The organism is Polaribacter sp. Hel1_33_78 (assembly GCF_900106075.1).
GTDB lineage: Bacteria > Bacteroidota > Bacteroidia > Flavobacteriales > Flavobacteriaceae > Polaribacter.
The window spans coordinates 403,701-519,043 of sequence record NZ_LT629794.1; the positions used below are offsets into that span (position 1 = coordinate 403,701).

Consider the following 115,343-nt stretch of genomic DNA (forward strand, 5'->3'; position numbering starts at 1 on the left):
GATTGGTGTAGCTTGCTTCAATTGAATAATGCCCAGAATTGTGTGGTCTTGGAGCCACTTCATTGACCAAAATTTCATTTGTTTCTGTTTGAAACATTTCTACGGCTAACAAGCCAACAAAATCTAGTTTGTTCACAACATTTAAAGCAACTTCTTGTGCTTTTTTCACGACAGATTCTTCAATTCTTGCTGGACAAATCACATATTCTACTTGGTTAGCTTCTGGATGAAATTCCATTTCAACAACAGGATATGTTTTTGTTTCACCATCAGCATTTCTTGCAACAATGACCGCTAATTCATTTTTAAACGGAATCAATTGTTCTGTAATACACTCAACGCTAGGTAACGATTCTAAATCAGCAAAATTTCTCACAATTTTAACGCCATTTCCGTCGTACCCAAAACGTGCAGCTTTCCAGACAAAAGGGAATTTGATGATATCATTTTCTAAACAATGCACTAATTCCTCTAAAAAAGCAAAATGAGAAAATGGTGCCGTAGGTATTTGATGATCAAAATAAAAATGTTTTTGCCTCGCCTTACTTTGAATAATTCTTAAATCTTTTGGTTTTGGATAAATGGTTAACCCTTCTTCTTGTAATTTGTCTAAAGCATCAATATTTACATTTTCAATTTCTATTGTAAGAAGATCGACCGTTTTACCAAAGTTATATACAGCATTAAAATCCAGTAAATTTCCAACCTCAAAATGGTTGCAAATTTCTGCACATGGTGCGTTTTTATTAGCATCTAAAATTGAAGTGTAAATATCAAATTTTTGTGTTTCGGCAAGAAGCATTCTTCCTAATTGCCCACCCCCTAAAATGCCTAATCTAAAAGTAGAAGAAAAATAATTTTTCACGTTTAATAGTGTTGTGTTTGAGCAAAAATAAACATCTATTTGATAGTAAACTACTAAAAATTGCTGATTCGAATTGTAGTTCCGATTTTGGTAACCCTATATTCAATTGCTGGACATTCAAAACCTTCCGTTTGCGGTGCGCCACCAAAATCTACACTATACTCGCTCTCATCACAACTACAGTGTAAAAGCCTGTTTTTAAAAGTCATGGCAGATGTACAGTCGTTATTTGGGCAAAGTTTATCGAAAGCTACAAAATCAGTTCCATTTTTATTAAATAATAGAATGCCTTTTCTGCCTCCAGAAAGTTCTGCAACCCCTCCAGGAGTTTGTGCGTTTATCATCTCTGGATTGTTTAAATCAGAAACTACACTTGATATTGGTAATATGCGTATGCAATTTGCTAAATTGGTTGTATCAGAACAATTTACAAACAAATAACAGCTCAATAAAAATAATATTTTTTTAAACATTTGGCATTTGAGTTTCAAACTAAAACGATGACAAGTTACAAATATTTTGTACATTTGTAGGCCAATCTCATACCTGTTTAGGTAATGGGATTTTTAAATTTAAAATACTATGAGTGACATATCTTATTATTCAGAAGAAGGATTAAAGAAATTGAAGGATGAACTGCTGCAGTTAGAGCAGTTTGAACGTCCAAGAGTAACCCAAGAAATTGCAGACGCAAGAGATAAAGGAGATTTGAGTGAGAATGCAGAATATCATGCAGCTAAAGAAGAGCAATCTCATTTAGAATTTAAGATTGCAAAGTTAAAAAATGTAGTTTCAAATGCTAGAATTATTGATGAATCTCAGCTAGATACTTCCAAAATATTGATCCATTCAATAGTGAAAATTAAAAATATGACTAATGGAATGGAGTTTTCGTATACCTTAGTTGCAGATTCTGAAACAGATGTTAGAAACGGAAAATTATCTGTAAACTCACCAATAGGGAAAGGTTTATTGGGAAAGGAAGTAGGGGATGTTGCAGAAATTAAAGTTCCAAACGGAATCATGAAATTTGAGATTTTAGAGATCACGAGGTAATATTTTTTTTGACACTAACATTTATCGGACTTTATCATAAATTCGGGTTTTAGCGATGCTAAAATTCGAATTCTTATATTTAAACGGATTAAGAACTAAACACTAAAAAATGAGCATATTCACAAAAATAATCACAGGAGAAATACCAAGTTACAAACTTGCTGAAGATGAAAATTTTATAGCTTTTTTAGACATCAATCCGAATGCAAAGGGACATACTTTGGTCGTTCCTAAAATAGAAGAAAATAAAATTTTTGATTTATCAAAAGAGGAATACAACGACTTAATGAATTTTTCTTACAGAGTTGCGAAAGCCCTTGAAGAAGCAGTGCCTTGTAAAAGAGTTGGAATGAGTGTTATCGGTTTAGAAGTGCCGCATGTGCATGTGCATTTAATACCAATAAATGCTATGGTGGATATGCAATTTACAGAAAAGGTAAAGTTGACGAGTGATGAATTCGTTTCTTTAGCTGAAAGTATTTCAGGTAAATTTGAGTAATTAGATTTTATCTAACAAAATTTGAAAAGAAGTTCCTTTTCCAAGTTCAGATTTTTTTACGAATATCTTTCCATTATGATAATCTTCTACAATTCTTTTTGAGAGTGATAATCCTAACCCCCAACCTCGTTTTTTTGTTGTAAAACCTGGCTTGAATATTTGTTTAAATAGTTTTTTAGGGATGCCTTTTCCGGTGTCAGAAACTGTAATTTTTACTTTTTTAGGAGTATTTTCAATCGTTAAAATTAATTCTCCTTTTCTTAACATTGCATCAATGGCGTTTTTAATTAAGTTTTCAATGACCCAACCAAATAGTTCTTCATTTACTTTTGTATAAATATTATTATCAGAACTATAAAAAGAAAATGCAATTTGTTTAGAACTTCTAGATTCCAAATAATCAAAAGCTTGTTTTGTAATTTCTACAATATTTTCTTTTTTCAATTCTGGTGTTGAACCAATCTTAGAAAACCGATTTGCAATGGTGTTTAACCGATGAACATCTTTTTCAATTTCATGAATATAAGTTTCATCAACTTTTTCCATTTTTAAAATAGCAATCCATCCTAAAAGAGAAGATAAAGGCGTGCCAATTTGATGCGCCGTTTCTTTAGCCATACCTGTCCAAAGTTTATTGGTTTCAGCAGCTTTATTTGAACTGAAAAACAAATAAATTACGCCTAAAAACAAGATTAAAATTAAAATTAAAGCTAAAGGGTAGTAGGTTAATTTATTTAGTAAATCAGAATTTTTGTAATAGATAAATTGTTTGTTTTTTCCATTATAAATTATTTCTATTGGCTGGTTTTGTACTTTCATTATAGCCAGCTGTTTTTGCAAATACTTTGGGTTTAAAGATTTAATGGAATCTAAGTTATTGGCATAAATTATTTCACCTTTATCATCCACAAGAATTAGAGGAATACTCTTGTTTGTGGTAATAATTTTATCTGGTAATGCAATGTTTGAGTTTAAATTTGCATTCGATAATTCCTTTTGAGCTTCCCCAAGAATTTCCATCCTTATTCTTTCCTCGTATTTAAATTTTTGAAAAATAGTAAAGGTATTCCAAAGAATTAAAGTTACTATTACAAATGATACAAGAATGGTGATTCGTTTAAACAAGAAAGTGTTTGATAAAATTTTCATTAAAACAAATATAAAGGTTTCTTGTATATAACTCATTTCAAGATTTGATAGTATCTTTACGTAATTAAATTTTTGAAAATGTTATCTATCAACCCAAAAGAAATTTCTACTGGCAAATTACATGGTTATTTATTAGGCGCAATTGCACCAAGGCCAATTGCGTTTGCAAGTACTATTGATGCTGATGGGAATCCTAATTTATCACCTTTTAGTTTTTTTAATGTGTTCGGTTCTAATCCACCTGTTTTAATATTTTCACCAGCAAGAAGAGTTAGAGATAATACAACAAAACATACTTTAGAAAATTCTTTAGCCACAAAAGAAGTTGTTATAAATGTCGTAAATTATGATATTGTGCAGCAAATGTCTTTAAGCAGTACAGAATATCCAGAAGGTGTAAATGAGTTTGAAAAAGCAGGATTTACTATGTTGCCTTCTGACGAAATTAAGCCTTTTAGAGTAGCAGAATCTCCTGTGCAATTTGAGTGCAAGGTAAAAGATGTTATTTTTACTGGTAACGAAGGAGGTGCAGGTAATTTAATAGTGTGTGAAGTTGTAAAAATTCATATTTCAGAAGATGTTTTAGCAGATGATGGAAGCATTGATCAACATAAAATTGATTTGGTAGCGAGAGCAGGAGGTAGTTATTATACAAGAGCAAGAGATGGTTTTTTCGAAATTCCGAAACCAATTGCTACTTTAGGAATTGGAGTAGACGCAATTCCATTAGAAATTAGAAACAGTCCAATTTTAACAGGGAATAATTTAGGGATGTTAGGTAATGTAGAGCAACTCCCAGCAGAAGATACTGTTAATAACTTTGGAAAAGAACATTCCCAATTTATTGGGTTGGAAATGGTAAAAAAACATACATTTGCTCAAGAGTATTTAAGTAAAAACGATGTGGAAAGTGCTTGGAAAGTACTTTTATTAAAATAGAAATTATGGAAGTTATTGGTAAAGTAAAAATCATTGGAGACGTTCAGACTTTTGGTGCTAACGGATTTCAAAAGAGAGAATTAGTAGTTACAACGGATGATCAATATCCTCAAATGATAATGATTGAGTTTGTACAGGACAAATGTGATTTGTTAAACAACTATAAAGTTGGGCAAGATGTAAAGGTATCTATTAACTTAAGAGGTAGAGAGTGGATTAATCCGCAAGGAGAAGCTAAATATTTCAACTCTATTCAAGGATGGAGAATAGAGAGTTTATCTCAAGCTGCACCAAGTAATTTGCCTCCAGTAGATCAGTTTCAACCTGCATCTAATGTTTCTAACGAAGAGCCAGATGATTTACCTTTCTAAAACTATTAGAAATTTAAATCTTTAGAGATACAAAAAAAGAGTGCTAATTTTAATTAGCACTCTTTTTTTGTATCTGGATTAAAATAATTAACAAATCCGATAACCTATTTTTTCTTTTCTTCTTTTTTAGGCATTGGCCCTCGCAGATGAATTACCAATCCATTTAAAAAATTACGTAAAATTTGATCTCCACACTCTACATACTTTGGATGTTCTTCATTTCTAAATAAAGCACCTAGTTCTCCTTTACTTACTTTAAAATCTACTAAAGCGCAAATTTCTACAATATCTGTATCGCGCAGTTTATGAGCTACACGTAATTTTTTTAAAATGTCGTTATTCGATAATCCCATAATGCAAAGGTAAGTGAATTAATTTACTACTTTAAAAATTGCCCATGCATAAATTGCAAATCTTACAAATCTAAATAATCCAAAAAATACAACATTTTTAAAAGGGTATTTAATCATACCTGCAGCGATGCAAGCAATAGAAAATGGCAACGGCAATAAAGCTCCAACTAAAATTAAAATACCTCCCCATTTACGCGTGTTTTTTAAATTTTCCCGCATTTTAACTTCTAAATACTCTTTTAAAGATTTTATTTTTAAAGTTGTTTTTCCTAGAAAATAAGATATCAAACCACCACAGTAAGACAGTGTTGCTAAAATTGCTAAATTTAATATTGGTTCATTTGTTTTTTTAGACCAGGCAATAAAAATTTCAGGAGGAATTAATCCTAAAAAGGTTTCAGAAATAAAGAAAGTGATTAAAATAGCAAATCTTGAAAAGGTTTCTGTAAAATGATGCAAACCATCATTGATATTATATAGATATTTATTAAATAGAAAAATAGCTAAAATAACACCAGTAATTGGTAGGATTGCTTTCTTTAAATTTTTCCAAACAAATAGATAAAAGCCAGTTCTTGCATAATAGTGATGCACTAACTTGGCTGTTTCTTTTTTAGTTTTTTTTCTTTTTAGCTTTGGCATTTTTCGGGTTTTAATAAAATTAAAACGGCTTACAAAAATAGTGACAAAATCTTTATAAATTTCAGTTTAATTAATATTAACATTTTTTTTAAGAATTGACTAAATTCGCTAAAATGAATTAGTTAATAATGATGTGGCTCACAGATATAATCGTTTTTCCTGATTATAAATTTACAACTAAAGATGGTATTATAGCTTTAGGTGGCGATTTGTCTGAAGAAAGATTAATTTACGCATACAAAAATGGCATTTTTCCTTGGTTTTCAGAGGGAGATCCCATTGTTTGGTATTGTCCTCATGAAAGAATGGTTTTGTTTCCCAATGAAATAAAAGTGTCAAAATCGATGCAAAAAATCATCCATAAAAATAAGTTTGTAATTACGGAAAACAAAGCTTTTAAGGAAGTGATTTATAATTGTAAAAACATTGATAGGGGTGATGGTTTTGGAACTTGGATTACGGATGATATGGAACAAGCGTACATTAATTTATACAAAAGAGGAATAGCGAAATCTATAGAGATTTGGTTGAATAATGAATTAGTAGGTGGTTTATATGGAGTAGAGGCTCATAATATTTTTTGTGGAGAAAGTATGTTTAGTAAAGTCTCTAATGCCTCAAAATTAGCCTTTATTCATTTGGTTAAAAGTAATAACTACGAACTTATAGATTGCCAAGTTTATAATGCTCATTTAGCCAGTTTAGGGGCTAGAGAAATTGATAGAAAGACATTCTTAAGTATTTTAAAAAGTTAAAAGCTTTAAGTTTTAAAACCGCCAACCAATATTGAAGCCAACTCTAGGAACTAAAACAGGAGAATTAGAACCAAATAAATTCCGTCCGACTCCACCATATAAATCAATTACTAAACCACCACTTGCAACATATTTTGTGCCTACGGCAACACCTAAAGCGCCATCTGTATATTTTTCATCATAATTTCCAGAATCTTCAACAGTTTCCTTTTTTCCTGAATTGATACCCAAAAAACCTTCACCAAAAAAATTCCATTGTTTATCTGTTGTAAAATAATGACGATAAAAAGGAGTAATCATCATATTTTCATTGTATCTAAAATTTGTAGATTGTTTTGCTAAATTAAATAGCGCAGAAATTCCAAAAGAAGATTCATCGGTTAAATAACTTTCATAAGAGAACTCTAAGCTTCTAATTACTAACGCATCAGCAATGTCTAATTTAATTTCTTGCTGAGCGTAACTTAAAGAACCTGTAAATAATGTAAAAAGTAAAACTAATTTTTTCATGGATTTTTATTTTTTATTAGTGTAATTTAAATAGATTAAAACCGATATCCTAAAGAGATTCCACCCCTTGAAATAATATTTGTTTCAAAAATGTTAGTTTTCTCATTAAGAAGGTTTCTTCCAATTCCTAAATACACTTCTGCAACAAAGTTTTTTCTGGTAATAAATTTGCCGCCAACAGAAATACCAAGAGCGAAATCAGTTACATTCGTATTGTTTGAGTTGTAAACGTAAGTTCCGTTTGAATCATAGTAACCATCATTATCTCGATTCTTTCTGGTATTTAACATACCGAAAGCTTCCACAAAAAAACCTCTAGCGGCAAACTTTTCAGAAAAAAACCATCTATAATAAGGTGTTAAAGAAAATTTTTTAGGAAACTCTGAATTTTCATTCATGTTAACAGTTAAAAATAAGTCTACCCCAAAAGAAGAATCATTATTAATTAAGTATTCATAACTAACATTAAAAGAGGAGAGTGCAATTAAGCTAAATGCATTCAACTTTAATTCATGGTGTTTATTATTGTCTTGCGGAAATCTGTCTTTATTCTCTTGAGAAAGAGATATTGTCGACACAAATAATAGAATAAGGAAAGTAATTTTTTTCATTGGAGTCTTCTTTAATGCAACAAAAATAACTAAAAAGTGTACCAAGAATATTAAAAAATAGCTTTTAATTGCACATTCCCTGTATGAATAGTTTTTGAGTTCTCGCTTTTTCTGCCTAAGTAATTTAGGTTTAGGTTTAAATAAGAATTCAACTTTTTGTTAAACAGCAAGCTCCAAGTGAAATTTTTCCCTGCCTGCAAACCTTCTAACATTTGATAGGCAACAGGTGTATTCGTATCTCCAGTAAAATCATTTATAAACATATTTATATTTGCAGAAATCTGATTTTTAGTTTTGCTGATATAATAATAGTCAACACCTATTTTTTGTTGCTGTAAAGTTTCAAAACTCTCTAACCTATTTTTCTTGTTTTTGTAATGATAGAAAACAGAAAAACGATTGTTATCATTATATAAAAAACTAATTTTTGGTTCAACTTCTGCAGCATTAATTTTATAATTTCTACTGATAAAATTGTCTGTTTCTAAGGTATTGTTGGATGTTTTTCCCATTAAATCAATCAGCCAAAAAGTTCTGAATTTATGAGCATAATCTATTTGATGAATTTTGATTTTATTTTCCTGATTTCCAATAAAATATTGTTGTTTAATTTTAGAATCTCCATACGTAAAAGTGATGCTGTTTTTTTGTAAATCTTTATTGAAATAGAAACTGTTTCTAAAGTTTAAATTTAAGCCAATTAAAGAGCTTTTATTAAGGTCAAAAGGATTTAATTGAAACGAATTTCCTGTTCTTTCCTGTTCGTTTTCAACAGATAAAAAACTCTGATTGTAAAAGTGAGAAATTAGTTTTTTATAACCAGTTTTAGAAGACCAATTTCTTGGGTTTAAAGTCAGGTTTTGCTGCCACTTCGCTCTTTGTGTAGAAAGATAACTTAAGTTTGGTTTTGGCACTCTTAAATAGTTTGCTTGGTCTTTAAATTGTGCAATTTCAAATTCGTTAAAATCTTTAACGCCATCATTATTGTAATCAATCCAAGTATAAAACCCAAAGCCCGGTTCTGTTTTTACATAAATATAATCTTGTCGCGCAACGTTGCCGGAAGAAGTTTCGTAGATAGTGCTTAAATTAATGAAATTGTTAAATATTTTCTGATTGAAAACAATTCTAGAATTTAGTGCTTTTTCATCCTCATAAAAATTATTTGTTGTGATTCTGTAATTGGCAAACACATTTAAATTCGTGTTTTTATTTTTTACTAGTTTACTTTGAATATAAAGTGTTTTTCGGTTATTAATTTCAGTAAATTGATTTAATTTTATGCTGTCATTATTTCTGTAATTAAATCCGATTTTTGCAAATATTTTTGTAGAATCTCCAATACCAACATAGCCTTCGTATTCTTTAAAACGATGACTTGTATTGACGAATTGTTTAGTATTTATATCTTTTCGGTTATTCGTTTCAAAGTTAATGAAGGCTCCAAGCCAAACTTTTTTAAGACTATGTTCTGCTTTTACTTTCGCCCTAAAAAAAGAATTATTTTCTAAGATTGATGTGTTTTCAAGCAAACTTCCATTCATAAAAAATGAAGTATTTTTAATATTCAATTTAGATTGAAGTTCGTGTTTTATTCCTTTAAATATATCAGTATAATTTAAGCTGTTGAATCGGTACAAAACAAAATCATCTGTTTTATTTTGTAAACTTAATTCGGATTGAAAAAAGTTTTTCGTAGCGTTATTGGTTAATAAATTCCAATCTCGGTTAAACTCTACAGGTTCCCAACCTTGCTCTGATTGAAAGTTTTGTTGCACAAACTCATGATTAATATTACTTTTTAATTGCCATTTTTTATCAATTAAAATTTGTTGCCAGCTAACTTTTGCGGCTACTGCTTTATTTTGATTATCATCTAAATTTGAAAACAAATTTGCATCATTATTACTAATAGCAATTTCTGAATTAATCTCTGTTTTTTTGGTAGGATTATAATCAGATTGAACTACAAAAATTTGACTTTTTGTAGGCGGAATTAAATTTATAACGGGCTGATAATCTCCTTGATTAATGCCTACAAAGACAAATATATTTCCAATAGCAATGGTTCTATCTAAAATATAATCGCCATTATTTGCACCACGATTTGTAAATGTTACATTGTACAATTCATCTGTTTTAGAGGTAGAATACTCAAAAGTTTCTACCGCTCCATTTGTAACTTTTTTATAGAGTATTTTGTTCTCATTAAATGTATCTAAAAAAGCACTTTCTGCAATCATGGCAGCAGAATTATTGCCTGCATTTGCAAGGATTTGTTTTTGTTCAGTAGATAAAATTTGTTGTAGAGGTTGGTTTTTTGCATCGTTTTCAGAATAGAAATAAGCAGCAATATTCATTTTTTCACTGTCATAAGATACTTCGTTATACGATATAAATCGTGTGTAATTTCTATCTGAATATTGAAACTCAATCCAGATTCTCATATCATTTGTAATCGGGAAAGTCGTATTAAATGAAATTTCACTTAAATTATAGTTAATGGTATAATCTGCATTTTCTCCACGGTTAATTTGAACTCCATTCACGTAAACACTCTCACTGCCTTCAATCATTAAAATAGCGGCTTCATTATTAGCACCATAAATTTTGTAAGGTCCTTGATTTCCTTCGGAGGCTGTAAAATTAAACGTATTAAATTTACCTCTAACAACAGCCCCAGAGGCAGCGACTTTTAAATTGTCATTTATAGTTGCTGCTGCCTCTAAACCAGCAACTTGTTTTGTAAAAGTTAAAAAGTAGCTTTTGTTGTTTTTTAATGAAATATCGCCTGCTTTTACACGCCAATTATCACTAAACATTTCAATGAATATTCTATCAAAATCTGTTATATTTTGAGAGTATCCATTTTCTTGAATCGGAATATTGGTATCAAAAATATTAGCTCTTAATGTAACATCTTTAGATAATTTTCCTGAAATTTCTAAATCCAAAGCAGAATTGGTAACTGCATTTTGATTGTTTCCAGTGGTAATTCCTCTGCTAATAAAACCGCGTGTTTGCAACCCTTCAAAAAGTTTGACATCCGATGCTTTTTTGTTGGTGGTTAAACTGTATAAAACGCCATTGTTTGTGTTGTTGTTTATAATGAGATTTTCATTAAAAGGAGTATATATTTTGGTTATAAAATCGGGAAATCTAAAATATTCAATGGTAATATTTTTATATTTATTAGAATCGATTATTAGCACTGCTTTGCTAAAGTCTACTTTAAATTCGGTTGAAGAAATACGTTTTTTTGAAATATCAAAAATTTTAAATTCTTGTGAATTAATAGCAACAGAATCTAATTGAATAGTATCTTTTTTTACTTCAATAATTTTTGACCTAAAATCTTTAGATATTATTTGAGATTGGATTGAATATCCAACGAAAAGCAATATTAAAAAAAGGGTATTTTTATGCATATGTACGATATGTAAAGAACGCTAAAATTGTTTTTTTAATATACTTTATTATAATACTAGAAGAGAGATTGCTGTTTTACAGGGTTTTCATGAGCCAATAACCATTTTTTACGCCATATTCCGCCTGCATAGCCCGTTAAAGAGCCGTCAGAACCAATTACTCTGTGACAAGGAATAATAATCCAAAGTGGGTTTTTTCCATTCGCTGAAGCAACAGCTCTTATTGCTTTTACATCGCCTAAAGCCTTGCTTTGTTCTAAATAAGTTCTTGTTTTACCATATGGAATTTTAAGTAATTTTTTCCATACTTTTATTTGAAATGGTGTTCCTTTTGGATTTACAGTTAGGTTAAAGCTTTCCCTTTTTCCCTGAAAGTATTCTTCTAATTGCACTACACAATCTTGCAGGCAATATGGAGTTTTTGAGGATGTTTCTAGATCATCATCCAAGATAGAAACAGCTTGTATTCCGTTTTTATCTCCAACAATTTTGGCAGTTCCTATGGGTGTTTTGTAATATGTAGTTTCGGTTGAGTACATTATATGCTAAAAATATCTTTCGAGTTTTGAGTGGTAATTTTTGCGATTTCTTCAAACGAAACGCCATAAATATCTACTAATTTATCAATAACATTCGTAATATATGAACTTTCATTTCTTTTTCCTCTGTAAGGCACAGGGGCTAGGTAGGGAGCATCTGTTTCTAAAACAATGTGCTGTAAACCTATTTCATTTAAAAAAGTATCAATCTTACCATTTTTAAAAGTTGCAACACCACCAATTCCTAATTTCATATTGTAAGAAATAGCTTGTTTTGCTTGTTCTAAAGTACCCGTAAAACAATGAAAAACGCCTCTCAAATCATCACTTTTTTCAGTTTCTAATATTTCAAAAATTTCATCAAAAGCATTTCTGCAATGAATAACAATTGGTAATTTTTTTTCTTTGGCCCAGCGAATTTGAGTTTTAAAAGTCTCTTGTTGTTGTGCTAAAAAACTCTTATCCCAAAATAAGTCAATACCAATTTCACCGATTGCGTAAAAATTTCTTTTATCAATCCAGTTTTTAACATGTGCTAATTCTTCTAAATAATTTTCTTTGACAGAAGTTGGATGTAAACCCATCATTAAAAATACATCATTTGGGTTTTCCTTTTCCAGGTCTAACATGCTTTTTGTGCAAGAAGAATCAATAGCAGGTATAAAAAATCGTGAAACCCCAGCATCTTTTGCTCTTTGAATCATGGCTTCTCTATCTTCATTAAACTGCTCGGAATAAAGGTGTGTATGTGTATCTGTAATCATTTGATGTAAAAATTTCAAACACAAAATTACTAAATATTCCTTCTGTAAACTGTTATTGCTTCTCGTTTTATAAAATGTACCTTTGCCAAAAATTAAAAGACATGACTTTTAAAGAATTAGATTTATCAAATCAGCTGCAATACGCAATTGATGATTTGGGTTTTGAGAATCCAACTCCAATTCAAGAGCAAGCATTTTCTGTAGTTAGATCGGGTAAAGATGTAGTTGGAATAGCACAAACTGGAACAGGGAAAACGTTTGCCTATATGTTACCAATTCTTAGAGATTTAAAATTTTCTAAACAACAACATCCTCGTATTTTAGTTTTGGTGCCAACTCGTGAATTGGTTTTACAGGTTGTTGAACAGATTGAGCAATTATCAAAATATATCAATACACGTGTTTTAGGTGTTTATGGTGGTACAAATATCAACACCCAAAGACAAGCTATTCTGCAGGGTCAGGATATTATTGTAGCAACTCCAGGGCGTTTGTATGATTTGGTTTTAAGCAATTCTTTAAAGATGAAGTCTATTCAGAAATTGGTAATAGATGAGGTAGATGTAATGTTAGATTTAGGATTCCGATTTCAGTTGATGAATATTTTTGATGTCATTCCAGAAAGAAGACAAAATGTTTTGTTTTCCGCAACCATGACTGAAGATGTTGATAAATTAATTTATGATTTTTTTAAAAATCCGGAAAAAATTTCGGTGGCAGTTAGCGGAACTCCATTGGACAATATTGAACAAGTTTCTTATAATATTCCTAACTTTTTTACGAAAGTAAATTTGTTAAACCACCTTTTAAGGGACCAAGAAACGTTCAATAAAGTTTTAATTTTTGTTGGTTTTAAAAGAACTGCAGATTTGTTATTTAAACATTTAGAAGAAGTTTTTAATGACGAAATGTGCGTAATACATTCGAATAAAACTCAGAATTACAGAATTCGTTCGATACGACAATTCGATGAAGGAAAGAATCGAATTTTGTTAGCTACAGATGTTATGGCGCGTGGTTTAGACTTTGATGAAGTTTCTCATGTTATCAATTTTGACACGCCAGATTTCCCTGAAAATTATATGCACAGAATTGGTAGAACTGGACGTGCTGAGAAAGCTGGAAAAACAATGTTATTTTCAACCGAAAAAGAGCAAGAAGCTAAAAAGGGTATCGAAGCATTGATGAATTATGAAATTCCGGTTCTAGAACTTCCTGAGGAAGTAGAAATTGCTACAATGTTAACGGAAGATGAACGTCCAAGAGAAGATCAAGGGATTTCTAAAAATAGAACTTCACTAGAATATGTTCCTGGGCCAGCTTTTCATGAAAAGAGCGAAAAAAATAGTCAAGTTAATCGAGGAGGGTCTTATAGAAGGGAGATTGCGAAGAAATATAAGAAGCCAAAAACTAGGGGAGATAAAAACTACAACAAACATAATAAGAAAAAGTAATGCAGATTTTAACGGCTCAAGAATTGCATAATTTGGCAATGAACATTGTTGGGAAAAAGTTGCAGAAAATGGGGTATGAATTTCAGGCTATAAATAGTCAATTAAAAAGACATCCACAGTATGTCTTGTTCAAAAAAGGAGAACCGACTATTTTTGTATTGGTAAAGGCATCAAAAAATTTACAGAATCCAAATGATTATGATGTTGTTTGGATGGAAACTTTTATAAACCATGCGAAAAAACAAAATGCTAAAGTTTGGTTTGCAGGAGTTGGAATTGCAAATGCAGAAAGTGTAGAAAATCCTGTTTTTAAAAACCAACCTTATTATGTGGCTTTTGAAGATTTTATTGAGGTTTTAGAGTAGTTTGTATAACTTTGATGTATTGAAAGCTAAGTGTTTTAAGTCCCTAATTTAGCAAATAAAAGCCAAATAGAATATTCGCGAGTATTTTTGTTAGCAACCCAAAACTAGCCTTTTTTTTCATTCGTTATGTTTTCAAACCTTTTAGGAATTGGGTAACGTGTTTAATATGAAATTCCTTCAGACAAATTTTTTAGTAATTCAATTTCAGGGTTAGTGGATTCTAATGGTTTTAGTTAAAATACTATTATTTATTTCCTTATCTCAAATTTCACTTGCATCAAAAAGTTCATTTGCATACTGAATCCGTTCTATGGGATGACCTAATTGTTCCTGTTTTTTGGTAGTGTTTTTCATTTTTCAAATTATATTTCACGTAGTCTCTTATAGGTGTTTTTTTTTAATGTTTTATAAAGGAAGTTAAAGGAATTTAGTCGTTTTTTCAAGATAGATAAGTTTATAAAAACAAAAAAATAAACTCCTTTTTAGTTGGTTTTAAATAGTTATTAAACGCAAATACTATAATTTATCTTAATTATTTTGGTATTTGATTGTACTTGGGTCTTAGTATTCGTAATTAAGAATATTACCTATTGATACACAGGGTATCACTAAATATATTTGTTGAGTAGTATTTATTAAATATGCTTAGACAAAAAATTTATTCAAAGTCTAAAAATAAATGAGTATTACTTTAATAATATTAACTTATTACCCCCCCATAATATGTCAAAAAATATATTAAAAAAAATAGTATTACTTGCAGTTACTTCGATTGGATTATACTTTTCTGGTCATGATTTAATAACAATGTTATCCAGATTAGCTACTATAAAATCTTTTTCAGAAGCGTTAACTGTTATGACTTTTTTCACTTGTCTATTTCCTTTCTTATTTTTGTCATTAAGTTTATTTAGAGGAGCTTTAAAAACGTTAATATCTTTGTTGAAACTTACATCTCAAATGATTCAAACAGCAATATTTTAAAAAAAATCTAATTTATTTATTAATACTAATAACCTCTATAAAGTCTTAAGATATATTCTTATTTTTTTCTTTAGATATTAGCTTGTTTGTTTAAATCTCTTGCTAGTAGCTTTAAAAATCATATAGCGCCTTTAAAATATTTAATTAATTTTTCAATGCTAATCACATAGAAAACAATTAATTTATGCGTCTAAATTTTTATTGATAAACGAAATGGGATTTATTTTTAGATTATAAATTAAGGAAATCACCTATTGAATAAGATGGCATTATAAAATATCTTTGTTGAGTTAGGTTCTATATATAAAAAAATTTTTAATGACCTAAAATAAAAGTATTGTTGTTTTTTGTATAATGTATATTTCCCCCGTATATCCCATCATTATATCCCTCCAAAAAATTAGTTGAAAAAGCTAAACAACCCCGCGCATGTTTGGCTTTTTTTTTAACCGAATTCCCAAAAAAATTAATACCCTTTAAGTTGTTTAAATAAATTATTTGAAAGTTATTCTTATTTCAAAAAAAGTTTATTGATTTAAAAGAAATGTATGTAATTTTAATAGAGGTAAAATACCTTATGTATTATTTTCTATTAAACAAAATAGGAAATATTAACTATTAAATTTCTAAGGTAGTTAAACCATTCTGAATCGCATATTTTGTTAATTCAGATATGGTAAATAAATCTACTTTTTTCATAATATTATTTCTATGAACATCAATAGTCTTTGAACTTAAAAACAATATTTCTCCTATTTTTTTTGATGATTTACCTTCTGCAATCAATTGTAAAACTTCTTTTTCTCTAGAACTCAAATATGTTTTTTCTAAAAGTTTTCCTTTTTTAAGTAAAGAAAGAAACTCTTGATTGATGTCTTTTGAGAGGTATTTTTTATTTTGAACTACAGTGGTAATCGCTGTAATTAATTCATCTGAATCTCCATCTTTTAATAAGTACCCATAAGCACCTGCCTTAAACATGCCTTGTATAAATTGTTTTCCAGAATGCATAGAAAGACCTATAATTTTTATATTTGGATGATTTTTATGTATTTGTTGTGCAGCTTCTATACCATTCATGCCAGGCATTGCTACGTCTATAACGATAACATCTGGCAATAATTTAGAAGCTACTTTTATAGCTTCTCTGCCATCTGAAGCTTCTCCAATTATATGCATGTTTGATCTTTGTTCAATAATGTTTCTTAAACCATCTCTTAGTAATTTATGGTCGTCTACTAATAGTATTTTAATTTCTTTTATGGTATTCATAGAGATAGGGGTATAAAAAATGTAACAGTTGTTCCTGAATTTATTATTGATGATATAGTAAATTTTCCTTTTATATTTTGAAGACGTTCTCTAATAGTGAACAACCCAAAACCAGATCCTGAGTGGTTATGATAATTGTTTAATACATTCGTGTTAAATCCATTACCATTATCTGTTACAATAATAGTAAGCCCAAGATTGGTTTTATTAAGATCAACAGTAATCAAAGTTGCATTGGCATATTTTATGGTGTTATTTATCACTTCTTGTATGCTTCGATACAATAAAATAGACTTTACATCATCTAATTTAATACTAGCTATATTACTATTAATAGTACATGCAATATTATGCGTAACTTCTACATCTTCAAAGAGCCATTCTAATGCATCTATAATCCCTAATTGATACAATACTGGAGGAGAAAGATCGTACGTAATTTTACGGCTATTTTTTAAAGCTTCAGATATGTTTTTTTCAATAAAGAGTAAATCTTTATCAATTATTTTTAGTTCTGGGTTTCTTTTCAATTCATCAATTCTCATTTTTGAAATTACTAAAGATTGACTTAAGTGATCATGAATGTTAGATGCTATATTTTGTTTTTGTTTTTCTTCGATCAAGGTAATTTCAGTTGTTAATCCCTGAAGTGATGTTTGATATTCTTGAATCTCTTTTTTTGCTAATACCCACTTTGTAATATCTCTAGCGTAAGAAACAAAATGGCTAATTTTATTGTCCTTATAAACTCTTGATAACAAAAATTTTATCCAAATAAAATGTCCGTTTTTGTGAAGAACTCTGCATTGAAAAGGATCGATATTTGTATCATTTTGCAATCCTTCTTTTAATTCATTTTTTAGTTTTTCAAAATCATCATGATGTAATATACTAAAATTTTTTTTATTTAGAAGCTCTTCTTGCTCATACCCTATTATATATTTCATGGAAGGACTAATGTATTTGAAAGTACCGTCTGGTTCATGCATGCATATTAAGTCATTAGAATGATCGGTTAGTATGCGATACATCTCTTCTGCTTCTGCAACTTTATTCCTCACTAGTTTTTGTTCTGTAATATCTTGTAGGACACCTCTTCTTCCAACAATTTTATTTTGCTTATTGTACACAGGCTGAACTACAATTCTGATCCAAACTTCTTCTTCTCTAAGGTTAATCATTTTCAACTCTAAATCAAAAGGAATTCCTTTGGAGTCAAGATTTGAAGTAGCTTTTGCCATTTTTTGTTGAGATTCAAGATCATAAAGCATAGCAATTTCCTTACTAGAAGGTACTGGTTTTTTTGGGTCAAATCCAAAAATTTGGTAAAGATGCTCAGACCATTTAAAAGTATCAGTAGCAATATCATCTTCTAAATAGCCTATTTTGGCCATTTTACTAGCCTCACTCATAGAGTATTCTTTTTTTTCTAAAAGATTTAGAGAGTTTTGAATTTTTAGTTTAGACAGTTCTAATTCAAATTGTGCTTCTTTTGTGTCTGTAATATCCTGAAAAAGCCCTCTCCTGCCAATTATTTCATTTTCATTATTATATACAGGTTGCGCTACATTTCGTATCCAAAGTTCTTCTTTTCTTAGGTTCGTTAATTTTAATTCTAGATCATAAGGTATACCGTTAGAGGTAAGGTTTTGGGTAGCTTGTTCTAACTTTTCTTGAGATTTTTCATCAAAAAGAGCTACAAATTCTTTTCTCGATATTGGATTTTTGCTTGGGTCTGCTGCTATAATATGATACAGATACTGAGACCATGTAATAGAAGCATTTACACTATCATATTCCCAATACCCAATTTTAGCCATTCTACTTGACTCTTTTAAAGAGAATTCTTTTTTTTCTAAAAGATCTAAAGAGGTTTCAATTTTTTGTTTTGCCAACATTCTTTGCGTAATATCTCTAGCAGAGATAACAAAATAGCTAATTTTTTCCTCTTCATAAACGGGAGAAGTTAAAAATTCAAACCATAAATAATGATTTTTTTTATGACGAACTCTGCATGAAAAAGCACCATTAACAGCACCACTACACATGTTTTGTTCTATAGCATTTTTTAGCGCTTTAAGATCATCTCTATGGATTATGCCAAATACTTGTTTGCCTAAAAAATCTGTTTGTTCATATCCTAATAATGTTTTTACAGAAGGACTAACGTATTTAAAAGTGTTGTCTAGTTCGATTAAACAAATTAAATCGTTAGAATTATTAGCCAATAGACGATACATCTCTTCGGCTTTTTCAATTTTATTACTAGTTAATTTTTGCTCTGTAATATCTTGGGAAACACCCCTTCTACCAATAATTTCATTTTTACTATTATATAAGGGTTCTCCTATGTTTCGTATCCAACGTTCTTCGTTTTTTAAATTGGTCAACTTTAATTCAAGGTCAAAAGGAATCTCGCTAGTGTTAAGAGTAATTTCAGCTTCGGTAAGTTTATTTCTTGATTTTTCATCAAAAAAAGCATAAATTACATCAATTTCGGGCACCTCTTTTTCAGGGTCAGTTCCGTAAATTTCATGAATAGTTTCTGACCAAATAAGTGTATCTGTTTGATTAATGTATCTCCAATAGCCAATTTTTGCCATTCTACCGGCTTCTTTTAGAGAGTATTCGTTTTCCTCTACGAGCTCATCTATATTGTCTTGAATTACTTGTTGCTTTTTTAATTTACGTTTTACAACTTTTATTAATTCCTCTATATTTAAAGGTTTTATTAAATAATCATCTGCGCCCATATTCATACCTTTCCTTAAATCTGGCAATTCAGTTTTGCCGGAAAGAAAAATAAAAGGAATTGCTTCTGTAGTGCTAGATTTTTGAAGTTCTTTTAAAAACTGGTACCCATTTAATTTAGGCATAGAAATATCTGAAATAATTAAATTAGGCAACGTTACTTTTGCTTTTTTTAATCCTTTTGCACCATTTTCTGCACAAATTACTTTAAAACCCTCGAATTCAAGGATTTCACAAATTTCTTCGCGTATGATTTTTGAGTCTTCAACTACTAAAATTTTAGAAATCATCAGTTGTTTTTGGAAGATTTAAATAAAATGTTCTTTCTTTATTAGAAATACTTTCTAAATATACATCTCCATTGTAATAAGAAATAATTTTTTTAACAATGCTTAACCCAATTCCTGCAGATGTTGTAGATTTTATAGTTTCAAACATTTTGAATATTTTTCTATGGTATTTTTCATGAATACTAATACCATTATCTTTAATTGAAAAAATATACTCTTTTTTAGTTGTTTTACAGCCTAATTCAATAACACCATTTTTGTGATCAATATGTTTGATAGCATTTTGTATTAAAACTTCAAATACTTTTTGCAACATATTTTCATCTGCAAATAGTGTAGGTAATTGATTCTTTATTTTAATTGTAATATGTGGTGATTCAGGTATTTCATCTATTACGCGTTGCACTATTGTATGAATGTTAATGTCTTTATTTTTAAAAGAAGTATGTGCTATGTTTTTGTATTGTTCTAGTTGTACCAATAAATTTTCCATTTTTTCTACCTTTTCTTCCATAAGTTGAAGATGATTAGACCCATTAAAATTATCTGTTTCTTTTGCATCTTCTTGAGTCCAGGTTAATAAGTCTGAAACATTTCTTATACATGACTTTAACTCATGTGAAACTAAATGCGCATAATTGTCTAGTTCATTTTCTTGGTTTTTTAGAATATTTGATAACTTCAATGTTTTATCGATAATATTTTGATCTATAAACAATTTCTTTTGAATTTTATTTTCGACGGCACTCATCAAATCATCAATATTTACCGGTTTTGTTAAATAATCTTCGGCTCCAAGATTCATACCAATTCTAATATCTTTTCTTTCGCCTTTTGCAGAAAGAAAAATTAATGGAATACTTTTTGTTTTCTTCTCTTTATGCAGTTTTTTAAACATTTCAAAACCGTTCATTTCTGGCATGAGTATATCAGAAATAATAAGATCTGGCTTTTCTTTTAAAGCCATTTCAAAACCAATTTCTCCATTTTCAGCCTGAAAAACGGTGTATCCCTCCATTGTTAGAATATCAAAAACTTCTTCTCTAATGGATAATGTATCTTCAACTATTAAAATTTTATGCATAATATGTGTTTGGCTTTTTTGGAATTTTTACAATAAAGGAAGTTCCATTTCCAATATTTCTTTGAACAATTATTTTTCCATCAATAAGATCTACGGCATCTTTTACAATCGATAATCCAAGACCGGATCCTTGAATTAAATCTACGCTTTTTCCTCTAACAAAAGGTTTAAATATATCTGAAAGCTCTGCTTTAGGAATTCCAATACCAAAATCGGTAACTGAAATAATGATATAATTGTCTTCAGAAGAAAATTCAATAGTAACGGTATCTGCCTTCGGAGAAAATTTTACGGCATTACTAAGTAGGTTTATAAAAATATTTCGTCCTAATTTTTCATCAATAAAAATAGTTGCGTTTTTTAATTCTTCGGGATCAATTAATATTAATTTGTGCGAGTTTTTTAAAGAATTACTTACTTCATCAACTATTTCAGACATAAATTCCCCTAGATTAATCTCTAATGGGTTGTATATATTTTTACTAGCTTCAGTCTGTCCAACAATTAAAATATCATCTAACAATTTAGTCATATGTAATACTTGATCTTCTATTCTCTTCAGTTTTTGTTTTATTTTACTTGGTTCCATCTTTCTCCAATATTTTTTAATAGAGCCGGCAGCAAAGTTAATAGCAGATAAGGGCGTTCTAAATTCATGAGATGTTGTTGAAATAAATCTTGATTTTAATTTGTTTAATTCTTTTTGTTTTTCTAAAGATTTATTTAATCTTAAGGTTCTTCGTTTCACTTTTTGCTCTAATTCATTTCTATAACCAACTAATTCTGTAATATTTTGTCCTACAACTAATACGCCTACAATTTTTCCATCTGTATCTATACGTGCATTTGTGTTTAATAAAATCATTACCTGTTCTTTCTCTTTAGTAAATAAAGGAACCTCAAAATTGGCTGTTTCTATGCCTTTCAAGGTTTTTTCTAATAATTTTCTAGCAATTTTTTTATACTCTTTAGGGATATAGGTTTCCACAAAATTTTTCCCTAATACTTCTTGTTTTGTATACCCAGTAATTTTTTCAGAAGTTAAATTCCATTCATTAACCAACCCTTTATTATCAATACCAATAATTGGTGTATTTGCAGTTTTAAAAAACTGTTTCATTTCTTCGTTAACTGACTTAGATACTGATAGTAAAAACAAACGTTCTCGCTGATGTTTTAATTCGTTTATAAAATAAAACGATGCAAAATAAAAGATTAAGAATGGTGCTCCGATATTCATAAGATAAAATAGTATACGTGCAGTTTCTGTAACTTTTATTCCGTTGTTAGAAAAAGTTGGTGAAAAAATGATAGTAATTCCAACAACTAAAAAGAATGCAAGCATCCATATTTTTGCATATTTCTCTTTAAGAAACAGTAATGCAACAAGAGGGCTTAAAAAACACCAACCGATCACAAAACCAGAGTTATGAATAGAGCCTAAACTCCACTGAATTAAAGTTGGTACTAATGAAATACAGATTATTTGTGCGTATACTAATAGCTTATAATTCGAGAGAAAGTGCGCAATGAAAATAGCTGGAATAACGATAATTACGAAAATTAAAGGAAGCATTGTTGTTAACCCAAATCCCAAGAAACAGTAATAAATAATACTCCATGCCACTCCACAAAGACTGCAACTAACAGCAATGATTAGAATTAAGGATTTAGCAACTCTTATTTCCTTGGTGTCTGAGGCATTGTAGTCGTATTTTAACATAAGTGCTTTCAGTTTTTTTAAATGAAAGTACCGTAATATTTTCTTAATAATCATTTAGAATTTTTTGGAATTTTAACGAGAAAAGAGGTTCCTTTGCCAATTTTACTGTTCACAATGATTTTTCCTCCTAAAGCATCTACAGCTTCTTTTACAATAGATAATCCTAGACCTGTTCCTTGAATTAAATCTACGTTTTCTCCTCTAATAAAAGGGTTAAATATATTTGAAAGCTCTGCTTTAGGAATTCCAATACCAAAATCGATAACGGATATAACGGTGTAATTTTTCTCTGTTGAAAATTCAACAGTAACGGTATCTGCATCTGGAGAAAATTTTACAGCGTTACTTATTATATTGATAAAAATATTTCTTCCTAATTTTTCATCAATAAAAATAGAGGTGTTTTTTAATTTTTCATCATCAATTAGTAATATTTTATGTCGTTTGTTATGAGAATTACCTACCTCTTCAATTATTTCATAAATAAAGTCTCCAAGATTAAGATGTATAGGGTTGTACATTATTTTACCGGCTTCAGCTTGACCAACAATTAAAATATCATCTAATAATTTTGTCATGTGCATAACTTGATCTTCAATTTTATGAAGTTTTTTTTCTATCACATTAGGTTCCATTTTAGACCAGTATTTTTTAATAGATCCTGCAGCAAAATTTATTGAAGATAAAGGAGTTCTAAATTCATGAGATGCTGTTGAAACAAATTTTGATTTTAATTCCCTTAATTCTTTTTCCTTTTTTAATGCTTCATTTAATTTTAAAGTTCTTTGATTTACTTTTAACTCTAATTGATTACGATAACCAACTAATTCTGTAATATCTTGTCCTACTCCTAATACACCCGTAACGTCTCCATTTGCATTTCTACGTGTACTAGAGTTTAATAAAACCATAACCCGTTCTTTGGTTTTGGTAAATAATGGGAATTCAAAATTTGCTGTTTCTAAACCAAATAACGCATTGTCTAATACTTTTTTTACTGCTTCTTGGTCGTCTGCTCTAATATAGGTTTGTACTAAATTTTTTCCTAATACTTCTTGTTTTGTAAAACCAGTAATTTTTTCTGAAGTCTGATTCCATTCATTAACCAGTCCTTGACTATCAATACCAAAAATTGGTGCGTTTGCGGTTTCGATAAACTGTCTTAATTCTTTTGCAATAGATTCAGATTCTGTTCTTAGCTTATCAATTTGCGTAATATCTTGCCCTACACCTAACACACCCGTAACGTCTCCATTTGCATTTCTACGTGTACTAGAGTTTAATAAAACCATAACCCGTTCTTTGGTTTTGGTAAATAATGGGAATTCATAATTGGCCGTTTCTTTACCAAGTAAAGCGTCGTCTAATACTTGTTTTACAGCTTTTTGGTAATCTTTTGTGATGTATGTCTGTACCAAATCTTTTCCTAATACATCTTTTTTAGTAAATCCTGTAATTTTTTCTGAAGTCTGATTCCATTCATTAACCAGTCCTTGGCTATCAATACCAAAAATTGGTGCGTTGGCAGTTTCAATAAACTGGCGTAATTCATTCGCAATAGCAGTAACTTTAGACTTAGTTGTCACCATTTCTGAGATGTCGTTGGCTATTTTTATTACCTTATAATAATTTCCATTAACATCTTTAACTGGCGTATAAGTTGCGTGAATCCATATAGTAGAACCATCTTTTTTTATACGCTTATATTCCCCTTTTTGTTTTATACCATTTGCTAGGTCTTTCCAAAAACGTTCATAACTATCAGAATTTTCATAAGAGGGGTCATAAAATATTTTGTGATGCTTTCCTATGAATTCCTTTTTTGAAGAATATCCAAAATCAGTAACAAAATTATAATTTGCTCTCAAAATAATTCCCTCCATTGTAAATTCAGCTGATGACCAACCTAAATCTACAGCAGATTTCATAGCTCTTGATTCTAATCCAACTTTTAAAACTTTCTTTTCTTGATTAACCTGTTCTGTTATGTCTTGGTTTGTTCCTTTTAAATTAACAATATTACCATTGGCATCTCTAACTGGGTTACAAACAGATCTTAATGTTTTTTCAGGTCTATTAGGAATACAAATTCTAAATTTAATATCAAACGGGATGCCCATTGTACTAACTATTTTAACAGAATTCATAACGAATTCGAAATCATCGGGGTGAATTAAATTAATAATGGTATCATATTTGGGAATATTTTTATTGAAATCGAAACCCCAAATATGATAGGTTTCCTCTGACCATTCCACTTTTTTATTTTTAGGATTTAATAACCAGCTACCAATTTGTCCTAATTTTTGAGCTTCAAATAATTCGATTTTAGTTTTTTCTAATTTTAATAAAGACTTTTCTTTTTCTTCTTCTAGCTGTTTTTTTTCGGTAATATCTTTAATTAAACCATAAATAATATTTTCAGGTCTTTTTTCAGCAGACATTAAAGTTAAGTGTCTAATTTCACCAGATGGGCGTTTTATTCTAAACTCAAGAGGAGAAAACATTCCATCAGCGAATAATAACTCAATATTTTGATTAACTTTTTTCAAGTCTTTTCGCAAAACTAGGCTCATAATATTTTGGTGAGAAGGATGAAACGTTTCCTTTGATTGGCCATAAATTTTATACATTTCTTCAGACCATTCTGATGTATCTGTTGTTAAATTCCATTGAAAGCTACCAATTTGTCCTAATTTTTGAGCTTTATTTAATTCGTTTTTAGTTTTTTCTAATTTTAATAAAAAATTTTCTTTTTCTTTTTCTCTCTCTTTTTTTCCGGTAATATCTTTAATTAAACCAAAAGTAATGTCTCCAGATTTTTTTTCAGCAGACATTAAAAGCAAGTGTCTAATTTTACCAGATGGCCGTTTTATTCTAAACTCAAAAGGATAAAATATTTCATCAGTGTATAATAACGCCATATTTTGACGAAATGTTTTCAAGTCTTCTCGCAAAATTACGCTCATAACATTTTTGCGAGAAGGATAAAAAGTTTCCTTTGATTGGCCATAAATTTTATACATTTCTTCAGACCATTCTGATTCGTCTGTTTTTAAATTCCATTGCCAGTTACCAATACTACTTAATTTTTGAGTCAGATTTTCTGCTTTTTTCTTTGCAGTAATGTTCCTTGCAAAACCTAAAACCCCAATAACACTATTATCTTTAGAAATAACTGGTACTTTAGTAGTTTCTAGCAGCTCACCGTGATTGTCATTTGCAAAGATTGCATAATCTTCACTTACATTTGCAACTCCACTAGAAATTGCTTCCTTATCCTTTTCTATGTAGAAGTCTGCAACTTCTTTATCCATAAATTCGTAATCTGTTTTTCCAACAATATCCTGTTCTTTTGCACCAAAAAAATCTTCGAAGCGATTATTTACAAATAAATATCTTCCGTCTTCTGATTTGAGCCAAATTAAATCTGGTATGGTATTCATTAAAGTACGAAGATTTATTTCGCTTTTTTCAATTGTATTTTTTGCGTTACTTAATTTTTTATTCGATATTTTGAGCTCTTGATTTAGTTTACGGTATGCTTTATTTGATGCTTTCAAAGTTTTTTCTGCTTTTCTTTCTGCAGTAATGTCCCTTCCAATACCTAAAACCCCAACAAGACTATTATCATTGGAAATAACTGGTACTTTAGTAGTTTCCAATAGCTCAATGTGTTTGTCATTTGCAAAGACTACAGTTTCTTCATTTACAGATGAAATTCCATTATAAATTGCTTTCTTATCATTCATTCTGAACAAGTCTGCAAGTTCTTTATCCACAAAGTCATAATCTGTTTTTCCAACAATATCCTGTTCTTTTGCACCAAATAAATCTTCGAAGCGATTATTTACAAATAAATATCTTCCGTCTTCTGATTTTAACCAAATTAAATCTGGTATGGTATTCATTAGAGTACGAAGATTGATTTCACTTTTTTCAAGTATTTCTTTAGCAGAGGTTAATTTTTTATTAGAATTATGAAGCTCTTTGTTTAGTTCATGAAACGCTTTATTTGATGCTTTTAATTCTTTTGCACTTCTAAGAAGGGCAATGTTTTGATTTTCAACTTCTTGCTGAGCAATTTTATGTTGATGAATGTCTTTACATACTTTAACAATTTCTATTACTTCTCCTTTAGCATTTTTAAAAGGGTAGATGTATTCTGAAAACCATTTTCTTTCTCCTAACCAATCTAATAAAACTTCTATAGTTACACTTTCGCCAGTTTTATTTACTTTTTTAAATGCAGACATAATTCTTTTGGAAACATCTTTATTGAAAATATCTTCGGGCATTTTACCAACAATTTCTTTAGGTGAAATTGCATAGCATGTTGGGCCATTATAATAAAGGTATTTACCATCAGGTTGGTGTACTGTAAACATATCATCAGATACTTTTGAAAGCATATTGAAACGGTCGTTACTTTGTAGTATTTCGTTTTCTGATTTTAACTTAATAATTTCTTTTTCTAAATCTTGATATGTTGGCTTTTTATTTGACATACATTTAATAATAGACTGTATCTAGTTCTTTTAGTTATTGTAATAAAGGCGACTTTTGTCTTAAATAATTATACTTAAAAGTTATTTGTAATAACAGTCTTTAAAGTTAATCTTTTAAATTTAAAGTATGTTATTCCTTGAATTACAAAAAGTTGATTGAATATTTAAGTTATATTTTTAAATAAAAATATGACCAACAAATTAAGTTTTTTCCAAAGACATTCAACTAAGCAAAATGCTTAGTTGAATGTCTTTGGAATTACAGTAACTTTTTTTAAAATAATTTAGATAAGATCAAACTATTTTTAACTATTTAAGTTATTGATAATATAAATTTTATATCCTTAATCGATGAAGATGTTTTTAATATAACGTTAACACTTAATAGATGTATGATTATTTTACAAAAAAAAAACCAACTCTTTTTGAGTTGGTTTTAAATTGGTTAAAAAGTGCTAAAATTATTTAGAAGCATCTTGCTCTAACAAATCAAAGAATTGATTTAATTTAGGCATGATGATAATTTTTGTTCTTCTATTTTTTGATTTATTTTCAGCAGTATCATTTGGTGCTAAAGGGATATATTGACTTCTACCAGCAGCAATTAATCTTTCTGGTTTTACACCATATTTGTATTGCAGAATTCTAGTAATAGAAGTTGCTCTTAAAGCAGATAAATCCCAATTGTCTTGTAGGATATTTCTTTTAATAGGAGTAGAGTCCGTATGTCCTTCTATCATCACTTCCATCTTAGGTTGATTGTTAATTACTTTAGCAATTTTTTCTAAAACAGTGTAAGCCTTGTCTGTTACATTATAGCTTCCGCTTTTAAATAATAATTTGTCAGAAATAGAGATAAATACAACAGTCTTTTCAACATTTACTTCAATATCCTTATCCTGTATGCCGTCTGTTAAATTTTTAGTTAAATGAAATTTAATAGCAAGATTTAAAGAATCTTTTTTAGTCATCGCTTCTCTAACACCATTTATATATTTATCTTTTTCACTTAATTGAGAAATTACATTCTTAATATTATCAGAAGAAGATTGTGTTAAAACTGTTAAATTTTCAACTTGCTTTAAAGCAGTCTTTTTATCTTCTTTTAAGTATTTAACTTGCTCTGCAAGAGCAAATACTTTAGAAGATTCTTTCTCATTTTTAATTAAACACTTTTGTAAATTAGCTTTTACATCTACCAATTCTGTTTTTGTTTGATCGTGTTTTGATTGTAAATTAACAAATTCTTTTTTTGAAACACAAGAACTTATAATTACAGCCGTTACTAATAATATTACTATTTTTTTCATTGTATACAAATTAAATTGAGTAGACAAATTTAACAAATAGAATACATAAAAAGTATGATTAACAAGATTTTGTGAAAAATTTATGTACTATTTTTGTAAAAAAAAACTTCAATTCATGAAACTCCAGAATATTATTACTTTTATTACAGTTTTGGTAATGTTATTGGCCTGCACTCAGGAAAAGAAGAATAGAGATTACACTTTAGAAGGGCCTATTTTTGGTACATCGTATAAAATCAAATATTATAATACGAATATTAACTTTCAAAAATCTTTAGATAGTTTGTTTTTATTGGTGAATACATCTACATCAACTTATAGTTCTGAATCGGATATTTCTAAAATAAATAATGGAGATTCAACAATTATTGTAGATGCAATCTTTTCTGAAGTATTTGAAAAATCGAAGAGAATTTATAAAGAAACTGATGGCTTTTTTGATCCAACTGTAGGGAACTTAGTAAATGCTTATGGCTTTGGACCTAAAAATGAGAAAAGAGACCTTACAGATGCAGAAATAAAAGAGCAAATGAAGTTTGTAGGTCTAGAGAAAATAACTTTAAAAAATAGTAAAGTTTTAAAGGAAGATCCAAAGGTATATCTAGATTTTAATTCAATAGCCAAAGGTTTTGCCATTGATGTTATTGCTCGTTTTTTTGATCAAAAAAAAATAGAAAATTATTTAATTGAAATAGGTGGAGAAATACGAGCAAAAGGTTTTAAAAAAAATAATAAACCTTGGCTAATTAGAATAGTTAATCCTGTAAACTCTTATGATAATAATGGGTTTAAAACTATTAATCTCTCAAATAAGGCCATGGCTACTTCAGGTAATTATAGAAAATTTAGAATTTCTAGTGAAGGAAAAAAATATGTGCACACTATAAATCCAAAGACGGGCTATGCAACAGAAAGTAATTTGTTAAGTGCCTCGGTAATATCGAATAAAGATTGTGCAGATTTAGATGCCTACGCTACAGCATTTATGGCAATGGGTTTAGAAAAAACTAAAGAGTTTTTAATTAAAAATCCAAGTATAAAAGTAATATTATTATTTTCTTCTAAAAGCGGAATTATTGAAGAATATGCAACATATAATTACAATTAGGGATTCATTTTACTGTAGTAATTTCTTTTCTATATGATGTTGATGAGAGATTAATACACACACACAATTTCGAATTTTAAATTACAGTTTTGTTTACAATAATCAATTACTCTTTATAGCATACAGGAAGAATTTCATTTTTCATTAAGCAAAATCGTTCTAGTTTTTCTGTAGTAATTTTTTTTGTGTAATCAATTTCATCCACTTTAAAACCTACTGAACGCAGTTTGTTAAAATAATCTTTACCATAAACTCGCACATGATCATATTGACCAAATATTTCAGTACGTTCTTTTTTGTCGATAATTGAATTATCTTCAAAAGTTTTCTCTCTTGACATATCTTGCGGAATTTGAAAAATTCCAAAACCGCCTTTTTTCATGACCCTAAACAATTCTTGCATGGCCTTTTTATCATCTGTAATGTGTTCTAAAACATGATTGCAAAAAACGACATCAAAGGAATTATCTTTAAATGGTAAATCACAAATATCGGCTTTTACATCAGCGATTGGAGACTCTAAATCAGAGGTTGTATACGTTAAATTTTGTTGTTTTTTAAAAATGTCTAGAAAACATTGTTCAGGTGCAATATGTAAAACTTTTAGCTTAGTTTTTGAGGTAAAAAAGGTGGTGTCATTTTTTAAAAAAAGCCACATTAACCGATGTCTTTCTAATGATAAGGTAGATGGGGAGAGAGCGTTTTTACGCTGTTTACCATAGCCATAGGGTAAAAATTTACGAAAACTTTTTTCATCTATAGGATCTGTGTATGTATTACCTTTTAACCAAAAAGCAATTAGTGGTCTAACGGTATAACTAACTTTTATTAGCCAAGGTCTTGGTATTGTGTTTAATATGGATTTGAATATTTTCATAGCTGTACACTAAATTTTCAAAGAGTTATTCCGCTGAGAATTTCTGTGTTTTATCTAGCTTCGAAATTCGTTCTCTACATCAGTTACAATTCCTAAAGCTTCATTTACATATTTAAAGGTTGATAGTAATTCTGGTTTACCATTAACAATAGCAACATCATGCTCAAAATGAGCAGACGGTTTGTTGTCTAAAGTTGTAATTGTCCATCCGTCAGAATGCTGCCTTATTTTATGAGTTCCCAAATTTGTCATGGGTTCAATGGCAACAACCATTCCCTCGGCAAATTTCTTTCCTCTTCCTCTTTTTCCGTAATTTGGCATTTCTGGATCTTCATGCATTTCGCGCCCCAAACCATGACCTACGAGTTCTCGAACAACACCATAACCATGCTTTTCAGTAAAATTTTGAATAGCAAAACCCACATCACCAACTCTATTACCAGCCTTAAATTCTCTGATGCCAACGTACAAACTTTCTTTAGTAACGTCTAGTAATTTTTTGATTTCATCGTCAATTTCACCAATAGCAAAAGTGTAGGCGTGGTCTCCATAAAAGCCATTTTTTAAAGCGCCACAATCTATAGAAATAATATCACCTTCTTGTAAAGGATTTTTATTCGGTATTCCATGCACAACTTGTGAGTTAGGACTCATACAAAGTGTATTTGGGAAATCGTATAAGCCTAAAAAACCAGGAATCGCTCCTTGTTCTCGAATAAAATCTTCAGCAAGTTTGTCTAAAAATAAAGTAGAAACACCCGGTTTTACCTCTTTTGCAAGCATCCCTAATGTTTTGGAAACTACTAAGGCACTTTCGCGCATAATTTCTATTTCTTCTATGGTTTTAATTTTAATCATTTTAAAAAATTGAACCGCAAAGTTACTATATTTATTAGGATTTATTATTTAATAAAGTATCACTACTTGCTTTTATCGTAAGAGTGTTTATAAGGTTGCCCTGAAACAATCTTTAAAATATCTTTTTCTATAGTTTCCCTCGGATACTCTACATAACGTCCAACTTCTTTACCTTCTTTATAAAAAATAAAAGTTGGTACTCTTATAATATTAAATCCTTCTTGAAGATTATTTGGTGTTTTTTTACTTCTATTTACAGTGATTAATTCAAAATTATTTTCATCAAAATCAGTTTGCTCTAAAATTTTATAAAAACGAGGAGTTTCTCTTTTGCTATCTCCACACCAAGTTCCCATAAAACCTTTTATTGTATAACCTTTTAAGGCATTTGTTAATTCGTTAATGGTTTTTTCATCCGGTGTGTACTCAAAGAATCTGCTGTTAAACCATTCTTTAAAAGAGGCATCTTGAAATGATTCTTTATTTGCAATGCCAATTAGATAACCATTTTTATCTTTTTTTGCTGTTATTTCTCTGGCAATTTTTTGAATCGGTTCTTTCTTTTCAACTAATTTTTTTTCTACTTTCTTACTTTCTTTGGATTGCGTTTCTATTATTTTTTTATTTGAACTACAGGCAAAAATAAAGGTGGTCAAGAAAATAAGTATACTATTTTTTATCATTATAAGAGTGATTTTTGAGTCATTTCTTTTGGTTGTTCAACACCCATTAATTCTAAAATTGTTGGAGCTATATCACCCAAGATACCGCTTTTTATTGATTTGATTTCTTCATCAATTAAAATAAAAGGAACAGGATTTGTGGTGTGTGCAGTATGTGGTGAACCGTCAGGATTCATCATGGTTTCACAGTTACCATGATCGGCAATTAATAAAATTGAATAGCCATTTGCTAAGCCTGTTTCTATGACTGCTTTTGCACATTCATCTACAGCTTCACAAGCTTTAATTGCTGCTTCCATAATTCCGGTATGGCCAACCATATCTCCATTTGCAAAGTTTAAACAAACAAAATCTGCTTCACCTTTTTCTAAATCTTTACAAAGTGCATCTTTCAATTCATAGGCAGACATTTCTGGTTTTAAATCATACGTGGCAACTTTTGGAGAGTTTCTTAAAATTCGAGATTCACCTTCAAAGGGTGCTTCTTGACCTCCAGAAAAGAAGAAAGTCACATGCGGATATTTTTCTGTTTCTGCAATTCTTATTTGTTTTTTGCCTGCCACAGATAAAACTTCACCTAACGTGTTTTTAATATTATCAGTATTATAAATAACATTAATTCCTTTAAAAGAGGCATCATATAAAGTCATTGTCGTGTAATACAAATTTAACTTCCTCATTCCAAATTCAGGAAAATCATTTTGAGATAAAGCATTTGTTAATTCTCTCCCTCTATCGGTTCTATAGTTGAAGAAAATAATGGCATCACCTTCTTTTATTTGTACTTTTGGAGATCCATCTTCATTGGTAAGAATAATCGGTTTATGAAATTCATCGGTTAAACCTTTTTCATAATTTTTGTTGATTGTCCCTAAAATATCTCTAGTTTTTAGACCGATAGCATTTACAATTCCATCATAGGCCGTTTTAACACGGTCCCATCTATTATCTCTATCCATTGCATAATAACGTCCAGTAACAGTTGCTAATTCGCCTGTACTTTCTTTCATGTATTCTTGCACTTCGTTGATGAAATAGGTGCCAGATTTTGGATCACAATCTCTACCATCTGTAAATGCATGCAAAAATATATTCTCAACTTCATTTTCTTTTGCAACGTCTAAAATTCCTTTTAAATGGTCAATGTGTGCGTGGATTCCTCCATTAGAAACTAATCCTAATAAATGAACATTTTTATTATTTTCTTTGGCATATTTAAAAGTATCAATTAATACTTTTTCTTGCCCTAATGTCTTTTCTTTTACAGCTTTGTTTATTCTAGCTAAATTTTGATATACAATTCTTCCAGCACCAAGGTTCATGTGTCCAACTTCAGAATTCCCCATTTGCCCTTCAGGTAAACCAACATGTTCTCCATCGGTTCTTAATTCAGCATTAGGGTACTTATTATATAAACCGTTTATAAAAGGTGTTTTAGCATTGTAAATAGCGGATACTTTTGGGTCTTGCGTAATACCCCATCCATCCAAAATCATTAGTATAACTTTCTTGTTCATTGTCTTAATTTAAACAGTAAAAATAAGAAAGATTTTAATGGTTTTATGAAATTTTCACGAAACCGATAACTTAAATTATTAGAATAATTGAATTCGTAAATCTGCCATCATTTTTTCTCTGTTTCTATTTATTCCCCTTTTGAAGTTTTTATTTATATTTTTAATATTTCAAAATTTATTTTAGTGTTTTCAATATTGATTTATAACTTCTTATCTTACTTTTAACAAGAAAAAAGGAGTGCGCTTATTACAAAATTCGTAATTTTACGGGGTAAATTTTATGAAATTTTGAATGAAAGCACATTTTGAAATGAACGAAGTAACTAAAAAGTTACCTAAACACTTGCATAAGTTTGTGGTTAAACAACCTTATGATGAATATACTGCTCAAAATCAGTCTGTTTGGAGATATGTTATGAGGATGAATATTGCTTATCTCAGTAAAGTTGCTCATAAATCTTATTTAACAGGACTTGAAAAAACGGGAATTTCTATTGAAAATATTCCTCGTATGGAGGGAATGAATAGAATTTTAAAAGGAATTGGTTGGTCGGCAGTCTCTGTAGATGGTTTTATTCCTCCAAATGCTTTTATGGAGTTTCAAGCATATAATGTTTTAGTTATTGCTTCAGATATGCGAACAATTAATCATATTGAATATACGCCTGCACCAGATATTATTCATGAAGCAGCAGGTCATGCACCTATCATTTCAAATCCAGAATATTCAGAATATTTAAGACGTTTTGGAGAAATTGGAAGTAAAGCAATCTCATCCTCTAAAGATTATGAAATGTATGAAGCTATTCGGCTTTTGTCCATTTTAAAAGAAGATCCAAATTCACTGCAAAATGAAATTGATGATGCTCAAGAAAAAGTTGAGTGGTTGCAAAATAATATGGGTGAATTGTCAGAAATGGCACAAATTAGAAATTTACATTGGTGGACTGTAGAATATGGTTTAATAGGTACTTTAGAAAATCCCAAGATTTATGGTGCAGGATTATTGTCTTCTATTGGAGAGAGTGATTGGTGTATGAATAAGGAGGTTAAAAAACTTTCTTATTCAATTGAAGCAGCAAACCTCAATTTTGATATTACAAAACCGCAACCTCAATTATTTGTAACCCCAGATTTTGCCTATTTAAGTTTAGTTTTAAATGAATTCGCCAATACAATGGCTTTAAGAACTGGAGGTTTAAAAGGTATTCAAAAGTTGATGCATTCAAAAAATTTAGGAACAATAGAATTAACAACTGGAATTCAAATTTCTGGAGTTTTTACAAAAGTAATTAAACATAAAAACAACAAAGTTGCCTATTTTCAAACAACAGGGGAAACCGCATTGGCCAATAGAGATAAAGAATTAATTGGTCATGGAATTACAAGCCATCCAGGAGGTTTTGGAAGTCCGGTTGGCAAATTAAAAGGAATTAATTTACCAATTGAAAATATGAGCCCTAGAGATTTAAAGGCTTACGGAATCTATGAGGGTGAAGTGATGACTTTAGAGTTTGAAAGTGGAGTTATTGTGAAAGGAAAAGCAATAACTGGAACAAGAGATTTAAGAGGTCGAATTTTAATCATCTCTTTAGATGAATGCACAGTAACTTATAAAGGTGAAATTCTATTTCAACCAGAATGGGGAATTTACGATATGGCAATAGGAAAAGAAGTTATTTCTGCTTATGCTGGTGCTGCTGACGTAGATTCATTTAAAGATAGTAGTAGGGTTTCTGAGGTTAAAACTCATAAAATTAATTACACAGAATCTGAAAAAGAATTATATTCTTTATACGACCAAGTAAAAAAAATGCGCGAAACAGGTTCTGCGTCAGAAGAAAAAATAACAGAAATATTTAATCAGTTAAAAACAAATTTTTCTCAAGATTGGTTATTGAATATAGAAATCTATGAACTAGCTTTGCAAAACAATTACAAATTAAAATCTTTAATCTTAGAAAGATTAGAGGAGTTAAAATGTAACAAAAGCTACACAAAACTAATTGAAAATGGATTAGTTTTGTGTAAAAATTAATAATAGAGCATGGGTTTATTTAACTTATTTAAAAGAAAAAACATGGGTCAAGAAATTAAAGAATATTTAGAAAAAGGAGCAGTCGTTTTAGACGTAAGAACAAAAGCAGAATGGGATGAAGGGCATGTAGAAGGTTCAAAACATATTGTTTTAACAATAATTCCTTTGGAAATTGAGCAAATAAAATCTTGGAATAAACCTGTGATTGCTGTTTGTAGAAGTGGTGCTAGAAGTGGTCAAGCAGCTCAGTTTTTAGCACAGAACGGAATTGATGTTATTAATGGAGGCCCTTGGCAAAATGTTGCTAACATTTAGAACGATAAAAATCTAAAGTATTAAAATACAATAACTAAATTTTCTAAAAGCTGGTATACAGAAATATCATTTAGTCAGAAAAAATCGTTGTGTAGCCTTGGAGATAAAATACTTTTTAGGACAAGGCAGATGAATTTGTAGAGATTTTTAAAACTAGAATTATTCTTTTATTATGAAAGTACTAGTATTATTAATTTTTAAAAGATAAACACCAGAAGTTAAAGATGCTGGTAGTTTTATTCGAGTTTCTTTTTTATGATCATTAAAGATTTTTTGAAAAGAAGATATTTCTCTTCCAGTGATATCGAATAGTTTAAAAGTATCTTCAAAATTAGTATTAGTTACATATAATCCTCTGTTTTTTACTGGATTTGGGAATACGCTGTTTACAACCGAATATTTAGAAGTATGAGCCGTTTTTCCTTCAAAATAAGCTACTGCGAAATTAAATGCATCTATGCCTAATTTTTGACCAATTTTTCTACCTGGAATATCATCAGCAGGAGGATGAATACCACCCCAAATCCTAGATAAACTGCATTGATCTGAAGCGTCTCTATAAGTAGCCCATTGCAAAGTAACATCTTGAGAAGGTCCCTCTTCAAAAACTAAAAACTCATTTTTCTTAGCAATAAATTCACCGAGACCACCAGGAAAATATTCATCACCAGTGATTAATGTTAAAACTTCTGCAGCTGCTCGTGAAAATGTTGAATGCCCCGATACGAAACCAGCAAATGGTGGAGTCACAAATGAAGGACGTTGATAAGGCCACCAGTTTTCCGCTAATATCCAACCAACACCAGCTTGATCTGTTTCTACATTTTGAATATTATCATGTCCTTTCCATGTATATACTTTTATTTTTCCTAAATGCTGCGAGCTATTGCCAACCAGTGGATCATTTTCTTTTACGATCTCTATATAATTGTCTATTAATTTAATTCCTTCTGGATGAAAGTTTGGCGCTGCAGGATCTGAACTTTGTCCTTTGTCGGTCATATATCGAATTGCAGAAATTGGACGAATGTAATCGTACCAGCCTTTTATACTCCAAGCAGAAATTGCAGCATCGTGCATCGCTCCGCCAAGTATAAAATAAGATTTTACATCCCATTCAAGAGCCTCAAGTACTTCTCCATCACCTTCAAATTTTTTGGTTGTTAAAGGATTGTCATTTACATAATTAAGAATCGAGAACCAATGCCCTGGTGGTGTTTCAGAATCTGGACCATCTGCCCAAAACTCTGCTAGCACTCTGGTATAATCTCCTCTTGGAACAAGTTGCGTTTCATAACTTGCATTTGTTTTTGGGTTTATTGGCCTACCTTCACTCATATCTCCACCTTCAAACAGTTTGTAAAAATCTGAGTAATTTCGAAAGTCATCTGGAAAAGATGTACTAGAAATATTACCAATAGATTTTGGAGAGATATCCCAAATAACACCATCATTAGCATCTAGGTGAGACCCCCAAATGGATACTAAAGAAAATCCCCATTTATAGGCATCACTTGATGAAGCATTATTCACTGCATGAATATATGGAGGGTCTGAAGGATCATTATAAACTAAAAAATTATTATTATCTCTTTGATATGTTACAACATCATCATTTTTAAGCGCAAAAGGAGAAACATTGCCCCATTCTGGGTTTAAAAATTGAGTAGCACCGCCATCTATGAGGTTACCGCTTTGGTCTATAAAAGAACTAAGACTTAGAGGTTGCCACCTATTCGGATCTTGAATTGAACTATTTCCTGAGAAAATTGGTAATAAAGGATCATTGAAGGGCGTATAATATGCATTATCATAATTTGTTTGTTCTCTCGAACCATCAATTTTGCCATATTTAATAATTTCATCAGCAATATAATTTCCAAGTGCAGCAGCATTTCCAGAGGTATAATCTAATGAAGTATAATTTATATCAAATCCTAATTGATTCATAATTAAGTCGAATCTTATTTTTGAGGAATCGAATCCAGGAGAGTTTTTAAAACGTTGGCTAAGCAAACGATATGCAGCATAGCTTATTGTTTTTTTTATTGATATTTCAATACTTTCTTTTGGTACAAATTCCAAAAGTTCACTACTGAAGTTATGCACATCATTACCAATTAAATAAGGCTTTGCCATTTCATTATATATTGCCCATGTATCATACAAGGCAACACTAATATGAAAAAGATTTCTAGCATGCACGGTGGGTCTGGCGAAATCATTTCTAATAGCTTGTAAAAGCACTTCATTCCAAATTCTAGCAATAGATTTGTCTACTGATATCGCATTAATATTTAATTGGACTTCTAAATTTACGGGAGCACTTGCACAATTTGAAGTAACTTCTTTAACCGAAATGATGCCTTTTTCTTCAACTCCCCATTTCACTTTAACGGCATTAGTTCCTTGTCCTTCAATAATTTCTCCACCAATTATCGACCATGCTGAAGTTGAATTCGTCGGCAAAGGATAGGTGTAAATTTCTTCTTTTAAAAACCCTGAATTTGTATTTCCAGTAATTTCTGCTATTTGTAAGTATTCGCATGAACCATCATCTATGTAAGCTCTAGGGTTGTACGTGCATGAGTTAGGGTCTGTACACCCAGAAACCTTAATACTGGGCTCAATATCTAAAACCTTATATCCGTTGCCTTCTGTAGCTTTAATAGTCGTGTTCGTATTTATATTTTGATAGGTTTCTATTAATCCTGATGGCCAATGAATAGATAATTCTAAAACCTCAGAATCATTATTTAATCCAAAATGAACAGGTGCTAAACTTTGATTTAAAAACCCAACACCATTGTAATATCTTTTTATAGTTCTATTCGAAGTAGTTAAGGTTAAGGCTGCACCAATGGCATCTCTATTTGAATTTGTACCTTGTAATTTAACTTTAAACCATTTTAGATTATTAGTTTCGTTAAAATCGAGCGTTTTGTTTTCATAAAAATAAGAAGATCTATCACTGTTTGTAACAAAAAGATCTAAATCACCATCGTTGTCAAAATCAAAAGGTTGCGCACTAACACTTGTTGTTAAATCTTTTAAATTTATATCTTCCGAGATTTCAACAAAAGTTTCCTGACCTTCGTTTAATAAGTTTTTATAATACGCATTAAATTCTTCATCTGTAAAGGCAAAATCGTATCCATTTACTACAAATAAATCTTCGTCACCATCCAGATCGAAATCTGCAAGTTTAGCATCCCAAGACCATCCGACATCTTTTACATTTTTTTCTGATGCGACATCTGTAAAAGTATTATCTCCATTACTTTTAAGTAAAAAGTTTTCATTAATATTAGTTACGTATAAATCAAAATGGCCATCCCCATTATAATCTCCAATTGCAATACCCATGTCATTGCCATTATTTTGAACTTTATAAGTAGTGGCGTCATCAATTAGATTATTAGAGTTTTGATTTATAAGTAGCGGATTGGAGTTAAATAAATCATTGGTAATATACAAATCCATCAAGCCATCTTTGTTAAAATCAAACGGAAAAGCTTGGTAATAATATGCATTACCAGTTACTTGTATTTTATTCGAAACGTCAACAAAAGTTCCATCTTTATTGTTTTCATAAAGTTGCGCACTCTCGCAGTCCCCCCATGTAGTTATATAAAGATCTAAATAACTGTCATTATTGTAGTCAAACCAAGTAGCACTTGGGGTAATGCAGTTATTAAACCCTTGAATTCCCGCACTGTCGGTTACATCCTCAAATGTACCATCTCTTTTGTTTAAGTATAGTTGAATTTTTAATGAATATGTTAATATGATATCGGGAAAACCGTCGTTATTAAAATCGCCCCAAGAAGCACCATATTTAAATCCATCTAATGCACTGTTGTCTAAAGTAACTTCTTCCGATGTTAATATGCCTAAAAGTCCGGATTCTTTGGTAACATCTTCAAAGGTTCCATCGTTGTTATTTCTGAATAGTTTACTGTGTGTTTTTTCAATTCCTGCTTTATCAATACTTTTTGCTACTACAAAAATGTCTAAATCGTTATCATTATCATAATCGGCAACAGATGCCCCATTATTTTCTTCAAGGATTCCTAATCCTGCTACTTTTTCAATACGATTAAAGGTTTGTGCTGAGATAAGATTATTGAAAAGAAGAGAAAAAAATAAACAAATGAAAGAGTGGGATAAAACTTTTCTAGACATTTTATTTTTTTGTGTAAAGATACTAATTTGGACTAAAATTTTATAAATGGAAACTGAGATTTTATTTTTTCTTTTCTCTTCACTATTTTTTCTAAAAAATGTTGATGTTGTTCGGATTTTTCATGAAAAGGTCTATGTAAGATTCCTTTTTGAATGGCTTCAATTTCTTTCATGGTTGGCAAGGATTCTTCAGAAAACCGAGTATCTACAAATTTCTCCCAAATGTAATTTATAGCTGTTTTATTTGGATGAATCATGTCTTCTGTATAAAAACGATAATCACGTAATTCGTCCATCATAATTTCATAAGAAGGAAAATAAGAGACATTCGTATCCACAAGTATAGTATGAATTGCTGAAATTAAATTTGATTTACTTTGGGTGTTTTCTACAAAGCCATCTTTTAAATGTCTTATTGGAGAAACGGTAAAAGTGATATGTATATTTTTATTTATAGATTTTAAAAGTACTAATATCGTTGACAAAATTTTGGTAATTTGATCAACAGTTAATAATTCTTTCAAAAATTTTTTCTGTGGAATTTTATGACAATTGGCAACAATAGTGTCTGTTTCTATAAATCTGTAAACCCAAGAGGTTCCTAAAGTAATAATAATATGAGAGGCTTCTTTTAACTTTTTATTAGTAACTGAGATTGCAGCATTTATTTTTTTTAAAAGTGATTTGTCGTTTTCAGAACTTAAACTAGAATGCACATCAAAAGAATGCCAAACTTCATTTTGGAGAAAAACATCTTCACTGGAATATACTTTTTGATTGACTGCATTTGTAATTAAGGTCTCTATTGCTTTTGGATGAAAAAGTATGCCAAATGGATTTTGAATTGATTGAAATTTAAAGTGGCTTAATTTGTTTCCAATATTTTCTGAAAAGCAAGAGCCTAGCAAAAAAATATTAGAATCATAATTTATTAGATTTTTAGTTTCTTTTTTTAGCGGAATTTGAGTTTGGAGCTTCATGAGTGCATATTAACTGGAGCGAAATTAGCTTAAAAATTAATACTTCAATAATTTTTTTGTTTTAGAAAATCCTTTTGATTGATAATGCACAAAGTAATTGCCTTTCGCTAAGTTTTTTATATCTATACTTAAGGTGTGTTTAATAGCAGTATATTTTTTATTTGTAATTTCTTTTACAACGGCACCAGTTGTATTGTACAAAGTAAATTTTACTTGTTCGTTATTTCCAATAAATTCGATGTTTATGAAATCCATTGTTGGATTTGGAAATAGGTTAATTTTAAGTTTTTCTAATGAAAAATTTTCTGAAGAGAGTGCTGCTGAGCATCCTTGTTTAAAAATGGGTAAAGAATCAAATTCGTCAAACAAGATTGTATTAGACTCAGCTTTTGTTGCTCCTAGCCAATCTGTTAAAATAGTACTGTAAATATTTCTAAAATCGAATTGCATTTGCACGCCTTCTTTTTCATCAACTTGTGCATCAATCTCCGGAGCATCCCCTAAAATTTGATTTTTAACACAAGTTCCAAAAACGAAAAGTGGCGCAGCTGTTCCATGATCTGTCCCAAAGCCCGCATTCGAACGAATTCTTCTTCCGAATTCAGAATAGGTCATTCCAATTACTTTTTCATCAATATTTAGCAATTCTAAATCATCCTGAAAAGCAAACATGGCTTCAGATAATTCTTGTAATAGAGCTGCATGTTTTCCAGTTGTCGTCTCACCCTCTACGACTTGATTATCGTGATTGTCAAAACCCCCAATTTGAACTACAAATACTTTCGTTTTTAATCCGCCCGAAATTAATTTTGCAACATGTTTTAGTTTTTCTGCTAAATCAGAACTGGTGTATTTATCTGACAAGTTATTACCAGAATTAGATGCATTTATAATGATATCAGCATATGCGTTTGTTTGGCTAACCGTTTCATTAACAAAAGATAGTGCATCTCCATAACAATTATTTGGAATCTCACCAGCATTCGAGACTAGAGCTGTTCCTGGGTTGTCAGGGTCATTTAGTGCCATAGAAAAATTAGCACTTGGTCCTTGGCAAGTTTCTGAAACTATTTTACCGATAGTAATTGCAAAGGGGTGTGGATTTTCTGGAGATGGATAATTTTCTGGGAATGTTGCATGATTTTCGTTAAAAAAACGACCAATCCAACCAGAAGAAATTGTTACTTCTGAACTTGATGCAGAGTTCCAAATATCTGTAGATCGAAAATGGGATCTGTTTTGATTTGGGTAGCCGACATTTTGAATCAGAGACAGTTTTTCTTGCTCCCAAACTTTTTGAATACCTGCCATTGATGGATGAAAACGCGTTACATCATCAACCGTTAATAATTCATTTTCTGGAATGATAATATTAGAACGTACACTTTGTAAATTACTGTATTGATTTAAGTTGAAAACTGTGTTTAGGCCATCATTTCCGCCTTGTAGTTGGATTAAAACTAAAATATTATCATTGTCTGTAGTAAAGCTATATTCTTTAGGTTTTTCATTGGCAAATATTGGGAAACCACTTAATACAATTGGTAAAGAAGCAGAAGCAATTGAGCTTAATTTAATGAAATCTCTTCTATTTAATTTTTGTTTCTTTCGCATCTTACATTATTTGAAATTCAGACATTTGCACCATTGTTCCAATTAAACTTCTAAGCTTGTTTTCAATAGAATTTTTTAGAGCAGTATCCGAAGGATTCGCAATAAACTCGGAATATTCTACAGTCCATTCAAAGTCAGGTAAACCCGGAATTAATATATCTTTTAAGCTATCAATTTGATTTTGAGAAATTTCATAATTAAATAATTGGTTCGCTAATGATGTAATTAAAACAATAGGGTTTTCAGCATTTGTTATGTTTTCAGCTAACAATAAAACCGGCACTAAGGGCGGTACTGAATACTTTTTTTTATCAATTAATAAGTCACCTCCCGTAACTAAAATTTTACAGTAGTCCAATCTTTTTGGTAGTAGATAATTGTTTACCCAAGTTTTATAAAAGAGCGGTTTTTGATAATAAGCTTTCCATCCTGCAACATCTGGATGGTTAAATACAGACTGACCCAAATCCGTGCAAGCTAAGTACATAATATAAGCAAAATCGTACTCTTCTTTAATAGAAGTTACTGGCGCGCTAAGCAAAAGTGACTTAGTTGCAGAAAGTATGAGGTCTACTGGACTTTTAATCATGCAGAAAACAGTTTCGAAAAAATGTTCTGATGAAAATAATTTTTTAAGTGCAGGAACAATTTCGTAATTATTATCTCTAGTTATTTCAGCTAGAGGTTCTATAATATTCGTTTCAATTTCTGCAGTAATATCTGAGTTGATAAACCAAATATATAATTGTCTAACAATAAATTTTGAACATTCATCTTCTTGAAAAATTCGATCAATTAAGTCTTTATATTCATTTTCTCCATTTTCAGAAAGAACATGATTATTAAACCTAGGAGATAATGTTTTGGAATCTTTAGAGTGTTTAAAATTAGAAAAATAAGATTCTAAGGCTTCCTCATGAGTTAGCCCTCTAACTCGCCAACCAGTTAATACTTTTGCCATTTGTAATACATCATCTTCTGTATAGTTTGTGTAATCTCCAATGCCAACAACATCTCCTTTTCCAATTGTAAAAAGTTCTAAAAGTTCTCTAGAATAATTTTCGTTTGGAGCCATGTCTGTATTTTGAGAACCACTTAAATAACGCAACATATTAGGGTCTGTAGTAATCTGTTTTGTCAATTCTTTAAAATTTCCTAAAGAATGAGTTCTCAACAAATTCATATAATAATATTCTAAATGTGGATTAAAGGAAACAGAAACAAAGTGATTATGCCAAAATAAAGTTAGTTTCTCTGATATTGACATTCCAGCATTTTGCATCTGCAAATAAGACCAAGAATACAAAGAACGACCTCTTCTATTAATAACCTTATTTCGTAAAGTTTTGTCTTCTATTACAGGAATAGCTTTTCCATTTACCCAAGTTTCTCCATATTTTGCATCAGGATCTAATAAATCATCTTCTGTTAGATATTTTAATGGAGGGTCTGTTAAAGAAGGCGAACTGAAAAGTTTCTCAAGAGTCTCTGTTAAACCTAAATTTAAAGCTTCAGAAACCATTGATTCTGTTACTCCAAAGGAAGTTCTTTTTAATAAGTGTCTTGCTTCTTTTGCTGTAAAATTTCCAGAAAAAGTATTCAAATATGGCATAGTCCAGTATAAATTGGAGGTAAACTAGTCGCAGTTATTTCAAATTTAGTGTTTTTTATTTGAAACAGTTAACAGTTAAAATATTTTATACTAAGACTTTATGTTTTTTAAAAGGTTTAATTTAAACCAAATAATCTTTTGCTCTTTCTAAAGCTTTAGAAATTCCACCAGGATTTTTACCACCTGCAGTTGCAAAGAAATTTTGACCGCCACCACCGCCATGAATTAATTTACCCAATTCTCTTACAACTGTTCCTGCATTATATCCGCGTTCGTTTGCTAATTCTTTAGAAATGTAGCACGTTAGCATCGCTTTGTCTTTTTTCTCTGAAGTTGCAAAGAGCAAGAATAAATTTTTATATTCTTTTCCAATAGCAAATGCTAAGTTTTTAATACCATTTTGATCTAAATCTACTTTTGTAGCTAAGAATTGAACGCCATTAATTTCTTGCAATTGATTTTTAATTTCGCCCGTTAAATTTTGAGCTTTATCTTTTAGTAATTGTTCAATTTGTTTTTGCAAAGAAGTATTTTCTTCCTGTAATTTCTTTACTGCTTTCACAGGTTCTTTTGTGTTATTTAACAAGTCTTTAATTTCAAATAAAGCTCTGTTATTTTCGAAATAAAAATCTTTTACGGCATCATTGGTAATCGCTTCAATTCTTCTAATTCCTGCGGCAACTGCCCCTTCAGATTTTATTTTGAAATGCCAAATATCACCTGTGTTTTTTACGTGAGTTCCACCACAGAGTTCTATCGATTTTCCGAATTTTATAGTCCGAACGGTGTCTCCATATTTTTCACCAAACAAGGCCATTGCTCCCTCCTCAATTGCTTGTTGCATTGGAATGTTTCTTTTTTCTTCTAAAGGAAGTTTACCTGCAATTCTTCTATTTACAAAATTCTCAACTTCTCTTAATTCATCAACGGACATTTTAGAAAAATGAGAAAAGTCGAAACGTAAATGTTTTGAGTGAACAGCCGAGCCTTTTTGTTCTACATGTTTTCCTAAAACTTCTCTTAATGCTTGATGTAATAAATGAGTAGCTGTGTGATTGCATTCCGTTACGTAACGTTGTTTTGCATCTACAACCGCTTTAAAAGTCTCGTTAATGTGCTTTGGAAGGTTTTTAGTAAAATGAATAATAACATTGTTTTCTTTCTTGGTGTCTAAAATGTAAACAACATCGCCATGGGCCGTTTCTAAATATCCTTTATCACCAACTTGACCGCCACCTTCTGGATAAAAAGGAGTTAAATTAAAAACTAATTGATACATTTCACCATCTTTTTTAGAGGTAACTTTTCTGTGTCTCGTAATTTTCACATTCGTTTCTAATGCATCGTAACCAATAAATTCTTCAACAGCGTCATCATTCAAAATAGTCCAATCATCTGTAGACATTTCGCTAGCAGCTCTAGATCTATTTTTTTGTTTTTGAAGTTCAATTTCAAATCCTTTTTCATCTAAAGTATATCCTTTTTCAGATAAAATTAAAGCAGTTAAATCGATAGGAAAGCCATAAGTATCATACAATTCAAAAGCTTTATCGCCAGGAATTTCTTTCGTTTCTGCTGAAGATACAATACCGTCTAATAAAATTAAACCTTGATCTAAAGCCCTTAAAAAAGAGGTCTCTTCTTCTTTAATTACATTTTCAATCAATTGTTTTTGAGCTTTTAATTCAGGGAAAGCAGCTCCCATTTTCTCACTTAAAACAGCAACTAATTTGTAAATAAAAGGTTCTTTTTTATTGAGGAAGGTAAAACCATACCTTACAGCTCTTCTTAAAATTCTACGTATTACGTAACCTGATCCTGTATTACTTGGTAACTGACCATCAGCAATTGAAAAAGCAACAGCTCTTACATGATCAGAAATTACACGAGTTGCAATATCTTGTTTTTCATTAGTACCATATTTTGTATCCGTAATGGTTTCTATTTCTTTAATTATGGGTGTAAAAACATCCGTATCATAGTTAGATTGAACCCCTTGTAAAACCATACAAAGACGCTCGAAGCCCATGCCTGTATCTATATGTTTGTTTGGTAAATTCTCTAAATCGCCTGAAGCTCTGCGATTGTATTGCATAAAAACTAAATTCCAAATTTCTACAACATGAGGATGGTCTTCATTGATTAAAGTTCTACCATCAACTTTTGCTTTTTCTTCTGCGGAACGTATATCAACATGAATTTCAGAACATGGTCCACACGGTCCTTGTTCACCCATTTCCCAAAAATTATCTTTTTTGTTTCCCTTTAAAATCCGGTCTTCAGAAATATGTTGTTTCCATAAATCATATGCTTCTGTATCCATATTAAGATTATCAGCATCATTACTTCCTTCAAAAACAGTTACATATAAAATGTCTTTATCTATTTTGTAGACTTCAGTCAGTAACTCCCAAGCCCAAGAAATTGCTTCCTTCTTAAAATAATCTCCAAAAGACCAATTTCCTAACATTTCAAATAATGTATGGTGGTAGGTATCATAGCCAACTTCCTCTAAATCGTTATGTTTTCCTGAAACACGTAAACATTTTTGAGAGTCAGTAATTCTATTCTTTTTTGGTTTTCCATTTCCCAAAAAATATTCTTTAAAAGGCGCCATTCCAGAATTCACAAACATTAATGTTGGATCATCTTTAGTAACCATGGGAGCAGAAGGAACTACCAAATGCGATTTTTCTTGAAAAAAATTTAAAAAAGTGGAACGAATATCTTGAGATTTCATAAAAAAGGAGCTTCCAACTTTGTTGGGTTATGTTAATTTATTTTTAAAAATAACCACCTAAAAAAAGCAGTTGTAAAACATTTTGTAAATTTGTTTGTTGTTATAAAGAGGTTTCTATAGTTAAAAACCATTTATAACGACAAAAATAGTACATTTAGCAATATGGCAAAAGTAAAATATTATTATGATGAGGATACGCTTTCTTACAGAAAAATTACTGTAGATAAGAGTAGCTATTATAGAAGAATACTTTTTATATTTTTAGGTGTCAACCTAATTGCTTTTTTTGGTTTTATTGGCTTTAGTCAAATTATTATGTCTCCATCAGAAAGAATTCAAAAAAGAGAGTTTGAAAATTTAAAATTACACTACGAATTGTTGGGTAAGAGAATGGGTGAAAACGCTCTAATTTTATCACAATTGCAGGAAAGAGATAATAATATTTATAGAAGTTATTTTGAAGCAAACCCGATTTCTGAAGAACAGCGTAAAGCTGGTTTTGGTGGTATAAATAGATATAAAAATTTAGAGGGTTTTGATAATTCTAATTTGATTAAAAAACTTACAAAAGAAGTAGATGTTTTGTCTAAGCAAATGGTGGTACAATCTAAATCTTTAGATGAAATTGTTTCTTTAGCAAAAGAAAAAGAAGACATGTTAGCCTCTATTCCTGCGATATTACCAATTGAAAAAGGCGATTTTTATGTAGCTTCTGGCTATAAAATGAGAATGCATCCTATTTTAAAAATTAAGAAGTTTCACAAAGGAATGGATTTTACCGCAGCAACAGGAACTCCAATTTATGCTTCCGGAAATGGAAAAGTAAGCAGAGCTCAAAGAAGCAGCACTTTTGGTAAGGTTGTTTACATAGAGCATGGATATGGTTACAAAACTATTTATGCACACATGAGTAAAATGAAGGTAAAAAGAGGGCAAGAAGTAAAAAGAGGGGATTTAATTGGTTTTGTTGGTAATACTGGTTTGTCTGTTTCTCCGCATTTGCATTATGAAGTTCATAAAAATGGTAGACCTTTAAATCCTATAAATTTTTATTACGGAAATTTAACGTTGGATGAATTCGCAGCCCTACAAAAAACGTCAGAGGAAAGTCAATCTTTAGATTAATTATGCACGTAAATTTACCTGAAAAAAGATATTACAAAATAGGGGAAGTTGCCAAGGCTTTTCAAGTAAACACCTCCTTAGTTCGTTTTTGGGAAAAGGAATTTGATATTATCAAGCCCAAGAAAAATGCAAAAGGCAACAGGCTTTTTACGCAAGAAGACATTAAAAATTTTAAATTAATCTTCAACTTAGTCAAAGAGAGAGGTTTTACATTAGATGGGGCTAAACAAAAGCTCAAGAAAAATCCAGAAGGTATTTTTAATAATCACGAAATTATTACCAGACTAGAAACCGTAAAAGCAGAACTTCAAAAAATTAAAAATCAACTTTAAAGATTAAAAAATCACTTTCTTTAGAAGTGGAAACACTTTATGATTCCTATTGATTGAATTTTTAATTTATAAAGTGTATCTAGTTTTCGGAATTTACTATGCATGCATAATAATTTTTATTATATTTGGAGATGTGAAAGCTGATACACCAGAATAGATTAGCAATTAAAAACAACTATAAAATATCAATATTATGCCAAAAAAGTATGTAGACCTCGAAACACTTAAATACATACTTTATGATATTCACAAATTAGAAGATTTATTATCAAGAGAAAGATTTCAAGAACATGATTTGGAATCTTTAGATTTATTTATTGATTCTGTAAAGGAATTTTCTGATAGAGAGTTGTTCCCCTATTTCAAAGAAATGGATGAAACTCCTGCATATCATAAAGATGGAACCGTAATTGTTCATAAACAGGTTCAAAAGGTAATGCATCAATCTGGAGAAATGGGCATTATCGCCGCTTCTTTTGATTACAAAGACGGTGGTTTACAAATTCCGTTTACAGCATTGCAAGCAGCAGTATATGTGATGGATGCTGCTAATAATCATCTACCAGGGTATCCTAGTTTAACGCAAGGAGCAGCGGAATTAATTGTAGAGTTTGGTAACGAAATTTTAAAAGAGACGTATGTGCCGAATATGCTTGCTGGAATTTGGGGAGGAACCATGTGTTTAACGGAGCCGCAAGCAGGAAGTTCTTTATCGGATATCGTTACAAAAGCGACACCAACAAAAGAAGGTTATTACAAAATTTCTGGGCAAAAAATATTTATCTCTGGTGGAGATCATCAATTTGCAGAAAATATTGTGCATTTAGTATTGGCAAGAATTGAAGGCGCTCCAAAAGGAACAAAAGGAATTTCTCTTTTTGTCGTTCCTAAAAACAGATTAAAAGAAGATGGAACTTTAGAGTATAATGATGTAATGACGGTTGCCGATTTTCAAAAAATGGGACAGCGTGGATATTGCACAACACACCTAGGTTTTGGAGATTCCGATGATTGTAGAGGTTGGCTTGTGGGTGAAGAACACAAAGGTTTAGCACAAATGTTTTTAATGATGAATGGTGCAAGAATAGCCGTGGGTAGAGGTGCTGCAGCAATTTCAATGGCTGCTTACAGGGCTTCTTTACAATACGCAAACGAAAGACCTCAAGGAAGAAAACTAACGAGCACAGGAAAGAAAAACCCTTCCGAAAAACAGAGTTTAATTATAGAGCATCCAGATGTTAGAAGGATGTTATTATTGCAAAAATCGATTGTAGAAGGTTCTTTAAGTTTGGTGTTTTTGGCATCAAAATATCATGATATTGTAATAACAGCAACTTCCAAAGAAGAAAAAGAAAAATATCATTTGTTGTTAGAAATGATCATTCCTATTGTAAAAACATATCCATCAGAGGCGGGTGCTGAATCTGTAGATAATGGATTGCAAGTTCTAGGAGGTTACGGTTTTTGTGCAGATTTTAGCTTACAACAATATTATAGAGATATTAGAATTTCTTCATTATATGAGGGAACAACAGGAATTCAATCGCAAGATTTATTAGGTAGAAAAGTACCTATGCAAAATGGTAAAGCTTTAGAATTATTGGTTAGTGAAATTACGAAAACAATTTTAGCGGCATCGAAAGATGATGAGTTAAAACAATATGCTACTATTTTAGGCGATAAATTAAAACAGTCACAAAAAGTATTAAGTCATTTAATGCCTTTTGCCATGAAAGGAAATTATGAACGCTATTTGGCAGACGCTAATCTCTTTATGGAATATATGAGTATTGTAGTTTTAGGCTGGTTATGGCTAGAAATGGCGGTAGACGCTAAAAAAGAATTAACAAATACGAATAGAAAATATTCAGAAATTTTTTATGAAAGTAAAATTCATACGATGAAATTTTACTTTAAATATGAAGTGCCAAAAACAAATTCATTAGTAGAATCGTTAATGAATGATGAGACTCTAACAATTAAAAAAGATAAAGAACACATTATATAATGGCACATATTTCAGAACAATTTAATTTAGAAAATAAGGTTGCAATTGTAACAGGTTCAAGTAAAGGAATCGGAAAAGCTATTGCAAAAGGTTTAGCACAAAATGGAGCACAAGTTGTAATTTCTAGTAGAAATCAAGAAACTTGTGATGAAGTTGTACAAGAGTTTATAGCAGAGGGTTTAAAAGCAGTTGGAATTGCTTGTCACATAGGAAAAGAAGCACAACGCAAAAATTTGATTGATAAAACAATGGAAATTTTTGGACGAATTGATGTATTGGTTAATAATGCTGCCATCAATCCAGTTTATGGGGCAATTGAAGATGTTGACCCAACTATTTTTGATAAAATAATGGATATAAATGTCAAAGCACCTTGGTCTTTATCTAATTTGGTACTGCCACATTTTCAAACAAATAAAAAAGGAAGTATTATAAACATAGCTTCAGTGGAAGCATTAACGCCTGGATTTGGTTTAGGTATTTATAGTACAAGCAAAGCAGCTATTTTAATGTTGACAAAAAATCAAGCAAAAGAATGGGGAAGACATGGTGTAAAAGCCAATGCAATTTGCCCTGGCTTAATTAAAACAAAATTTAGTGCTGCTTTATGGCAAAACGAAAAAATGTTAAATAAGCTAGAAAAAACAATTCCTTCAGGAAGGATGGGAATGCCAGAAGAAATGGTTGGTTTAGCCTGTTTACTAGCTTCGGATGCAGGAAATTATATGACTGGCGGCGTTTATACTGCTGATGGAGGCTATATGATTGCAGGTTGATATAAAAATATTTCCTCGATATTAGTCGAGAAGTTATCTACTATATAATTTAAAAAAGGTCTTGTTTGCGCTTGACCAAACAAATGAACTTTACCAATGAACTTTGAATATTCAGAAAAATCAAAAGAATTACAGCATAAATTATCTGCTTTCATAGAAGAGTATATCGTTCCTGTAGAGCAAGAATATATTGCATATCAAAGTGATCCTAATAACCTTTGGAAGCGCTGGCCTAAAACAGAAGAACTCAAACAAAAAGCGAAAGATATCGGATTATGGAATCTCTTTTTACCGAAAGATTATGGAAACTTAAGTCCAGGATTAACAAATCTAGAATATGCTTCTTTGGCAGAAATTATGGGGAAAAAAATCTGGATTTCAGAAATTTTTAACTGTTCTGCGCCAGACACAGGTAACATGGAAGTATTAGCAAAATATGGAAATGATACTCAAAAAGAACAATGGTTAACACCTTTAATGAAGGGTGATATACGTTCTGCTTTTTTAATGACAGAGCCTCAAGTAGCGTCTTCAGACGCAACAAATATTGAAACCTCCATTATTTTAGAAGGTGATGAATATGTAATCAACGGCAGAAAATGGTGGTCTTCAGGTGCTATGGATCCTCATTGTAAAGTTGCCATTGTTATGGGTAAAACAGATGCTTCAAAACCGAGACATCAGCAACAAAGTATGGTATTAGTTCCTATGAATACGAAAGGGTTAAAAATTGTAAGACCACTTTCAGTTTTAGGCTATTTAGATTCGCCAGAAGGGCATGCCGAGATTATTTTAGAAAATGTCAGAGTACCAAAAGAAAATTTAATTTTAGGTGAAGGAAGAGGTTTTGAAATTGCTCAAGGAAGATTAGGTCCTGGTCGAATTCATCATTGTATGCGTTTAGTAGGGATGGCTCAATATGCCTTAGAGCTTATGTCTAAAAGAACTTTAGAAAGAGAAACGTTCGGGAAAAAATTTTATGAGTACAGTAGTATTCGGCATGAAATAGCAAAATCGCAATGTGAAATAGAGCAAGCGCGTTTACTTACACTTTCAGCTGCTGATAAAATGGATAAATTAGGAAACAAGGAAGCAAAAGATATCATAGCAATGATTAAAATTGTCGCTCCAAATATGGCGCAAAAAGTAATAGATAGAGCGATGCAAATTTTAGGAGGAAAAGGCGTTGGACCAGACACCTATTTACCACATTATTTTGCGATTTCAAGAATGTTACGTTTAGCAGACGGTCCAGACGAAGTGCATATGTATCAGCTAGGTAAAAGTTGTATTAAAAAATACGGAAGTAAATAATGGGGATTCAAAAAGTAAGAAAAGGAGAAGAATTAAATGAAGTTTTATTGAAGAAGTACCTTCAAGAAAATGGATTAATTAACTCTGTGGTAAGTGAATTATCCATACAACAATTCACACACGGATATTCTAACCTAACCTATTTGCTTGAGATTGAAAATAAAGAATTTGTATTAAGAAAACCACCAATTGGAGCGATTAAAAGAGGACATGATATGCGCCGCGAATTCAAGGTGCAAAGTGCTTTGTATAAAGCGTTTTCTAAAGTTCCAAAGATGTATGGGTTTTCTGATGATGAAGCTATCTTAGGCAGTGATTTTTACATAATGGAAAAAGTAGAAGGAGTCATCTTAAATTACAAAGAAGCACAAAACAGAAATATTCCAGAGGCAGACTATAAAACCATCGCAAATTCTTGGTTAGATACGCTAGTAGAATTGCATAATGTAGATTATAAGAATGTTGGTTTAGGCGATTTAGGTAAGCCAGAAGGCTATGTAGAAAGACAAGTTTCTAATTGGGGAAAACAGTATTTAAAAGCAAAGACAGACGATTTTCCAGAGGCAGAAATAATCATGAAATGGATGAAATTACATCAACCAACTGCATATGACCATTGCTTAATACACAATGATTTTAAGTATGATAATGTAGTTTTTAAAGATGATTCTTGGCAGGAAATTTCGGCAGTTTTAGATTGGGAAATGGCCACTTTAGGAGATCCATTAATGGATTTGGGAACATCTCTAGGATATTGGACAGTGGCATCTGATCATGATTTTATAAAACAAGGAATTCCCTCTCCAACTGTTTTTGTAGGAAATCCTATCAGAAGTGAGATTGCAAAAATGTATGCCAAAAAATCAGGGAGAAATATAGATAATTTGATTTTTTACTATGTTTTTGGATTGTTCAAAATAGCTGTAATTGCACAGCAAATATATTTTAGATATTCTAAAGGATGGACAACAGACCCGCGTTTTTCGAAGTTAAATAAAGCTGCAGAATTATGCTGTAAGCTTGCTTTAAAGGCAATTAAAACAAAATCAGTTGATTAATTATACCACAATCATCTTAATTTAAATATTGAATATCCAGAAGAATCGAGGTCAATAGCATTATCAAATTCACGTTTAATTTTTTGTAAATAATATGGAAGTAAAAAATAAAATAGTAATCATTACAGGGGCAGGTTCAGGAATAGGAAAAGCAACAGCAATTCATTTTGCAAAATATGGTGCAATCGTAGTAGTTTCTGATATTGATTTAGAAAGTGCAAAAAAAGTTGCGGAAGAAATTGTAACAAATGGAGGCACATCTCGTCCTATAAAAGCAAATGTCGCAAAGTTTGAAGAAGTCGAAAATTTAATAAATAAAACTGTTGAAGAATTTGGGCGATTGGATGTAATTGTAAATAACGCTGGTATTGGACCAAATTTATTAAGAACACATGAATCCTCTTTAAAAGATTGGGATAGGGTGATTGCTGTAAATCAAACAGGTGTTTTTTATTGTATGAAGTTGGCATTGGTGCAATTTTTAAAACAAGGAGCAGGTAATATTGTAAATATTGCTTCTTTAGCAGGTTTAAAGGCATCTCCGAATAATATAAGTTATAGCGCGAGTAAATTTGCAGTAGTAGGAATGACAAAATCTGCTGCGATGGAGTATGCGACTAAAAATATTAGAGTGAATGCAGTGTGTCCTGGGTATACAGAATCTGCCTTATTAGACCAACTAATAGCAGCAAAACCTGAAATGGATGCAATTTTGAGAAGTGTAATCCCTATGAAACGCTATGGGAAAGCAGAAGAAATTGCTGAAGCTGCAGTTTGGTTAGCATCAGATAATACAAAATTTATGACAGGACAAACGATTACTTTAGACGGAGGAACATCCCTTTAAGTACTAAAGATTATTGACTAAATTTGTAAAAAATAGAACATCAACATAAAAATTAAAATTTAGAAATTATGAAAAAATGGTTAATTCCAGTAATTGTTATCGCTGTCATTGTTTTTGGGGTATACAATTGGGCTAAAGGATTCAATAACAAAGCTGTTGTTTTTCAGGAAGATGCAAAAACAACTTGGTCTAATGTAGAAAGTGCTTATCAGCGAAGAAATGATTTAATAGGAAATTTAGTAAAAACAGTTCAAGGAGCAGCAGATTTTGAAAAAGAGACATTAACACAAGTTATTGAAGCTCGTTCCAAAGCAACATCAACAACTATTAATGCAAACAATTTAACCCCTGAAAAGATGGCTCAATTTCAACAAGCTCAGGCAGGATTAAGTGGCGCTTTATCAAAATTATTATTGGTTGTAGAGCGGTATCCTGATTTAAAAGCGAATTCGAATTTTTTAGAATTACAAAGTCAATTAGAAGGTACAGAAAACAGAATTAATGTAGCTAGAGATCGTTTTAATGCTGGCGTAAATAACTATAATAAACATATTAAAATATTTCCTAATTCTTTGTTAGCAGGTATGTTTAATTTTGATGAAATGGATAGATATCAAGCCAATGCAGGTTCAGAAAATGCTCCAAATGTAAACTTCGATTTTAAGAATAAAAAAGAATAAAAATGTCTAAAGTAGAAGCATTTCTTACTCATGAAGAAGAACAAGAAATTATTTCTGCTATCAGAATTGCAGAGAAAAATACTTCTGGTGAAATACGTGTTCACATTGAAGCTTCATCAGAAAAAGAGCATTATGAACGTTCATTAGAAGTATTTCATCTGTTAAAAATGGACAACACAAAAGATGCCAATGCAGTCTTAATTTATGTGGCTGTAAATGATAAAAAGTTTGTGATTTATGGTGATAAAGGTATTGATAAAGTTGTGCCAAAAGAGTTTTGGAATTCTACCAAAGATGTAATGCAAAATCATTTTAAAAATGGTGATTTTAAACATGGAATTGTGGATGGAGTTTTAAAAGCAGGAGAAGAATTACAAGAACACTTCCCATGGAAAGCTGACGATGAAAATGAACTTTCTAATGATATTTCTAAAGGATGAAAAATTTAGCTATAGGTTGTCAGTTGTCAGTTATTGCTAGGAGAATATTCACCTTTATAATCTTTACGTGTGCTCTAAACCTTTTTTCCCAAGGATTTGAAATTCCTGAAAAGCCAGAGTTTCAAACGAGTGTTTATGATTATATAAATTTATTATCAACTTCACAGAAATCTAATCTTGAGAGTAAGCTTGTTCGCTATTCGGATAGTACTTCTACCCAAATAGTAATTGCTATAGTTTCATCTACGGAAGGAGAAAATATTAATTATTTAACCGCAAATTGGGGAGAAAAATGGGGGATTGGAGATGCACAAAAAGATAATGGAATTTTAGTTCTATTGGCAAAAGAGGATAGAAAAATTGCAATCCAAAATGGAAAAGGAGTTGAATATTTGATGACTGATTTTCAGAGCAAAAGAATTATTGAAAGAATAATTATACCTGAGTTTAAGAAAGAAGATTATTATAGGGGTTTGGATAAAGGGGCGGACTATATTTTTAAGACTTTAAATGGAGAATTTAAAGGAACAAGAAAGCAAGAGTCTGAGTTTGATCCAGGGATTATTATTTTTGTCATCATTGTTATTGTTATTTTAATTTTACTTTCTAGAGGAAATAAAAATAATGGAAAAGGAGGAAAACGTTTTAGAAGAGGTTCTCTTGCAGATATTATTTTTGATACAATTATTTTAAGTAACGCTGGTAGAGGAGGCGGTTTTGGAGGTTCCTCAGGTGGAGGTTCATCGGGCGGTTTTGGCGGCGGTTTTGGCGGTGGAAGCTTTGGTGGTGGCGGTGCTTCAGGCGGTTGGTAAAGAATTTAATTTAAAATATAACAAGCCAAAAGCAAATTCATGTTTATAGATTCCCTTTTATGTTAAAAAAAATCTTTTCTTTTTTTACTTTTCTATTCTTAATTAGTTGTCAAAATTTTGGGCAATTAAGTTTTTTAGCAGATTTGCCCAAGAATCTAAAAGAAGTTTCTGGAAATGAAACGATAAGGAATTCAAATCTTATTTGGATGCTTAATGATGGGGGGAATGAGTCAAAAATTTATGCCGTTTCTGAGGAAGGTAAAATAAAAAGAGAAGTTTATATAAAAAATAAAAATCATGATTGGGAAGATTTAACTTCAGATGAAAAAGGAAATATTTACATTGGTGATTTTGGTAATAACCTAAGTAAAAGAAAGAATTTAACAATTCTAAAAATTGAAGAAAAGTATTTAAAAAAGAAGAATACTGAAGCTATAAGAATAGAATTTACATATGAAAATCAGCATAAATTTCCACCAAAAAAGAAAGGTTTGTATTTTGATGCAGAAGCCTTTTTTTACTTCAAAGGTTACATGTATATTTTCACAAAAAGTAGAGTACATAATAAATATGGAAAAACCTTTTTGTATAAGCTTCCTGCAAAAAAAGGAAAACATATTGCTAAATTAATTGGTGAATTTGAAAATTGTAACGATTTAGAATGTTGGATTACTTCAGCGGATATTTCTGCTGATGGGAAAAAAGTGGCATTATTGTCACAAAAAAATATTCTTATTTTTTCTGACTATAAAGAGGATAATTTTTTATCAGGTAATGTGAAGAAAATTGAATTAGAACACAGAACTCAAAAAGAGGGTCTATGTTTTAAAGATAACTATACATTATTAATCACTGATGAAAAAGCACATGGAGTAGGGGGTAATTTATACGAATTGAAAGTTAATTAAACTACAAATTTATAAAGCATAAGTAGCCAACCTAACACAAGAAACAAACCTCCTAAAGGTGTAATTGGTCCTAAGAATTTTACTTTTTTATTTTTTGCAGATGAAATTACCAATCCATAAATAGAGAAAGAAAACAGTATAATGCCAATGATAAATGCAGTAATTATATAGCTATCAATGTTCTTCTTTGTATCTAAATTAAAACCTAAAACAAGTAATACAATGGCATGATACATTTGGTATTTTACACCCGTTTCGAAACTTTGTAATTTATCTAGCGTTAGTTTTTTCTTTAATAAATGTGCGCCAAAAGCGCCAAAAATTACAGCCGTAAATCCAAATAAAGAACCAAAAATTAATGCTATCTGTGCCATATGAAATTTTAAAATGCAAATCCGAATGTAAGTGCGATTCTTAGTCCATCATTACTATTAAAAGCGGAAATATTCCCAGACATCATGTTTGCAGCGTTAAAGAATACTCCTCCTCCTAGGGAAGTATTAAATTTCGTGCTTTTAACTAGGTCGTCTTGTTGCCCCCAAACAGTTCCATAATCAAATCCACCAAATATACCAATGTTTAAAGGTAATAAACTCGTTTTAAATCGCCTTAAATTTAAACGAATATCAGAATTGTGATAAAATGAATTTTTGCCTGTAAAACGCTGATTTCTATATCCTCTTAAGCCATCATTACCGCCAATGTTTGCTGCTTGATAAAATTCATAAGAATCACCAAAGGTAAAATGACTTTTCAATTTTGTTGCGAACACTAATTGCCCGCTAGAAATTAATTTGTAATCAAAAGAAATTGAAGGAATAAGGTATCCAAAATTGTTGTTATTATTTAAGTTTGATGTATATCCAGCTACTAATTCAGTTTTCATACCCATTGTTGGAAAAGCAATATTATCTAAATTCTCATAACGATAACTTGCTTCGGTATTTATAAACTCTTGCTTTTCGAAAATATCATTATTTGCAGTAAAATCAGTATTTATAAACCGGTTAATTGTATTGTCTATTTTAATTTGTTGATATTTAACACCAAGTTTAATTTTTGCATCTAAATCGCCCTTCCAATGAATAAAAGTACCCGTAAAGAATTTACTAATTTTCACTCGGTTATAATCTTCTTCTTTTAAATCATTGGCTTCAAGATTAATAGAGTTGTTGCCTAACCCAAAATAATTAATGGAGTAATTAGGACTGGTAAAAGTAGCATTTATACCAAGGTTCCAGTGGCTAAATACGTTTGCAATTTCAGAAGAGTAATTAAGCTCAAAACCATTTGTCGCAAAATAGTAAGCACCTGAAATTAAGTGTTGCGAAGTAAAAGGATTTCTTTCAAAACCATAAGCTGTATAAATGTTTGCAAATCCAATTTTTACGCCATCATCAGGATTAAAACCAACTGTTGGTGTAAATACGTTTTGGCTATTCTTTAACTTTTTATAATCGTACACATTTATATTATAATCATCCGTTAATTTCTTTTTTCCATTTTTAGTTTGAAAGCTGTTTTTCTTCGATTTATAATCATACATAATTACATTTTTTCCATTTAAGATTTTGTATGTATCATTATTTTGGCCGCCTATAATTCTTACTTTAATAGGGTCTTTTTCTTCACCTTTTACTATGAAATTATCTTCGCCGTCTAAACCATAAATCCAAATTTCTTTCGTTTCAGATGTATTATAAATTCGCTGATGAAACATCCTATGTTTAGCACCTTTTTTTATGGTGTAGACTGTAATTTTTGTTTTTCCATTTTCCAATCTCTCAATATCAAACCAATCATTTTTTTGAGTACCTCTAATAATTTGAAATTTGTTTATATGTTTAAAATAAGAGTCAGAAATTTTCTGTAAATTACTTCTTCTCCCTTGTAATTTTCTTTTTATTTCTAATATAGTTTCATCCTTAACTTCTTCAGGAAAATTAGTAAAAGCATCCTCTATAACAGCATCTGAGATATTATTTTGAATTAATTTCACTTGGTTATTCCAAATATTTTTATCGGATTTTGAAATTAAAACCATGTCTAAAGGATAAGGTTCTAAATTAAACCATTTAGGGCTTTTTAATTCATCTGAATAAGACTGCATTAAACGCAATGCAGGCACTATTTTAGTCACTGTATTTAACAAAGCACCATCACCAAAAATAGAAAATGCTTGATCTCTATCTCTAGGAATCGGTCTATAAATAGTTTTCTTTTTTTCTTTAAATACGGCCCATCTCCATTGATCTTCATGTCTATCCCAATCTCCAATTAACATGTCAAATAAGCGGGCTTTTATATAGGCTTCTTCATCTAAAATATGAGTATCGTTTTTGTTTATTTTTTTTAATAAATCATCTGTACTAATTACTTTGTTCGCAAAACCAAAACTAGCTTTGTCTCCATGACCAGAAGCAGCACGTTCTTCAATCATGTACAATTCATCACCAAATTCATCATTAAAATGTCCTAAACTATTTTGTTTTGGTATGTAATATAAAACAGGATTTGTGTGATAAACACCTACTGCGTCAGACAGTTTTCCGATGGTAAAGGGTGCATAAGGATGTGAGCCTGTAAAAACATCAGATAATAAATTTTCAGTGGCGGTGCCATCAAATTGTCCCTCAATATATTGATCTTTAAAAGCGACAGCTTGCAAATATTGTACAGCATTCTTTCGTAAGGCACGCATCACATATTCGCGTCCTTTTTTGTCCTTTAATCTTAATGATTTAGATTGATGTCCTCCACCTTTTCTAACAGGTTTTAACCCGCCAAAAAGCGTATCTAAATTTACTGTTGGGGCTTTTACTTCTGTCCCAAAATATTTTCGATAACGTTCACCCCATAAAAAACGATATGTTTTGCTCTTTGTGATTTCTTCTTTAGTATAAATAGAGGCTTTTTTTTCTGTAATTCTATTTTTTGGAAACGTTGTAAAAGTCTTTTTTTCATTGGCTGAGAGTACTTGAGTTTTATACACAATTTTACTGTCATTTATAGCATAAAAACTTACTTCTGATGCCCCATTCTTATAAATGTCTAACTTTGCAAAACCTTGAGCCGCATATGTAAATTTTGCTCCTTTAGACAATTTTGTAGCCATTGTTTTTGAGCCAGAACCACTTACAATTTGAGGAATATTATCTTGGACTATGTATTGTAAATTGTGGTCATGACCAGAAACAAAAATGGTTTTGTCATTTTCTTGAGAAAGTGTTACGATACGTTTTTTAAGTGCATTGTATTTTTTATTTTGGATGTCTGCATTTGAAATCCCAGAGGTTTCTCGAATTAAATTTTTGATAGTTCCTAAAATTGGTAAAGGACTCATATGGCTTGAAAAAGAGTGTTTGCCTCCATGAGAACCATTTGTAAACATCGGATGATGCATTGCTACAATGGTTGTTTTACCCCTTGCTTTTTTTATTAAACCTTCAAATTCATCAAAAAATTTTGTTCTAGTTTTAATTTCACATTTATCATTTATTGTTGGATGATTGTCCCAGTTTGTTAAATACCAATGTGTATCGATAATAATTAAAACTATATCTTTAGAAATTTCAACTTTTGCTAAAGGACATCCATTTTGAGGAAAAAAAGAATTTTTACCCAATACATTTTCAACTAATTTTTCTTCTCGTTTTAAACCTTTTAAACCATTATACCAATCATGGTTTCCTGGAATAAAAATTGATTTTCCTTTAAATTTTTCAGCAACTTCAGTCTGCGCTGTAATTCTTCTTTGCGCTAAAGGATATTTTTTAGAACTTTTCTTCGGAATTCCACTTTCATACACATTGTCTCCTAAAAAAAGAAGTGTTGACTTTTTAGGGGCTCCTTTAATTTTTTCTTTTAAATAACGTAAAGCAGGAGCGTCTTTAGTTAAAGTTGAATTGCCAGCATCACCAATTAAGTAAAACGAGTGGATCAATTTAGAACTATCTTTTTTATATTCTAGGTTTTGGTTTTCTGCAACCTGCATTTTCATTGATGCACAGGCAGAAATCATTAGAACTATTATAAGAAAGAATAAATTTTTGATTAGTTTCATAGGCGCGAAATTAACTATTTAAAATTGATTTTTTAAAGAGCTGCAAGTCTTCTTTTGTATCTATATCAAAGAAGTTTGTGGTTGATTTTGGACAAAGAACTTCACTTTTCCTTTTATTGATAAAAATTTTAGCTCCTTGATCTCCTTTTATCAATAGTAAATCGTTAAAATATTTCTCTGGAATAATAGCAGGAACACCCAGTTTTACTCCATAATTTGATGCAATAATTAGGTTTTTATTTTCTTGAAATAAATTCAGCATAGCTTCTAAATACCAGAGTTTAATTGCAGGTTGATCCGCCAACAAAATAAAAACACCATCGAAATTTAATTGTTGTTTTCTAAAATATTGAATTCCAGAAATGATGCTTGAACTCAAGCCATCTTCAAAGTTGTTGTTTTCAATAAGCTCAATATTTTCTATCGTGATACCTTGTTTTATTTGATCAGAATTGGCGCCTAAAACACAGAAAGTAGCAGTAGGAGAAATCCTTTTTGCTTTCTCTAAAGTAATGTCTAAAAGCGTTTTGTTATTGATTTTTTCTAACTGTTTTATGCTGTGCATTCTTGATGATTTTCCAGCAGCTAATATTAAAACAGCAATATTTTTCATCCGTTAACTATGAATTTTCCCATTTAATTCTCTTAATGAAAACGGTTCTTTTTTTCTAATGACAGAGAGTATTTCTGCAACAATAGAAAGTGCAATTTCTTCTGGAGTTTGGGCACCAATATGCAAACCAGCGGGTGTGTAAATAGTTTCCAAAAACTCATCACAAATATCAGGTACAAACTCAAAAAGTTCATTAAATAAACGTTCTCTTCTTTTTGGTGCCCCTAAAATTCCAATATATTTTGGTAAATATTTAGAAAGTTTTACAGCATATTTTAAATCTTGCACATAACTATGATTCATAATTACAATAGCAGTATTTTCTTCAATGTTAGAAAACTCTATAGTTTCAGGAGTATTACCAATTAAGGTATTCGCACCAGGAAAATCTTTGATTTGTTTACTGTCTTTTATTGAGGTGATTACGTCAATTTGCCATCCTAAATTGGAAGCAATTTTACATAGTTTTACAGCATCATGCTCACCTCCAATAATTATTAATTTAAAGTTTGGTTGTAAGGTTTGAGTGAAAATGTTAATATTCTTTTTAGTTTTAAAATCAAAAGTATCTGAAAACACAAATTGCTCGTTATTTTTAAAAGTTATTAGAGAGCCAAAATTACCAAAAGCTTCATCTTTTTTTGAAAAATAACTTTCTATTTTTAAGGATTCTCTATTTGCAGATGCATCAGAAAAAGTGTTTATAAAAGCATTAGAAATAAAGAAGGGTTCAAGTAAAACATATAAAATGCCTTCGCAACCTAATTTATATCGACCATCGTAGGTAATTATTTTTGATTGATTATTTAAAAAAACACTGCTCGCTCTGTGAATAATTTCTTTTTCTACACAGCCACCACTTACAGCTCCTACAGTATTTAAATCCTCAGAAATGAGCATTCTAACTCCTGGTTTTCGATAAGAAGAACCCTTTAAATAAACAACAGTAGCCAAGACATTTTTCAATCCCTTTTGCTGATTGGCTAATGCTTGATTAATAATTTCTTTAAGTTCGTGAATCATTTAGAATAATGAAAATTGAGCTTTAAATATAGAACTTTTAAAGTTATTATGTATAGCTTATCTCGCAAGTTTCACATTTGTAAGTATCTTCATTGATACTAATTCCACTTACATTTTTTTCTACTATTTTATTGATGAAATTGTTGTAAGTCTGATCATAGCCCACCAATTTATTTCCTTTGTTTAATGTATAAAACTCACCTTCCCATTCTTGTTTTCCCCAACAATTTGGACAAATTCCAACAGGTGCTTTTTCTGATGTATTTCCTTCAGCTTTAGAAGTGAAATAATTTTTAATGTTTTGTAGTATGCTCATAATTGTCGGATTTATGATATAGTCGGATTAATATGATTTACTTTACGCTGATCAATGTTTTTTGAAAATTTTTGCATTATTAACTTCAATTTTGGATGTATATGTGTTTTACAAAATGGTTTTTCAGGATTAGATTCATAATAATTTTGAAACTCTTCTGATGAGGGTTTGAAATTTTTAAATTCTAATACTTTAGTAATAATTTTATTTTCAAAATTTGATTGTAATACTTTAATTATATGTGCACTTTCTTCTTTTTGATGATTAGAAAAGTAATAAACTGCAGAGCGATATTTATTTCTCATAGAATGATTACTCGTGCTTTTATGGGTCAATAAATGAATTTCTATCAATGTTTTTAAATCAATTTTTCGATCATCAAATTGAACAATAACAGCTTCTGAAAAAGTGTTATTTTCATTTATTGAAGCAACCCAACCTTGGTTTACTTGTGATACTCCTTTTAAAGATTGAAAAACAGCTTCTGTGCACCAATGACAACCACCTCCAAAACCTATTTTGGTTAATTCCATTGTAATTTCTTTCTTTCTGCCCAATAAAATTTTGAGCTTACTTTTAAAGAATCTAACAGTTTAATTTCGTCAGGAGAAAGAGAAAAAGAAGTTAATTTTAAATTTTCTTTTAGTTGCCCAATATCACTGGCTCCGCTTAAAACAATACTTTCGGGAATTGTTTGTGTGCAATATTTTAAAGAAATTGCATCTATACCAACGGTGTGTTTTTTTGATAAACTTTCTAAAACAGCATACATTTGATCATAATGCTTATAGTGCTGGTTTCTAAAAACTCGACCATTTGCTAATGCTTCTTTGATAACAATCGATTTATTTTGATGTATTAAATCCTTAAAGATTTCGCTTAAACTTTGATCTAAAAAATTATACGTCACTTGAAACATGTCAAATAATTGTTCTCCGTTAACCAAAACATCTAATGCTTTTTTAATGATTTCAACTTGATTTGTTCCTGTGGTTGTTAAACCTATTTTTAGATTATCTTCTTTCTTTAAAAAAGCCAGTTGTTTTAAAACTTCTTTATTTTCTAATACTCCTGTGTCTAAAGTTGCAGAATGAATTTGATATACTTTTAAGTAGGGAAGTAGTTGTTTAGAGAAATTCCATTGTTCATTTAATTTAGAGAAACTGTGTTCTTTTACTTCGTGTATAGTTGCGTTTACATCGAAATTTGCGGTGTAGGTATATCCCCATTTTGTGGCAATTTCAATAGAGTCGTCGTTTTTAGTTTGCAACCATTCTAAAACTAATTCTTCTGCTAAACCATAGCCTGGAGCTGTGTCAAAATATCGCACACCTAGTTTATAGGCTTCTTCCAAAACTGAAAAACTATGTTTTCTGAAAGCTTCCAAATCAGAATTATTACTGTTCCCCGCACGAACATTAATATATTGTGGCCTTCCTAAAGCGGCTGTTCCTAATCCTAATTTCATATGTAATTTTTTTTTAAGAACTGCAAGATAACATTGAACAGCCCACTTTATTTCTTGCCCATTCAGGTCTTTTTGCAAACCATTTTTCATTTGCTGGTTGCTCAGAATAAGGGCTTTTTAATAGTTGATATAATACATCAATTAAAGAATAATCACCCTCATCTGCTTTGTCAATTGCTAATTGAGACATATAATTGCGCAAAACATATTTAGGGTTTACAGCATCCATTTTTTCTTTTCTTTGCGCATGAGAAAGTGATTCTAGTTGCAATCTACTATTGTAATTTTTAAACCATAAATTCCATTGATTTTTTACATCACCAGAAATATTATCTAAATCATAAAACGCTTTTTTAATCAATTCAAAAGCTGTTTTTTCATTAGAAAAATTACTTAAACTTCTAAAGAAAATGGTCATGTCTGTTTCAACTAATTGCAAATTATCTTCTAAAGTTTGAATCAAGTTTAAATCATTTTCATGATCAAAAAATAATCCTAATTTAGATTTCATCATTTGAAAAGATTTCTCTTGAAAGTCAACTTTATATTGATCTAGAATTTCTTCTAAAGGCGCTACATCTTCAATAATTGGATACAAAGCATTTGCGAGTTGATACAAATTCCATAAACCAATATTAGGCTGATTTCCATACCTGTATCGTTTATGTTGGTTATCTGTGGTGTTTGGTGTCCAACCATAATCAAAGTCCTCTAGCCAACCATAAGGCCCAAAATCTATGGTTAAACCTAAAATAGACATATTATCTGTATTCATTACGCCATGTACAAAACCAACTCTTTGCCAATGAATGATCATGTCTAAAGTGCGCACGGAAACTTCTTTGAAGAATTGGATATAACTTTCTTTAGATGGAGCTCCTAAATGCGAAAAATGATGTTTGATGGTATAATTAACTAGTGAAGTTAAGTTTTTAATATCTTTTCTGGCTGCAAAAATTTCATAACTTCCAAAGCGTAAAAAACTTGGCGAAATTCTGGAAACAATTGCCCCTTTTTCATAGGCAGGATTTCCATCATATAAAATATCGCGCAAAACATGATCACCAGACAAACATAAGGACAAGGCGCGGGTTGTTGGCACCCCCAAATGAAACATCGCTTCACTACATAAATATTCTCTAACCGATGAGCGTAACACAGCTAAACCATCTGCGGTTCTTGAGTATGGTGTTTCGCCTGCACCTTTTAATTGTACTTTCCAGTTTTTGTTATGGTGTTCAACTTCAAATAAATTTATGGCTCTACCATCACCCAATTGTCCTGCCCAATTGCCAAATTGATGACCTCCATAACACATGGCGTAAGGTTTTGTCTTTGGATAAATAGTATTTCCAGTAAAAAGATTTTTAAAGATATCTGAATTTGTTTCTTGTTCAGAAATACCCAATTCAGTCGCCATTTGTTGAGAAACATGAATAACTTGTGGTGCTTCCGTTTTTTTTGGATTAACATATGAAAAAACGGCTTCAGTAACTTGTCTTCTAGAGTTTTTTAAAACGGTATCTGAGGGATTTTCTTGGGTGAAGGTATCTGTTATATGTAGTTTCATCATAATTTTTTAATCCATTTTTGAAGGTCTTTATCCGAAGGAGTTCTTAGCTTTTTAGTGATAAACGTAATTATTGGTGCGCTCATCTTTCTATGCACGTACAAGTTACGTATTTCTTCTGCATTTTAATGGTTATTTGATGATTACAATAGATGACAATTCTAGTGTTACATTCAAAAAAAATGTAAAGATCTGATAGGTAAGATACGTGCTTTAAAAGATAGCGGTTTCTAAATAATGAAAGATTAATACGTGCTTGAAAATAAACAAAGATTTGCACTTATATAAGCAGCTGTAATGGAATAAAGTACACAACAATCAGCACTATTCGTACTAGTGCCGATAGAAAAAATTTAAATTGATAAATAGTAGATATGATTTTACTTCAAAACTTACTAAGGTCAATAATAGTTACTCCATTCCTGGTTGCTTGATATTTGATGGCCACTTTTTTAGAGCATTTTTGATTGCAGTAGTCACTTCAGGATCATCTTTTATAGCCCAATTTAAATCTTTATTATAAGTAAGAGTTTTATCACTTGCATAATGAAAAAATAAAATTGTGTTTACAAAAGGATATTTAGTGTTAAAATTTTCAAAAGCATCTCCAAACCATTTCGCTCTACTTCCACCTATTTTTAAGCTACCAAATTCTGCAATCATTATTGGTTTGTAAAAAGAAGCTAATTGGTCATAATATTTACCAAAAGTCTCTTCAAAAGTCCACCAGTCACTAAAGTTTGCACTGGTTCCATAATTCAAAGCTCCTGTTGCAATAATATCTACATAGTCATTTCCTGGGTAATATTCCGGAAACTTCCCTTTAGCTATATGTGGACTCCAAACCCATATAATATCTGTCGCTCCAACGGAATCAAATACATCTTTTACATGTTTAAATGCAGCAACAAACTCTGAAGGATCATTATTCATTGCCCCCCATTTATATCGATATGAGTCATTCATTTCATGTCCTACTCTCAAATAAATAGGATGACCTACTTTTGCTGCATCTGTTGCCCATTCTTTTATATAAACATCATAATCACCATTCGCAACAGAAGACAGTCCATGATTGTCTCTTTGCTCCATATCTTTAATTTTTGGAAAATTTTCTTTTGAAAATGTTGTCAACCAAGGTTCCCAAGTAATCATTGGTACAGACCCAATCCTAATAATTGCATCAACTTCATTTTTAGGAAATTTATGTTCTTTACTTTCTCCCCAAGCTCTGTAAATTTGAATAATAGGAAATGTTATTGCTAACGAGTCTTCTAAATTGATAATATTTTCATAAGATTTTCCATTATTATCATCTGCGGCTCCAAAAAGAATACTTTTGCTTTTTAGAAGGGCGAACTTATTGTTTCTTTGATCATTAAACCATTCTAATTTTTTTCCTCTATTTTTTTCTCTTTTTTCTAATATATTATCTTGCTCAAAGTTTTTAACCATATTGCTTAAGTTTTCTAGAAATCCTCCTATTGGGCCTTTAGAGCTTTTACTTACAGATGCTAAACCGTAAATTATAAAATAACCTAGCACTACGGCCAGCAATACATTAAAAATTCTTTTAAATGATGTCATATTTTTTTTTGATGTTGATCGATTGTAAAGCCTTATTCAATGCTAATTCTGGCCTCGAAACCTTTATTTTTTTATTGTTATCTATAAATTGTCAAAACACATTATTCTAGAGGGAATTGCTCCTTAAATAATATTAGTTTTTGTATTCATAGATGTGTTTTTCAATCTCCTTAATTATTTTATATTTGGTGCTACTTTTACTATATTTTTTATATTCTTACTATGCGAATCGGCTTTTTTCTACTAAAAAAAATTTGCGTATATTTTTGTTATTTGACCTTAAATTTTTTATCTGCTGTTATTACTACTCGGCTCCAAGCATTTTCTGCTTTGAGATATAAAGATTTATAGGCAGCTACTATACCTCCTAAAAATTGGATAAAAGCAATCATTGCAAATCCTATCATCCCCCAAGTTTTTTCGGCAGAAAGAATCAATTCACTTGTATTAAGCATATATCTTCTTTCAATATAAACTCCTACTAGGACAAATATAAATACAATACAGTATAAAATTAGTGGTTTTACAAAAGGACTCATAAAACCTTTTACGGCTACTTTTGCTGTTGGGATATAAGGAACTTTTTTGTTAATGATGGCTAAACAAAAAGCATACGTATATACAGGCCAACAAGAATACTTTAAAACCATACCTCTCCAATGAATCCCCTTTTCTGTTTTCTTATCGCACAAAAAACTTTGAGCGTGGGCATATATCAATATTGCAACTAATACAATAGGGGCTCCTAGTTGAATAAATTCAGTAAAATCCATACTAGCAGGACTTATTTTTGTTGTAAAAAATAACAAAGGAACAAAAATAAAGAAGGCAGTCATTGGTCCAACTAAATAGTAGGTCCCTATGGATAAATACGATAATTTTTGCCAAAAAGTTAATGTTTTTGAGGCTTTTAGCATTTCATCAAACAGCATTTCAAAAACCCCTCTTGCCCATTTTAATTGTTGCTTACAAAATGAAGTAAAGTCTTCAGGAACTAAACCACGACTTACAATTACAGGATTGTATATCGATTTCCATCCTTTTGAATGAATTCTAATTGATGTATTTAAATCTTCTGATAAACCCTTAGCATGCCCCCCAATACTTTCTAATGCGTCTCTTCTAAAAGTGCAATTTGCACCAATGGCTACAGCGCCACCATAACCAAACAGACCCATTTGTGTAGGTCCATAAAAGACATAGGTTTGTTCTGCTGCTGCTTGCGCAGTAAAAGAACGAAACATATTGTAATAACCTTGACTTACTTGAACAAAGCCTACTTTTTCATCTTGAAAAAATCCTAGTGTTTGATCTAAAAAATTAGGAAAGACAATATGATCTGGGTCTAGAACTAAAATAAAATCTTCTTTTGTTATTTTTAAAGCTTCATTAATTTTACCTGCTTTAGCTCCTGGTATATTTGGTAAATCTAACCATACCACCCCATATTTTTCTGCTAGCTCTTTAAAGGCTACATCTCCTGTGTCATCTAGTAAATAAGATGTGTGAGGGTAGTTTAAGTTTTTTAGGGCTTTAAAAGTATTTTCGAACATCGATAAAGGCTCTCCAGGAGAAGAGGTTGTAAAAACAGCAACACTTAAGTTTTTTTCTGGAACAGGTACTTCTTTTGGTTTTTGAATGCGTAAATAATTAATCCAGATTAGAGCTATCCTAATATTTCCGTAGCCAAAAAATAAACTTAAAATAATAAATAAAAAAAAATTATCAATATGTTCTGCTCTAAACCACCATTCCATTAATTTAAACATGCTTATTAATCCCGCAAGTGTTAATCCTAAGAAGATAGCTTTGTCTAAGCTAGTTACTCTTTTAGCCTCCTTAAATTTCCATAAATCGTTCCGTAATTTTGAATTCATTAAATATTAAAATTTAATCCTAGGTTAATATTTTCTCTTGTGTAGAAAAATGTTTCTTGGTTTATATATGTGATTTTTGCTCCGAAACCATTTGATAAATTGTAACTAATACTTCCTGTATATTCTACAGGAGTAAAAGTCTCATCATAGAAACCATCAACTTCAATATTATTTATAGAGTAAGGATTTCTTATGGTAGCATTAAAACCATAATTCACTTTTGCTTCAACTAATAATTTTTTTGTTGGTTTATAATTTACGATGAATAAGCCAGAGTGAATTTGTTGTTTCTTTGGTGTAAAGTAAGGGTCATAAGCACCTACACCTTCATTGTCATAAAAAAATAAAACATCTTTTGCATCTGTATAGCTGTAACTATACCCCAATTGAAAATTAAATTTTCTAATACTTATAGGTTGCGTTAAAACCCAAGTTCCAATTGACTGTATTTCATTGTCTTTTAATTTTCTTTCATTATCCTCTTCAAAAAATTGTTGATTGTATCCGGCATAAAATAGTAACCATTTATTTTTGTAATCTATTTCTCCAAAAACATTTTGAGACGTTAAGTTAAAAGCAGTGCTTGCTATTGTACCTAGCTCATGTTTTTTAGAAAATCCTAGATTTAATGATAGGTTTTGGATTAATTTTTTACTAAAATTAAGACCACCAACCCAATCTGCTTTTCCGGAAAGATTTTTATAAACCCCTCCAGTCAGATTTGCTATAAGTTTTAATCTGTTAAATTGAAATTTATTGCTGGCTTTAACAATGATCGCTAATTCTTTTTGAGGTGAAAAATGATAGCTAGATATTTCTAATTTAGGATTTAAAAATCTAGATTTATATTGTTCTAGATTTATATGTTGAGCAAAAAAGTTTAAAGGTTGCGAGTCCGATTGGTATTCAAAATTGGTTTTTAGATAAACCGCAGATAATTCGTTTATTTGCTGTACTAAACTATTCGTAATTTTTGAATTGGGATAGATTTCTTGAATTCTATCAATTTTCTTTCGTGCATTGTTTAAATTACCTTTCCAAAAGCTAATGTTAGCTTGCATTAATAATAATTCAGCATTTTTAGATTCAGAGTCCATAAATTTAGATAAAATAGATGCTACTTTATCAATTTTCCCCATATCATAAAGAAACCTAGCATAATCTATTTGAAGGTTTTTATTATCAGGAGAAATAGAAATTGCTTTTATGTATTTAGCTTCTGCCTGTTTTTTATCGCCATTCATAGAAAGGGCATAGCCGTAAATCCAATTTACTCTTAAATTGTTAGAAAAATTACTGTAGTGCTGTGATAAAAAAAAGGTTGCTTTGTTATATTCTTTTCTTGTAATTAAGTCGTTTGTTGTTTTCATCAAATCATCTTCGTTCATATCAGTGTACAAAGATTGTTTTTTTGTTTGGGATGATAGAGGTTTGTCTTGAGAGAAAACGGTAACATTAACAAGAAACAAAAAACATATACAAATTTTTGTTAAACACAAGAGAAAAGTTTTTGATATCATTAATCTCATCATTTTTAATTTTTTTTTTAAAGTTTTTTGCAATTTATTTAAATGATGACATAGTTTAACAACCACATTTTTTTTAAATAACTGCAAATATATTATTTTTTTTACAATAGTAATTCAATTTGAGAAGAGTTTTTGATTCCTTTAAACATTGTAAACCTTTTGTTTAACTAAAATTATATTACTTTTCAGAAACTCTAAATAATGCTATTTTTCACATTTTAAATATCTTAATGAATAGAATTGTATTTTTACATTTATTAGTTATTTTTTAATTTAATATTATAATTTTATCTTATCGAGTATATTTTTTTAATTGAGAAATGTTTACAAAATTTAGAAAATAAACTTCCTCTTCGTTATTTGTAAAAACACATAAGGTTGTTACTCATTCATCTCTTATACAATTTTAATGATATTCTATTTTAAATCTTAGGGATATATCAATAGCTGTTTTTTATCACTATATAAATATGATTGCTAAATAATGAAGACTTAGAGGAAGCGAAAAAGTAAATATTAAAAAAGGACTAATTATAATAGCATTTTATGAAACAAGTATAGATTAACTTTTTATCATATTCATTTTTTTTATTTGATACTTTTAAAATAAATCCTTCAAAATTAAGATTAATAAAAAAGGTGGTGTAAAAATAATTTTTATACCACCTTTTTTAAATTATTATTTTGTTCAATACTTAACTAAGTATATGTTATAATCCAGTTATTGTGCCAAAATCTTGCCAAACATCAGCAGCCTTATAAGTTGAAGTTGAATTAGAAGGCACTTTTAAAGTTACATCATTCAAAGAAATAAAATCAAAAACATTCGCATCTATGTCTAAAGGCGTTACCAAATTTATAGATACATTTTTCAGTCCATTGCAATTATAAAAAGCTTCACTTTCAATACTGGTTATACTGTTAGGGATAATAACATCCGTTAAACTTGTACACTGATAAAAAGTTCGTGGTAAAATCTTTGTGACTGTGTTTGGAACTTCAAAACTTGTAAGACTGTAACAATTACCAAAAGCAAATTGACCTATTTCTGTTAAATTATCGGGAAAAACAATTGTAGTTAAGCTAGTACAATTATAAAACCCTTGCTCAGGTATAGCCGTTACACCATCCGGAATCGTTATTTCTTTGAGGCTTGCACAACCAGCAAAAGCATTTTTTTTAATGCTTGTTACACCGCTAGGAATATTAATTTCAGTTAAACTAGCACAGTCATAAAAAATACCCGCCTCTAATGTTGTTAAGTTACTTGGTAAATCAAAATTCATTAAATCATCACACTTTCCAAAAGCATTCTCTCCAATACTTGTTATGCTGTTAGGTAAACTAATATTTTCTAAAGTAAGACATTCATAAAAAACACCATTTCCTAGTCTAGTAAGATTGCTTGGTATGTTAACATCTTTTAGACTTTCACATTTGTAAAACAAATTGTCTGGCAATATTGTTAAATTATTTGGAATTTCTGCTTTCCTTAAATTAATGCATAAACCAAAGGCAGCTGAACCAATAGAAGTTACAGTTTCTGGTATAATAATTTCTTCTAAAACGGAGCATGCATAAAAAGCATTTGAACTTATTGTGGTTATATTACTTGGTATCGTATAGCTCTCTAGATTATTACAAGCGTAAAAAGTAGATTCTGGAATTATTGTAAAAGCAGTTGGAAAAGTTACATTGGTTAAACCGTTGCAGTAACCAAAGACTGCAGCGCCCATATTTTCATTAACCACACTATCTGGTATTGTAACATTATTTAAGCTGTTGCAGTTGTAAAAAGTAGAATTGCCTATGCTGGTTATGGAAGATGGTATGGTAATATCTGATAAACTTGCACATCCAAAAAACAGATTATCTGCTAAATGAGCAGTTCCGGTTGGAATGTTTATGTTAGTCAAACTTTTACATTCACCAAAAGCATTCTCTCCCATAATTGATACAGTATCTGCAATAGTAATATCTGTTATTAAAGAAGAATCGTAAAAAGCAAGGTTTCCAATGCTTGTATAGCTTTCTGGAATATTAACACTTGTTATATCATAACAATATGCGAAACCCTCCTCTGCTATGCTAGTTACTGCGAAAGTTATACCGTCATTTTCTACGGTTTCAGGAAGGTTTAATGCGCCAGAAGGCCCTTTCAATGTAGCTTTTTTAATGGATACCTCTTGGTTATTTGCACCAGTTACTGTAAATACATAAACACCATCAGTAAATCCGGGATTAATTGTATCCTGAACAGTCACAGTCACAGTCGCTGTAGAGCTATTTCCATTACTATCTGTTATCGAATATTCGAAAGTATCATCACCAATAAATTTAGATGGCGAAGTGTAATCTATAGAATCATCTGTAGGGTCATTAAACGTTCCTCCATCGTTTACTACTAAAGTGCCGCCGCTAGCGGAGGTCTCAGAGGGTAGAGAGATTGGCTCTGAATTTGGACCATCGAGTCCAAAGTCATCGTTAATTAAAACAGTTATATTAGTAAGCAAGTCTGAAGCTGCAAAACCAACGTCGTCAACAGCTGTGGGAGCGTAATTATATTCTTTTGATGTTGGGTCTCCGCAGGATGTAAAAACTAAAGAAAGAACAATGAGGGGATAAAATAATTTTTTCATTTTCATTTTTTTTAATAGCGTCAAATATACTTAAAAATATTTATAAGTTATTTTTTTAAAATTAATTATTTCTCCGAAAAGACAAATAAACGTTAGCTATTTGTTTCTTTCGCCTATTTAGTTTTAGGTGAAAGTTTGATAAAATTATTATTGAAGTAAAGTATTTAAAAACAAAATTTTTTTGTTTTTATTTAGTTAAATTTTCTCTTATAATAATTTGTCAATCCATTTTTGAAGGTCTTTTTCAGTAGGGTTTCTAAGCTTCTTGTCATGAACAGTAATTGTTGGGAAATTCAATTTTCTATTTTTATATAAATTACGTAATTCTATTTCATTTTCTTTATTATTTTCTACATCTAAAAATGCGTAATTTAAATTACGCATCTCCAAAATTTTTTTATAATACTTCGTTTTATGGCAGCTTTCTTTTCCGAAAAGTTTTATCATCTTATTTTAAAATAGATCCCTGTTTCTAAAGGAAAGTATGAGTTATTTCAATTTATTAGCATGTAGCTTTCTTAATTTTGCTAATTTTGGTTCAATTACATAACTACAACATCCTTGTTTTGTGTTTTCTCTATAATAATTCTGGTGTTCCTGTTCGGCTTCGTAAAAAGTAGGTAAAGGACTTAGTTCTGTTGTAATTGTATCGTTATAATAATTTTGTATTTGTTCCAATACTTCCTTCGCAATTTTTTGCTGCGTTTCATTGTGATAATAAATTACCGAACGATATTGAGTGCCTCTATCTGCACCTTGCCTATTTAAGGTGGTTGGATCGTGAGTAGTCATAAAAATGACTAAAATATCTTCATATGAAATAACACTTTGATCAAAAGTAATTCGAACTACTTCAGCAAAGCCTGACAAGCCAGAGCATATTTCGCGATATGTTGGTCTTCCAGGAGCATTGCCACCAGCATAGCCAGAAACAACTTTTTCTACGCCTTTTACTTCTTGAAATACAGCTTCTGTACACCAAAAACAGCCACCACCTAGAGTGGCAATTTGTAAACTTTTACTCATTTTTTATTTTTATTATTACCAATAAGCAACACATCAAGGAATCTTTATTGCATCAAATAGATTGTTTCGGTTTGCTGGCAATGATGCTTTTTTAATTATTTTTTATCTAAAATCATAGATTCAGAATTAATACAATAACGCAATCCACTGGGTGCTGGTCCGTCTGGGAAAATGTGACCTAAATGCGCGTCACAAGTATTACAGAGTACTTCAACTCTAATCATACCAAAAGAAATATCTTTATAATATTTTATGGCATTTTCTTTAATTGGCTGCGTAAAACTTGGCCAACCAGAACTAGAATCAAACTTAATTGTAGAATCAAATAATGGAGCATTACAACAAATACAATTATATTGCCCTTCATCATAAATACTGCATAAATCGCCAGTATATGGTCTCTCCGTTCCTTTTTTTCTAGTAATTCTAAACTGTTCTGGAGTTAATAGATACTCCCATTCTTTTTCAGTTTTTTCAACTCTTTTATCTGGAGTTGGATTTCCTTTTGTTGTGAAGCTCATCACTTCTTTCCATGTTAGCATAAAATATTTTTTTCTTTATTTATTTAAAGCATTATTTCGAGGAGATAGTCTAAAAATAAACCATAAACTTACAAAATAATATGAGTGAATTTTCGTTAAACCAATGTATAAATTTACAACAATATAGCAAGGAAGAAAAACAAGTTTTAAATCCTTATTTTTGTTGTTAAATATTTTTTTAAAATGGCAACATTATTAATTGATGCAGAGAAATACGTTAGTAATTTATTAAATAATAAGTTAGCAACAAACTATGTTTATCACAATTTGGTGCATACACAAGGGGTGGTAAAAAGTATTGAAAAATTTATTGAAAAATTAGCAATACCTGAAATTGATGCTGAAAATTTACAAGTTGCTGCTTGGTTTCATGATACAGGTTTTATAAAAGGAGCTGAAAACCATGAAGAAGAAAGTGTGAAAATTCTGACTTTATTTTTAACGAAAAAGAATGTTGAGGTAAAAAGAATTGAGACAATTTCTAATCTAATTTTGGCAACTAAAATAGGGCATGAGGCAACCAATGATTTAGAAAAAATAATTACAGATGCAGATTGTGCGCATTTAGGAAATAAAAGTTTTGAAGATAAAACAGCGTTGCTGAGAAAAGAATGGGAAGCTACAGAAAATAAAAAATATTCTGATGCTGAATGGGGTGCTGTCAATATTGATTTTTTAACCAAAGTACATAAGTATCGTACAGATTATGCTTTAAAAAATTGGAGCAAAGGAAAAGAAAAAAATTTAGCAAAATTGTTGAAAAATAAAAATAAGTTAACAGAAGATTTAAAGAAATATGAGCAAAAGAAAGAAGCATTAGATATCAAAAAAAATAAAAGCGATGTTCCAGAAAGAGGTGTGGAAACAATGTTTAGAGTGGCTTTAAAAAATCATATGACGTTAAGTAATATTGCAGATACAAAAGCTAATATTTTACTTTCTGTAAACGCAATTATTGTTTCTTTAGCATTGTCTAATTTATTACCGAAATTAGATAACCCTTCGAATGATTATTTGATCATACCAACACTTATATTTATCATTTTTACAGTGGCATCTATTATTTTGTCAATTTTGGCAACAAGACCAAATGTTACTCAGGGTAAGTTTACAAAAGAAGATGTGGCTAATAAAAAGGTAAACTTATTATTTTTTGGTAATTTTCATAAAATGAAGTTGCCTGATTTTGAATGGGGTATAACTGAAATGATGCAAGATCGAGATTATTTATATGGTTCCTTAACTAAAGATTTGTATTTTCTTGGTCTGGTTTTAGATAGAAAATATAAAATATTAAGACTCACTTACACTGTTTTTATGATTGGGATTATTGTTAGCGTTGGATCTTTTGCAATTTCTTTTTATTTGCAAGGGAGATAGCTTTTTTTTAGGCTTCTTAAGCTTTAATTTCTTTAATTAAATCATTAAAAGGGATAGTGCTTTTTGCATCAAAATCTTTTTGATAAATTACTTCAACTCTTAGCGCTTTTAAACCAGAAACACCCTGTAAATCTTCTAGTTCTAGAAACTCAATTTTACCTAATTGATTTTTAGATTGTAAAAAATTAATGTATTTAATGTATTCCAAAGCATCTTTATCTTGAGAATAAACAATGGCGAGTTTACCAGGCGTTGTTAAGCGTTCAGAAGTTCCTTTTAAATTAGCCTTATCAATTCTTTTCTTAATAATCTCATATCTAATGTTGTATGCGCCATCAACATCAAATTGTTTTTCATCCATTCTGAATTTTATAGCCATAGGGTTGCTGTGCACCAAGATAAGCGATGCCACTCTTAGTTCTTGCTCCATGTTTTCTATTTCATGGTAGGCTATATTTTCCATTTCACACATGGTTTGTAATTGCCATAAGCGTAAATTATATAAATAGATAAGATCAAAAGTATCTTCTTTTGTAATCGACTGACCGATATACATATTTAACTCTACCCCATCGGTTTTATATCTTTCAAAATAATGTGGATACATTTTTTGGGCTTCTTTTTGTTTGTTGTCTATATATCTAGAAAGTTTGTCATTTAATTGATTTACACTTTTTTCGTATTCTTTCCTTTTTTCGTAAACAACACCTAATCCGACATCTAGACTATTTAAATAGATGTTAACTTTGTTTTTAAGTTCTTCGTTAATTTCTTTAATATGATTAAAAATGGGATAAATTTCACGCTTTAAGAAATCTAAAATATTTATTTCATCACCAGCATTTAGTCCCTTTTTTATATCATTTAAAAAGGTAGAAACCCTAAATTTTAATTCGTTGTAAATAGGTAAAGATTCTTTTTCACAAGCATATATTAAAACATTTATTGCCAACGTTAGTTGAGTCGTTAAATCTTCTTGAATGGCATTGTTTCTAGCGTCTGAAGAGCCTTTAATATCGCTTTGGCCAAATAAAGGATATACATCTTCAAAAATAATTTCATCTAATTTAGCAATTGTGTTTGACTGCGACTCCACATAATACTTTTCTGCCGCTTCATAAAAACGCCATTTTACAGCACTATGAATTGATGTGTAATTTTCTTGTATAGTTGCCTCTAAAATATTTTGATGTTCTTCTGAAGTTCTTTTTACGGCCGCGGCAAAAACCGGGATAATATCTTTTAATTTATTTATGTTTACAGAGTTTAAATCGTAAGCATTAGAGGATCCAATTTCTAAAAGTGCTAAACTTCCGCTTCCAAATGCATTAAAGGGTATTAAAATTATACATTTTAAACCTAACTTAGATAAATTCTGATAAAATTGATTTTTGCCTACTTTTAGCCCATACTCCTCTAAATCCGAAATAATAAAAGTTTCATGTTTTACAAAAACTTTTTCAAGTACTCCATTACAAAAATAAGATTTTTCGCAATCAATTTTTTCAATACCATTAAGTGCTAAACTATTCGAAATTTGTAATATTTTTTCACATATTTTAGATTTAGAATTATTGAAAACAGAGTATCCTAAACGCAAATCTTTAAGGCTATAAAAATCTTTTAAATTGTTTTCAATGTTATTGATTAAGTTTTCGTCATCTTTTAATAAATTCGCTTTAATTGATGAAATCATTTCCTCTGCAGTAACATCAAATAAATGTATGATTCCAAAACCTTTAAAAATATAACTATTAGGTGGAAATTTCTCTTTCCAAAGAGCTATATTGTCAAAATTATTAAGCAATTCCTTAAAATCTTTTTCTGTTATTTTTGGGGCATTATCTGTAGGAATAACTTCAGAAAAATCTCCATTAAAGGCAGCTCTATAATATTTTACAGTACCTGTTGTTTTGTCAGGAATATCAAAATGGAAAGGTCTTTTGGTATCTATATTATAATTATATACATAGCCTAAAATAAAAGTACATGCCATCATGTACATGCTATCTTCTTCAAAATTTCGAACTGCCAATTCAAAATCATCACCAGCATTCAATAAAATATCTTCAAAACGTGTGGTAAATTTAAAAGAGGTAAATGAAAAAGGAACGGTAGCAGCTTTAATTTCATTTTTTAGCAATGATTCAGGAAATAGAGGGTCTAATAAAATATTTATTTGTGACTCATATTTTTTTAATAAAGAAGGGTCAGAAAATCCAGTAAGAAGTTCAGGGTATTTCTTGAGTTCTTTCGTTAAATCTGTTGCTGCCTTGTGAAAGGGATGTGTATGATAAGCAGGATGTGCAAACTTTTCAAAAACATCAAAAACTTTTCTAAACGAGATGTTTAGTTGTATAGGCAACTCTACTTCCGAAAAGATACTTGATTCTGAGATTTTCATATTAAATTAATTTATTTAAATATAATGCTTTAATATTCATAAACTAAATTCCTGATTAGCTTAAAATAATCAAGAAAACGGCAAAAAAATTGGAGTTATTTCATTGTTTTTTGACGTTATAGTCATAGCTAACTGTTTAATTGTAAATATATAAAAATTAGGAAACGGACTTTATTTAATTCTAAAAATAAATTTTCAGTACTTAATAAGTGCTATTTTTGCCTAAAGTAGATGGTAATGGGCACTCCAGAAAAATCATAGATCTCTCTTAACTTATTCTCTAAAAAACGTTTGTATGGATCTCTAACATATTGCGGTAAGTTACAGAAAAATGCAAACTGAGGTGTTTTAGTTGGCAATTGCATACAATATTTAATTTTTACAAACTTTCCTTTTGTTGCAGGCGGTGGGTAGCTTTTAACAATGTCTAGCATTACATCATTTAGTTTGCTAGTTGCTATTTTCTTTTTTCTTTTTTCAAAAACTTCTACCGCAGTTTCTATTGCTTTAAATAAACGCTGTTTTGTTAATGCAGAAATAAATACAATAGGTACATCTGTAAAAGGCTCAATCTGTTTTCTAACCATGGCTTCAAAATCACGCATGGTATTGGTTTCTTTTTCAATTAAATCCCATTTATTTATTAAGATAATTACGCCCTTTCTATTTTTTTCTGCCAACCAAAAAATGTTTTGATCTTGACCTTCAAAACCACGAGTGGCATCGACAACTAAAATAATAACATCAGAATATTCAATAGAACGAACAGCTCGCATTACAGAATAAAACTCTAAATCTTCTTTTACACGAGATTTTTTACGGATTCCGGCAGTATCAACTAAATTAAAATCAAAACCAAATCTATTATATTTTGTATCTATAGAATCTCTTGTAGTTCCTGCAATATTGGTAACAATATTTCTTTCTTCACCAATTAAAGCATTAATGAAAGATGATTTACCAGCATTAGGTCTTCCTACAACTGCAAATCTTGGTAATTCTTCTTTTTCTAAATCTATGGCTTCTGGTTCTGGCATTTTCTCTGCTAAAGCATCCAATAAATCACCAGTTCCGCTTCCATTAATAGAGGCTATTGTAAAATAGTCTCCCAAACCTAGATTGTAAAATTCTACAGCATCTGGCTCGCGCAATGCATTATCAACTTTATTAACTACCGTAAATATTGGCTTTTTTACCTTACGTAAAAGTTTGGCAACCTCAGCGTCCATGGGTGTAATACCATCTTCCACATTCACCACAAAAACAATTAAATCTGCTTCCTCAATAGCAAGGTTTACTTGCTTTCTAATTTCTTCTTCAAAAATATCATCAGAGCCAATGGCATAACCACCAGTATCAATTACAGAAAACTCTTTTCCATTCCAATCAGATTTCCCATAATGTCGGTCTCTTGTTACTCCGCTAACGGAGTCAACAATTGCTTCTCTACGCTGAACTAATCTGTTAAAAAGTGTTGACTTTCCTACATTTGGTCTTCCTACAATGGCAACAATGCTATTCATTTTGAGTGATAATTTTTTGCAAAGATACAATTTACTCTATGATAAATAATTGTAAATTTAGAGAGTTATAAAAAGGACCTTTATGAAGGATAAATCGAATATTTTAGTTGAAAAAAGAAACAGTGAGGTCTTTTTAAGGCCAAGGTTTACAATTGATTTAGACAAAAGCACTGGTCAAATACTTGAAAATTTTTCAAAGGAATTAAAAAAGGAGGACTGTCAATTTTTAGGAAATATTTTTGATGGACACGTTTTTATAAGTGTTTCTAAAAAAGAGGAACATTTTTGGTCTCCGCAACTACATTTAGAAATTTTAGAAAAAACAGCACAAAAATCTGTTTTAAAAGGATTGTTTGGACCTAAGCCTCAAGTCTGGACGCTTTTTATGTTTGTGCACTTTGTTACAGGTATTTCTTTTCTAGGTTTTGTGGTCATGCTCTTTGCAAAAATATCTTTAAATGAACCTGTCTTTTTTCCAGTTATCATGATGGTTTTTTTATCACTAATATGGCTTGTTTTGTATCTCTTGGGTAAAATAGGAAAAGATACCGGTAAAAAGCAAATGAGCGATCTGCATGATTTTATGATAAAAGTAATTGGAGATTAAAAAAAATTTATGTGAGATTTTACTGAAGATTGTGATAGTATCATATATCAAAATTTTTTTTTCTAGATAAAATTTTTTTTCATCTAAAAGTCAGGTTTTTAGATGCTTTAAAATATAATTTTAAAAAATTCATCTTTGAAATATTTTAATTAGTCTTTTATTTTTCTTAATATTGGAGAAATAAATATCTTAAAATCAGCTTTGTAAGCTTATCATTTTTTAATTTATTTTTTTTTAATAAAAAAAAATTTGTTTATGAAAGCTACTCTCCTTGCAGTAATTTGCAGTTTAATGTCATGTTTATTCTATGGTCAAGAAGTTATTCCTGTATCAGGCGGTAATGCAATGGGGGCCGGATCTGTAAGTTATACAGTGGGTCAGTTAATGGTAGTTAAAAATACTGCGAACAATGGTTCAGTGGCACAAGGTATACAGCAGAGTATAGAGTTGTTTACGCTAGTAAATCCAACATTAAAAACCCTTACCCTAAAAGCGGTTATGTTTCCTAATCCTACAAAAGACAAGATTATATTATCACTTACAGACAATACTTTAACAGCATTGTCTTATAAAATATATGATGTTGGTGGTAGAGTAGTTAAAAAAGGAAAAGTAAATCAAGAAAACACCTCCATTGCTATGAAATATGTAGCTTCTGGAGTGTATATCTTAAAAGTTGCTCAAAATAACAAACAATTAAAAGTCTTTAAAATAATAAAAAATTAAGCATGAAAAAGATATTTATAATTTTAGCGTTGGTGATAACCACTGTTTCTTTAGCGCAAACTCCAGAGAAAATGAGTTATCAAGCCATAGTAAGAGATGCTGATGGTAATTTGTTAAGTAATACATCGGTTGGAATGCAAATAAGCATTTTGCAAAGTACAGCTGAGGGTTTGGCAGTATATGTAGAAACACATTCGCCAACGACCAATATAAATGGACTAATTACAATAAAGATAGGAAGTGGTTCTAAAGCTACTGGTATTTTTTCTGAAATAGATTGGAGTTCAGATACGTATTTTATAAAAACAGAAACAGATCTTTTAGGAGGAAGCAGTTATACAATTTCAGGAACCAGTCAATTATTAAGTGTTCCATATGCATTACATGCAAAAAAGGCGGATAATGTTCCCAGTTATAAAATAGGGGATTTTGCACATGGAGGTATTGTTTTTTGGGTAGATGAAACAGGGCAGCATGGTTTGGTTTGTGCGAACGAAAATCAAAGCAATGAAACAAAATGGTTTGCGGGTACATTTGGCAATACACAGGCAAAAGGAAATGGTATTTATGCTGGTAAGACAAATACTAGCATTATAATTTCCTCTCATGTAATTATTGGTGATGATAATGACATGTATGCAGCAAGATTATGCAATGAATTAGAAGTGATAGCAAACAATGTTTCATATGGCGATTGGTATTTGCCAAGTATTTTCGAGTTAAAATTAATTAACCTTAATATCGTAACCATCAACACTGCAATAGCAGCAATTGGAGGAGATTCCTTTTTAGGGGATAGTTTTTATTGGAGTTCTGTAGAAGAAACAGAAAGCAATGCAGGGATCGTTAATATTAATAATGGTCAAAGTTCTGCTGTGTTAAAAGGGAGTTTAAATTCTGTACGTGCCATCAGATCATTTTAAAAAGAACACTAATCGTAAAACTATTTCTCAATATAAATGACTGAAATTAAAACAGTTTTAATAGACTCTGATCAACCATCTTTAATTAGGCTTCAAGAGCTGTTAGCAAAATTTAATGGTATAGAAATTCTAGGGACTTTTGAAAACTCAAATGAAGGCCTAGACTTTATACTAGAAAACGAACCTGATATAGTCTTTATTCAAATAGAAATGCCAAATCTGTCTGGGTTAGATGTGGCAGACGAAATTAGTAAGCGAGAAACAGATATAAAAATAATATTGGTTTCAAATCATTCTCATTATGCTATCAAAGCATTAAGGATATCTGTTTTTGACTATTTAGTTGAACCGATTGATATAGATGAATTAAAAATTAGTTTGCATCGATTTAAAACTAAGTACAAGATAAATTTAAACAGTAGAGAGCTGCAAATTATTAGAGAAATGTCTAATGGACTAAGCAGTCAAAATATTGGTGAAAAATTATTTATTAGCCGGCATACAGTAGATACTTACAGAAGAATCATTTTAGAAAAATCTGCTTGCCAGAATACCGCACAGTTAATTAAGTTTGCTTTAAAAAGTGGTTTAATTTAACTTTTATATCCTTGAAGGGTGCTTTTTGCGTTCAAGCACTTCTTGATGAGGTTTAACTTCACGATGCTATTTGTTCTTATCTGCAATGCCTTTCATTAAATAAAGAAATGACCAGTTTTTTCACCAACAAGTGTTTGCTTGATAATGAACTAACCATAACACTAATATTTTTCCTAGTAATCAAATGCTTTTACCAAACTTTTTGATAGTATTTTAACAGAACCCGAAAACAACTTACAGTTTTGGCAACGATTTTAAAGTTTAACCAAAACGTTTTAACCGATTTTTATCACTTTTCCACTTTTCATCTACTTTTAAGATGATGAATAGTGCTATTTTATCGATGAATTACTCATTAATGGGGGTAAAGTGTCTCATTAATGAGTAGTGGTTTTGTCTTTATTTATTAGATATTTGTCGTTCTCTAGGGATTAATCCCTTTTAGAGAGCTTTAAAAAATAAAATTTATTTTAAAAAAAAGCGCAAATAGATATTAAAATTACCAAACTATGATTAAAAAAATAACCTTTTTAAGTGTTCTTTGTTTTTTTACGATTACCGCAACATTCAGTAATAATGACGTAGAAAAAGCAAATTCTTCAAACACAGAAAACAACCCAAATTTTACATTAGATGCAAACGGTGTTACTTGTAATTGTGATAACGCTGCCAATCTTGAGACAGGTGATTTAACCATTAATGGAGTTACAAAAACGTTTACCAAAAGAACAGAGGCTCAATTACGAGCTTTAATTGCTGCAGACCAGAATGACCCAGAAATAGGTTTAACCTGTACTAGTGGTATTACAGATATGAGTGATTTATTTAATAATAAAATTACTTTTAATGAAGATATCAGTTCTTGGGATGTGTCTAGTGTAACTAATATGAAATTTATGTTCTTTGGAGCAAATTTCTTTAACCAACCTATTGAAGATTGGGATGTATCTAAAGTAACTAATATGTGGGGCATGTTCTATGAATCATTAGAATTTAACCAACCGATTGGAAATTGGGACCTTTCTAGTGTAACTAGTATGTATTCCATGTTCTATAGGGCAGCAGCATTTAACCAACCAATTGGAAATTGGGATGTTTCTAAAGTAACTAATATGGATAGTGTGTTCTACAGGGCAAGTAACTTTAACCAACCGATTGGAAATTGGGACGTTTCTAGTGTAACTACCATGTATCTTATGTTCACAGAGGCAGCAGCATTTAACCAAGATATTGGAAATTGGGATGTGTCTAAAGTAACTGTTATGGCTTATATGTTCCTAGATGCAGCAGCATTTAACCAAGACTTAACAGGTTGGTGTGTTACAAACGTAGTCAATACTTTTAGTTTTGCAACTAACGCTACCAATTTCGTTTCAACTAACCACCCTGTTTGGGGTACTTGTCCTAACACCACCCCAACAGACATAACATTAAGCGCAAGTGCAATAGATGAAAATGCAGCTACAGCAACTACCGTAGGGGCCTTTAGCACAACAGATGCAGACAGTGCAGATACACATACCTACAGCTTAGTTGCAGGTACAGGAGATACCAATAATGCAAGCTTTACAATTGATGGGGCAGACCTTAAAACCAATGCGGCTATAGATTATGAAATCAACCCAACTTTAAGCATACGTGTACAAACCAATGACGGTACAGATACTTTTGAAAAAGTAATCACCATAACCGTTAATGATTTAGATGAAATAGCACCAGTAATCGCTTTAAATACACCAACGATACAAACAATAGAAGTAGGTACAGCTTACAGTGAATTAGGAGCAACAGCAACAGATAATGTAGATGCTGCCAATACTTTAACAGTAGTGCCAACAGTAAATAATGAGAATACAGCAGTTGTTGGTAGTTTTACTGTAGATTACAATGTTTCAGATGCAGCAGGAAATGCAGCAACAGAGGTAACAAGAACGGTAAATGTAGTAGATACAACTGCGCCAACCGTTGTAACCAAAGACATTACAGTTCAATTAGATGCAAATGGAAATGCGAGTATTACGGCAGGTGATATTGACAATGGGTCTTCAGACAACTCAGGCAATGTTACTCTCTCCCTTGGATCCTCTAGTTTACAAGCTGGTTTCAATAATACAGCCTTAGATAGCGGTTTTGAATTAGTGAATGGTGCCGATTGGGTTTCAGGTATTTCAGGTTCCGGTAATTTAAATGGAGCGTTTGTTGCGAAGAAGACCTCATCGGGTAGAAATTATTTAAGAACGGTCGCATCCGATTTTATCAATTCTGATTTTGAAGTCATCTTCACTTATGATGATAGCAATGTTGCATACGGTGGCGACATTTTAACCTTCCTAGGCATAGGAGACCCTTCTGTTACTGAAGGAATCTTTTCTGAACCTGACATGGGTATTTTTTTAAGAGATCATTCCAACCAAAACGGTTCAGCCGATCATATAACGAGTAGACTTTCCGGTGTCAACTCGCTTACTTCAAACTCTTATATTCCTGAAGGAAAAAAAAGAGTCAAGATGGTTAAATCTGGTAATCAGATTACTTTCTTCATAGATTCAGGAAATGCAGGTACTTTTCCAACCAATGGGCAAGGTTTTGATTTGACTAGTGCTGGTTCTAATTTCTTAAATGATACAAATTCATACATCTTCTTTGGAAGTGGTTCAACAAATGTGCAACTGGATGAGATTTCTATTACATCTACAAGTCAACCAGGTGTATATGATTGTGCTAGTTTAGGGCAAAATGCTGTTAATTTGGTCGTTACCGATGTTAATGGCAATACTGCAACTGCAGCGGCTACTGTAACGGTAGAAGATAACATAGCTCCAACCATTGCATTATCAGGAGATGCTAGTGTAACACACGAGGCTTTAACGGCATACACAGACTTAGGTGCTACTACTGCAGACAACTGTTCTGCAACACTTACAGTTACTGATGATATAAATGTAAATACTTTAGGTATTTACACTGTAACTTATACTGCAACAGACTCAAGTGGTAACGTAACTACAGCCACTAGAACTGTAAATGTTGTAGATACCACAAAGCCAGTAATTACCTTAATAGGAGATAACCCACAAATAGTAACTCTTAATACTGCATATGAAGAATTAGGAGCAACAGCTGCAGATAATTATAATGGAGATATAACAACAAGTATTGGAATAAATACTTTAGCGATAGATTTAGCAACTGTCAATTGTTATCCTGTAACCTATAATGTTTCAGATGCATCAGGAAATAATGCAGTACAATTAACAAGAATCGTATTTGTTTTAGAATATGGTAAACCATTAGCTAAAAGTGATACTAAAACAGTAGCTCAGGATAGTAAAGACAATCTTTTTACAATTATTGGAAATGATAGTTTTGGATTAGATGGAGCGCATGCAGACCACCCAATCGCACTCTCAGGAACGTATACAGATAATGGAGGAAAGTTAGATTTAGTTGGAGATGAAGTAAAATATACACCACGAGCAGGCTTTTTTGGAGTTGATAAATTTAGTTATACCATTACAGATGAAAACGGAGATGCATCAACAGCAGAAGTAACAATTACGGTAACTGAAGGTTCGGTAGCTAACAATCTTACAGCAGTAGCTGATGAAAAAACAGTTATAAGAGGTGGTACAACAACTATAGTTGTGCTATCAAATGATCTTTTAGGAACAGCAACAGCAGCAGATTTAGATGCGATAACAATTAGTAATAATATAAATGGCGCAGTAATTACAGTAAATTCTGACAATTCAATAGAATATGAATCAGTATCAACTTTTTCAGGATCAGAAGATACTTTTGAGTACACGATTAAAGAGACTGGCACTGATAATTTATCAACAGCTATAGTAAGAGTAATTATAGAAGATTCTGTGGTTACAGACAGTGTATTGTCAGCAAAAAATGATGAAGTAAGCGTAGCACAAAATAGTACAGATAATGAAATAGCTGTTTTATTAGACAACGGATTTGACATAGATAGCTTTGGATTAGATGGAGCAATAGATAATGGCTTAACATTTTTAGATGGAACGCTAACCGGCCTAAGTGAACAAGGAACAATAATTGTAGACACTAAAGGCACAACCACTCCATTAGATGATGTAATTGTTTACACACCAAATACAGGTTTTGTAGGAGTAGATCATTTTTATTATATGATTACAGATACAACAGGAGCTTCTTCCATAGCACAAGTAGCAATCACGGTAACAGAAATAGATGCACCAACAGCGGCAGATGATGCTATAGAGATATTAGAAGGTAGTGTTGCAGCAGTAACTATTGATGTATTAGATAATGACAGTTTTGGATCGAATGGAGCAGCTTTATCAAATTCACTTGAAATAATTCCTACTACTACGACAGCAGTAGTAGTAAATGGAACTTCAATAGAATATACACCTACAGGAACTCAAACAGGAACTGATACTTTTACATATCGTATTAAAGATGCTGATGGTGAGACATCAGACGCAACAGTAACAGTAACATTCACTTCGGTAATTGCAAGTGACGCGCCAAAAGCACAGGATGACGCAGTTATATTTGCACAAGACAGTTCAGAGAATATTATCAATATTTTAGATGATAATGGATCTGGAGCAGATAATTACGGATCAGGTGCTGAACATCCAAGCCATCCAATATCACTTGTAGCATTTTATTCAGAAGAGGGAGGGGCGTTAGAATTAGACGGAACAACTGTAAAATATACACCAAGAACAGGTTATTTTGGAGAAGATACTTTTGATTATTTGATTACAGACGAAAATGGAGTTTCTGACAGAGCTACTGTAACAATTACGGTAACTGAAGGTTCGGTAGCTAACAATCTTACAGCAGTAGCTGATGAAAAAACAGTTATAAGAGGTGGTACAACAACTATAGCTGTGCTATCAAATGATCTTTTAGGAACAGCAACAGCAGCAGATTTAGATGCGATAACAATTAGTAATAATATAAATGGCGCAGTAATTACAGTAAATTCTGACAATTCAATAGAATATGAATCAGTATCAACTTTTTCAGGATCAGAAGATACTTTTGAGTACACGATTAAAGAGACTGGCACCGATAATTTATCAACAGCTATAGTAAGAGTAATTATAGAAGATTCTGCGGTTACAGACAGTGTATTGTCAGCAAAACGTGATGAAGTAAGCGTAGCACAAAATAGTACAGATAATGAAATAGCTGTTTTATTAGACAACGGATTTGACATAGATAGCTTTGGATTAGATGGAGCAATAGATAATGGCTTAACATTTTTAGATGGAACGCTAACCGGCCTAAGTGAACAAGGAACAATCATTGTAGATACTAATTCTTCAGATAGTCCATTAGATGATGTAATTGTTTACACACCAAATACAGGTTTTGTAGGAGTAGATCATTTTTATTATATGATTACAGATACAACAGGAGCTTCTTCCATAGCACAAGTAGCAATCACGGTAACAGAAATAGATACGCCAACAGCGGCAAATGATACTATAGAGATATTAGAAGGTAGTTCTGCAGCAGTAACTATTGATGTATTAGATAATGACAGTTTTGGATCGAATGGAGCAGCTTTATCAGATTCACTTGAAATAATTTCTTCTGGTACGGGAACAGCAGTAGTAGTAGATGGAACTTCAATAGAATATACACCTACTGGAAATGAAACAGGAACTGATACTTTTACATATCGTATTAAAGATACTGTTGGTAAGACATCAGACGCAACAGTAACAGTAACATTCACTACGGTAATTGCAAGTGACGCGCCAAAAGCACAGGATGACGCAGTTATATTTGCACAAGATAGTTCAGAGAATATTATCAATATTTTAGATGATAATGGATCTGGAGCAGATAATTACGGATCAGGTGCTGCACATCCAAGCCATCCAATATCACTTGTAGCATTTTATTCAGAAAAGGGAGGGTCGTTAGAATTAGACGGAACAACTGTAAAATATACACCAAGAACAGGTTATGTTGGAGAAGATACTTTTGATTATTTGATTACAGACGAAAATGGAGTTTCTGACAGAGCTACTGTAACAATTACGGTAACTGGTTCAGTAGCAAATGGTCTTACAGCAGTAGCTGATGAAGTAGCAGCTGTAGAAGGTGTTACAAGAACTATAAATGTATTAGTAAATGATGTTTTCGAAACAGGAACTTTAGAAGCGGTAGTGATTAGTAATGAATCTGGTGAAGTAACCATCACTGTAAATTCTGATAATACTTTAGAATATACATATACAGTTGCACCAGGAGCAACTTTTACAGGAACAACAGATACTTTTAACTACACTATTAAGGAGGCCGGTACTACTAATGAATCAACAGCTACCGTAACGGTAACGATTCAAGCAGCAGATGCAGTAAATGGCGTACCAGAAGCAAAAGGGGATACATTTTCAGTAGTTCAAGGAATAATGAGTTCATTAGCTGTATTAGCTGATAATGGATCAGGAGTAGATAATTTTGGTTCAGATGGAGAAAATACAACAAACCCATTAAGGCTTTTTAATGGAACAACAGAAGGTAAAAGTGTTAAACAAATAGAAAGAGAAGCTCAGGGAAGCAGTGCATTTAACAATCTTGTAGTTAATTCAGGTAAGATTGAGTACACACCGGTAGCAGCTTTTATAGGAGAAGATAGTTTTTATTATAAGATTGTAGATGCAAGTGGAGACGAATCAATAGCACAAGTAACCATTAATGTTACTTCTTCAAAGTCTTCAGGGATTGTAACTACTGACGCAGTAATCAAAGACCTTCAAGTATATCCTAATCCGTCAAAAGGTGCTTTTAAAGTATTAGTTTATAGTGAAAAGGCAGAACAAGCTTCTGTACTATTATTTGATGTTACTGGTAAAGTGGTGTATAACAAGAAACAATTACTTTCTGCAGGGAACAATACAATGAACTTACATGTAAATGTGCAAACAGGTATTTTGTTTTTAAAGGTGTATACAGATAACACCAACTTTGGAACTAAAAAGATTTTATTTGAATAGGTTAATAATAGTTGTAAATAAAAAAAAGAGGAACTGAAAAGTTCCTCTTTTTTTGTGATGGTATTTTAAAAGAAATAATTAACTCTGATTATAACCAAAACGTTTTAATTGATTTTTATCGCTTCTCCAGTTTTTATTGACTTTTACATATAATTCGATAAACACTTTCTTTTCGAAAAATTTTTCTAAATCTTTTCTAGCTTCTGCACCTACACGCTTAATCGCAGACCCTTTATGGCCGATTATAATTCCTTTTTGGGTTTCACGTTCAACCATAATTACAGAACGAATACGCACAATATGTTCTTCTTCAGTAAACTCTTCTGTCTCTACTTCTACAGAATACGGAATTTCTTTCTTATAGTGAATTAATATTTTTTCCCTAATTTTTTCATTGACAAAAAAACGTTCTGGTTTGTCCGTTAATTGGTCTTTTGGATAGTATGGAGGCCCTTCTGGAAGCAGCTCTTTTATTTTGTCAAAAACAGCAGTGATATTAAATTTCTCTAAGGCAGAAATCACAAAGACGGAAGCGTTTGGTACTTTTTCTGTCCAATACTTCACTTTTTCTTCTACTTCATCTTGTGTAGATTTATCTATTTTATTTAATAACAAAATTACAGGAATTTCACTATGAATGATTCTTTTAAAGAAAGCTTCGTTTTTTAACTCCTTTTCGCCAACCTCTACCATGTAAATTAAAACATCGGCATCATCTAATGCCGATTTTACGAAATCCATCATTGAAGACTGTAACTCATAAGCGGGTTGTATAATTCCTGGAGTATCAGAAAACACAATTTGATAGTCTTCTTCGTTTACAATTCCTAAAATACGATGTCTAGTCGTTTGCGCTTTTGGTGTGATAATAGATAATTTTTCACCCACCAAGGCATTCATCAATGTTGATTTACCTACGTTCGGATTTCCTATAATATTTACAAAACCAGCTTTATGTGTCATGAGGCAAAGATAATTAGTTTTTATAGGTGATTAGGGTTTAGGGTATTAAAAAATAATTAAAATAAAGTTTGGTTATGAATGTAATTGTATTGTATATTTGCAATCCAAATCGCGGGATAGAGCAGTAGGTAGCTCGTCGGGCTCATAACCCGAAGGTCATTGGTTCGAGTCCAATTCCCGCTACAAAGAAAACCTCTTGAGAAATCAAGAGGTTTTTTTGTGCTTTAAAAAGTGAAACGGTTTTCAACTTTTAGGGAAGTACAAAAAATACCCGAAAGCGTTGTGCGATTTTTATTTTCTTTGCCCCAGTGCGGAACAACGCGCAGAAACAAATCCAATTCTCACTGCTAGAGATGACAAGGTTCTCATTAAAATGTAAGCCTATTTTTATGTTTTATGTAAAACAAATTAAAATTTAAAACTATACTAAAATCGTTGTTCCTTTAGATGTTTTATTGTTCTGCGCATCAAAATAAAAATCAATCCTACCTAAATTTATACCATAAGCTCCAACTTGATTTACCAACATGTTTTTACCAGCTATGTTTTTTACAATGGTTGGTTTTGGTAAAAATGTATGCGTGTGTCCGCCAATAATTAAGTCAATATTTTTAGTGATTTTTGCTAAATTTAAATCAGAAACCTTATTTGGATTGTTTTTGTAATAATATCCTAAATGCGATAAGCAGATAATTAAATCACATTTTTCTTCATCTTTTAACTTACTTGTAATATCCTGAGTTATTTCTATAGGATTTAAGTATACAGTTTCTTTATACATTTTTTTATTTACTAATCCTTCTAATTCAATACCTAAACCAAATATGCCAATTTTAATATCATCTTTGATGATGATTTTATAAGGTTTGATATGGGTATCTAAAATCGTATTTTTAAAATTGTAGTTGGCGGAAACAAAATCGAACTTTGCATTTGGTAATTGCTTAAATAAGCCCTCTATAGAGTTGTCGAAATCGTGATTACCAATTGTTGCTACATCATATTTTAATATACTCATCAGCTTAAATTCAAGTTCGCCTTCAAAATAGTTGAAATAAGGTGTTCCTTGAAAAATATCACCAGCATCTAATAATAGCGTATTCTGATTTTCTTTCCGAATTTGTTCAATCAAAGTGGCCCTTCTAGCAATTCCTCCTCTGTTCGCATTTCTGCGATGATTTGCTTTAAAAGGCTCTATATGACTGTGAGTGTCATTGGTATGTAAAATAGTGATATGACGTTTTTGCTTGTCAGTAAAAGATGGTAATGTTAATCCGCCAACCATGGCAAGTGCTGATGCTCCTCCTAATTGTTTTATAAAATTTCTTCTTTCCATTACTTGATTGTTACACGTTTGTCTATAGTGGTTTTTAAAGTATCTACCTTTTCCAAATAAGAGATAATAGCATCCCTTACTTTATAGTCTAATTTTGTCAGCTTTTTTGGATTTTTAAAGAAATTCATTTTATCACCTCCGCTTTGTAAAAAATCGGATGTTAGTACATTATAGGTTTTGTTATTGTCGAATTCTTTGTCATTAATTTTTAAAGCATAATTATTTTCCTTAATAATGATTAGTGCTATATTTTTTGATAAAGGATGTGCTTCTTTATTTTTAATAAAATAATTGACTAATTCTGCTACTTTATCACCTGTAATATTTACAACAACTAATTCATTTTCAAAAGGCATTAGTTTAAAAGCATGTTCCTTTGTTACTTTTCCAGCAGGTATTATGGCTCGTAATCCCCCATAATTAAACATAGCAAAATCAATAGAAGCTTTTGTCTTCTCTTTAAACATAGGATTTGCCATTTTAAAACACATATCTGCCATTAAATTTCCCAAAGTACTTTGCATCTCAATACTTATTTTTGTAAGATCTTTTGGTGTATAACTCAACACCTTTTCCATTTCGTTTATCAATTTTTCTTTATATGGAGCTATAATACTATCTATTTTTACAGAAGATTGTATGGTACTATCGATAGCAATTGTTTTTGCAGTTATTTTTGTGAGGTCTCTATTTGTTTTTTTGCAAGAAGCAAATAAAAGAAATAAGTAAATTAAATGTAAAGCTCTCATTTAAGTGATATTTTTTGGGTATTTTAAAAACATAAAATTAGTTTATTTTATTAATATTCCATTAGATTTAGTGAGAATGTAATTGAAATGTTCTACATCATCTTGGTTTAGTTTTAGAATGCCAGTTACAGATATAATATCATCTGTGTTAAAAATTAATGAAGTATTTTCAAGTAAAGTTCAATTGCTGTTTCTGGACCACCTATTCCGCAAAAATAACAAGATGACATTGGTCCTTTAGATAATATATAAATTTTCCCCTCAGGATCTAAATTTAAAAAATGCAATAGCTAGTCCTTCATAAATTACCATTTTCATCAATTGAAAATTACTGGCTCCATAGGTTCTTAAAATTGCCAAATCAAAAGCACGTTCTTTTACCATTTTGTACATACTTATAAAAATAATAATACAAGAAATTACAAGAATTATATAGGCTATCCAAGCAATAGTTTGAAAGCCAATACTTGTATATTCATATAGTTTATGTAACTCGTATTTAGGTAATGCAGCTTGTAGGTTGTTATGCTCATTAATTTTCCTAAGAAACGTTAAAAGTGCTCTAGGACTTTTAAGATTTATTAATAATGATGTTATTTAACTTTCTTCTTGATGCGCTTTTTGATGATCTTCTGTATGACTTTCATCTTCATCTTTACCTTCATGATTGTGTAGTTTCCAAAAACTCTCCAAATTAGCAATTATTAAACGATCAATTACTTTTTGTGTAGGTTTTAAAATACCTACTACAGTAAATTTATCAGAATGTACATCTATATCGTTTTCTACGTATCCATGAGAACTTAAAAATGTATCACCTATTTTAAGATTTAATTGTTTTGAAACAGTATTGCCTAAAACTACTTCCATAACTTTTTTAACCTTGCGACCATTCTCTAATTCAGCGTTATAAAAAGAAGTATATTCATTGGTTGTTCCTATAATTCTATATCCTTTATAATTATCACCATAAGAAATAGGGACAGACAATTTAACCAAGGAATTTTTGCTTATATTTTTTGCTTCATCATAAGAGATATTTCCTGTTGGATTATCTAAATGCAATACAGAGGCCAAAACTAATTGCAGTGGGCTTCCTTTTGCTCCAATAACTAAATCTATTTTACCTAAATTAGTGTCAATTTGGTTTTTGAAAGAGGTTTTTAATTGTTGAACTCCTAAAAGAAGTGCAATACTCAAGGATAAAATAAATATGCTTAAAAAAGTAGATATTGGTTTAGATTTTAGGTTGAGTATGCTAATCTTCCAAATATTCATAGGGCAATTGAATTTTGAAAGAAAGGTTTTATTCTTTGGTCATGCGTTATGACGATTAAATTGGCATTGGCCTGTTTTGCCTGATGTTTTAGTAACTCAATAACAATTTTACAATTTTCATCATCTAAACTTGAAGTGGGTTTATCAGCTAAAATAACTTGCGGATTATGTATTACCGATAGAGCAATACCTAATCTTTGTAATTGTCCTTCACTTAATTTATGAATGTTACTTTTTTTTAATTCAGCAATATTTAATTGTGTTAGTAAAATTTCTATTTTTTTTACTAAAAAAAGACGTGCTTTTAAATTTTCGATTACATTGAAAGATTTAATCGGATGTTTTTTTTGAAAAACAAGTCCAATATTTCGGCCTCTAAATTCATCCAATTTATTTTTGGTTAAAGAATTAAATTCAATTTTATTAATTATTATTTTTCCGCTAATTGGTTTTAATAAACCTGCTAAAAGATATAAAAAGGTGGTTTTTCCTACCCCAGATTTTCCTAAAATTAGGAAATCTTCTCTTTTCCCTAAATCTATATTAGGAAATTTAAAAATGTGTGCTGTATTTCTATATTTTTTGATTATTAATTATGTTTAAAAATTCCTCACGATATATTTTTTCTTCAAAACTGCCATCATATTCTATAGTGGTAGTAAAACTATCTTTATCTTTTATTCCTCTTGAAGATACACATAGGTGCTTTGCACAAATCATTACAATGACATCTTTTGTTTCTAAAATATTTTGTAAATCTTTAAGGATTTGTAATGATAATCTTTCTTGTACCTGTGGACGATGCGCATAATAATCTACTAACCGATTTATTTTTGAAAGGCCTATTACTTTTTCTTTAGGAATGTATGCAATATGCGCATGTCCTATTATTGGTAAAAAATGATGTTCGCAAGAAGAGTCTATTGTGATATTTTGTTCTACGAGCATTTTTTTATATCCGTATTTGTTGTCAAACACAGACATTTTTGGTTTGTTTTTGGGGTTTAACCCATAATACAGTTCCTTTACATACATTTTTGCAAAACGATACGGTGTACCAGACAAACTATCATCTGATAAATCGAGTCCAAGTGTTTCCATTATTTTTCCAAAATGGTGCTGGATAGTTTTAATTTTTTCATCATCTGACGTGTTAAACGCATTGGAAAGCATTGGTGTTTCAACACTTGATGAAATATGATTATCTCCAATTATTTCAATATCTTGTTTATTCATTTGTACAGCATTTAGTGGTGTTACATCGGCAATATTTTTTATTGTAGATATGCAAAACGATTAATGCTATTGCTGGAAAATATATAAAGTATTCCTTCAAAGGGAATAATGACATTTTTTCATTGATTATAATAAAAAATAATAGAAACCAACTTCCCCAGAAGGCCAGTTTTATCCAGTTTTTAGCAGTTGTTTGCGTGGAGCGACAAATAGCCAGGAAAGAAATAATTAAAAATAAATAGTCTATAGATTTCCACCAATTAGGTGTTGCATTACAACACATTAATGAAGAACTTTGTACTATAAAAATAAATGGAGTAGCACTGCAATGTATTAAACAAAGTGCACTTGCTGCGACTCCTATAGAATCTGATTTTTGTTTTATTAATATCATTTAGAATTTCTTAATACAACTGAGTTGCAATATAAATATAATAGTTGTTAATGCAACATAGTTGCGTTATATTTGTTGTATGGGTATTTTAAGAAAAACAAAATCTGTTCAGATATTACTTAGTCAATTCAAAAATCAAACGAACGCAATTTCGGTTATTTCTTTAGTGAGTCGACTTACTTCTAAAATGAATAAAACAACAGTATATCGCGTTTTAGATAAACTCGAAGATGATGGTGTTTTACATTCATTTCTTGCTAAAGATGGATTAAAATGGTATGCTAAATGTAGTAACTGTTCTTCAAATAAACATAGTGATGTTCATCCTCATTTTCAATGTTTAGATTGTGGAAAGGTCGATTGTTTAGCAGTTAGTTTTTCAATTCCAAAAATACCTAATAGGAAAATTGAGGTTTCTCAATTATTGATACAAGGAAAATGTGAAGCTTGTTTTGGTTAAATTAATAAGTGATGCATCATGAAAACTGAATAGTGTTTCTCATAACCCAAAGTTACTGGTTCGAGTACAGTTCCCGCTACTAAAAAGCTCCTTGAGAAATTAAGGGGTATTTCTTTTGGCAACAATCGAAATTCATTTCGAAATTGGGACTAAATAAAAATATTTTCAGGAGTAAATGTGAAATTTAAATGCTCTTTATGGTCACGTTTTCTATGATATCCTTGTAGGTTTGATTACTTCTTGTGTTGCTCCAAGAACACTTCCTCATTTTTCTAAAGGCAACGATAAGTTTTTATGAATCTTCAAGCAGTTTATAAATTTATTTGATAAGAATTATATTTTTAATTTTGGATTCTTCGCTAGCAGGGCTTCTACTTTGCGAATAATTTTATCAGAATATTCTTCAGCATCTTTTAAATTGGATTCACCCGTCAATGCATCTACACCATCCATTTTGAAGCTGCCTTCGCCAGAAGTGGTCAGTACTACAATTTTATTTTTCACTGCTTCATTTTGTTTTATAAACCGCTTTACTTTTATTGGAGGCTTTCCATACTCCCAAGTGTGAACCACTATAATGGCATCAAATTCTTTTGGGAGTATGTCCGCTAGCAATTTAGTATCTATCACTTTTATAAATACAGATTGAGGTTTGTAATATTCAATAAGACTAAGTGTTACTTTATCCTTAAAAACGCTCCCTTGGGTAGCGATAAGAATTTTACGCGCTAGATTAGCGTCGTTTATTTCCATAGAATTGGCCTCTTTCATTGAGAATTCATACTTGTACCAAGTTCCTAATATGATTAGCAAACCAAGAATTATGAGCAATGCAATACCAATTTTTTTATAAACGTTCATGAGCATTGATTTGATGAACCACAAAAGTAAGACGTATCGGTTTCTTATAAAATGACTTAGGTCAATCTAGACGCCATAGAATAGCGAAGCTTTAGATCTTTTTTACAATAAACTTTATAGGAATGGTTGAATGGATGGCAATAATTGTAAATGATTTATAAAGGTGAGCAAACTGACGAGGGTCATTTCTTTTTATTGAACAATAGGATAAGTTGTGGCAACCTTAAAAATTATAAAAAATGAAAAAACTGAAAGATAAAGTTGCCATTATTACTGGTGGTGCTGGTGGTATTGGAAAAGCTACCGCAAAATTATTTTTAAAAGAAGGGGCTAAAGTGATGTTAATAGGAAGAACTGAAAGCAGGCTCATAGCTGCTACTAAAGAGCTCGATGATTCCAATGTTTCCTATTGTGTTGCAGATGTTTCAAATGCCACCGAAACAGCGGCATATGTATCTAAAACAGTATCTAAGTTTGGGAAAATAGATATTTTTTTTAATAATGCTGGCATAGAGGGGAAATCTTCACAAATAACAGCGTATCCTGATGAGGTTTTTGATCAAGTAATTGCAATAAATTTGAAGGGCGTTTGGTTAGGATGTAAGCACGTGATACCTGAAATGAATGATGGTGGTAGTGTCATAATTTCTTCTTCAGTGGCGGGTCTTAAGGGTTTTAGTGGATTAGGAGCTTATGTTGCAAGTAAACATGGAATTGTCGGAATTATGAGAACTGCCGCATTAGAATTTGCAGCAAGGAATATCCGGGTAAATTCTGTGCACCCTGGACCAGTGAACACACGTATGATGCGCGATATTGAAAAAGATATTTCGCCACAAGCACCCAATGAAGTTAAAAAGGGATTTGAGGAAGGCATCCCTTTTGGACGCTATGCAGAATCTATAGAAATTGCCCAACTGGTGGTTTTCTTGGCTTCGGAAGACAGCAAATACATAACAGGAACCACCCAAGTAATCGATGGAGGTATGTCTATTGCATAATGATGCGATTTTGATCATGAAAGAACTTCTTTTTCTTCAAAAGGGTAGCATAATTTGATACGTTATATAAGGTGCATACTGATCTGCATCATTGTTTTGTGATATTTTACATCGTTTCTTTATCTAAAAATAAGAGATGCTTATTATACTTGTATTATCCGTCTTTGTGCTACTAATAGGGTTTTTATTATTTATGCCTATTCTTATCTGTATCGACACAGACAAAGCGCTCTATTATATCAAATTAAAGGGGTTGGTTACAATTGGTATTGAAGCAGATAAAGCGGAAATATTACAAATAAAAGTACATGTTTTTTTCAAAGATTTTTATTTCTATCCACTACGGCAAAAGAAACATGATAAAAAAAAGCCGCAAAAGTTAAAGTCCAAACAGAAAAAGAGTCCTGGTTTAACAAAAGTACTTCGGGTGGTACAGTCTTTTAAGGTAACTAGCTTTTATGTAGACATGGACACTGGTGACTGTTTAATGAATGCAAAACTATATCCTCTTTTTGCTTTACTAAAGTATAAGTATGGAGCTTTCAATATCAACTTCGACGGGCGTGTTAAGCTATTAGTACACATAGAAAATAAGCCCATTCGAATACTTAGATCATTTATTAATTATTAAAACTTAGAATTATGGAATTACATTTTGAAGAATTATTAGGAAAAATTACAGACTTCATTAAAACGGAAGCTAAAACAGAAACGGTTGTTGGGCAGCAGTTCGACTTAGGCGAATTTAAGTGCGTACCAGTTATTAAGGTAGGGATGGGATTTGGTTCTGGAGGCGGCGAAGGTACAGAGCGCAAAGGAAGTAAAGGAGAAGGTATGGGCGCTGGTGCCGGTGTAGGTATAGAACCTATAGGTTTTTTAGTAAGCAAAGGAGACGAAATTTCGTTCTTGTCTGCTGGTAAATCACAAGGGCTCGCTGCAGTATTTGAAAAATTACCAGATCTTATCGAAAAATTTGCTCAAAATAGAAATGTAAAAGAAGAAGCTACGGCATAGGCCTTGAAGAGAGCAGCTATCTAGTATCTAAATTATATATTGGAAAATGGATGGCTGTTCTTTTTATGCGATAATAAAAGCATACTTCTAAAACTCATATACAGATGAAAACAAGAAATAAAAAGCATCCTACTTGCCTCTAAAATTTTAGCAAAGAACGCTTGAGGATTCATGGGATATGTATCACACTTAATTTATTTAAAATGATCTAGATCATTTTATTCCTTCAAGCGCATTCGTACATTTACTTCCTAAAATTTCAAAGGATGAATGATTTCAGAAACAGACCAAAAGACAATTATATTCAGGAAGCTGATTGGCAAAAATTATACATACTAACAGAACATTGGAAATCAGATCTTTCGTTTTATAAAGACGATTTAAGATTTTTACATCATCTGATCGATAAGTATTTTCTATGGATTTCAAAAAAGGAAAATATTGATATGGTGCAGAAAATTGAAATTGATTTACTTAAAGTTGATAAAAAATGTACTTCCTTGTTAGAAAGAACAAATAAACATTTGCATCATTTAGCCGAGTTGATAGAGGATCCTTTTAAATACGATTCACATCAATTTAGAGCAGAACACGAAACTCTTGAAGATGAATTTACTCAGTTTTTAAAAGACTTTAGACAAAACAGAAAAGAAGTCTTTACCATTACAGAACATATAGTTGCTGGAGAAGAATTGGTGCGACAGCTAAATGTAGTGCCTAAATAATCTATGTAAATCCAATTTTACGAATCGCAGAGAACAGAGCATTTTGTGCTTATTTCACTGCGATTTTTTTCATTCCAAAACTGATCAATGTCATAAGAAGAATCAATACAATTACATAATTTTACGACTGTAAATTGGCATAAAATGAAAAAATATAGAAGGTTCATAATTCTGATTCTTGTAATTGCGGTAATAGGCTATTTTTATGTAAAACCTAAACTGCAGTCTAAGAAGTTAGACTATACTTTTACTTCTTTACAGAAAGGAAATATTGAGGCGGATGTATCTAGTACAGGTACTGTAGAAGCTATAAATACCGTGGAGATAGGAACACAATTATCGGGTACTATAGAAAAAATTTATGTAGATTATAATGACCAAGTTACCGCAGGTCAGATTCTTGCAGAAATGGATTTAAAATTATTAAAGACAAATTTAAATAGTGCAGAAGCTAATTTAGGTGTGAGTGAGGCACAAGTATATCAAGCCAAGGATGAATTTGATCGAAATAAAAAGTTGTATGAAAAAGGGGTTATTTCAACTAAAGAATATAATACCTCCAAATATGCTTATATCCAAACAGTAAGTGCTAAAAAAGCTGCCGTAGCCAGAATAAGTAATATAAAGGTAAGTATGGGATATGGCCATATTACTTCTCCTATTAAGGGCACTGTAATTGAGCGCAGTGTAGAAGAAGGCCAAACAGTAGCAGCATCCTTTTCAACACCTACCATGTTTGTGATTGCAGAAGACCTCTCAAAAATGCAAATTTTGGCAGATATGGACGAAAGTGATATTGGATATATCAAAGATAGTATGCGAGTTCGTTTTGAGGTACAAACATATCCAGAAAAAAAGTTTTACGGATTGGTAAGCCAAATTAGACTGCAACCCATAAAGATAAATAATGTGGTGAACTATCAAGTAGTCGTAGATGTTGATAACCAAAAAGGTTTGTTGTTGCCAGGAATGACTGCGAATCTTGAGTTTATAACAAATGCTGCCAAAGATGTACTATTAGTCAATAATTCGGCATTGCGATTTAGACCCAACGAAGACATGCTTCAGAAAATTAAACCAATTTTGGAGCAAAAAGCTGCAGAAATACTCCCAGACTCGTTGCAGGCAAAATTTAATGAAACCATTAATAATGAAGAGTTGTATACGCCTGCTAATTTTAAGAGAAATTTACCCAAGAACATCGATGGATTCTTTTATAAAAACGAGCAAGGAAAGTTGGATTTTAAGTTCATAGAAATAGGAATCAAAACAGGGCTACAATCAGAAATTAAAAGATTTCTTGACGGTTTAGATTTATTGGAGAAAAGTAAAGCAATCAATGGAATTAAGTATAAAAAATAAAAGGAATGCCTTTAAAGAAAGTCATTGAAACTAAAAAATTGAGCCGTATTTTTAAAAACGGAGAGATTGAAGTGCGTGCACTTACCGATGTAGATATGATTATAAACGAAGGGGAATTTGTGGCTATTATGGGGGCATCTGGCTCTGGGAAATCTACATTATTACATATTATTGGTTGTTTAGATAGTCCCACTTCAGGCGAATATGATTTAGATAGTGTGCGAGTAAACGAATTAAACAAAAATCAATTGGCAGATGTTCGAAATCAAAAAATAGGTTTCATTTTTCAAAGTTATAATCTATTGTCTAGAACCACAGCTTTAGAAAATGTAGAACTGCCTTTAATCTATAATAGAACAGGGCAATTTTCAAATTCCAAGGAACTTGCTAAAAAAGCATTGGAACAAGTTGGTTTGGCAGACCGGATGCATCACAAGACCAATGAACTTTCTGGAGGACAACAGCAACGGGTAGCTATTGCCAGAGCTTTAGTGAATAATCCGGCTCTAATTCTTGCAGATGAACCCACAGGAAATTTGGATAGTATGTCTAGTTTTGATATTGCAGATCTTTTTGTGCAGCTAAATAATAAAGGAAAGACCATTGTTATGATTACCCACGAACCCGAGATTGCTCAGTTTGCAAAACGGATGATTTACCTCAGAGATGGAAGAATAATTTCTGATAAAATGATAGAAAATAGAAGTACCAAAGAATTTGCGATCAAGGAATTAGAAAAACCTATAACCGCATAAAAGAATACGAATGAGAAGGTTTTTAAAAATAGTTAAAGTGTCTTTTCAGTCCATCAATAAGAATCGGACTCGTAGCCTGTTGACCATGCTCGGTATTATTATTGGTGTCGGTGCTGTAATTATGACAATTTCTGCAGGAGAGGGCGCAACATTGCAAGTTCAAAACCAAATATCTGGTTTAGGGACAAATCTATTGATGATACGAACCAAGACAGAGCATAAAGCGGGTATCAACGTAAGAATGGGAAGGCGAATAGATAAGAAGGACTTTGATATGTTACAAAAAAATTCTGTTTGGATGCCACAATTATCTCCTTTGATGGCTCTTGGAGCGCAAGCTATTGGAGCAAATGGATATATGTCTACAACAGTCTATGGAGTTTCGTATGATTATTTTACAATTACAAGCAGAGAGATAGAACTTGGAAGTTTTTTTACGGAAGAAGATGTAAGAACAGCCAAAAAATATTGCATTATTGGCGAAACAATACGAGAAGAATTATTTCCAGGACAAGATCCTGTTGGTAGACAAATTCGAATAAATAAAGTACCCTTTATTGTAGTGGGTTTATTAAAAGAGGAAGGATCGGGTGGTATGGGTCAAGATATGGATGATATCATAGTTGCGCCGTATACCACGATTCAGAATAGATTATTTGGTCATCAAAGAGGCTATAATATGATTTTGGCAAGTGCGCTGAGCGAAGATCATATTACCAATGCAGAAATAGAAGCAACAGAATTGTTGCGAGAATCACACAAGATTAAGGATGAGGATGAAGATGATTTTGAAATTACCACCCAAATCGAACTTCAGGAAATTACGGGTAATATTACCGGAATTTTGACAATCCTATTGGGAGCTGTTGCAAGTATTTCACTGATCGTTGGAGGTATTGGTATTATGAATATTATGCTGGTCTCTGTGACCGAACGAACACGAGAAATAGGGACAAGATTGGCAATAGGCGCAAGAGAAAGCGATATTTTGACACAATTTTTAATTGAAGCGATTGTATTGAGTTTGGTGGGTGGTTTATTAGGTATTGTATTTGGTATTGTTGGAAATCAAATTATCTATAAAGTAACCAGTTTTTATATTCCCACGGCTTTCTATTCAATAGCAATCGGTTTTGGTTTTTCTGCACTTATAGGGGTTACTTTTGGTTATTTCCCTGCGCGGAAGGCAGCAAAACTGAATCCGATAGATGCCTTACGTTATGAATAAAATAAAAAATGGAAAGATGAAAAATTTACAGAGCATCCTGAAAGAGATTTCAGAAATTACAACGGACATTGAAACGAATTATCCAGAACTCTATCGTTCTTTAGATGAAAATCCAATGACTATTGCAACTTCTAATCATCCGCATGTTGATAAGGTTGCCATGAAGGAATATCTAGAAAGTCTAAAGGAATTACTGAAACATCATTTGTAGACATATTGTAATAAATTAAAGGTTATGGGAGAGATTGCTACATCAGATAGACAAATAACATTGTTCTATAGCTCAAAGTCTTCGAGAGCAAAACAAACTTTGGCATATGCGAAGGCAGAAGGATTGCCAATTCAAGAAATTGATATTTTAAAAACAAAACTTACGGGAACTCAAATAGTAGAACTTGCGGATAGATTGCATCTGACGGTCGTGGATCTTATAAACCAAGAGCATCCGGAATATACATCAAATTTTGAACATCATAATTTCTCGACAACCGACTGGATAAAAATGATACAACATAACCCAGAGATTATGAAACAACCCATTGCTTTAAGAGGAGATACAACGATCTTAGTAGAAACTCCCACGGACATCGTTAAAATATAGCTAGCATGTTTGTCCTATAAACCAAATAGTAAGGTCATTTATATCACCATAAAATTGAGTAACCGAATCAAGTAGTAAACTAATTTCTCCTTCCCATTGTTTTAGGGGTTCTGCTCGCTCTAGGACTGCTAGGGTAGTTTTCTCTGTGGTATGTTTTTATTTTATCTTCTCTAAAACCTTTAACTCGCACAAATTTACTCCTCTTTAAATTAATACTTTGATATTTAGGAGGAAGCACGGTTACTCGTCTCCAAATATTATTCTCTAGGTACAGGTAATTTCTTGCAGATAGATCATAATAGATAACGTAGTTTGGAAAATAAACATAACGCACAGTTTCTATTCTACCGGGATAAAACCATACTGGTGGAAGTGATTGCGGTAATGGCGATATAATAATTGGACCACAGCTTTTTAAAAGTGGCGCACTCGTTATCAAAATTATCATTGATAAAAAAACATACTTTCTCATAATTTGTGATTTAGATTACAAAGAAACCGTGATAATAATAGAGTTGAAATGATCCAAGTCATTTTAAAGACCATGTATTTAGAATAATTTTGGAGTTATAACAAACGCTTTCTTTTACCAAACTATAAAGTATTATGAAAAACTACATCAAAAAATATGAAGATATTTTAACACGCATGGAGAAACTAGGAGGAAAAATACCAACAACCATGAGTGGTTTTGGCGCACTTCATAAGGCTAGCATGGCGAGCGGAGTAATATCCGCCAAAGCAAAAGAACTAATTGCCTTGGGTATCTCCATCGCTGCAAACTGTGAAGGTTGTATTGCTTTTCATGTGCACGATGCTTTGGAGAATGGTGCAACATCAGAAGAAATTTTAGAAACTATTGGAGTCGCTATTTGTATGGGAGGAGGTCCAGCACTCGTATATGGATGCGAGGCAATGGAGGCTCTTGAACAATTTAAGGCAGTTAATAATTAATGAATCAAGAAAAAAGAAAATTACCGAAGCATACCAAACGTCCAATGAGGATAAATCCTTACTGGTTGTATGTTTTTTTTCTTTTTTTAATCTTTTCTCCTTTTTTATTTGATTCACTTTTTAAAACACAAGAAATAAGTTGGCTCACTTTTGAAACAAAAATGTTGGTTTCACAGGATGTTGAAAAAATTGTCATTGTAAACAAAGAGTTTGCTGAAATTTATATAAAAGAAGATCGCCTTGTAGACACCAAATATCAAGCCGCAAACAAAAATAAGTTGGCCACTGCATCGGGTCCTCATTATGCAATGCAGATTGGATCTTTAGAGAGCTTTGAGCATAAACTGGAAAAAGCACAGGAAGGTTTTTTGAAAAGTAATCGTATTGAAATATTATATATAAGTCGTACGAATTTTAGCAGTATATTTTCTTGGATGTTTCCAGTCTTTTTGATTGTGCTATTCTGGATGTTCCTACTCAGAAGACAGGGTAAAGGTAGATTTGGTACTGGTACGATTATGAATTTCGGTAAATCTACAGCAAAACTAGCAAGTAAAGATGTAAGAAGCAAGGTAACCTTTGATGATGTTGCTGGGCTTGAAGAAGCCAAAATTGAAATCATGGAGATTGTCGATTTTTTAAAGAACCCCGAGACATACACCAAGCTAGGAGCCAAAATACCTAAAGGGGTAATGCTGGTTGGCCCTCCTGGAACAGGTAAAACATTATTAGCAAAGGCGGTGGCAGGAGAAGCACAAGTGCCCTTTTTTTCATTATCGGGATCTGAATTTGTTGAAATGTTTGTTGGTATTGGAGCATCAAGAGTGCGTGATCTATTCAAACAAGCCAAATCGAAAGCACCTAGCATTATTTTTATTGATGAAATAGATGCTATTGGTCGGGCACGGGGAAAAGCAAATGCATTTAGCAGTAACGATGAGCGAGAGAATACATTGAATCAATTGCTTACAGAACTAGATGGTTTTGGCACAAACACAGGGGTTATTGTACTTTCCGCAACAAATAGAGCCGATATATTAGATAAAGCTTTGTTACGACCAGGTCGCTTTGATCGGCATATTTATTTAGAACTTCCAACAAAACAAGAACGAGAGGCTATTTTTAAAGTACACTTAAAGCCAGTGGTGAAAGGGAATGATGTAGATATTTCTCTTTTAGCTTCTTTAAGTCCTGGTTTTTCAGGAGCTGATATAGCCAATATGTGCAATGAAGCTGCGCTAATTGCAGCACGAAAAGCGAAGAAAAAAGTTAGTCAAGAAGATTTTATTGAGGCTAGAGACCGAATTGTGGGAGGTCTAGAACGTAAAGGCAAACTAATTTCACCAAAAGAAAAACAAATTGTGGCACATCACGAAGCAGGGCATGCTGTAGTGAGTTGGTATCTAGAGAATGTAGAATCTTTGGTTAAAGTTTCTATCATTCCAAGAGGAAAATCTTTAGGAGCTGCCTGGTATCTTCCAGAAGAAAATCAAATTATAACAAAAAGTCAATTTACAGATCGAATCTGTGCCGCTTTGGGGGGCAGAGCTGCAGAAGAAATCATTTTTAATGAAATATCATCTGGAGCTATTGACGATCTCGAAAAAGTAACAAAACAGGCTTATAGTATGGTGGCGTATTACGGACTAAATAAAGAGATTGGCCCTTTAAGTTTCTATGATTCTACGGGTCAAAATGAGCGATTTCTTACAAAACCATATAGTGAATATTTAGGGAAACGTATCGATGAAGAGGTTATAAAACTGATAACTTCAGAATATGAGAGAGCAAAAGAGTTACTGACAAAGCATAGCGTTCAACTAGAAGAATTGGCGCAATTACTATTAACGAAAGAGGTAGCGCATAAGCAAGATTTAGAGCTTATTTTAGGAGAACGAGAGGGTGTAAATAATAGCAAAGTACTAGCTAAGACATAAAGTATTCAGATATCTGGAAGTTTCAAAGAATGGTCTTTGTGTTTTGTGCTTTTTCGAGAAACATTCATAAAAACAACAAATTATAAACTAAAATTAAAGAGTTATGGAATTACAAAAGGAAGTTTTATACAATAGCAATATGCATTTTGAACATCAACAATGGAATAGAGAACTTGCATTTTGGCAAGATGAATTAAAATCCTTCAACAATAGGTTGAGCGAACTTGTAACGCGTTGGACCGATAAATATGTACTAGCGCAATTAGAACATTATCAAAACGAGTTTGTCTTGCACGGCGGTGTTATTGAAGATTTGCTGGAAGCTATTGAAAAACATGAAATAAGTATTGCTGGCCAAACTAAAACGGGTATAGAAGTATTGAATAGTTCATTGGCTAAAAATCACATTGAGTTTAGAAACCGCCTAGACAGTCAAAGACATATATATGCAGAACTTAAAACAGAGTTTTTTAGATTTTTGTCTAAGTATATGTAATAAAAATCATTTTCAATATTTATGAATTTATTGAGGGACTAAAGCACTGTTTTTATATTTTAAGAGCTAATTACAATACTTTTTCACAATCATGCTAGCCGCTATTTGGAAGGTCGTAAAATGTATGAATAGTTAACAATAAAAGAAGCGGTAAGCTATTGAGATCGCTAGACAATAATGAGGAGGTAAATTAATAATAAGTTTAAATATTTCTCATATTAGAAGAAGCCTTTTGTTTTTTGGCGATTTCTTTAAATAGTCTAACGAAAGGCATAAGTTTTTTTGAGTAAAACGCATAAAAATGAGGATTGCATTGCGCTGATGATTTTTAAATGTAGTTCACTTGCATAAAAATATAACACTTATTCGTGCTATATCCATAATAGATTTTTTCAATTAAGAATCTAAATGAAGAAACTGTTTTAAAACATCTACTTGAAAATCTCCCACAATAGAGAGGTTTGGGTTCGCGTTGATCAATACCAATCCGTATCCCAAATTTGAGAGCTTACAATCTTTAATTATTTCTTGTTTTATGCCACTATAAACTGGCATAAAATGCTTGTGCGCTTCAACACCTGAAGAATTCGCTACTTTAATTGCTGTTGCTACAGCATCTGTAATTTGGCTAGGAGATAATCCTTTGGTTAATAAATCACTAGCTAAGTATTTCATATGCAGACTGTAATAGAAGTCCATAAAATTATGAATCGCATCAGACTCATCATACTGCTTTGAATATATTAATAATTCCATAGTTTGCGTTTTAATAATTAACTCCTTTAACAATCGATGATCAATAGTGTTTTTCTTTAAAATATTTTTACCTAATCAAAAAAAACGTTGGCTCTCTATAGCGCTATGCTCTTTTAAATGTACTTTAATTTCAAAGTATAAAACGCTAGTCTAGCAATTCACAAAAACTGCATTTTTTGGATAGATATTGCCATAGGTATTTTATGATTCATCTATAAAAAGAGTTTCTGAATCGAAAGTATATCTATTAAATAGGCTGATTTTTAGTGATTTTCTAGCATCATTTAAAAGTTGCTGCGCTTTTACAATACTTATATTTCTTATTTCTGCAATTTCTGCTAGAGTACGATGCTGTTTTGTAAAGAGCTCAAAAACATTTTGCATGGGCAATGGTAAATTATGAAGTACGATTTGAATGTGCTTGTCCACCTCTTCTTCGTGCAAGATTTCATCTATTTCTGCTTCAAGATAATCTTCAGTATTTTCAATAAATATATCTTTAAGTGTATATGCCTCTTTATAATAAGATATATCGTTGAGGTCTTCTTTCATGATAAGATCGCCATCATATTCAGCTGTAAATTTTTCTCGCATTTGATCCCATTCTTGTTTTGAATAGTCATCTATATTTTTTAGAAATAGATCATCAAATGTTTCTTCAGTAATAGCATCATCTAGTAATTCGTTGGTTTTTTTATAAATCCATACATAGAACTCATATTCATTAGAGAATTGTTCAATTTGATCATAGATTTCAATAAATAACTGATCTATAAAATCATCTACTTTGTATTTGTTCTTCGGAAAGTGCTCTTGTTGTATTGCAGTTCTCATTCTTTTGACAATATATTTCTCCATATCGGGAACTAATTCTAGCAGTAATTTATTGAATTTTATTTTATTTTCTTCCCGCTTTAATTTAAGTAGATTGGGAAGTGTTTGTTTTATAGAGCTGCGAAGTTGTTGACCTTTAGTATATGAGAAAGTCTGATTTGTCATGAGTCTAATTTTTAGCTGGATTACATGTATAAAGATGCAAATAGATTAGATAAAATAAAATGACCTGGGTCAGTAATTAAAAAATATGAAACTGACCTGTATCATTTTAAAACATAATAAAGTACGCTAGTTTTGTTTAGTTATTAATATTAATATTTAAAAATAAAAATGATGAAATCAGATTCAGAAATTAAAGAGGATGTTCTAGATGAACTAGTTTGGCAACCAAATATCGATGAAACTCAAATTGGAGTTATCGTAAAAAACGGAGTTGTGACCTTAAGTGGTGTGGTAGACAGTTACTCAAAAAAGCTTGCTGCAGAGAAGGCTGTTAAAAGTGTCTCTGGCGTAAGAGCAGTAGCGGAAGATATAGCGGTTAAATATGGAAACAGTTATAAAAAAACAGATGGGGAAATTGCGAGAGCAACGGCAGATGCTTTAAAATGGAATTCTTCTGTGCCAGAAAATGAAATTAAAGTGAAAGTTGAAAACGGCTGGGTTTACTTATCTGGAGAGGTGAAATGGGATTACCAAAAATCGGCAGCTAAGAGATCGGTTCAAGATTTATTGGGTGTGCACGGAGTGAGTAATACAATCGCCATAAAACAAGCCGTAAAACCATTTGAAATCAAAGAGAAAATTAAAAAAGCTTTTCAGCGTATGGCAGATGTTGATGCAAAAAATATTACTGTAGATGTTGAAGGGCATACTGTAAAGTTACGCGGTAAAGTGCATTCAATTTCAGAAAAAAATGAAGCAAGAAAAACTGCTTATTTCGCTCCTGGAGTATATGAAGTAGAGAATGAGTTGGAAGTAGTTTTATAATAAGTTAAAATTAATTTTATTACGAATATTGCTAAATGAGTCCTGATTTGCTTTTTGTAAATCAGGATTCATTTTTGTTAAGCAAAATCTAAAAGCACTGAATAAAAACATTAAGGTATAAATTTAGAATAGCTAATCGAGATAAAAAAAAAACAAGATTTCATTGCGCCGAAATCCCAAAAATGGGGGTAATCTTCTATCGAAATAAAATTATAGCTTACATATTTGTGTACTTAATGAATGAGACTTCATCCTGCAACACTTTTCTAAAGCTTAGTTATAAATGGGTTTTTGTCAAAAAAAATAGCTTCCAAAATTTTCTGAATTGGATAAAAATGGAAGACTCTAGAAAGATTAAAGGTTGGCTATGTCACTTTTTTTGAAATTCAAAAGAAATTTTACTTTCTCCGCTTAAAATCAAATATATATCGAAAGTCAGATGACTAAGGTCATTTGTATTGGCATGCAAAACGGCTATATTCACTTCGTTAATCTTTAAAGCAATTCAGTATGGCAGCACATATTATAAAATATGCGGATATCGGCATAAATGACCTAGCTCTAGTAGGTGGAAAGAATGCGTCTTTAGGTGAAATGTATAACAATTTAACTTCAAAAGGGGTATTGGTGCCTAATGGTTTTGCTACAACCTCTGCAGCTTTTTGGGAGTTTTTACAAGAGAACAAAATTCAAACTCCATTAGAAGATGTATTGACCAAACTTGATAGAGCACAGTATTCTAATTTACAGACTATCGGTAAACAGGCACGTGATATTATTTTGGCAGGAGAATTGTCAAGTAGTTTTGTGTCAAAAATAACGAAAGCGTATAATGAGCTTTGTGCCGGAAAATTATGTGCAACAGCTGTGCGAAGTAGTGCAACAGCAGAAGACCTTCCTAATGCTAGTTTTGCAGGTCAGCACGATACGTTTTTAAATGTCAATGGAGAAAAACAGCTAATAGAAGCTATTAAAAAGTGTTTTGCATCGTTATTTACAAATCGGGCTATAAAGTATAGAGAAGACAAGGGTTTTTTACATCTAAATATTGCAATTTCTGTTGGAGTGCAGTTAATGGTTCGTTCAGATAAAGGGTGCTCGGGAGTAGGTTTTACGATAGAACCAGAGTCTGGTTTTGAGAATGTAATTGTTTTATCTGGTGTCTGGGGATTGGGAGAAAACATTGTACAAGGAACTGTTAATCCAGACGAATTCTACGTTTTTAAACCAACGTTGAATCAAAATAAAAACCCAATTATTCAGAAGAAATTAGGGGATAAGAAATTAACCATGATCTATTCAGACGCTCCAGGTGATTTGGGAATCAAAAATATAACAACGCTTGAGCTAAAACAGCAGCAATACGTGTTGTCAGATAAAGAAATTATCACCTTGGCAAAATGGGCTAAAATCATAGAAGAACATTACAAAAGACCCATGGATATTGAATGGGCAAAGGATGGAATATCTAATGAACTATTCATCACACAAGCCAGGCCAGAGACCGTGCATTCTACAAGAAATAAAAGCATATATACGGCATATAAATTATTAGAGAATGGAGAAACCTTATGCCAAGGAAATGCGATAGGAACTAAAATTGGTACTGGCGTTGCTCGATTGTTAAAATCGCCAAGAGATATCAAAAAATTAGACTCTAATACCATTATTGTCACAGATACCATAACACCAGATTGGGACCCTTTATTAAAACAGGTAAAAGGAATTATTACAAATAAAGGAGGAAGAACCAGTCACGCCGCAATTGTCTCAAGAGAACTTGGGGTGCCCGCTATTGTGGGGTGCGGAAATGCAACACAAGTTATAAAAGATCACTCAGAAATTTCAATATCCTGTGCACAAGGAAGAATAGGATACGTCTATCAAGGAAAATGCAAATTTGAAGCTGAAGAAATTGATTTCTCTACCATTCAATTGCCTGCAACTGAAGCAAAGATGATTCTTGCAGATCCGGAGAATGCATTTCAGTTATCTTTCTATCCAAATAATGGGGTTGGACTATTGCGTATGGAATTTATGATTACGCATATAGTAAAAGTGCATCCAATGGCTTTGATAAATTTTAATAATTTAAACGATAAAAAGGCTAAAAAGGAGATTGCTAAAATTACAAGGACATACAGAAATAAAGAGGATTATTTTATAGACAAGCTTTCACAAGGTATCGCCACCATTGCTGCTGCTTTCTATCCGAAGGAGGTCATCTTGCGATTAAGTGATTTTAAAACCAACGAATATGCAAATCTTATTGGTGGTGTTCAGTTTGAACCTAAAGAGGAAAACCCAATGCTCGGTTTTAGGGGAGCATCTAGATATTATAGTCCTTTGTATAAAGAAGGGTTTGCTTTGGAATGTAAAGCCATAAAACGAGCACGAGAAGAAATGGGATTTACCAATATTAAAGTAATGGTGCCTTTTTGTAGAACCCTTGAAGAAGGTGAAAAAGTGATTGCTATTATGGAAAAAAATGGATTAAATCGTGGAGAGAATGGGCTGGAAATCTATGTAATGGTGGAGATCCCTAGTAATGTTTTATTAGCTGAAAAATTTGCAGAATTATTTGATGGTTTTTCAATTGGTTCTAATGACTTAACCCAACTCACATTGGGTGTTGATCGAGATTCAGAACTAATGGGAGATTTATTTAATGAAAACAATGAAGCCGTAAAACAGTTGATTGAAAGAGCTATAAAATCGGCTAGAAAAACGAACACTAAAATTGGTTTGTGTGGCCAAGCACCAAGTGACTTTCTAGAGTTTTCGACCTTTCTTATAAAGGCAGGTATTGATAGTATTTCCTTTAATCCGGATGCAATTATAAAAGTGATAGCAAATATGAATACATCAGAAAAGGAAATTAATTTGGTTGAAACCATTTGATAATTAAACAAAACAAAAAAGGGGTTTGATGACCTACATCATTTGAATTTAATAGAACTATACGTTTCTTTAACATGAATTTATTTCTCATTTTAAATGAGATTCAAGATTATAAATTATGTTTAAGGATAGAAAAGATGCAGGAATACAATTAGCTAAAAAATTAATTGGCTACAAAAACAAGAATGTTGTTGTCTTGGCTATCCCAAGAGGAGGACTTCCTTTAGGAGCAATAGTTGCAGAAGCGCTTAACGCTCCTTTAGATATTGTTTTAACAAAGAAAATTGGTCATCCACTTAATAAAGAGTTTGCCATTGGGGCGGTAAGTCTTCAGGGTAAATATGTAGCAGACTCGGCGGAAGCAACACATAGATATATAGAAGAAGAAACACGACGTATTCGGAAAATATTACGACAACGACAGGATCAATATTATAAAAATTTTGCCCCTAAGATTCTTAAAGATAAAATTGTTATTGTTGTTGATGATGGGGTTGCGACTGGAAGTACAATACTGGCAACGGTATCATTAATAAAGGAAGAAGAACCTTCAAAGATTGTGGTGGCGTTTCCCGTTGGGTCATCTTCGGCTATTAATAGACTTTATAATTCACCTTTTATAGATGAGGTTGTTTGCATAGAAGTTCCCAAACATTTTAATGCAGTGGGTCAGTTTTACAGGAATTTTAATCCAGTATTAGATAAAAAAGCAATGCAAATCCTTAAAGAATCAAACAAACATTTTATAGTATCTAAATATGAATAATTATGGCACTTAATTTTAATCAATATGCAGCAGAAGGAAATACTTTTCTTAAACAATATGCTAAAGAGCTTGGTCTTTCAGAGAACCCAGAAAGAGCAGGTCGTGTGTTGATGTCTATTTTACATGGTTTACGTTATATTATTTCTACCGAAGAGTCATTGCAGTTTATTGCGCAACTTCCTATGTTTTTAAAGGCTGTTTATGTGAACGGGTGGTCTAGTAAAATGAAGAAAGAAAAGGTGAAAAACATCGAGGGTTTTATTGACCTCATCAGATCGTTCAATGGTAAAACCGCTATGTCTGATTTTGAATTAGACGAAATTGCTGAAGATTATATTGATAAGACGTTTTTAATGTTAAAGCGATATGTTTCACCAGGAGAGATAGAGGATATTAGAGGAGAAGTGCCTAAGGCATTAAAAAGAATTATTTTTAATCATATTTTCATATAGCGCTATGCTCTTATGGAATAATATAATAGTTCAGTATTAAAAATGAATTATCCTTTTGCTTTAGTAATGTTACTGTTAATGTTTGAAATTGAATATTTTAAGTCACAACTGTTTAAAACAATATATTATAAATAATTAAAGTTAAAAAAGATGAAAACCATAACCTTAATAAGCGTGACAATGCTGTTTTTATTGACCGCTTGTGTGAGTCAAAAAAAATACTCAGAACTTCAAAACAGCGCAGAACTTTGCGAAACTAATCTCAAAAATATTTCTAATGAACGTCTAATATTAGAAAATAATCTAGCAAATGAAAAGAGTAAATCCAAAGCGCTCGAGCAGCAAATAAAGTATTTTAAAAGTACAAATACAAACCTTTTAGACAGGCTTTCAGACCTTTCGGTAGTAAGTAAGTCGGGAGCCGAGAGTATTAAAAAATCTTTGGAAGCTTTGGGTGCACAGAACTCCTATATAAAAGATTTAACGAGCTCTATGCAAAAAAAGGATTCACTTAATCTGACTTTGGTAATGAATTTGAAACGATCTTTAGACTATTTCGATGACGAGGATATAAATATTGAGATAAAAAAGGGAGTTGTTTATGTTTCTATTTCGGATAAAATGCTTTTTAGATCGGGAAGTTTTAGTATAAACGATTCAGCAAAAGAGGTTATTGGAAAAATAGCAAGTATTGTGAATGATCATAATGAGTTAGATATTTTGATTGAGGGGCATACAGATACAGTTCCTATTAAAACATTCTGTATCGAAGATAATTGGGATTTAAGTACTAAAAGAGCAACGGCTATTGTACGC

98 protein-coding genes and 1 tRNA gene (2 of these 99 cut by a window edge) are annotated in these 115,343 nt (G+C 31.2%); 45 read left to right on the forward strand and 54 right to left on the reverse strand.

From position 1 onward, the window contains the following. A protein-coding gene (locus BLT88_RS01860; RefSeq protein WP_091952642.1) for a 5-(carboxyamino)imidazole ribonucleotide synthase crosses the window boundary here: on the reverse strand, nucleotides 1-865 show its 5' portion. Its footprint begins 293 nt before the window's first position; only the first 865 of its 1,158 coding nucleotides appear in the window; the start codon lies at nucleotides 863-865; the stop codon falls past the left edge of the window. Between the two features lie 53 nt (nucleotides 866-918). Beyond that, the gene (locus BLT88_RS01865) at nucleotides 919-1,338 is read right to left on the reverse strand and encodes a hypothetical protein (RefSeq protein WP_091952644.1); all 420 of its coding nucleotides are present in this window, start codon (nucleotides 1,336-1,338) and stop codon (nucleotides 919-921) included. Between the two features lie 109 nt (nucleotides 1,339-1,447). Between BLT88_RS01865 and greA the strand changes: the two genes are divergently transcribed. After that, nucleotides 1,448-1,921 (forward strand): transcription elongation factor GreA, encoded by a 474-nt coding sequence (gene greA, locus BLT88_RS01870; RefSeq protein ID WP_036788530.1) that lies wholly within the window; start codon nucleotides 1,448-1,450, stop codon nucleotides 1,919-1,921. 109 nt (nucleotides 1,922-2,030) lie between these two features. Further along, nucleotides 2,031-2,420, forward strand: coding sequence for an HIT family protein (locus BLT88_RS01875; protein WP_091952646.1), 390 nt, complete (start codon nucleotides 2,031-2,033; stop codon nucleotides 2,418-2,420). Here the strand turns inward: BLT88_RS01875 and BLT88_RS01880 are convergent, their stop codons facing one another. Beyond that, nucleotides 2,421-3,569: a HAMP domain-containing sensor histidine kinase gene (locus BLT88_RS01880; RefSeq protein WP_091952647.1), complete on the reverse strand. Its 1,149-nt coding sequence runs from the start codon at nucleotides 3,567-3,569 to the stop codon at nucleotides 2,421-2,423. Between the two features lie 78 nt (nucleotides 3,570-3,647). Between BLT88_RS01880 and BLT88_RS01885 the strand changes: the two genes are divergently transcribed. Further along, complete coding sequence (locus BLT88_RS01885) at nucleotides 3,648-4,508, forward strand: flavin reductase family protein (protein ID WP_091952649.1); 861 nt, start codon at nucleotides 3,648-3,650, stop codon at nucleotides 4,506-4,508. Between the two features lie 5 nt (nucleotides 4,509-4,513). Further along, on the forward strand, nucleotides 4,514-4,879 hold the full coding sequence (locus BLT88_RS01890; RefSeq protein ID WP_036788709.1) for a DUF3127 domain-containing protein: 366 nt from the start codon (nucleotides 4,514-4,516) through the stop codon (nucleotides 4,877-4,879). A gap of 104 nt (nucleotides 4,880-4,983) precedes the next feature. On the opposite strand, the gene BLT88_RS01895 is transcribed toward BLT88_RS01890, so the two are convergent. Both BLT88_RS01895 and BLT88_RS01900 read right to left on the reverse strand, forming a co-directional pair. Then, nucleotides 4,984-5,232, reverse strand: a complete 249-nt coding sequence (locus tag BLT88_RS01895) for a DUF1456 family protein (protein ID WP_036788542.1) — start codon at nucleotides 5,230-5,232, stop codon at nucleotides 4,984-4,986. Nucleotides 5,233-5,250: 18 nt separating this feature from the next. Continuing rightward, the gene (locus BLT88_RS01900; protein WP_091952651.1) at nucleotides 5,251-5,874 is read right to left on the reverse strand and encodes a YqaA family protein; all 624 of its coding nucleotides are present in this window, start codon (nucleotides 5,872-5,874) and stop codon (nucleotides 5,251-5,253) included. Nucleotides 5,875-6,002: 128 nt separating this feature from the next. Here BLT88_RS01900 and aat point away from each other — a divergent pair, with 128 nt between their 5' ends. Then, nucleotides 6,003-6,629 carry a leucyl/phenylalanyl-tRNA--protein transferase gene (aat, locus tag BLT88_RS01905; protein ID WP_036788549.1) on the forward strand — a complete coding sequence of 209 codons (627 nt, stop codon included), beginning with the start codon at nucleotides 6,003-6,005 and terminating at the stop codon, nucleotides 6,627-6,629. Between the two features lie 12 nt (nucleotides 6,630-6,641). On the opposite strand, the gene BLT88_RS01910 is transcribed toward aat, so the two are convergent. From BLT88_RS01910 to BLT88_RS01930, 5 genes are read right to left on the reverse strand one after another with little or no spacing between them, the layout of a single operon-like run. Next, nucleotides 6,642-7,139 carry a DUF3575 domain-containing protein gene (locus BLT88_RS01910; RefSeq protein ID WP_091952653.1) on the reverse strand — a complete coding sequence of 166 codons (498 nt, stop codon included), beginning with the start codon at nucleotides 7,137-7,139 and terminating at the stop codon, nucleotides 6,642-6,644. 35 nt (nucleotides 7,140-7,174) lie between these two features. Then, nucleotides 7,175-7,750, reverse strand: coding sequence for a DUF3575 domain-containing protein (locus tag BLT88_RS01915; RefSeq protein WP_091952655.1), 576 nt, complete (start codon nucleotides 7,748-7,750; stop codon nucleotides 7,175-7,177). Between the two features lie 50 nt (nucleotides 7,751-7,800). Then, nucleotides 7,801-11,178: a hypothetical protein gene (locus tag BLT88_RS01920; protein ID WP_091952656.1), complete on the reverse strand. Its 3,378-nt coding sequence runs from the start codon at nucleotides 11,176-11,178 to the stop codon at nucleotides 7,801-7,803. Between the two features lie 56 nt (nucleotides 11,179-11,234). After that, nucleotides 11,235-11,717, reverse strand: coding sequence for a methylated-DNA--[protein]-cysteine S-methyltransferase (locus tag BLT88_RS01925; protein WP_091952658.1), 483 nt, complete (start codon nucleotides 11,715-11,717; stop codon nucleotides 11,235-11,237). Continuing rightward, complete coding sequence (locus BLT88_RS01930; protein ID WP_091952659.1) at nucleotides 11,717-12,481, reverse strand: TatD family hydrolase; 765 nt, start codon at nucleotides 12,479-12,481, stop codon at nucleotides 11,717-11,719. Before BLT88_RS01930 ends, BLT88_RS01925 begins: the two co-directional genes overlap by 1 nt. A gap of 101 nt (nucleotides 12,482-12,582) precedes the next feature. Between BLT88_RS01930 and BLT88_RS01935 the strand changes: the two genes are divergently transcribed. Next, the gene (locus BLT88_RS01935) at nucleotides 12,583-13,935 is read left to right on the forward strand and encodes a DEAD/DEAH box helicase (RefSeq protein ID WP_091952661.1); all 1,353 of its coding nucleotides are present in this window, start codon (nucleotides 12,583-12,585) and stop codon (nucleotides 13,933-13,935) included. Beyond that, nucleotides 13,935-14,300, forward strand: a complete 366-nt coding sequence (locus BLT88_RS01940; RefSeq protein WP_091952663.1) for a Na(+)-translocating NADH-quinone reductase subunit F — start codon at nucleotides 13,935-13,937, stop codon at nucleotides 14,298-14,300. The genes BLT88_RS01935 and BLT88_RS01940 overlap by 1 nt, the downstream gene beginning before the upstream one ends. Before the next feature lie 1,602 nt (nucleotides 14,301-15,902). Here BLT88_RS01940 and BLT88_RS01950 read toward each other — a convergent pair. The 6 genes from BLT88_RS01950 to BLT88_RS01975 form a co-directional block, all read right to left on the reverse strand. Then, on the reverse strand, nucleotides 15,903-16,556 hold the full coding sequence (locus BLT88_RS01950; RefSeq protein WP_036788585.1) for a response regulator transcription factor: 654 nt from the start codon (nucleotides 16,554-16,556) through the stop codon (nucleotides 15,903-15,905). Continuing rightward, entirely contained in the window at nucleotides 16,553-19,597 is a 3,045-nt protein-coding gene (locus BLT88_RS01955; protein WP_091952666.1) for a PAS domain S-box protein, read from the reverse strand. The genes BLT88_RS01950 and BLT88_RS01955 overlap by 4 nt, the downstream gene beginning before the upstream one ends. Further along, a complete protein-coding gene (locus BLT88_RS01960; RefSeq protein ID WP_091952668.1) occupies nucleotides 19,587-20,681 on the reverse strand; it encodes a response regulator in 1,095 nt (364 codons plus the stop codon). Before BLT88_RS01960 ends, BLT88_RS01955 begins: the two co-directional genes overlap by 11 nt. Further along, nucleotides 20,674-22,404, reverse strand: coding sequence for an ATP-binding protein (locus BLT88_RS01965; RefSeq protein ID WP_231960049.1), 1,731 nt, complete (start codon nucleotides 22,402-22,404; stop codon nucleotides 20,674-20,676). The genes BLT88_RS01960 and BLT88_RS01965 overlap by 8 nt, the downstream gene beginning before the upstream one ends. Before the next feature lie 50 nt (nucleotides 22,405-22,454). Beyond that, nucleotides 22,455-26,912, reverse strand: a complete 4,458-nt coding sequence (locus BLT88_RS01970) for a PAS domain S-box protein (RefSeq protein ID WP_091952671.1) — start codon at nucleotides 26,910-26,912, stop codon at nucleotides 22,455-22,457. A gap of 461 nt (nucleotides 26,913-27,373) precedes the next feature. Then, nucleotides 27,374-28,222 carry an OmpA family protein gene (locus tag BLT88_RS01975; protein WP_036788591.1) on the reverse strand — a complete coding sequence of 283 codons (849 nt, stop codon included), beginning with the start codon at nucleotides 28,220-28,222 and terminating at the stop codon, nucleotides 27,374-27,376. Between the two features lie 115 nt (nucleotides 28,223-28,337). Here BLT88_RS01975 and BLT88_RS01980 point away from each other — a divergent pair, with 115 nt between their 5' ends. After that, nucleotides 28,338-29,330, forward strand: a complete 993-nt coding sequence (locus BLT88_RS01980; protein WP_081958220.1) for an FAD:protein FMN transferase — start codon at nucleotides 28,338-28,340, stop codon at nucleotides 29,328-29,330. 106 nt (nucleotides 29,331-29,436) lie between these two features. Here the strand turns inward: BLT88_RS01980 and BLT88_RS01985 are convergent, their stop codons facing one another. The 4 genes from BLT88_RS01985 to gpmI all read right to left on the reverse strand — a co-directional run bounded on the left by BLT88_RS01985 (nucleotide 29,437) and on the right by gpmI (nucleotide 33,265). Next, nucleotides 29,437-30,207, reverse strand: a complete 771-nt coding sequence (locus BLT88_RS01985) for a class I SAM-dependent methyltransferase (protein ID WP_036788597.1) — start codon at nucleotides 30,205-30,207, stop codon at nucleotides 29,437-29,439. Nucleotides 30,208-30,261: 54 nt separating this feature from the next. Beyond that, entirely contained in the window at nucleotides 30,262-31,065 is an 804-nt protein-coding gene (gene map / locus BLT88_RS01990; RefSeq protein WP_036788600.1) for a type I methionyl aminopeptidase, read from the reverse strand. A 62-nt stretch (nucleotides 31,066-31,127) separates the two neighbouring features. Further along, nucleotides 31,128-31,748, reverse strand: coding sequence for a thioredoxin family protein (locus BLT88_RS01995; RefSeq protein WP_091952679.1), 621 nt, complete (start codon nucleotides 31,746-31,748; stop codon nucleotides 31,128-31,130). Then, entirely contained in the window at nucleotides 31,748-33,265 is a 1,518-nt protein-coding gene (gene gpmI / locus BLT88_RS02000) for a 2,3-bisphosphoglycerate-independent phosphoglycerate mutase (protein ID WP_091952681.1), read from the reverse strand. Before gpmI ends, BLT88_RS01995 begins: the two co-directional genes overlap by 1 nt. 292 nt (nucleotides 33,266-33,557) lie before the next feature. On the opposite strand from gpmI, the gene BLT88_RS02005 reads away from it, so the two are divergent. Further along, on the forward strand, nucleotides 33,558-35,303 hold the full coding sequence (locus BLT88_RS02005) for an aromatic amino acid hydroxylase (RefSeq protein ID WP_091952682.1): 1,746 nt from the start codon (nucleotides 33,558-33,560) through the stop codon (nucleotides 35,301-35,303). Between the two features lie 42 nt (nucleotides 35,304-35,345). Continuing rightward, the gene (locus BLT88_RS02010; RefSeq protein WP_036788727.1) at nucleotides 35,346-35,618 is read left to right on the forward strand and encodes a rhodanese-like domain-containing protein; all 273 of its coding nucleotides are present in this window, start codon (nucleotides 35,346-35,348) and stop codon (nucleotides 35,616-35,618) included. 159 nt (nucleotides 35,619-35,777) lie between these two features. Here BLT88_RS02010 and BLT88_RS02015 read toward each other — a convergent pair whose 3' ends face one another. The 5 genes from BLT88_RS02015 to alaS form a co-directional block, all read right to left on the reverse strand. Next, entirely contained in the window at nucleotides 35,778-39,803 is a 4,026-nt protein-coding gene (locus tag BLT88_RS02015) for an FG-GAP-like repeat-containing protein (protein ID WP_091952684.1), read from the reverse strand. A gap of 32 nt (nucleotides 39,804-39,835) precedes the next feature. After that, entirely contained in the window at nucleotides 39,836-40,783 is a 948-nt protein-coding gene (locus tag BLT88_RS02020) for a GSCFA domain-containing protein (RefSeq protein ID WP_091952685.1), read from the reverse strand. A gap of 36 nt (nucleotides 40,784-40,819) precedes the next feature. After that, entirely contained in the window at nucleotides 40,820-42,397 is a 1,578-nt protein-coding gene (locus BLT88_RS02025) for a DUF1501 domain-containing protein (RefSeq protein WP_091952687.1), read from the reverse strand. Between the two features lies 1 nt (nucleotide 42,398). Next, the gene (locus BLT88_RS02030; protein ID WP_091952689.1) at nucleotides 42,399-44,009 is read right to left on the reverse strand and encodes a DUF1800 family protein; all 1,611 of its coding nucleotides are present in this window, start codon (nucleotides 44,007-44,009) and stop codon (nucleotides 42,399-42,401) included. 121 nt (nucleotides 44,010-44,130) lie between these two features. After that, nucleotides 44,131-46,749, reverse strand: coding sequence for an alanine--tRNA ligase (gene alaS / locus BLT88_RS02035; RefSeq protein WP_091952691.1), 2,619 nt, complete (start codon nucleotides 46,747-46,749; stop codon nucleotides 44,131-44,133). Nucleotides 46,750-46,911: 162 nt separating this feature from the next. Between alaS and BLT88_RS02040 the strand changes: the two genes are divergently transcribed. From BLT88_RS02040 to BLT88_RS02090, 11 genes are all read left to right on the forward strand, one after another. Continuing rightward, nucleotides 46,912-47,874: a M23 family metallopeptidase gene (locus tag BLT88_RS02040; RefSeq protein ID WP_036788626.1), complete on the forward strand. Its 963-nt coding sequence runs from the start codon at nucleotides 46,912-46,914 to the stop codon at nucleotides 47,872-47,874. Between the two features lie 2 nt (nucleotides 47,875-47,876). Then, nucleotides 47,877-48,206 (forward strand): MerR family transcriptional regulator, encoded by a 330-nt coding sequence (locus BLT88_RS02045; RefSeq protein WP_036788629.1) that lies wholly within the window; start codon nucleotides 47,877-47,879, stop codon nucleotides 48,204-48,206. 193 nt (nucleotides 48,207-48,399) lie between these two features. After that, nucleotides 48,400-50,214 (forward strand): acyl-CoA dehydrogenase, encoded by a 1,815-nt coding sequence (locus BLT88_RS02050; RefSeq protein ID WP_091952692.1) that lies wholly within the window; start codon nucleotides 48,400-48,402, stop codon nucleotides 50,212-50,214. After that, nucleotides 50,214-50,990, forward strand: a complete 777-nt coding sequence (locus BLT88_RS02055; protein ID WP_091952694.1) for an SDR family NAD(P)-dependent oxidoreductase — start codon at nucleotides 50,214-50,216, stop codon at nucleotides 50,988-50,990. Before BLT88_RS02050 ends, BLT88_RS02055 begins: the two co-directional genes overlap by 1 nt. Before the next feature lie 96 nt (nucleotides 50,991-51,086). Next, nucleotides 51,087-52,304, forward strand: a complete 1,218-nt coding sequence (locus BLT88_RS02060; RefSeq protein WP_036788638.1) for an acyl-CoA dehydrogenase family protein — start codon at nucleotides 51,087-51,089, stop codon at nucleotides 52,302-52,304. Then, on the forward strand, nucleotides 52,304-53,362 hold the full coding sequence (locus BLT88_RS02065) for a phosphotransferase family protein (RefSeq protein ID WP_091952695.1): 1,059 nt from the start codon (nucleotides 52,304-52,306) through the stop codon (nucleotides 53,360-53,362). Before BLT88_RS02060 ends, BLT88_RS02065 begins: the two co-directional genes overlap by 1 nt. Before the next feature lie 94 nt (nucleotides 53,363-53,456). Beyond that, nucleotides 53,457-54,209, forward strand: a complete 753-nt coding sequence (locus BLT88_RS02070) for an SDR family NAD(P)-dependent oxidoreductase (RefSeq protein ID WP_091952697.1) — start codon at nucleotides 53,457-53,459, stop codon at nucleotides 54,207-54,209. A gap of 68 nt (nucleotides 54,210-54,277) precedes the next feature. Then, a complete protein-coding gene (locus BLT88_RS02075) occupies nucleotides 54,278-54,889 on the forward strand; it encodes a LemA family protein (RefSeq protein ID WP_091952699.1) in 612 nt (203 codons plus the stop codon). Between the two features lie 2 nt (nucleotides 54,890-54,891). Beyond that, nucleotides 54,892-55,329 carry a TPM domain-containing protein gene (locus tag BLT88_RS02080; RefSeq protein ID WP_036788649.1) on the forward strand — a complete coding sequence of 146 codons (438 nt, stop codon included), beginning with the start codon at nucleotides 54,892-54,894 and terminating at the stop codon, nucleotides 55,327-55,329. Beyond that, nucleotides 55,326-56,141, forward strand: coding sequence for a YgcG family protein (locus BLT88_RS02085; protein WP_091952701.1), 816 nt, complete (start codon nucleotides 55,326-55,328; stop codon nucleotides 56,139-56,141). Before BLT88_RS02080 ends, BLT88_RS02085 begins: the two co-directional genes overlap by 4 nt. Before the next feature lie 59 nt (nucleotides 56,142-56,200). Next, nucleotides 56,201-57,049: a hypothetical protein gene (locus BLT88_RS02090; protein ID WP_091952703.1), complete on the forward strand. Its 849-nt coding sequence runs from the start codon at nucleotides 56,201-56,203 to the stop codon at nucleotides 57,047-57,049. On the opposite strand, the gene BLT88_RS02095 is transcribed toward BLT88_RS02090, so the two are convergent. The 15 genes from BLT88_RS02095 to msrB form a co-directional block, all read right to left on the reverse strand. Next, entirely contained in the window at nucleotides 57,046-57,423 is a 378-nt protein-coding gene (locus BLT88_RS02095; RefSeq protein WP_036788655.1) for a DUF423 domain-containing protein, read from the reverse strand. The two genes, BLT88_RS02090 and BLT88_RS02095, sit on opposite strands and share 4 nt — an antisense overlap. Nucleotides 57,424-57,431: 8 nt before the next feature. After that, on the reverse strand, nucleotides 57,432-61,112 hold the full coding sequence (locus BLT88_RS02100) for a metallophosphoesterase (RefSeq protein ID WP_036788658.1): 3,681 nt from the start codon (nucleotides 61,110-61,112) through the stop codon (nucleotides 57,432-57,434). A gap of 10 nt (nucleotides 61,113-61,122) precedes the next feature. After that, nucleotides 61,123-61,725 carry a nucleotidyltransferase family protein gene (locus BLT88_RS02105; RefSeq protein WP_036788662.1) on the reverse strand — a complete coding sequence of 201 codons (603 nt, stop codon included), beginning with the start codon at nucleotides 61,723-61,725 and terminating at the stop codon, nucleotides 61,123-61,125. A 3-nt stretch (nucleotides 61,726-61,728) separates the two neighbouring features. After that, nucleotides 61,729-62,748, reverse strand: a complete 1,020-nt coding sequence (locus BLT88_RS02110) for an XdhC family protein (protein WP_036788664.1) — start codon at nucleotides 62,746-62,748, stop codon at nucleotides 61,729-61,731. Nucleotides 62,749-62,794: 46 nt separating this feature from the next. After that, nucleotides 62,795-63,064, reverse strand: a complete 270-nt coding sequence (locus BLT88_RS02115; protein WP_091952704.1) for a hypothetical protein — start codon at nucleotides 63,062-63,064, stop codon at nucleotides 62,795-62,797. 11 nt (nucleotides 63,065-63,075) lie between these two features. Further along, nucleotides 63,076-63,597: a peptide-methionine (S)-S-oxide reductase gene (locus BLT88_RS02120; protein WP_091952706.1), complete on the reverse strand. Its 522-nt coding sequence runs from the start codon at nucleotides 63,595-63,597 to the stop codon at nucleotides 63,076-63,078. After that, a complete protein-coding gene (locus BLT88_RS02125; RefSeq protein WP_091955614.1) occupies nucleotides 63,588-64,532 on the reverse strand; it encodes an aldo/keto reductase in 945 nt (314 codons plus the stop codon). The genes BLT88_RS02120 and BLT88_RS02125 overlap by 10 nt, the downstream gene beginning before the upstream one ends. Before the next feature lie 13 nt (nucleotides 64,533-64,545). Then, a complete protein-coding gene (locus BLT88_RS02130) occupies nucleotides 64,546-66,102 on the reverse strand; it encodes a YdiU family protein (RefSeq protein WP_091952708.1) in 1,557 nt (518 codons plus the stop codon). Between the two features lie 411 nt (nucleotides 66,103-66,513). Then, a complete protein-coding gene (locus BLT88_RS02135) occupies nucleotides 66,514-67,689 on the reverse strand; it encodes a glycoside hydrolase family 26 protein (protein ID WP_052107618.1) in 1,176 nt (391 codons plus the stop codon). Nucleotides 67,690-67,958: 269 nt separating this feature from the next. Next, nucleotides 67,959-69,566 carry a glycosyltransferase family 2 protein gene (locus BLT88_RS02140; protein ID WP_091952710.1) on the reverse strand — a complete coding sequence of 536 codons (1,608 nt, stop codon included), beginning with the start codon at nucleotides 69,564-69,566 and terminating at the stop codon, nucleotides 67,959-67,961. Then, nucleotides 69,566-71,035 (reverse strand): tetratricopeptide repeat protein, encoded by a 1,470-nt coding sequence (locus BLT88_RS02145; protein ID WP_157691108.1) that lies wholly within the window; start codon nucleotides 71,033-71,035, stop codon nucleotides 69,566-69,568. Before BLT88_RS02145 ends, BLT88_RS02140 begins: the two co-directional genes overlap by 1 nt. A 770-nt stretch (nucleotides 71,036-71,805) precedes the next feature. After that, entirely contained in the window at nucleotides 71,806-73,734 is a 1,929-nt protein-coding gene (locus BLT88_RS02150) for a leucine-rich repeat protein (RefSeq protein WP_157691110.1), read from the reverse strand. Nucleotides 73,735-73,941: 207 nt separating this feature from the next. Further along, the gene (locus BLT88_RS02155) at nucleotides 73,942-74,181 is read right to left on the reverse strand and encodes a glutaredoxin domain-containing protein (protein WP_091952716.1); all 240 of its coding nucleotides are present in this window, start codon (nucleotides 74,179-74,181) and stop codon (nucleotides 73,942-73,944) included. A 42-nt stretch (nucleotides 74,182-74,223) separates the two neighbouring features. Further along, the gene (gene msrA, locus BLT88_RS02160) at nucleotides 74,224-74,760 is read right to left on the reverse strand and encodes a peptide-methionine (S)-S-oxide reductase MsrA (protein WP_091952717.1); all 537 of its coding nucleotides are present in this window, start codon (nucleotides 74,758-74,760) and stop codon (nucleotides 74,224-74,226) included. Nucleotides 74,761-74,855: 95 nt separating this feature from the next. Continuing rightward, complete coding sequence (gene msrB / locus BLT88_RS02165; RefSeq protein WP_091952719.1) at nucleotides 74,856-75,302, reverse strand: peptide-methionine (R)-S-oxide reductase MsrB; 447 nt, start codon at nucleotides 75,300-75,302, stop codon at nucleotides 74,856-74,858. A 183-nt stretch (nucleotides 75,303-75,485) separates the two neighbouring features. Between msrB and BLT88_RS02170 the strand changes: the two genes are divergently transcribed. After that, on the forward strand, nucleotides 75,486-76,682 hold the full coding sequence (locus BLT88_RS02170) for a Pycsar system effector family protein (protein ID WP_036788687.1): 1,197 nt from the start codon (nucleotides 75,486-75,488) through the stop codon (nucleotides 76,680-76,682). 16 nt (nucleotides 76,683-76,698) lie between these two features. Here the strand turns inward: BLT88_RS02170 and BLT88_RS02175 are convergent, their stop codons facing one another. Next, nucleotides 76,699-79,086 carry a GAF domain-containing protein gene (locus BLT88_RS02175; protein WP_091952721.1) on the reverse strand — a complete coding sequence of 796 codons (2,388 nt, stop codon included), beginning with the start codon at nucleotides 79,084-79,086 and terminating at the stop codon, nucleotides 76,699-76,701. A gap of 212 nt (nucleotides 79,087-79,298) precedes the next feature. Next, on the reverse strand, nucleotides 79,299-80,609 hold the full coding sequence (gene der, locus BLT88_RS02180; protein ID WP_036788694.1) for a ribosome biogenesis GTPase Der: 1,311 nt from the start codon (nucleotides 80,607-80,609) through the stop codon (nucleotides 79,299-79,301). An 82-nt stretch (nucleotides 80,610-80,691) separates the two neighbouring features. Here der and BLT88_RS02185 point away from each other — a divergent pair, with 82 nt between their 5' ends. The 5 genes from BLT88_RS02185 to BLT88_RS02205 all read left to right on the forward strand — a co-directional run bounded on the left by BLT88_RS02185 (nucleotide 80,692) and on the right by BLT88_RS02205 (nucleotide 90,478). Further along, entirely contained in the window at nucleotides 80,692-81,216 is a 525-nt protein-coding gene (locus BLT88_RS02185; protein WP_091952723.1) for a hypothetical protein, read from the forward strand. 255 nt (nucleotides 81,217-81,471) lie between these two features. Next, complete coding sequence (locus tag BLT88_RS02190; protein WP_091952725.1) at nucleotides 81,472-81,942, forward strand: T9SS type A sorting domain-containing protein; 471 nt, start codon at nucleotides 81,472-81,474, stop codon at nucleotides 81,940-81,942. 2 nt (nucleotides 81,943-81,944) lie between these two features. Further along, a complete protein-coding gene (locus BLT88_RS02195) occupies nucleotides 81,945-82,865 on the forward strand; it encodes a DUF1566 domain-containing protein (protein ID WP_091952734.1) in 921 nt (306 codons plus the stop codon). A 36-nt stretch (nucleotides 82,866-82,901) separates the two neighbouring features. Further along, the gene (locus tag BLT88_RS02200; RefSeq protein WP_052107622.1) at nucleotides 82,902-83,462 is read left to right on the forward strand and encodes a response regulator transcription factor; all 561 of its coding nucleotides are present in this window, start codon (nucleotides 82,902-82,904) and stop codon (nucleotides 83,460-83,462) included. A gap of 509 nt (nucleotides 83,463-83,971) precedes the next feature. Beyond that, on the forward strand, nucleotides 83,972-90,478 hold the full coding sequence (locus BLT88_RS02205; protein WP_091952735.1) for an Ig-like domain-containing protein: 6,507 nt from the start codon (nucleotides 83,972-83,974) through the stop codon (nucleotides 90,476-90,478). 78 nt (nucleotides 90,479-90,556) lie between these two features. Here BLT88_RS02205 and era read toward each other — a convergent pair whose 3' ends face one another. Then, the gene (era, locus tag BLT88_RS02210; protein ID WP_091952737.1) at nucleotides 90,557-91,441 is read right to left on the reverse strand and encodes a GTPase Era; all 885 of its coding nucleotides are present in this window, start codon (nucleotides 91,439-91,441) and stop codon (nucleotides 90,557-90,559) included. Between the two features lie 110 nt (nucleotides 91,442-91,551). On the opposite strand from era, the gene BLT88_RS02215 reads away from it, so the two are divergent. Beyond that, nucleotides 91,552-91,624: transfer RNA gene (locus BLT88_RS02215), tRNA-Met, on the forward strand. Nucleotides 91,625-91,862: 238 nt separating this feature from the next. On the opposite strand, the gene BLT88_RS02220 is transcribed toward BLT88_RS02215, so the two are convergent. From BLT88_RS02220 to BLT88_RS02245, 7 genes are all read right to left on the reverse strand, one after another. Continuing rightward, on the reverse strand, nucleotides 91,863-92,777 hold the full coding sequence (locus BLT88_RS02220) for a bifunctional UDP-sugar hydrolase/5'-nucleotidase (RefSeq protein WP_091952739.1): 915 nt from the start codon (nucleotides 92,775-92,777) through the stop codon (nucleotides 91,863-91,865). Continuing rightward, nucleotides 92,777-93,526, reverse strand: a complete 750-nt coding sequence (locus tag BLT88_RS02225) for a 5'-nucleotidase C-terminal domain-containing protein (RefSeq protein WP_036784064.1) — start codon at nucleotides 93,524-93,526, stop codon at nucleotides 92,777-92,779. The genes BLT88_RS02220 and BLT88_RS02225 overlap by 1 nt, the downstream gene beginning before the upstream one ends. A gap of 261 nt (nucleotides 93,527-93,787) precedes the next feature. Further along, entirely contained in the window at nucleotides 93,788-93,919 is a 132-nt protein-coding gene (locus BLT88_RS14420; RefSeq protein ID WP_297800454.1) for an FtsX-like permease family protein, read from the reverse strand. A 204-nt stretch (nucleotides 93,920-94,123) separates the two neighbouring features. Beyond that, nucleotides 94,124-94,804 (reverse strand): ABC transporter permease, encoded by a 681-nt coding sequence (locus BLT88_RS02230; RefSeq protein WP_231960052.1) that lies wholly within the window; start codon nucleotides 94,802-94,804, stop codon nucleotides 94,124-94,126. Then, nucleotides 94,801-95,394 (reverse strand): ABC transporter ATP-binding protein, encoded by a 594-nt coding sequence (locus BLT88_RS02235; protein ID WP_091952741.1) that lies wholly within the window; start codon nucleotides 95,392-95,394, stop codon nucleotides 94,801-94,803. Before BLT88_RS02235 ends, BLT88_RS02230 begins: the two co-directional genes overlap by 4 nt. Further along, complete coding sequence (folE, locus tag BLT88_RS02240; RefSeq protein WP_036784060.1) at nucleotides 95,378-96,040, reverse strand: GTP cyclohydrolase I FolE; 663 nt, start codon at nucleotides 96,038-96,040, stop codon at nucleotides 95,378-95,380. The genes BLT88_RS02235 and folE overlap by 17 nt, the downstream gene beginning before the upstream one ends. Next, nucleotides 96,033-96,434: a MerC domain-containing protein gene (locus BLT88_RS02245; RefSeq protein ID WP_091952743.1), complete on the reverse strand. Its 402-nt coding sequence runs from the start codon at nucleotides 96,432-96,434 to the stop codon at nucleotides 96,033-96,035. The genes folE and BLT88_RS02245 overlap by 8 nt, the downstream gene beginning before the upstream one ends. Before the next feature lie 79 nt (nucleotides 96,435-96,513). Between BLT88_RS02245 and BLT88_RS02250 the strand changes: the two genes are divergently transcribed. Next, nucleotides 96,514-96,894, forward strand: a complete 381-nt coding sequence (locus BLT88_RS02250) for a Fur family transcriptional regulator (protein ID WP_036784056.1) — start codon at nucleotides 96,514-96,516, stop codon at nucleotides 96,892-96,894. 333 nt (nucleotides 96,895-97,227) lie between these two features. Here the strand turns inward: BLT88_RS02250 and BLT88_RS02255 are convergent, their stop codons facing one another. After that, nucleotides 97,228-97,761 carry a hypothetical protein gene (locus tag BLT88_RS02255; RefSeq protein ID WP_036784046.1) on the reverse strand — a complete coding sequence of 178 codons (534 nt, stop codon included), beginning with the start codon at nucleotides 97,759-97,761 and terminating at the stop codon, nucleotides 97,228-97,230. A 233-nt stretch (nucleotides 97,762-97,994) separates the two neighbouring features. On the opposite strand from BLT88_RS02255, the gene BLT88_RS02260 reads away from it, so the two are divergent. The 8 genes from BLT88_RS02260 (at nucleotide 97,995) to BLT88_RS02300 (ending at nucleotide 104,441) form a co-directional block, all read left to right on the forward strand. Next, nucleotides 97,995-98,756 (forward strand): SDR family NAD(P)-dependent oxidoreductase, encoded by a 762-nt coding sequence (locus tag BLT88_RS02260; protein WP_036784043.1) that lies wholly within the window; start codon nucleotides 97,995-97,997, stop codon nucleotides 98,754-98,756. A 642-nt stretch (nucleotides 98,757-99,398) separates the two neighbouring features. Beyond that, the gene (locus BLT88_RS02270; RefSeq protein WP_036784037.1) at nucleotides 99,399-99,770 is read left to right on the forward strand and encodes a GerW family sporulation protein; all 372 of its coding nucleotides are present in this window, start codon (nucleotides 99,399-99,401) and stop codon (nucleotides 99,768-99,770) included. Between the two features lie 266 nt (nucleotides 99,771-100,036). After that, a complete protein-coding gene (locus tag BLT88_RS02275; protein WP_091952747.1) occupies nucleotides 100,037-100,495 on the forward strand; it encodes a hypothetical protein in 459 nt (152 codons plus the stop codon). A 144-nt stretch (nucleotides 100,496-100,639) separates the two neighbouring features. Beyond that, nucleotides 100,640-101,857, forward strand: coding sequence for an efflux RND transporter periplasmic adaptor subunit (locus BLT88_RS02280; RefSeq protein WP_091952749.1), 1,218 nt, complete (start codon nucleotides 100,640-100,642; stop codon nucleotides 101,855-101,857). Between the two features lie 5 nt (nucleotides 101,858-101,862). Continuing rightward, nucleotides 101,863-102,612: an ABC transporter ATP-binding protein gene (locus tag BLT88_RS02285; RefSeq protein WP_091952750.1), complete on the forward strand. Its 750-nt coding sequence runs from the start codon at nucleotides 101,863-101,865 to the stop codon at nucleotides 102,610-102,612. Nucleotides 102,613-102,697: 85 nt separating this feature from the next. Further along, complete coding sequence (locus BLT88_RS02290) at nucleotides 102,698-103,840, forward strand: ABC transporter permease (protein ID WP_197675650.1); 1,143 nt, start codon at nucleotides 102,698-102,700, stop codon at nucleotides 103,838-103,840. 16 nt (nucleotides 103,841-103,856) lie between these two features. Continuing rightward, nucleotides 103,857-104,051: a hypothetical protein gene (locus BLT88_RS02295; RefSeq protein ID WP_091955616.1), complete on the forward strand. Its 195-nt coding sequence runs from the start codon at nucleotides 103,857-103,859 to the stop codon at nucleotides 104,049-104,051. A 24-nt stretch (nucleotides 104,052-104,075) separates the two neighbouring features. After that, nucleotides 104,076-104,441 carry an arsenate reductase family protein gene (locus BLT88_RS02300; protein WP_091952754.1) on the forward strand — a complete coding sequence of 122 codons (366 nt, stop codon included), beginning with the start codon at nucleotides 104,076-104,078 and terminating at the stop codon, nucleotides 104,439-104,441. A 79-nt stretch (nucleotides 104,442-104,520) separates the two neighbouring features. Here BLT88_RS02300 and BLT88_RS02305 read toward each other — a convergent pair whose 3' ends face one another. Then, on the reverse strand, nucleotides 104,521-104,913 hold the full coding sequence (locus BLT88_RS02305; protein WP_091952756.1) for a hypothetical protein: 393 nt from the start codon (nucleotides 104,911-104,913) through the stop codon (nucleotides 104,521-104,523). A 134-nt stretch (nucleotides 104,914-105,047) separates the two neighbouring features. Between BLT88_RS02305 and BLT88_RS02310 the strand changes: the two genes are divergently transcribed. The 3 genes from BLT88_RS02310 (at nucleotide 105,048) to BLT88_RS02320 (ending at nucleotide 107,828) form a co-directional block, all read left to right on the forward strand. Then, nucleotides 105,048-105,395, forward strand: coding sequence for a carboxymuconolactone decarboxylase family protein (locus BLT88_RS02310; RefSeq protein ID WP_036784020.1), 348 nt, complete (start codon nucleotides 105,048-105,050; stop codon nucleotides 105,393-105,395). Between the two features lie 44 nt (nucleotides 105,396-105,439). Beyond that, nucleotides 105,440-107,332, forward strand: coding sequence for an ATP-dependent zinc metalloprotease FtsH (ftsH, locus tag BLT88_RS02315; RefSeq protein ID WP_231960055.1), 1,893 nt, complete (start codon nucleotides 105,440-105,442; stop codon nucleotides 107,330-107,332). A 103-nt stretch (nucleotides 107,333-107,435) separates the two neighbouring features. Further along, entirely contained in the window at nucleotides 107,436-107,828 is a 393-nt protein-coding gene (locus BLT88_RS02320) for a hypothetical protein (RefSeq protein WP_091952759.1), read from the forward strand. Between the two features lie 396 nt (nucleotides 107,829-108,224). Here the strand turns inward: BLT88_RS02320 and BLT88_RS02325 are convergent, their stop codons facing one another. Further along, nucleotides 108,225-108,503, reverse strand: a complete 279-nt coding sequence (locus tag BLT88_RS02325) for a hypothetical protein (RefSeq protein WP_091952761.1) — start codon at nucleotides 108,501-108,503, stop codon at nucleotides 108,225-108,227. A 282-nt stretch (nucleotides 108,504-108,785) separates the two neighbouring features. Continuing rightward, a complete protein-coding gene (locus BLT88_RS02330; RefSeq protein WP_091952762.1) occupies nucleotides 108,786-109,583 on the reverse strand; it encodes an RNA polymerase sigma factor in 798 nt (265 codons plus the stop codon). Nucleotides 109,584-109,751: 168 nt separating this feature from the next. On the opposite strand from BLT88_RS02330, the gene BLT88_RS02335 reads away from it, so the two are divergent. The 5 genes from BLT88_RS02335 to BLT88_RS02355 form a co-directional block, all read left to right on the forward strand. Continuing rightward, complete coding sequence (locus BLT88_RS02335; protein ID WP_197675651.1) at nucleotides 109,752-110,408, forward strand: BON domain-containing protein; 657 nt, start codon at nucleotides 109,752-109,754, stop codon at nucleotides 110,406-110,408. A 510-nt stretch (nucleotides 110,409-110,918) separates the two neighbouring features. Further along, a complete protein-coding gene (gene ppsA, locus BLT88_RS02340) occupies nucleotides 110,919-113,309 on the forward strand; it encodes a phosphoenolpyruvate synthase (RefSeq protein ID WP_091952764.1) in 2,391 nt (796 codons plus the stop codon). Between the two features lie 118 nt (nucleotides 113,310-113,427). Beyond that, complete coding sequence (locus BLT88_RS02345) at nucleotides 113,428-114,075, forward strand: phosphoribosyltransferase (protein ID WP_091952766.1); 648 nt, start codon at nucleotides 113,428-113,430, stop codon at nucleotides 114,073-114,075. A gap of 2 nt (nucleotides 114,076-114,077) precedes the next feature. Beyond that, complete coding sequence (locus BLT88_RS02350) at nucleotides 114,078-114,527, forward strand: DUF2267 domain-containing protein (RefSeq protein WP_036784010.1); 450 nt, start codon at nucleotides 114,078-114,080, stop codon at nucleotides 114,525-114,527. Between the two features lie 150 nt (nucleotides 114,528-114,677). Continuing rightward, nucleotides 114,678-115,343 carry the 5' portion of an OmpA family protein gene (locus BLT88_RS02355; RefSeq protein ID WP_091952767.1) on the forward strand. 192 nt of this gene lie beyond the right edge of the window, so only the first 666 of its 858 coding nucleotides appear in the window; the start codon lies at nucleotides 114,678-114,680; its stop codon lies beyond the right edge, outside the window.

Bases quoted from the DNA above. Each gene is read 5' to 3' on its own strand.
- BLT88_RS01955 (WP_091952666.1), bottom strand. From the start codon at position 19,597: ATGATTTCTAAAATTTTAGTAGTTGAAGACTCAAAAATCATACGCGAA.
- BLT88_RS02295 (WP_091955616.1), top strand. From the start codon at position 103,857: ATGAAAAATTTACAGAGCATCCTGAAAGAGATTTCAGAAATTACAACG.
- BLT88_RS02105 (WP_036788662.1), bottom strand. From the start codon at position 61,725: ATGAAAAATATTGCTGTTTTAATATTAGCTGCTGGAAAATCATCAAGA.
- folE (WP_036784060.1), bottom strand. From the start codon at position 96,040: ATGAATAAACAAGATATTGAAATAATTGGAGATAATCATATTTCATCA.
- ftsH (WP_231960055.1), top strand. From the start codon at position 105,440: ATGAGGATAAATCCTTACTGGTTGTATGTTTTTTTTCTTTTTTTAATC.
- BLT88_RS01935 (WP_091952661.1), top strand. From the start codon at position 12,583: ATGACTTTTAAAGAATTAGATTTATCAAATCAGCTGCAATACGCAATT.
- BLT88_RS01900 (WP_091952651.1), bottom strand. From the start codon at position 5,874: ATGCCAAAGCTAAAAAGAAAAAAAACTAAAAAAGAAACAGCCAAGTTA.
- BLT88_RS02290 (WP_197675650.1), top strand. From the start codon at position 102,698: ATGCTCGGTATTATTATTGGTGTCGGTGCTGTAATTATGACAATTTCT.
- BLT88_RS02250 (WP_036784056.1), top strand. From the start codon at position 96,514: ATGGGTATTTTAAGAAAAACAAAATCTGTTCAGATATTACTTAGTCAA.
- BLT88_RS02190 (WP_091952725.1), top strand. From the start codon at position 81,472: ATGAAAGCTACTCTCCTTGCAGTAATTTGCAGTTTAATGTCATGTTTA.
- BLT88_RS02350 (WP_036784010.1), top strand. From the start codon at position 114,078: ATGGCACTTAATTTTAATCAATATGCAGCAGAAGGAAATACTTTTCTT.
- BLT88_RS02110 (WP_036788664.1), bottom strand. From the start codon at position 62,748: ATGATTCACGAACTTAAAGAAATTATTAATCAAGCATTAGCCAATCAG.
- BLT88_RS02125 (WP_091955614.1), bottom strand. From the start codon at position 64,532: ATGAAATTAGGATTAGGAACAGCCGCTTTAGGAAGGCCACAATATATT.
- greA (WP_036788530.1), top strand. From the start codon at position 1,448: ATGAGTGACATATCTTATTATTCAGAAGAAGGATTAAAGAAATTGAAG.
- BLT88_RS02130 (WP_091952708.1), bottom strand. From the start codon at position 66,102: ATGAAACTACATATAACAGATACCTTCACCCAAGAAAATCCCTCAGAT.
- BLT88_RS02150 (WP_157691110.1), bottom strand. From the start codon at position 73,734: ATGAAAAAATTATTTTATCCCCTCATTGTTCTTTCTTTAGTTTTTACA.
- BLT88_RS02230 (WP_231960052.1), bottom strand. From the start codon at position 94,804: ATGAATATTTGGAAGATTAGCATACTCAACCTAAAATCTAAACCAATA.
- BLT88_RS02330 (WP_091952762.1), bottom strand. From the start codon at position 109,583: ATGACAAATCAGACTTTCTCATATACTAAAGGTCAACAACTTCGCAGC.
- BLT88_RS02095 (WP_036788655.1), bottom strand. From the start codon at position 57,423: ATGGCACAGATAGCATTAATTTTTGGTTCTTTATTTGGATTTACGGCT.
- BLT88_RS02205 (WP_091952735.1), top strand. From the start codon at position 83,972: ATGATTAAAAAAATAACCTTTTTAAGTGTTCTTTGTTTTTTTACGATT.
- BLT88_RS02015 (WP_091952684.1), bottom strand. From the start codon at position 39,803: ATGTCTAGAAAAGTTTTATCCCACTCTTTCATTTGTTTATTTTTTTCT.
- BLT88_RS02170 (WP_036788687.1), top strand. From the start codon at position 75,486: ATGGCAACATTATTAATTGATGCAGAGAAATACGTTAGTAATTTATTA.
- BLT88_RS02040 (WP_036788626.1), top strand. From the start codon at position 46,912: ATGGCAAAAGTAAAATATTATTATGATGAGGATACGCTTTCTTACAGA.
- alaS (WP_091952691.1), bottom strand. From the start codon at position 46,749: ATGAAATCTCAAGATATTCGTTCCACTTTTTTAAATTTTTTTCAAGAA.
- BLT88_RS02195 (WP_091952734.1), top strand. From the start codon at position 81,945: ATGAAAAAGATATTTATAATTTTAGCGTTGGTGATAACCACTGTTTCT.
- BLT88_RS02320 (WP_091952759.1), top strand. From the start codon at position 107,436: ATGGAATTACAAAAGGAAGTTTTATACAATAGCAATATGCATTTTGAA.
- BLT88_RS02285 (WP_091952750.1), top strand. From the start codon at position 101,863: ATGCCTTTAAAGAAAGTCATTGAAACTAAAAAATTGAGCCGTATTTTT.
- gpmI (WP_091952681.1), bottom strand. From the start codon at position 33,265: ATGAACAAGAAAGTTATACTAATGATTTTGGATGGATGGGGTATTACG.
- BLT88_RS02305 (WP_091952756.1), bottom strand. From the start codon at position 104,913: ATGAGAAAGTATGTTTTTTTATCAATGATAATTTTGATAACGAGTGCG.
- BLT88_RS02225 (WP_036784064.1), bottom strand. From the start codon at position 93,526: ATGAGAGCTTTACATTTAATTTACTTATTTCTTTTATTTGCTTCTTGC.
- BLT88_RS02260 (WP_036784043.1), top strand. From the start codon at position 97,995: ATGAAAAAACTGAAAGATAAAGTTGCCATTATTACTGGTGGTGCTGGT.
- BLT88_RS02300 (WP_091952754.1), top strand. From the start codon at position 104,076: ATGGGAGAGATTGCTACATCAGATAGACAAATAACATTGTTCTATAGC.
- BLT88_RS01970 (WP_091952671.1), bottom strand. From the start codon at position 26,912: ATGTCAAATAAAAAGCCAACATATCAAGATTTAGAAAAAGAAATTATT.
- der (WP_036788694.1), bottom strand. From the start codon at position 80,609: ATGAATAGCATTGTTGCCATTGTAGGAAGACCAAATGTAGGAAAGTCA.
- BLT88_RS01975 (WP_036788591.1), bottom strand. From the start codon at position 28,222: ATGAAAAAAATAGTAATATTATTAGTAACGGCTGTAATTATAAGTTCT.
- BLT88_RS02050 (WP_091952692.1), top strand. From the start codon at position 48,400: ATGCCAAAAAAGTATGTAGACCTCGAAACACTTAAATACATACTTTAT.
- BLT88_RS02270 (WP_036784037.1), top strand. From the start codon at position 99,399: ATGGAATTACATTTTGAAGAATTATTAGGAAAAATTACAGACTTCATT.
- BLT88_RS02280 (WP_091952749.1), top strand. From the start codon at position 100,640: ATGAAAAAATATAGAAGGTTCATAATTCTGATTCTTGTAATTGCGGTA.
- BLT88_RS02080 (WP_036788649.1), top strand. From the start codon at position 54,892: ATGTCTAAAGTAGAAGCATTTCTTACTCATGAAGAAGAACAAGAAATT.
- BLT88_RS02005 (WP_091952682.1), top strand. From the start codon at position 33,558: ATGAAAGCACATTTTGAAATGAACGAAGTAACTAAAAAGTTACCTAAA.
- BLT88_RS02065 (WP_091952695.1), top strand. From the start codon at position 52,304: ATGGGGATTCAAAAAGTAAGAAAAGGAGAAGAATTAAATGAAGTTTTA.
- BLT88_RS01865 (WP_091952644.1), bottom strand. From the start codon at position 1,338: ATGTTTAAAAAAATATTATTTTTATTGAGCTGTTATTTGTTTGTAAAT.
- BLT88_RS02020 (WP_091952685.1), bottom strand. From the start codon at position 40,783: ATGAAGCTCCAAACTCAAATTCCGCTAAAAAAAGAAACTAAAAATCTA.
- BLT88_RS02030 (WP_091952689.1), bottom strand. From the start codon at position 44,009: ATGCCATATTTGAATACTTTTTCTGGAAATTTTACAGCAAAAGAAGCA.
- BLT88_RS02120 (WP_091952706.1), bottom strand. From the start codon at position 63,597: ATGGAATTAACCAAAATAGGTTTTGGAGGTGGTTGTCATTGGTGCACA.
- BLT88_RS01925 (WP_091952658.1), bottom strand. From the start codon at position 11,717: ATGTACTCAACCGAAACTACATATTACAAAACACCCATAGGAACTGCC.
- BLT88_RS02345 (WP_091952766.1), top strand. From the start codon at position 113,428: ATGTTTAAGGATAGAAAAGATGCAGGAATACAATTAGCTAAAAAATTA.
- BLT88_RS02245 (WP_091952743.1), bottom strand. From the start codon at position 96,434: ATGATATTAATAAAACAAAAATCAGATTCTATAGGAGTCGCAGCAAGT.
- era (WP_091952737.1), bottom strand. From the start codon at position 91,441: ATGACACATAAAGCTGGTTTTGTAAATATTATAGGAAATCCGAACGTA.
- BLT88_RS01920 (WP_091952656.1), bottom strand. From the start codon at position 11,178: ATGCATAAAAATACCCTTTTTTTAATATTGCTTTTCGTTGGATATTCA.
- BLT88_RS01950 (WP_036788585.1), bottom strand. From the start codon at position 16,556: ATGAATACCATAAAAGAAATTAAAATACTATTAGTAGACGACCATAAA.
- BLT88_RS02220 (WP_091952739.1), bottom strand. From the start codon at position 92,777: ATGGAAAGAAGAAATTTTATAAAACAATTAGGAGGAGCATCAGCACTT.
- BLT88_RS02200 (WP_052107622.1), top strand. From the start codon at position 82,902: ATGACTGAAATTAAAACAGTTTTAATAGACTCTGATCAACCATCTTTA.
- BLT88_RS01930 (WP_091952659.1), bottom strand. From the start codon at position 12,481: ATGATTACAGATACACATACACACCTTTATTCCGAGCAGTTTAATGAA.
- BLT88_RS02140 (WP_091952710.1), bottom strand. From the start codon at position 69,566: ATGAATTCAAAATTACGGAACGATTTATGGAAATTTAAGGAGGCTAAA.
- BLT88_RS02155 (WP_091952716.1), bottom strand. From the start codon at position 74,181: ATGATAAAACTTTTCGGAAAAGAAAGCTGCCATAAAACGAAGTATTAT.
- BLT88_RS02135 (WP_052107618.1), bottom strand. From the start codon at position 67,689: ATGACATCATTTAAAAGAATTTTTAATGTATTGCTGGCCGTAGTGCTA.
- BLT88_RS02275 (WP_091952747.1), top strand. From the start codon at position 100,037: ATGAATGATTTCAGAAACAGACCAAAAGACAATTATATTCAGGAAGCT.
- BLT88_RS02075 (WP_091952699.1), top strand. From the start codon at position 54,278: ATGAAAAAATGGTTAATTCCAGTAATTGTTATCGCTGTCATTGTTTTT.
- BLT88_RS01960 (WP_091952668.1), bottom strand. From the start codon at position 20,681: ATGCATAAAATTTTAATAGTTGAAGATACATTATCCATTAGAGAAGAA.
- BLT88_RS02255 (WP_036784046.1), bottom strand. From the start codon at position 97,761: ATGCTCATGAACGTTTATAAAAAAATTGGTATTGCATTGCTCATAATT.
- BLT88_RS01910 (WP_091952653.1), bottom strand. From the start codon at position 7,139: ATGAAAAAATTAGTTTTACTTTTTACATTATTTACAGGTTCTTTAAGT.
- ppsA (WP_091952764.1), top strand. From the start codon at position 110,919: ATGGCAGCACATATTATAAAATATGCGGATATCGGCATAAATGACCTA.
- BLT88_RS01880 (WP_091952647.1), bottom strand. From the start codon at position 3,569: ATGAAAATTTTATCAAACACTTTCTTGTTTAAACGAATCACCATTCTT.
- BLT88_RS01875 (WP_091952646.1), top strand. From the start codon at position 2,031: ATGAGCATATTCACAAAAATAATCACAGGAGAAATACCAAGTTACAAA.
- BLT88_RS02185 (WP_091952723.1), top strand. From the start codon at position 80,692: ATGAAGGATAAATCGAATATTTTAGTTGAAAAAAGAAACAGTGAGGTC.
- BLT88_RS02100 (WP_036788658.1), bottom strand. From the start codon at position 61,112: ATGAAACTAATCAAAAATTTATTCTTTCTTATAATAGTTCTAATGATT.
- msrA (WP_091952717.1), bottom strand. From the start codon at position 74,760: ATGAGTAAAAGTTTACAAATTGCCACTCTAGGTGGTGGCTGTTTTTGG.
- BLT88_RS14420 (WP_297800454.1), bottom strand. From the start codon at position 93,919: ATGTACAAAATGGTAAAAGAACGTGCTTTTGATTTGGCAATTTTAAGA.
- BLT88_RS01940 (WP_091952663.1), top strand. From the start codon at position 13,935: ATGCAGATTTTAACGGCTCAAGAATTGCATAATTTGGCAATGAACATT.
- BLT88_RS02060 (WP_036788638.1), top strand. From the start codon at position 51,087: ATGAACTTTGAATATTCAGAAAAATCAAAAGAATTACAGCATAAATTA.
- BLT88_RS01985 (WP_036788597.1), bottom strand. From the start codon at position 30,207: ATGAAAATATTCAAATCCATATTAAACACAATACCAAGACCTTGGCTA.
- BLT88_RS02055 (WP_091952694.1), top strand. From the start codon at position 50,214: ATGGCACATATTTCAGAACAATTTAATTTAGAAAATAAGGTTGCAATT.
- BLT88_RS02085 (WP_091952701.1), top strand. From the start codon at position 55,326: ATGAAAAATTTAGCTATAGGTTGTCAGTTGTCAGTTATTGCTAGGAGA.
- BLT88_RS02175 (WP_091952721.1), bottom strand. From the start codon at position 79,086: ATGAAAATCTCAGAATCAAGTATCTTTTCGGAAGTAGAGTTGCCTATA.
- BLT88_RS02325 (WP_091952761.1), bottom strand. From the start codon at position 108,503: ATGAAATACTTAGCTAGTGATTTATTAACCAAAGGATTATCTCCTAGC.
- BLT88_RS02310 (WP_036784020.1), top strand. From the start codon at position 105,048: ATGAAAAACTACATCAAAAAATATGAAGATATTTTAACACGCATGGAG.
- BLT88_RS01995 (WP_091952679.1), bottom strand. From the start codon at position 31,748: ATGATAAAAAATAGTATACTTATTTTCTTGACCACCTTTATTTTTGCC.
- map (WP_036788600.1), bottom strand. From the start codon at position 31,065: ATGATTAAAATTAAAACCATAGAAGAAATAGAAATTATGCGCGAAAGT.
- aat (WP_036788549.1), top strand. From the start codon at position 6,003: ATGATGTGGCTCACAGATATAATCGTTTTTCCTGATTATAAATTTACA.
- BLT88_RS01980 (WP_081958220.1), top strand. From the start codon at position 28,338: ATGAAACTCCAGAATATTATTACTTTTATTACAGTTTTGGTAATGTTA.
- BLT88_RS02025 (WP_091952687.1), bottom strand. From the start codon at position 42,397: ATGCGAAAGAAACAAAAATTAAATAGAAGAGATTTCATTAAATTAAGC.
- BLT88_RS02045 (WP_036788629.1), top strand. From the start codon at position 47,877: ATGCACGTAAATTTACCTGAAAAAAGATATTACAAAATAGGGGAAGTT.
- BLT88_RS02010 (WP_036788727.1), top strand. From the start codon at position 35,346: ATGGGTCAAGAAATTAAAGAATATTTAGAAAAAGGAGCAGTCGTTTTA.
- BLT88_RS02115 (WP_091952704.1), bottom strand. From the start codon at position 63,064: ATGAGCATACTACAAAACATTAAAAATTATTTCACTTCTAAAGCTGAA.
- msrB (WP_091952719.1), bottom strand. From the start codon at position 75,302: ATGCTAACATGGAAAGAAGTGATGAGCTTCACAACAAAAGGAAATCCA.
- BLT88_RS01915 (WP_091952655.1), bottom strand. From the start codon at position 7,750: ATGAAAAAAATTACTTTCCTTATTCTATTATTTGTGTCGACAATATCT.
- BLT88_RS01885 (WP_091952649.1), top strand. From the start codon at position 3,648: ATGTTATCTATCAACCCAAAAGAAATTTCTACTGGCAAATTACATGGT.
- BLT88_RS01895 (WP_036788542.1), bottom strand. From the start codon at position 5,232: ATGGGATTATCGAATAACGACATTTTAAAAAAATTACGTGTAGCTCAT.
- BLT88_RS01890 (WP_036788709.1), top strand. From the start codon at position 4,514: ATGGAAGTTATTGGTAAAGTAAAAATCATTGGAGACGTTCAGACTTTT.
- BLT88_RS02090 (WP_091952703.1), top strand. From the start codon at position 56,201: ATGTTAAAAAAAATCTTTTCTTTTTTTACTTTTCTATTCTTAATTAGT.
- BLT88_RS02070 (WP_091952697.1), top strand. From the start codon at position 53,457: ATGGAAGTAAAAAATAAAATAGTAATCATTACAGGGGCAGGTTCAGGA.
- BLT88_RS01965 (WP_231960049.1), bottom strand. From the start codon at position 22,404: ATGTTAAAATACGACTACAATGCCTCAGACACCAAGGAAATAAGAGTT.
- BLT88_RS02335 (WP_197675651.1), top strand. From the start codon at position 109,752: ATGATGAAATCAGATTCAGAAATTAAAGAGGATGTTCTAGATGAACTA.